Source organism: Streptomyces sp. B1I3 (genome assembly GCF_030816615.1).
GTDB lineage: Bacteria > Actinomycetota > Actinomycetes > Streptomycetales > Streptomycetaceae > Streptomyces.
In genome coordinates, this window is sequence record NZ_JAUSYD010000001.1 from 6716308 (window position 1) to 6829836 (window position 113529).

A 113529-nucleotide genomic window follows, 5' to 3' on the forward strand; every position below is an offset into this window, starting at 1 on the left:
GTACGGGCACCCGCGCCAGCAGCACGGAACCGAGCGCGAAGAAGATCACCAGGGACAGGATCGCATCCCGGTAGCTTCCGGTGAGCTGGTAGGCCAGACCGAAGACCAGGGGCCCCAGCCAGCTGAGTCCCCGGTCGCTCATCTCGTACGCCGAGAAGTACTCCGCCTCCTTCCCCCGCGGTACCAGGTGCGAGAACAGCGAGCGTGAGAGCGCCTGGCTGCCGCCCAGGACCAGGCCGATCGCGGCCGCCAGGGTGTAGAAGAACACGGGCGCGCCGGCGGGCAGCACGTAGGCGGCCGCGAGGATCAGGGTCCAGACGGCCAGCGAGGCGAGGATCGTGCGCTTCGCGCCGTGCAGCCGGGCGAGCCGTCCCATGCCGAGAGCTCCGGCCACCGCGAGCACCTGGACGAGCAGCACCGCGGTGATCAGCGTCGTCTGGTCGAGGCCGAGCTCCTCCGAGCCGTACACCGATGCCTGGGAGATCACCGTCTGGATGCCGTCGTTGTAGACCAGATAGGCGAGCAGGAAGGAGAGCGTCAGTGGGTGGCGGCGCATGTCGCGCAAGGTCGCCATCAGCTGGCGCGGGCCCGAACCCACCGCACCCTCGGCCCCCGGGTCCGCCCGGCGGTCGCGCAGCCTGCGCAGCGGCACGACCGTGAAGGCCCCCCACCACACACCGGCCGAGGCGAGACAGATCCGGACCGCGTCGGACTCCGAGAGGCCGAAGGAGTCGTGGCCCGTGTAGAGGACGAGGTTCAGGACGAGGACGAGCGCGCCCGAGGTGTAGCCGAAGGCCCAGCCGCGCGAGGAGACCGCGTCGCGTTCCTCCGGCGTGGCGATCTGCGGCAGGTAGGCGTTGTACAGCACCATCGAGACGGAGAGCGACGCGTTCGCCACGACGAGCAGGAACGCGCCCAGCAGATAGCGCTGTCCGTCCAGGAAGAACATGCAGGCCGTCGCCGTCGCGCCCACATACGCGGCCACCGCGAGCAGGGGCTTCTTGCGCCCCGAGCGGTCCGCCGCCGCGCCCGCCAGCGGCATCAGCAGCACCGCCACCACCACGGACACGGAGACGGCGTAGGGGAAGAGCGATCCTGCCCGCACGGGTATGCCGAACGGATGCACGAAGCCGTCCGCGTCGGCGGCGGCCTTGGCTGTCGCCGTCAGATAGGGGCCGAGGAAGACCGTGAGCACGCTCGTGGAGTAGACGGAGCAGGCGAAGTCGTAGAAGTACCAGCCGCGCTGCTCACGCCTGCGGCCGGCCTCCTCCGCCGGCCGCTGCTCCGGACCGGCCGTTCCCGCGGTACCGGTGCTCACACCGCACCCCCCTCGCTCGCCCGCTGCGGACGCGGCGGGGCCGGCGTCAGGACCACGCGCCCCGCTCGCTCAGGACCGTGCGCAGCGTCTCGATGTGATCGGTCATGATGCCATCCACCCCGAGGTCGAGGAGGGCCGCCATCCGTTCCGGTTCGTTGACCGTCCAGACATGGACCTGCAGGCCGCGCGCGTGCGCCGTACGGACGAAAGCGCGGTCGACCACCCGGATGCCGTTCTGGAGCTCCGGGACCTGGGCGCACACCGCCCCCGCGCGCAGCGCCGCCGGAATACCGAACGAACGCAGCCGCAGACCGAGCACCCCGAGCACCCCGTAGGACGTGGCCAGGCGGGGGCCCGCGAGGCGGTGCGCCCTGGCCACCCTCGCCTCCGAGAACGAGCCCACGCACACCCGGTCCCAGGCGCCGGTCCTGCGGATCAGCTCGACGAGGGGGACCAGGGCGGGGCCGGCCTTGACGTCCACGTTCCAGCGGGCCTCGGGGAACTCCTCCAGCAGCTCCTCGAACAGCGGCAGCGGTTCGCTGCCCGCCACCCTCGCCCGGCTCACCTCGCTCCACGGCAGATCGGCGATGCGGCCCCGGGAGTCCGTCACCCGGTCCAGGGTCGGGTCGTGGAACGCGACCAGGCGGCCGTCCGCCGTGGTGTGGACATCGGTCTCGAAGTAGCGGTAACCCACACCGGCCGCCCGCCTGAAGGCGGCTGCCGTGTTCTCCATCCCGTCCGCCGCCCCGCCGCGATGGGCGAAGGCCAGGGTCGACGGATGGTCCAGATAGGGGTGGCGTCCAGAAGTCACTGCGGAAGTATGGCCCCCCGCTCCGGGCGGGGCGCAGCGTCGGCGGCACGGCCGCCCGGCACGGGGAGGGCGAAGACGCGCAGGAAGAACTGGGCGAGCGGTCCGATGGCCAGGGCGTACAGCACGGTGCCGGCTCCGAGCGAACCGCCGAGGAGGAACCCGGTCACCACGACGGCCACCTCGATCGCCGTACGCACGAGCCTGACGGAGCGTCCGGTGAGCCGGTGCAGACCGGTCATCAGCCCGTCGCGCGGCCCCGGACCGAAACGGGCCGAGATGTACAGGCCCGTGGCGACGCCGTTCAGGACGATGCCCGCGACCATGAGCGGAACCTGTGCGGCGAGCCCGTGCACAGCGGGCACGAGGGCGAGCGTTGCGTCCATGGCGATGCCGACGGCGAACACGTTGGAGACGGTCCCCAGCCCCGGGCGCTGCCTGATCGGGATCCACAGGAGCAGGACGACCGCCCCGACCACGATCGAGACGACACCGATGGAGACGCCGGTCCGCTCGGCGAGCCCTTGATGCAGCACGCCCCACGGTTCGAGTCCGAGTCCGGCCCGCACCAGGAGCGCCGAGCTCGCCCCGTACAGAGCCAGGCCCGCGTACAGACAACTCAGCCGCCGGGGGAGGCGGGCCCCGCTCGGAACGGTGGTATCGGACAAGTGGTGCCCCCTGCGTGGTGGTGGTGGACTGCTGCATGTCACTCTGTGGCGGGGGATTGGCATCCAACTATGGCCAATCCGAGGAAGGTGGACTGATTTCCATGGCGCAGTGGACTTCGACCGTCGGCGCTGGGCAGCTCGCCCGCCAGCTCCAGGCGCAGCAGCCCCGGCCCGCGGCCCCGGGCGGCCGGAAGCCGCCCGCCTACCGCGCGCTCGCCGACGGTGTGCGCCTGCTGGTCCTGGAGGGCCGGGTACCGGTGGCCGCCCGGCTCCCCGCCGAACGGGAACTCGCGCTCGCCCTGTCGTTCAGCCGCACCACCGTCGCCGCCGCCTACGAGGCGCTGCGGGCCGAGGGCTTCCTGGAGTCCCGGCGCGGCGCCGGCAGCTGGACGGCGGTCCCGGCGGGCAACCCGCTGCCCGCCCGCGGCCTGGAGCCCCTGCCCCCGGAGTCGCTCGGTTCGATGATCGACCTCGGCTGCGCCTCGCTGCCCGCACCGGAGCCCTGGCTGACCCGGGCCGTCCAGGGAGCTCTGGAAGAGCTCCCTCCCTACGCGCACACCCACGGCGACTACCCGGCCGGACTGCCCGCGCTGCGGCAGACGATCGCCGACCGCTACACCGGACGCGGCATCCCGACCATGCCCGAACAGATCATGGTCACCACCGGGGCCATGGGTGCCATCGACGCGATCTGCCATCTTTTCGCCGGGCGCGGCGAGCGCATCGCCGTGGAGTCCCCGAGCTACGCCAACATCCTCCAGCTCATGCGCGAGGCGGGAGCCAGGCTCGTGCCCGTGGCCATGGAGGAAGGCCTCGGCGGCTGGGACATGAACCGCTGGCGGCAGGTCCTGCGCGACGCGGCGCCCCGGCTCGCCTACGTCGTCGCGGACTTCCACAACCCCACCGGGGCCCTGGCCGACGAGCAGCAGCGCCGTGCCCTGGTCGAGGCCGCACGCTCCGCCGGAACGGTCCTGGTCGTCGACGAGACCATGAACGAGCTGTACCTGGACGCCGACGTCGAGATGCCGCGCAGGGTATGCGCCTTCGACCCGGCGGGCAGCACGGTGCTGACCGTCGGATCGGCGAGCAAGGCCTTCTGGGCCGGAATGCGGATCGGATGGGTGCGGGCGGCGCCGGACGTCATTCGCAGCCTCGTCGCCGCTCGCGCGTACGCGGACATGGGGACCCCGGTCCTGGAACAGCTCGCCATCAACTGGCTGATGGGTACGGGCGGCTGGGAACAGGCCGTGGCGATCCGGCGCGAGCAGGCCCGGGCGAACAGGGACGACCTGGTGCGTGCGGTGCGCCGGGAGCTTCCGGAGTGGGAGTTCGAGGTCCCGCGCGGCGGCCTCACCCTCTGGGTGCGCACCGGAGGGCTCTCCGGATCGCGGCTGGCCGTGGCGGGGGAGCGGGTCGGCGTACGGGTCCCGTCGGGGCCCCGGTTCGGGGTCGACGGCGCCTTCGAGGGCTATGTGCGGCTGCCCTTCACGGTGGGGGGCCCGGTGGCCGATGAGGCCGCGCTGAGGCTCGCCGCCGCCGCCGCCCTGGTGGGGTCCGGGGCGAGTGCGGGAGCCGAGGCGCCCCGGACGTTCGTGGCCTGAGGCCCCGCACCTCACCCCTCGGCGGCGGCCCGGGCCGCGACGAGCGCGTCCGCGTGCGGGGCCGGGGCGGCGCCGGCCTCCGGGGCCTCCTGCCCGACCGCGGCGGGGGAGGGGTCCACCTCCTTCGCTGTCTGCTCCACCACGGCGGGGGCGGTGTCGGACTCCGCCGCCCCCTCGTCCACCGGGGACGGGGCGCCGGGCAGCAGGTCGAGCACCGCCTGCCGGTGCGCCTCGCTGGTGGCGTCGTCGTACGGATCCGGGGTGGCCGGCACCTGGAGCCGCAGGACAGGTCCGGCGCCCAGCCTGGTGTAGCCGCGGCCCGGTGGCACGTCCGGGGTCGGGGTGGTGGGCGGCCGGCTGCCGAGGACCGCTTCGACCTCTTCGAGGGTCGCGGGACCGAGGACGACCCGGGCCCGCGTATGGGTCCGTACGGTCTCCGTGAGGGCGTCGAGGCCGTCGAAGTGGTCGGCGACGACGACCGTCACACCCGCGGCCCGCCCGTGCCGCAGCGGCACCCGGAGCAGTTCCTGCGGATCGGGCCTGCCGTCGGCGGCCGCCAGGTGCCCGAGCGCGCTCGGCCGGTCCAGCAGGATCCACAGCGGACGCCTGATGTCCTCGGGTTCGGGGTGGCCGGCCTGGCGGGCGCGGTCGGCGGCGATGAGCCGCCGTTCGGTCTCGTGCGAAGCCCATTCGAGCGTCGCGAGGGCCCCGGTCAGACCGCACTCCACGGCGAGTACGCCCTCGCGGCCGGTGAGGCATCCGTACTCCCCGTTGCCGCCGCCCTCGACGACGAGGACGTCGCCGTGCTGGAGGGCCTGGAGGGCGAGGGAGCGCACCAGGGTCGTGGCACCGCTGCCGGGGTGCCCGACGGCCAGCAGGTGTGGCTCCGTGGAGCGGGCGCCGGTACGCCAGACCACAGGCGAGGCGTCACGGGTGCTGTCGCCGTCCCGGACGGGGACGGTGCGCCGGACCGCGTCGGCGTCGGTGAAACCCAGCACGGTCTCCCCGGGAGCGGTGACGAAGCGCTGGGCGGCGATCGTGGTGGGGAGTGCGTCGAGCACCGTCATGAGGAGGTGGTTGCCCTCCTCGTTCCACGCGAAGTGGTACTCGCGGCCCCGGCCGGACTTGGCGTGCAGCACCTGTTCGACGCGGGCGCGCGAGGCGGCCTCGCCGTCCGTGAAGTAGGCGGGGTAGTTCACCTGGAGCCGTGTGAGGCGACCGCTCCCGTCGAACACGTACGACGTGCCGAAGGCGTCCTCCCAGTCGCCGCCGTGGGAGAACAGCGGACTGGGGTCGTCGGCGACGGAGAAGTGCGGCACCAGCGCCTCGTACAGCGCCTGGAGCCGGGCCGCCTCCGCCTCGCCGGGACGGGTCTTCGCGGGGGTGTGTTCCCGCCCCCTCCAGGCGGCGGCGCCCATCACCGAGACGAGGGCCAGCAGGGGCCCGTAGGGGATGAGCGCCACCACGAGGACACAGGCCGCGACCAGGAACAGCACGTGCCCGCGCCGGTCCTTGGGTGTCACGGCCCATTTCTGCCGTCCTGCTCCTGCCAGCAGCCGCAGACCCCGGGTGACCGTGATCAGCGGATGGAGGACGTCGGTGGCGCTGTCGGCGGCCGTGCGCGCCATCTCGCGACTGCGAGTGATCGAAGCGCTGCCGCTGCGCAGAATGCGGGGGAGTGGTCGCCGGGCCACGTCGGTCTCCTGGAGGGGTCGGAACGGGTTGCGGAGCGTCAGAACCTGATCCCGCCCAGCATGCTGGCGAGGCTCGCCCCGCCGGCTGTGATGCTCGGCGCGATCGCCGTGCCGGCCAGGTAGAAGCCGAACAGGGCGCAGATGAGGGCGTGGGACGCCTTGAGCCCGTCCTTCTTGAAGAACAGGAAGACGATGATGCCGAGCAGTACCACGCCCGAGATGGAGAGGATCATGAGCGGTTCTCCTGGTTGAGGGGGACAGTCACCATGAGTCCTTCCAGCATCACAAGATGTATCTATACGATAAAAGGTGCAATCGGGTGAATAGGGCTCGTTTTCACTCGACCGGCGGGCGAAAAGTGGTCCCACCGGGCGCGACGACGTCCCCGGATCCCGGCCGCCCGCGCCGAAAGGCAGCCGCGTGGGGTGGTCCTCCGCCCCATCCGGGCACGCCCGCTCCGGCCTCGGAGCAGTACCCTGTCGGTTCACTCGTACGGCCTCGCGCCGTACCCCCACCCGCCGGTACGCCCTGGTCACCGCGGCCGGGCCACAGCGGCGACAACAGTCATGGAAGGCGGTCCGTCCGATGAGCGAAGCCCCCGATCCCGAGGTGGTCGAACTGGCGACCAAGGTCTTCGACCTGGCCCGCCGTGGCGAAACCGATGCGCTCGCCGCCTACGTCGACGCGGGCGTGCCCGCGAACCTCACCAACGACCGGGGCGACACGCTGCTGATGCTCGCCGCCTATCACGGGCACGCGCCGGCCGTGAGCGCGCTCGCCGGTCGCGGCGCCGACCCCGACCGGGCCAACGACCGGGGGCAGACCCCGCTCGCCGGAGCCGTCTTCAAGGGCGAGCGGACCGTGATCGACGCCCTGCTCGCCGCAGGGGCCGATCCGGCCGCCGGAACGCCGTCCGCCGTGGACACCGCGCGCATGTTCGGCAAGGACGACCTGCTGGAACTCTTCGGTGCCCGCTGAGACGCGCTCGGGGTCGCGGGCTGACCGGTGCGCCGTAAATGTGGTCGCGTCGGCGAAATGGCTGGGTCATCATGACGTCGCGGGTCCGCTCAGGACCACCGACGAGAGGCAGAGGAAGATGAGCACCAGGCAGAAGACGGCAGTCGGCCGATCATGTTGCTGCGCGGCATAGTGCCCTCCCGGCACTCGGAACAGCACAGTCCCGGTCGCGTCGACAGCTTGATGTGAGGCTTTCCCCCATGTTCGATCCGTTCATAGCGCCGAGCGGCACCCTGCTCGGCCTGCTGCAGAGGGGCCGCGGCGACGGCACGCTCCACGCACTCGCCGCACCGCGCCCCGAGGCCCTCGCGGCCCTCAACCACTGCGTACTGAGCGATCCGCGTCACGACTGGCAGGTCGAGAACCGCTCCCTCTACTACGCACGCCTGTACCTCGATCTCGACGGCGGCACGGAGGAGATCGAGCGGCACCTGTGGGCCCCCGAGGACCACCTCGACACCGACGACTCCCGCACGGGCCTCGCGCTCGCCGTGCTCGGCCACCTCGCCTCCTACGGACGCGACGACGCCCTCGCACTCCTGCGGCGCTACGCCGCGACGGGAGCCAACTGGGCCTGGGCCCTGGACGAACTCGCCCTGCGCGACGACGACGCCGGACTGCGCTCACTCGCCGAGCCGGTCCTCGGCCGTTTCCCCGCCACGGCGGAGGGCGGGGCCGAACTGGCGGCGGCGGTACGCGACGCCTTCGAGCCGCGCCCCTGGCGGCTGTGGGCCGACGACCCCCGCGCCGAGATCGGCGCCCGGATCAGGGCGGCGACGGAACAGGGCTCCTTCGATCGATGGCAGCGGCAGATGCGGCCCGGTGGCCCGCGCCCCGGCTGGAGTGTCCAGGCGGTCTTCGACTGGGCCGACGAAGGACTGGAGCGGGGCAGCCGGCTCCACGTACCGGCAGCCCGCTGCCTCTCCGCCGTCGCCGGGGCCGAGGACCGCCCCCTGATCATCGAAGCGGCGCGCGGTGGCTCCGACGGCGCCCGGTCCGCGGCCCTGCACTATCTGGCCGAGGCCCAGGACCCCGCCGTGCTCGATCTGATCGAACAGGCCGCCACCGGTCCGTCGCGCACCGTCGCCGACGCGGCCGTCGCCGCGTTCGAGCGCATGTGCGGGGACGAGGCGGTACGCCGTGCCCGGGGCTGGGCCCTGCGCCCCGACGCGCTGGGAGCGTCGGCGGCCGGCGTGCTGGCCTGCCGCGGCGCCGCGCAGGACGCCCCCCTCGTCCTCGCCGCGCTGCGCGAGGCCGTCCGGGGCGAAGGCCCCGACACCACCCGTCTGTGGACCCTCGTCGACGGCACGGGCCGCCTGGGCATCGCCTGCGCCGCCCCCGTACTGCGCCACGTCTACCGGGAGACCTCCTCCTCGCACCTGCGCGGACGGGCCGCCCGCGCCCTGGCCACCACCGACCCGTCCTTCGCCACCGGCTTCGCCGTCGAGTGCCTCTGGGACTGCGAGGAGACCACCCGGGAGCTGGCCGCGCTCCACGCCGAGACCGGAGACATCCGGGTCGCCGAGCGCCTTCGGCGGCTCGCCGCCGACCCGGCCGAGGAAGCCGAGGTGCAGACGGCGGTACGCAGCCGGATCGGCCCGGACGCACCCGCCGTCTGACCCGGCGCGCGGTGACGCGCGACGTCCCGGACGCCACGCGCCGCCCGCGCGTGGCGCACGACCCACCTGACGGCCCCGCACGTCCCGGAGCCGCTCCGGACAACGGTCGCTTCTGCGCCGTTTCGACCGTTGTCGGTCCGAGGACCTAATCTGTGCAGCGTGACTTCGCCTGCCGCCACCGACACCGCTGCGCCCCAGCTCAGCGCCGGACCGAGGCCCGCCCCGGGCCCCGCCGCCGACGAGGGGCTCTCGCGTCGGCTGCGGGCCCTCGCCTGCACCGCCCCGCTGCACGATCTCGACGTGCGCAAGTCGAATCTCGCCGGCGAGTACACGGTCTACGCGATGGCCGAAGTCGCTCTGGCGGCGATCGACCTGGTCACGCTCAACATGGACTTCGACACCGGCGCCGATCACGACCAGATAGTGGCCAGACTCCTGCCACGGGTGGCGGCCCAGGCGCCCAGCCGGCCCGTCACCGAACACGAACGGGTCGCCCGGTGGGTCCTGGAGAACCTGATCAACGTGGGCAGCGTGGACCGCGGATTCCGCGCGGTGTACGGCACCTTCGGACCGGACGGCGTCTACGTCCGCAGGGACTACGACTTCAAACTGATCGAGGAAGTCCCCGGTCACGGCGGCACCGTCTACCTCCGGGCCACCGACGAGGCGGTCAACGTCCTGGTCGGCGCGCTGGACACGGACGTCACCAGCGCCCAGATCGCCGCCGAGGTGAAGCTGGAGGTCCTCGTCAGCCGGGGCCGCCTCGCCGACGCCCAGCTCGCCGCCGAACAGGCCCGCTACCGCACCGTGCAGTACGCGGAGACGCTCCGCAGGACACTGGAGGCGACCCGGCGCAACGTCCGCGCCGTCGACTGGCTCAACGCCGTCCCCGACATGATCGCCGAGGCGCTGGACCACGTCGCCGACCGTTACCGCCACGAGAACGCGATCCTCACCAACATCCGCAAGGCCAGGGACGAGGCCGAGGAGCCCGAGAACAAGAGGCGCGCCGCCGAGCTCGTCGACATCGTGAAGGACTGCATCCGCCGCCACACCCAGCTGCAGTCCAGACTGCTGGAGGCCGGACCGCTCTTCCGCGCCGAACAGGACAGGCAGGCGTTCGCCGCCCCCACGGCACGCGTCGGCCTCGACCTGTACGGACAGCTCGTCGCCCCTCTGCTGCCGCTCCCCGTCGAACAGGCCATCCGGGCCACCGACGCCTTCTTCGCCCACGGCACCGGACTGCGCGCCCCCTCCTCGGCCCGCCTCGGCGACCTCGTCGACATGCTGCTCATGCCCCCGGTGGAGCGGGAGCACCTGGGCGCGGAGATGCCCGAGCCGGACCTCATCGCCACCCCGGACGACAGCCGGTTCAGCGAGGAGCAGCTCGCCAACGCCATGGAGCTGCTCGACCTGGAACACGACGCGCCCCGCAGGCTCTCCGGCCTCCTCGCCGAGGCCAGACTCCGCGACCCCGAACTGCCCTATCTCGTCGCCCTGCTCGCGGTCCACGCGGCGAGCCCCCCGGTCGGCACCGCCTACCGTCAGGGCGAGCGCCGGCTGTTGTTCGCCGTCGACGACGGCACACCGCTCGAGGACGTCGAATTCGGCGGCGCCGACCTGATAGTGGGCACGGCCCTGCTGGACGCCGCGGGCATGGCCGCGGACCGGAAGGACGCCTCGTGACAGTCACCCGGCCGGCCACCGCCTTCCCGTCGCACCGTGAGCGCCCCACCCGTACCGAGGAGTCCCCGAGTTGAGCGAGCAGTACGCCGAGCACACCCAAGCGTGGGAGGAGCCGTCCCCCACGCCCGCGGCCGGCGCCGCACCGCCGGCCGCTCCCGCCGCGGTCACCCCCGCGGACGCGGCCGACGCGGCCCGGCTCGTCTCCTTCGGGCTGCAGCCCAAGCTCATGCCCGCGCGTGACGCCACCTACGCCGATCTGCTGCGCCGCTACCGGGAGGAGCCGGCCTTCGCCCGGCTCGCGGACGCGGTCGCCACCGGGCTCGGACTCGTCGTCCTGGAGGTCTCCACCCGTGCCGGCATGGCCGTGACCGCCGGTGAGGACTCGGTCTTCGCGGTGCGCATGGGCGACTACGCCCGGCGCGCCTCGTCCGACGCCGCCGACCGGTTCCTGCACGGCCTCGCCCACCTGGCCGTCGCCGCCATGGCCTTTCCCCGCCCCGAGGACCTCGCCGACGACGCCTACATCGGCCGCATCACCGTCAACGGCGTGGACGCCTTCGTCCGCCAGGCCTGTCACCGTCTGGAGGAGCGCGCCGGGGAACAGGGCGACAACACCGACCCGGCCACCGACGCCCCCGGACTGGAGTCGGGGTGGCGGATCTACGCCCGCCGCAGTGCCACGGGCGCGACCAAGGACGCCCGCCGGCTCGCCGGATCCACCACCGGCATCATCGGCAAGGCCGTCGCGTTCCTCACCGACTCGGGCTTCCTCCAGCGCACCGGGGACGACGCGGGCGGCGCGTACCGCACCACACCCCGCTACCAGCTCCAGGTACGCGACATGGCGGGCAGCGCCGCCATGGCGGAGCTGCTCGAGCTCGGCGTCGTCCCGGTCACGGACGGCTCCGCCACCCTGCTGCCCCCACCCGATGCCGACAGCCTGGAACTGGCCGCCGACGCGGGCCTGCCGTTCCACTCCTGATCCCGCCCCGCGCCCGCTGACAGAGCAGCCACCCCCCGCTGCCTCAACGACGAGAGTCCGCCGCCATGTACGAGTTGTCCCGGGTCCGCCTCTACTCCATCGGGCCCGCCGGTGCGCGCTACGCCGACACCGTGCTCGACCTGCGCGGAGTCGGGGAGCCCGTGCCCCGTCCCGCCCCGGCCCAGGCGGAGTTCTTCGAGGACGAGCCCGTCGGCCCGCCGCGCCGCCCGGCGCCCGCCGGGGTGCTCTTCCTGGAGAACGGCGGCGGCAAGTCCGTCCTGCTCAAGCTGATCTTCTCCGTGATGTTGCCGGGGCACCGCAACACCCTGGGCGGCGCCAGTTCCGGCGTGCTGCGCAAGTTCCTGCTCGCCGACGACTGCGGACACGTCGCCCTGGAATGGCAGCACACCCTCACCGGTGAGTGCGTCGTCGTCGGCAAGGTCAGCGAATGGCGTGGACGCCAGGTCTCCAACGACCCGCGCAAGTTCGCCGAGGCCTGGTACTCCTTCCGCCCCGGGCCCGGCCTCAGCCTGGACAGCCTGCCCGTCGCCGAGGCCACCGCGGTGGGCCGGCCCGTCGAGGGCGTCTCGGGCGCCCAGGGAAGGCGCCGGACCATGAAGGGCTTCCGCGACGCCCTCATGGACGCGGGTAAGTTCTACCAGCACCTCGACGTCCACTGGGAAGAGATCCACGACCGCTGGAACGAACACCTCGGCGACCTCGGGCTCGACCCCGAACTCTTCCGCTACCAGCGCGAGATGAACGCCGACGAGGGAGAAGCGGCCGGCCTCTTCGCCGTCAAGAAGGACTCCGACTTCACCGATCTGCTGCTGCGGGCGGTCACCGACACCCGGGACACCGACGGTCTCGCCGACCTCGTCAGCGGCTTCGGCAACAAGCTGGGCCGCCGCGCCGAGCTCACCGCCGAGCGCGACTTCACAGCGGGCTCCGTCGAACTGCTCGGCCGGATCGTCGACGCCACCGCGACCAGGGCCCGCAGCCGCGACATCCACGCGGGTGCCGAACGGCGCACCCGCACCCTCGCCCGCAGGCTCTCCGCCCGTGCCGGAGAGGAACGCGGCCGCACCGCGGAGCTCGCCCAGCAGGTCACCGCCGCGGCCCGCACCGTCACCGAGGCCGAAGCCGACCGCGGCCGGCGGTCCCTGGTCGCCGCGGAGCTGGCCTACCGGCACGCCTCGCTGGCCCTGACCGCCGCCGAGAAGAGCGCCGCGGCCCAGCGCCGCGAGCTGGGCGAGGCGCGCACCCTGCACGCCGCCTGGCAGGCCGCCGAGGCGGTCCTGCGTCACCGGGCGGCGGCCGACCGCTCGGCACGCGTCGCCGTGGCCATCCGCGAGGCCGAGCGGGACGCGGCCCCGGCCCTCGCCGCTCGCGCCACGGCCGCCGCCGATCTCGTACGCGCCCTGCACACGGCGGCGGAGGCGGGCGAGCGCGTGGCCGACGAGGAGGAGGAGCGCTCCGCCACGCTCCAGGCCGCCGGCGAGACGGCGCACCGCGACGCCACCACCGCCGCGACCGAGGCACAGCGCGCCCGCAGCGAGGCCGGGCACCTGCGACAGCGCCTCACCGAGGTCGAGCAGGAGACCGCCGAAGCCGTACGGGCGGGCTGGCTCGACGACACCGCGCCGGATGCCGACCCGGCCCGCGCGGCCCTCGCCGCGAACGACGCGGAGCAGTCCGCGGTCGCCGCCTGGGACACCGCCAGGGAGGCCGCCCGATCCGCGGCCGACCACGCGCGGGAGGCCGCCGCGGCCGAGAGCCGCGCCGAGCTCGCCGCCGCGCGGGCCGCCGACGGCGCACAGGCCGCCGAACGGGCGTACGAAGCCGAGCGCAGGGCCGCCGAGTCGATCGCAGCCGACCACCGCCTCACCGACCTGCTGGGCCTGCCGGGATCGGCCGGCGCCGGTGTACCCCGCCCCCGCCGGTCCTCCGCCGGGACGGAGGACCCGGACCGTGCGGCGGGCTCCGCCCCCCGCGACCCGCACGCGCTCACCGCCGAGGAGTTCGACGCGGCAGCCGACGAACTGCGTGAACTCCTCGACCAGGGCGTCGCATCCGCCGAACGCAGGCTCTTCGACCTGCGCACCGCCGCCGCCGACGACTCCCGCATCCTCGGCGCCCTCGGCGACGGAGGACTGCTGCCGCCCGGCCCCGACGTCCTGGCGACCGTCGAGTACCTCGGTGAGCACGGCATCCCGGCGCTGCCGGGCTGGCGCTACCTCGCCCAGGCCGTCGACCCCGCCGACCACGCCGCGGTGCTCGCCGCGCGTCCCGAGCTGGTCGACGGCGTCGTCATCACCGACCCTGACGCGCACAGCCGCGCCCGGGAAGTCCTCGCCGCCGCCGCACTGCTGCCCCGCTCGGCCGTGGCCGTCGGAACCACCGCCGCGCTCCTGGCCCCCGTACCGGCGCCGGGTCCGGGAACCGGCACGGACGACGTGTTCCTGGTTCCGCCCAACCCGGCGATGCACGACGAGCACGCCGCCGACGAGGAGCGGCAGGCCCTCAGGACCCGGGCCGCCGCCCGCGACGAGGACATCCGGACGCTCGCGGCCCGGCTGGCCGCCGACCGGGCGCTCGCCGCCCGTATCGGCGCGTGGCGTGCCGACTGCCCGCCCGGCATGCTCGGTGAGCTCGGTGAGGCCGCCCGCACCGCCCGCGCCGCCGCCGAGACCGCCGGAGCCGTCCTGGCCGAGGCCCGCACCGTCCGCGCCGAGGCCGACCAGGCGGCCGCCGACGCCACGCGCGTCCGGGAGGAGCGGCAGGAAGCCGCCCAGCGGGCCCGCCGCGTCGCCGACGCACTCGCCGGTCTCGCCCACCGCCTGCGTGACCGGGCGGCCTGGCAGGCCCGGCTGCGTGAACTGACCGACGAGGCAGCCGAGTCGGAGGCGCGGGCCACGGCCTGCCTGGAGCGTGCGCGCGCCGCGGACGAGGACCGCAGGGCCGCCCAGCGTGCCGCCGACGACGCCCACCGCACCGCCCGGGCCCTCCGGGCGGAGCGCGCCGAGATCGCCGGCGCCCCGGAAGTCCTTCCGGAACCGGCCGCCGGCAGCACACGCACCTCGCTCCCCGCCCTGCGCGAGGCCTACCGGGCCGCCTCCCAGCTGTACGAGAAGGTCGGGGTGGGCGCCGACCTGCGCGCCGAGCAGGCAAGGGCCGAGAGCGACGAGAGCGCCGCCCTGGCCGAGCTGGACCGCCTCACCAACAAGGTGCGCACCCGCGCCGCCCAGCTCCTCGAAGGCACCGACGGCGCCGACGGGCCCTCCCGGCAGGCCGCCGCAGCGCGCGCGGAGACCCTCGTCCAACTCCTGGAGACCCGGGCGTCGACGGCGAGCGAACAGCTCGGCAGGCTGCGCGGGGAAGCCGAACGGCTCGCGCCGGCCGACGACGCACCCCACCACACCGAGCTCCCCGAGGACCTCGCCCCGGCCGACGCCGGCCACGCCCAGACCCTGCTTCGCGCGGCCACGGCCGAACTGGCCTCCGCCACCGAGGCCCTGGACACCGCCCGCGCCGCCCACGCCGAACTCCTGCGCGCCCACCGGACCGCCGAGGACTCGGCGAGCGGCTTCGACGAGACCGCGGCGCTCCTGCGCGACCTGCTCAGGGACCACGGCGCGGACGACGAGAACGACGCCCCCGGCCCGTACCCCGGCACCCTCGAGGAGGCCAGGCAGTCCGCCGCCGAGGCCCGCCGCTCACTGCGCGGCTGCAGCACCGAGTTGTCGGCGGCGGAGAGCTCCGTACGGGAAGCGAGCGACGTGCTCGTACGGCATGCCAACTCCACCCGCTACGAACAGGTCCGGACGCCGGCACGCCAGCAGATCCGGGAACTCCCCGCAGCCGCCCTGCCCGACCACGCGGAGAAGTGGGCCACGGCCTTCGCCCCGCGGCTGCGCGTGCTGACCGACGAGCTGGCCCAGCTGGAACGCAACCGCGACTCCATCGTCGACCGGCTGCGCGGCCTCGTGGAATCCGCCCTCACGACCCTGCGCTCCGCCCAGCGCCTCTCCCAGCTCCCCGAGGGACTCGGCGAATGGTCGGGTCAGGAATTCCTCCGCATCCGCTTCGAGGAACCCGACCAGGCGACCCTCACCGAACGCCTCGGCGATGTCATCGACGAGGCCACCCACGCGGCCCTCAAGAAGAACTCCGACCTGCGCAGGGACGGCATGTCCCTGCTGCTGCGCGGCGTGCAGGCGGCCCTCCAGCCCAAGGGCATCGCCGTGGAGATCCTCAAGCCGGACGCCGTACTGCGCGCCGAACGGGTCCCGGTCGGGCAGATGGGGGACGTCTTCTCCGGCGGCCAGCTGCTCACCGCGGCCATCGCGCTCTACTGCACGATGGCGGCCCTGCGCAGCAACGACCGGGGACGTGACCGGCACCGCCACGCGGGGACGCTCTTCCTCGACAACCCCATCGGGCGGGCCAACGCCACGTATCTGCTCGAACTGCAGCGGGCCGTGTCCGACGCGCTGGGCGTGCAGCTGCTCTACACGACCGGTCTGTTCGACACCACGGCTCTCGCCGAGTTCCCCCTGGTCATCCGGCTTCGCAACGACGCGGATCTGCGGGCGGGACTGAAGTACATCAGCGTGGAGGAGCACCTTCGCCCCGGGCTTCCGCAGCAGGACCCCGAGGGGGAGACCGTCCACGGCGAGATCACGGCGACCCGCATGTTCAAACGGTCCGCGCCCGCCCCGGAAACCGCGAGGAGCTCGCAGGTACCCGAGATGCGCACGGAGACGACGCCCCGCTGACACGAACCCGCACCCACCCCGGCCGGGCGGAAGGGCCGGGACCCGACGCGCGAGTCCAGGACCGTCGGCCCCACCGGGCCGACGGTCCCCGCCGCGGCCGCCGCCGGGGCGCGGGAGTTCAGGCCCGGGAGAGCCCGCCCGCGCCCCGGCGGCGTATCCGGGCCTCCTTGCGCGCCCGGGCCCGGGCCGTCCGCCGGGCAGTCCGCCGCTCGCGGCGCATCCGACGCGCCGTGCTGCTGGGCACCGAGACCACGCCGTGGCGCTGGTTCCACACCTGCCGGGTGACCCACACGTCCAGCACCGACCACGTCGCGACCACCGTGCCGGCCACGCCCCCGATCACCATCGGGACGGCGAGCCACGAGCCGGCCAGTGTGCAGAGGAAAGCCACCATCGCCTGAATGATCGTCAGCGACATGATGAGCACGGCGCGTACAGCGGCCGTCCGGACCGGATCCGGCATCCGCCGTCGCTCCGCCGGCTCCTCCACCCACAGCTGCCGGGGGATCTCCCCCCGGCCCTCCCGCCCCGGCGCTGTGGCTGCCGCCGGCACCGCACTGCGACGTTCGTCCGTTTCCAAGGACCTTCAACTCCCCACCACTGTCGGACCGAAGGGTGGCTGCCCGGCTTGCGCCCGTTCTACGCGGGCGGCGCCTGCCGGCCGTGCCGCACGAGCCCTTCAAGTCCTCTTCCCCGTACGTCTGGACGAACGCAGGACGACGAAGATTCCCCCGAACGTCCGCAATCGGCCCCGAGAGGTCGTTGAACGAAGAGTTCCAGCCAAGTGACCGGAGCGGGAATGCGGCCTACTGCCAGGCGCTCTCTGTCGCTTTCGCGAATTTCTTCGTAGGGAATACCAGGACAACTGGTGATCAACTCCGGAATGAGAGACCGAAAATCGTCCGGACACGCCTTCGAGTTGGCTGTAGGTCAGTAGTAGGCTCGCGCCGTTTGTTGACGGAACACCGACGGACCTTCGGTGAACCACCGCCGGAGCACCGGAACAACCACCCCCGCGCTGCGGGGTCGAGCTGGGGGAGGCCATGCGCTTTCGCGGGAAGTCCATCCGCAGGAAGATCGTGGCGTTGCTCCTGGTGCCGCTCCTCTCGCTCACGGGCCTGTGGGTCTTCGCCACCTACATCACCGGGCGCGAAGCCGGTGAACTGATCAGCGCGAGCGCCATCGTGGAAAAGGTCGGCCACCCGCTGGAGGACACCGTTCGCGCCGTACAGGGCGAACGCCGTCAGACGCTCGTCTTCCTCGCCGACCCCCGGGCCTCCGACGCCCTGCCCCTCCTGCGCCGGCAACGAGCCGTGACCGACCGGGTCGTGGCGGACGTCCGCCGGAGCGCCCAGCGCGAGGACGTCCGCGACGCGCTGAGCCCGGACGCCGAGTCGAGGCTCGACTCGATCCTCGGCGAGGTCGACGGCCTGGACGCACTGCGCGACTCCGTCGAGAGGCGCACCATCGACCGGACCAGGGCGCTCGACTTCTACAACGGCCTCGTCGACCCCTGCTACCGCTTCCTGAACGGTCTCCACACGCGGGAGAACGTGTCGATGGACAAGCAGGTCCGGGCCCTGGTCGGAGTCTCCCGTGCCCGGGAGATGCTCTCCCGCGAGGACGCGCTGGTCGCCTCGGGACTCGTCGCGGGACGGCTGGGCGCCCCCGAACTGCGCGTGGTCTCCGACCTCGCCGCCAGCCGCAAGCTCCTCTACGAGGTCAACCTCGAGCTCCTGCCGGCGACCGAGCGCGGACGCATGGAGCAGTACTGGGGCAGCCCCGACACCGAACCGCTGCGGACCGCCGAACAGCGGCTCATCGCGGCCGGGCCGTTCAGGAAGCCCGGCGCCGTCGACGCCGCACGCTGGCAGGAGGTCGCCCCGCCGGTCCTGGAGCACCTGGCCAACGACAGCACCGAGATGTCGAACCGCTTCCAGGACCGTGCCGAACCCGCCGGCTACCGGGTCCTGATCAAGGCCGGCGTCGCCGGTGTCCTCGGATTCGTCGCCCTGCTCGTGTCCGTCTTCGTCTCCGTGCGCGTGGGACGCGAACTCGTCCGCGACCTCTCCCGGCTCCGCAAGGACGCCCACGAGGTGTCCGGGGTACGGCTGCCCAGCGTGATGCGGCGGCTGGCAGCGGGCGAACTGGTCGACGTCGAGACCGAGGCCCCGCACCTCCAGTACGAGAGGGACGAGATCGGCCAGGTGGGCCAGGCCCTCAACACCCTTCAGCGTGCCGCCGTCGAGGCCGCGGTCAAACAGGCGGACATGCGCCGCGGAGTCTCCGAGGTCTTCGTCAACCTCGCCCGGCGCAACCAGGTGCTCCTGCACCGCCAGCTGACACTCCTGGACACCATGGAGCGCCGTACCGAGAACAGCGACGAACTCGCCGACCTCTTCCGCCTCGACCACCTCACCACCCGGATGCGGCGCCACGCCGAAGGCCTCGTGATCCTCTCGGGCGCGGCTCCTTCCCGCCAGTGGCGCAAGCCCATCCAGCTGATGGACGTCGTACGCGCGGCGGTCGCCGAAGTGGAGGACTACGAACGGATCGAGGTCCGGCGACTCCCCAGGATCGGGGTGGGCGGCCCGGCCGTGGCCGACCTCACCCACCTGATCGCGGAACTGCTGGAGAACGCCACCGTGTTCTCGCCCCCGCACACCGCCGTCCAGGTGCACGGCGAACGCGTGGCCAACGGCTTCACCCTCGAGATCCACGACCGCGGCCTCGGTATGGCGCCGGAAGTCCTGCTGGACGCCAACCTGCGCCTCGCCGAGACGCCGGACTTCGAGCTCTCCGACACCGACCGTCTCGGCCTCTTCGTGGTCAGCCGGCTCGCCCAGCGCCAGAACGTCAGGGTCTCGCTCCAGACCTCGCCGTACGGAGGCACGACGGCCGTCGTCTTCATCCCCGCCCAGCTGCTCACCGACGCCCCCGACACCCACGGCACCGGCTTCCGTCTCGACCGCCGGGCCGAGAAGGCGATCGGCGGCGCCCGGCAGCAGGGCACCGACGCGTCCGGGGCAGGCAGAGCCCGCAGGGGCCCGTCGACGGACGGCTCCGGCAGGCCCGCAGGGCTCTCCCCGGTACCCACCGGCCTCACCGACCCCTCGGTCCTGGACGGCCCCGTGGAGCTCGAGGGCCCGGTGGGCGGACTCGGGCTGGACGATCCCGCGCTCGACCGGGCGCTCGACCCCGCCCTCGCCCCCGTCCTGGACGGCGTGTCGGACCTGGAGGACACCGAGAGCGAGCGCGGAGGCATCTTCCGGGCCCGTGACCTGCGCCGGGACGCCGACCGGGAACAGCATCAGCAGGCCGTCGACCAGGCGGACGGGCGCCTGGCGGACGTCCGCCCGATGCGTCCCGCGGGGCCGGTACCGCTGCCGCGCCGCACACCGCCGACGCTGGTGAGCGACAGAGGACGCCGGATCGCCGAACCGGGGCGCTCGCACCCCACCCTGCCGGACGGCTCCCCGGCCCTCTCGGGCCCCCAGGGGTTCCCGGCGTCCCCCGGCCGCGCCCGCACCTCCGCCACCACGGATCCCGGCGCGGGCCGCCCGGCCCCCGGGCCCTCCGCCGGCGCCGCGCCCCCTGCCGAGGGCCCGGCGGCCCGCCCGCCGCAGCGCGCCGCCGCCTCCCGGCCGCCCGCACCGGACACCGTGGGCGGCCTGCCCCGCAGGGTCCGGCAGGCGAGCCTGGCCCCACAGCTTCGGGAGGACTCCGCAGGACGGCCTCCCGGCCACGCCCCCGCCGTCACCGCCGAGGACCTCGAACGTGACGCGGACGAAGTACGCAATCGCATGGCTTCGCTTCAACGCGGCTGGCAGCGCGGCCGTCGGCAGAACGCCGAGGACGCGACCGGCCCCGGCGAGACAGCACCAGGAACGACTCCGGGAGGGGACGGTCGATGACCGCACCGAACGCCGCACACCACACCTCACGCCAGGGCTCCGGCGAACTCGACTGGCTCCTCGACGAACTGGTCGAACGCGTCGCGAGCATCCGCAAGGCGCTGGTGCTGTCCAGCGACGGCCTCGCCACCGGCACGTCGAAGGACCTGAGCCGTGAGGACAGCGAGCACCTGGCCGCCGTCGCCTCCGGATTCCACAGCCTCGCCAAGGGCGTGGGCCGCCACTTCGACGCGGGGCAGGTCCGGCAGACCGTCGTCGAGCTCGACGAGGCCTTCCTCTTCGTCACGGCGGCCGGTGACGGCAGCTGCCTCGCCGTCCTGTCCGACTCCGACTCGGACGTCGGCCAGGTGGCCTACGAGATGACCCTCATGGTCAAGCGTGTGGGGATCCACCTGGCCAACGCCCCCCGGACGACCGGTACGCCCGCCGGAGGGTGAGGGGATGGCATGAGCGCCGACTCCGCCCGGGACGCCGTACCCGGATCACCGCCCTCCCGCTGGTACGACGCCGACGCGGGCCCGGTGGTCCGCCCCTACGCGATGACCCGGGGGCGTACCAGCAGCGCGTCCCGTCACCGTCTCGACCTGATCGCGATCGTGATGCCCGAACCGGCGGCCGACGATCCCGGCCGGGACCAGACGCTCTCCCCGGAACACGTGGAGATCGTCGAACTGTGCAGCGACATGCCCCAGTCGATCGCCGAGCTCGCCTCCGGACTCGACCTCCCCGTCGGGGTGGTCCGTGTCCTGGTCGGTGACCTCGTCGAGGACGAGCTGGTGCACGTCACCCGTCCCGTTCCGCCGGCCGAGCTGCCGGACGTGAGCATTCTTCGCGAGGTGATCAATGGCCTTCGGGCGCTCTAGCCGCAGAAGGCGGCACGTCGAGCCCGTCACCCTGAAAATCCTGGTGGCGGGCGGCTTCGGTGTGGGCAAGACGACCCTGGTGGGTGCGGTCAGCGAGATCAGACCGCTGCGGACCGAGGAGAGACTGAGCGAGGCGGGCCGTCCCGTGGACGATCTCGCAGGGATCGAGGCCAAGGACACCACCACGGTGGCCATGGACTTCGGGCGGATCACGCTGCGCGAGGACCTGGTCCTCTACCTCTTCGGGACACCGGGCCAGGACCGGTTCTGGTTCCTCTGGGACGAGCTGGCCCAAGGCGCCCTGGGGGCGGTGGTCCTGGCAGACACCCGGCGGCTCGAGGACAGCTTCGCGGCGGTCGACTACTTCGAGCGCCGCCGGATCCCGTTCACCGTCGCCGTGAACCTCTTCGAGGGAGCCGAACAGTTCCCCGTGCCGACGGTGAGGGCGGCGCTCGACCTCGACCCCGAGGTGCCGGTCCTGCTCTGCGACGCACGAGACCGGGCGTCCGTACGGGACGTGCTGGTCGCGGTCGTCGAGCATGCGATGGCGCGTGCCGACGCGCTCCGGGAACCCGCCAGGGCCTGAGAGCCGACGGCAGCACCGAACGCGGCCCGCACCCCCGCCGACCGGGGTACGGGCCGCGTACGGCACGGACGGTCAGCGGCCGTGGCAGGAGTCTTCACCCGCGGTGACGGGTCGTCAACCCTGCGCGCACGAGCCGCTGTCAGGCGTTCTGGGCGAGCCACTCGGCCGCCGTCTCCGCCAGCTCGCGGTCCCGTCCGGCGAGCATCATCCGGATCATCTGCACATCGCCCCGCAGCGACCACGCCGGGTGCCCGAACGTCGCCGGATTGTTCTTCTCGATGAGGAAGTGGGCGGGCCACGCGGTGCCGTACCCGATCAGGGGCAATGCCGCCGCGTACCGCCTTCGGCCCCGAGCCAGCCCGTAGACGGTGACCGCGAGACCGGTCAGGGTCCCGGTCAGATGGACCCACCGGGTCGCCGCCCTTGAGTGCATGGCGACGTAATAGGGCCAGAACTCTTCGTACGATTCGAACGCCTGTTGTGACATAAGGGCACCGTAATGGCTGATGCGGCAACCGGACACGGCAGTTCCGCGTCCGACAAGGAGAACGGGCGGCCGGAGCCCACGGGGGTGGTCCCGGGCGCCCGTTCTCCCGGCAGCAGGCCCGCGGTCCGTGCCGCCCGCCCATCCTCTTACGGCGGCGTCAGTGGCCGGCGACCGAGCGCCTGGCCACCGGGAAGTCGAAGTAGGTGTCCGGGAAGAGCTCGGGCTTGTACGTGTAGTGCCACCACTCCTCGGCCAGGTTCACGAAGCCGAGGCCGGTGAGCGTCTCCTTGAGGAACTGCCGGTTGGCCCGCTGCACTCCCCGCACCCGGGGGTCGTCCGTGTGCGACAGGGTGTCGAAGAAGTCGTAACCGGTGCCCATGTCCACCGAATTGTCCGGGAAGCGCTCCTTCTGCGGCGCGTAGCACGGAGCCGGCTCCTCGCCCGGCACATAGGGGCGGGTGGGCAGCGCGGGCAGCTTCACCAAGGTCAGGTCGACCGTGCTGCCGCGGCTGTGACCGGATTTCCCGGCGATGTAACCGTCCTCGAACAGACGCGTCTTGTCGACACGGGGATAGAACTCCCCCTTCATGGCCTGGTCGTCGAGGTCCTCGGCCCAGCGCACGAAGTGGTCCACCGCCCGCTGCGGCCGGTAGCAGTCGTACACCTTGAGCGAGTAACCCTGGCGCAGGAGGCCCGTCTGGGCGGCGTGGAGCGCGCGGGCCGCGGGCCGCGTCAGGACGCAGACGGGCTGCCGGTACCCGTCCACCGGCTCGCCCACGAAGTTGTGTGCGGTGGTGTAGCGCATCTCCGTGATGATCGTCGGATCGACGGAGCGCAGGTCGACGAACTCCGGGGGAGCCTTCGGCTCGGGCTTCGCCTCGGCCGCCGGAGCGGCCGCGGCCACGGCGAGCAGGGTGGCGCCGGCGGCGGCCAGGGTGCGCAGAGTGAGAGCGATTCCTGTCATGGCCACACCGTCTACCAGTTCGGGGGCCGCAGGAAAAGGGTGATCGGATACAGTCCGCCTTCGTGAAGGACTCCCACTGCGGCTTCTGCGGAGTTCCGTACGCCGCCGAAGCCTGGCCGCGCACCTGCACAGCCTGCGGTCACACCGCTTACCGCAACCCGCTGCCGGTCGCCGTCGCCCTGCTGCCCGTCACCGACCACCAGGGCGGTGGGCTCGTCGTCATCACCCGCGCCGTCCCACCGCACCGGGGCGGCATCGCCCTCCCGGGCGGATACGTCGACCACCGCGAGGACTGGCGCCACGCGGTCGTACGGGAACTGCGCGAGGAAACGGGCATCGAGGCGGAGGAGACGGACGTGCGGCTCGCCGACGCCCTCAGCTCATCCGACGGCCACCTCCTGCTGTTCGGCCTGCTCCCGCCCCGGCCCGCCGCCGGCCTCCCACCCTCCGCACCGACGGACGAAACAACGGGACACGCCGTGCTCCGCGCCCCGCGGACCCTGGCCTTCCCCCTGCACACGCGGGCCGTACACGCCTGGTTCGCCGGCCGCTACGGCTGAGCCCCGGACGGCATTCCCCGCACCCGCACCGGATACGGCACCCGCCCCTCCTGCCCGTCCCGCTCCACCACCACTCGTCCGTCCACGAGCCGCGACGTGTACCGCTCCACCTCCGCCCGCGCCCACCCGTCACCCCCGTCGGCGACGACCGGACCGCCCCCGGTACGGCCCGCGGCGGGCGCCCACGCCTCCAGCTCGGGCCTCCCGTCCGTCCCCCGCACCACCAGCACGGCACCCGCCCGGGCCAGCACCGGAATCCGTGACAGCGGCGCGTCCACCACCACCTGCCCGGGCCCCTCGTACGCCTGGCCGGTCACCGTGTCGTACCAGCGCCCCGCGGGCAGCCGCACGCCGCGCCGGTCGACCCCGCTCTCCAGGACCGGCGCCACGAGCAGGGCGTCACCCAGCAGGAACGCGTCCTCGCACTCCCGCAGCGCCCGGTCCCCGGGCGCCTCCCACCACAACGGCCGCACATACGGGGCACCCGTCAGCCGGGCCAGCTGCGCCAGCGTCACGAAGTACGGACGCAACCGCTCCCGCTCCTCCAGGGCGGCCTTCGCGTGCTCCAGCACCTGCGGCCCGAACTCCCACGGCTCCCGCCGTCCCGCCCGGGCCGCCGCCCGCGTACGGAACAACGGCAGATACGCACCCAGCTGGAACCACCGCAGATACAGCTCGGGCGACGGTGTCCCGTCGTACCCGCCGACATCGGACCCCGAGTACGGCACCCCGCACAGCCCGAGACCGAGCACCAGGGCCAGCGACGCCCTGAGCCCCGGCCACCCCGTGGCCACGTCCCCCGACCAGGTACCGCCGTACCGCTGCACTCCCGCCCACCCGGAACGGGAGACCAGGAACGGCCGCTCACCGGGCCGCAGTCGGCGCAGCCCATTGTGACCGGCCCGCGCCATGGCGAGGCCGTACACGTTGTGCGCCTCACGGTGATCCCCACCCCGGCCCTCCAGCGCGTGCCCGGCCGAACGCGGCAGCGAAGCATCACCGAACGCCGGGAACACCGCCGGCCCGTCCCGGTCGTGCCACACACCGGAGAACCCCTGGGTGAGGCGCTCCTCGTACAACGCCCCCCACCACGCCCGCACCTGCGGATCGGTGAAGTCCGGATAGACGCACTCGCCCGGCCATGCCTCGCCCCGCACGGGAAGGCCCTGCGGGTCCCGGACGAACGCACCGGCCGCCCCCACCGCCCCGCCGCTGTCGAACACGGCAACGCCCGGCGACGCCCTCACCGCCGGATCCACGACCGACACCAGCCGGACGCCGTCCTCACGCAGCTCCTCCGCCAGCCCGGGCAGACCGGGGAACCGCCTCCGGTCGACCGTGAACACCCGGTGGGCCTCCAGGTGGCCCATGTCCAGATGCAGCGCCGACAACGGCAGTCCGCGCTCCCGGTACCCCGCCACGAGCCGCCGCACCTCCTGCTCGCCGCCGGACCCCCACAAGGCGTGCTGCGGACCCAGTGCCCAGGACGGCGGCAGCGCGGGCGAACCCGTCAGCGCGGTCCAGCCCTGCAGCACCCTGGCCGGCGTACCGACGACGACCCAGCACCGGAGCGGACCACCCTCCATCCGCACCTCGCAGCTCCCCGGCCGGTCATGGCCGGAGCCCGCACCCTCCTCGCCCTCCCGGAGCATCACCCGGCCCGGCCACGTGTTGTCGTGGAAAGCCAGGTGAGTCCCCGCGTCCGACACGACCAGCTGTACCGGCATCGCCAGGGACGGCGGACCGCCCCCGGGGCCGGACCGGCCGTCCGCACCCGTGTTCCACAGCCGGTACGCCCCCTCCCGGAGCCTCGGGCCGTCCGCCCGTCCGCCCAGCCCGAAGAACCGCGCGTCGGCCGGGACCTCGGACAGCTGCACCCACCGCGCCACACCCCCGCCCACGGGCTCCCACCACCGCGGCGGCAACTCACGGCGCAACAGCACCCCGCCCGGGGTACGGAGCTCCACCGCCCCGTACCGCGACACCGCCACCGTCAGCCGCTCCGCGACGACCTGCCAGCCACCGTTCGTGTCCGGTTCCAGCCGCGCCCGGGGGTCCGGCTCCGGCGCCGCCCCCGGCAGCGCGTAAGAGGGCAGCGGATCCGCGCCGTCCCAGGACCAGAACACCGCGCCGCCGGCGCACACCCGGACACGCAGCTCCGAGCGGACGAACCTCACCGCACCCCCGCCCGGGCCCGGTTCGGCACTCACCAGAAGACCGGGCACCCGCGCCCGCTCCGCACCCCGCGGGGCCAGTGCCCGCGCGTCCGCGCGCCGGCGCCGCCACGCCGAACGCACCGTACGCATCCCCTGCACAGAACCGACCAGCCTCACCGCGCGCACCAGGTCACGACCATCCATGCAGGCCACCCTGCCACCCGCCCGGCCCGCGGTGGACGCCGTTCAGCTTCCGTTCACCTGTGGCCGCACCACACAGCCGGACACACGACCATGGGAGGGACACCCTGGTGCGAAATACGATCACATGGCATCGTCCGTGGATGCCGCTCACGCGCACACCCCAGCCCGTGCGCGCGACGCACGCACACCCGCGTACCCGAAAGGCCAGGGAGCCCCCATGACCTCAGCAGCCGGCGAAGCCCCGCTCTGGCAGCCCGACCCCGATCGCATCGAGGCCGCTGCCGTCACCCGCTTCCAACGCTGGGCGGCGGAGCGGTACGGGGCCCCCACCGACGGCGGGTACGCGGCTCTGCACCGCTGGTCGGTCGACGAGCTCGACACGTTCTGGCAGGCCGTCGCCGACTGGTTCGACGTACGTTTCTCCACTCCCTACGAGACCGTGATCGGCGACCGCGGCATGCCCGGCGCCCAGTGGTTCCCCGGTGCCACCCTCAACTACGCCGAACACGCCCTTCGCTCGGCGCAGGACCCGCTGCGCGCGGACGCCCCCGCCCTGGTGTACGTCGACGAGACCCACACCCAGGTCCCCGTCAGCTGGTCCGAACTCCGGCGTCAGACAGGCTCACTGGCCGCCGAACTGCGTGCCCTCGGCGTCACCCCCGGCGACCGGGTCAGCGGATACCTCCCCAACATCCCGCAGGCCGTCGTCGCCTTCCTCGCCACGGCGGCGGTCGGCGGTGTCTGGACCTCCTGCGCCCCCGACTTCGGCGCCCGCAGCGTCCTCGACCGCTTCCAGCAGGTCGAGCCCGTCGTCCTGTTCACCGTCGACGGCTACCGCTACGGCGGCAAGGAACACGACCGCACCGGCACCGTGGCCGAGCTCCGCCGTGAACTGCCCACCCTCCGCGCGGTCGTCCACATCCCCCTCCTCGGGACGGACGCACCCGAAGGAGCCCTGGAGTGGTCCGAGCTCACCTCCTCCCACGCCGAACCGGTCTTCGAGCAGGTCCCCTTCGAGCACCCGCTGTGGGTGCTGTACTCCTCCGGCACCACCGGACTTCCGAAGGCGATCGTCCAGTCCCAGGGCGGCATCCTCCTCGAACACCTCAAGCAGATCGGTCTGCACTGCGACCTCGGCCCCGACGACCGCTTCTTCTGGTACACCTCCACCGGCTGGATGATGTGGAACTTCCTCGTCTCCGGCCTGCTCACCGGCACCACCGTCGTGCTGTACGACGGCAGTCCCGGCCATCCGGACGTCAGCGCCCAGTGGCGCGTCGCCGAACAGACCGGCGCGACACTCTTCGGTACCTCGGCCGCCTATGTCATGGCCTGCCGGAAGGCCGGCATCCATCCGGGGCGGGACCACGACCTCAGCCGCGTCCAGTGCGTCGCCACCACCGGGTCCCCGCTGCCGCCCGACGGCTTCCGCTGGCTCCACGACGAGGTGGCCGACGACCTGTGGATCGCCTCCGTCAGCGGCGGCACGGACGTGTGCAGCTGCTTCGCCGGCGCGGTCCCCACCCTCCCGGTGCACATCGGCGAACTGCAGGCCCCCTGTCTCGGCACGGACCTCCAGTCCTGGGGCCCCGCGGGTGAACCGCTGATCGGCGAGGTCGGGGAGCTCGTCGTCACGAGCCCACTGCCCTCCATGCCGATCCGCTTCTGGAACGACCCCGACGGCAGCCGCTACCACGACAGCTACTTCGACATGTACCCCGGCGTCTGGCGCCACGGGGACTGGATCACCATCACCGACCGCGGCTCCGTCGTCATCCACGGCCGCTCGGACTCCACGCTCAACCGGCAGGGCGTGCGGATGGGATCCGCCGACATCTACGAGGCGGTCGAACGGCTCCCCGAGATCCGTGAGTCCCTCGTCATCGGTCTCGAAGAACCCGACGGCGGCTACTGGATGCCGCTCTTCGTCCACCTGGCGCCGGGCGCGGCCCTCGACGACGTACTCCGCGACCGCATCAAGCGGACGATCCGCGAGAACCTCTCCCCGCGTCACGTGCCGGACGAGATCATCGAAGTCCCCGGCATCCCGCACACCCTCACGGGCAAGCGCATCGAGGTTCCGGTCAAGCGGCTCCTCCAGGGCACAGCCCTGTCCAAGGCGGTCAATCCGGGCTCCATCGACAACCTCGAACTCCTCCACTTCTACGAGACCCTCGCCCGGCAGCGCCGCTGACCCCTCGTCCGGACGAGCCGTTGTCAGCCCCCCTGGTTACGCTGAGTGAGCATCGATCGCAGTGCACAGGGGGACTCAATGGCGCACACCGAGCAGACGAACACCGAGACGACGAAGCGCGTCGGGCGGGCGAAGCGCCGCAGGCGTACCGGGCACACCCGCCACCGGTCAGGCCCCTCGGTGCGGCGCGCGCTGCGCCGCGACGCACCGAGCACCGTGGGCCTCCTGGTCGACGCGGAGGACTTCGCGGCCATGCGCCGCTACCGCAGCTTCACCTTCGACGACCACGCCGTCTATCTCCAGCAGGTCGAAGGCCTGCTCAGGTCACTCGCCGCGCAGGGCACCCACACCACGGTGGCCCTCTTCGACCCCGAGGACTACGCCGAGTTCTGCAGGGAAACCGGCCTCGATCCGGACGGACGGGCGAGCCGCAGCCGCTTCACCGCCGAAGTCGCCGCCGCGGGCGCCACCGTGGCCTACCAGGGCCAGCCCATCGACGCCCTGATCCCGCTGCTCGTGTCGCGTGCCGTCCGCCGGGCGACCTGGGAGTACGCCACGATGCTCCTGGCCGGCCTCGGCGACTGCGCGGACTGCGGACAGGACATCGGCCGCGCCGCCTTCGACCGGGCCTCCCATCTCCTCGTCCGGCTGCTGGAGACGGCGGGACCGGGCACGCACCACGTGGTCTGCAGCACGCCCACGAAGAACGAACAGCTCCTCGCGGTCCTCCACATCACGGGGGAGGGGGGCGGTCCCGCCCGTCTCGACTCCTCGGAGGGAGCGGAATTCACCACCGTGCTCGCCGTGGGCGTCGCACTCGAGATGCCGGGCGGTGTCGTCCTGCGCACCACCGTTCCCCATCGCCCGGACCGCGTGCACGGCTGGCGCCTGGTCCGCGGCGGTCTCGTCCCGCTCACGGCGGGAGAGGTCTTCAGCGCCTACTGCACCGATGCCGAGACGGGTGAACCCGTCCCACCGGAATCCGGCGTCGAGTACTGCGCGGGCTTCGACCTCGGCGCCGACGCACCGGGGGAGCACCACTGAGACACCGCGGGCACAGGTGAGGACCGGTGAGACGCCGAAGGGGCTCCCGCCGTGAACGACGGGAACCCCTTCGGCTCCGGACTTCGGCCCGGGCCCGGCGCCGGAAGGCGCTACTCGCCCGACAGCACGGCCTGCGCGGCGAGGCGCGCCTCATCGGCGGAGTCCGCGGCGCGGGCGGCGGACGCCGCGCGCTCACACTGCGCCAGCGTGTGTTTCGCGAGCGTCGCGCGCACGTAGGGAATGGACGCGGCACCCATCGAGAGGGAGGTGACGCCCAGACCCGTCAGCACACAGGCGAGAAGGGGGTCCGATGCAGCCTCACCGCAGACACCGCAGCTCTTGCCCTCGGCCCTGGCGGCGTCGGCCGACAGCGCGACCAGGTCCAGGAGCGCGGGCTGCCAGGGGTCCTGGAGCCGGGACACGGCTCCCACCTGACGGTCGGCCGCGAAGGTGTACTGCGCCAGGTCGTTGGTGCCCAGCGAGAGGAACTCGACTTCCTGCAGGATCGAGCGCGCCCGCAGTGCGGCGGACGGAATCTCCACCATCGCGCCGAACTTCGCCTGCAGCCCAGCCTCACGGCAGGCGTCGGCGAACGCCTTGGCGTCGGCGCGGTCCGCCACCATCGGGGCCATGACCTCGAGGTACACCGGCAGACCCTCGGCCGCCTTGGACAGGGCCGTCAGCTGCGTCCGCAGGACATCGGGGTGGTCGAGCAGACTGCGCAGGCCACGGACACCGAGCGCGGGGTTCGGCTCGTCCGCGGGTGTCAGGAAGTCCAGCGGCTTGTCCGCACCCGCGTCCAGCACCCGGACGACCACGCGCCCCTCGGGGAACGCCTCCAGTACCGCGCGGTAGGCCGTGACTTGCTTCTCCTCGGACGGAGCCTGCTTGCTGTCGTCCAGGAACAGGAACTCGGTACGGAAGAGCCCGACGCCCTCGGCGCCGGCCTCCACCGCCGCCGGCACGTCCGCAGGACCACCGATGTTGGCGAGCAGCGGGACCTTGTGGCCGTCGGAGGTGGCACCGGGACCGGTCGTGGCGGAGAGAGCCGCCTTGCGGGCCGCCGCGGCGCTCTCCATCTCGGAACGCTTATCCTCGCTCGGCTCGACGAAGATCTCACCGGTACTGCCGTCGACCGCGACGACCGTGCCCTCGGTGATCTCCCCGGCTCCAGGAAGGGCCACGACGGCCGGCACGCCGAGCGCCCGCGCGAGGATCGCGCTGTGGCTGGTCGGCCCGCCCTCCTCGGTGACGAAGCCCAGGACCAGCGTCGGATCGAGCAGCGCCGTGTCCGCCGGAGCCAGGTCACGCGCGATCAGTACGTACGGCTCGTCGCTGTCCGGCACGCCCGGCATCGGGACGCCGAGCAGTCGCGCGACGATCCGGTTGCGTACGTCGTCGAGGTCGGCGACCCGCCCCGCCAGGTACTCACCGGCATTGGCGAGCAGCGCCCGGTAGGCGGCGAACGCGTCGTACACGCCCCGCTCGGCGGTGCTGCCGACAGCGATGCGGCGCTCCACATCGGCGATGAGCTCGGGGTCCTGAGCCATCATGGCCTGGGCCTCGAGCACGTGCTGAGCCTCGCCCCCCGCCAGATTGCCGCGCGCAATCAGGTCGGCCGCGACAGCTTCCACGGCCTGGCGGGCACGCCCCTGTTCGCGCTCGGCCTCCTCCGCGGGAATCTGTTTGGCGGGCGGCTCCAGGACCGCCGTGCCCATGTGCCGAACCTCGCCGATCGCCACACCGTGGCTCACGCCGACGCCTCGCAGCGTTGTCTCCATTTCACCCGTCTCCGATTGTGCGGTGGCTGTGCCGCCGCGGTGTATGCCCAATTGGCTTGTCACTGCGCCTGATATCGAGCCGAGCGTGTCACTGCCAGCCGAACAGCGTCTCGCCGATCTTCACGTCGCCGTCCTCGCGGACATCGGAGAGGGAGTCGGCGGTGGCCTCGAGCGCCACGACCGGGCAGATCGCGGACTTTCCGGCTGCCTCCACACCGGCCGGGTCCCAGCGCACGATGCCCTGGCCACGGGTCACGGTGTCCCCCTTGTTCACCAGGAGCTCGAAACCCTCACCGTTGAGCTGGACGGTGTCGATACCGAGATGTGTGAGCACGCCGTGTCCCTGGTCGTCCACGACGACGAAGGCGTGCGGGTGCAGGGAGACGACGATGCCGTCGACCGGCGAGACGGCCTCCGACGGCTCGCGCAGCGGGTCGATGGCGGTACCGGGACCCACCATCGCGCCGGAGAACACCGGGTCGGGAACCGCGGTGAGTCCGATGACGCGGCCGGCAAGAGGGGACGTCACTGTGGTCATGGGGAGCCTCCCAGGGGGTGGAGATTCTTGTGTCGCCGCCGGGGCTGATGAAGGACGGCGTACTGATCAGCAGAGTAAGTCATATGAAGTCCCGGTTCCGCCCGAGAGCTACCGGTTGACAGACCTAGAGACGCACCGGACGGGATTTGCCTCGTCTCACGGCAACCTGTACTGTCGTACTCCTGCCTGGCCCCAACGCGACGTCGAGTCGGGGGCCGGCGGCGACTCCCAAGCACAGACTGTATCTCCGACCGTAATCCTGCATGCCTGCGGGACCTGGTCAGGGAAATGGAAAAGGCCTGATAGAGTCGGACTCGCCGGAAAGGGAAACGCGAAAGCGAAGAACTGGAAAGCGAAACAGCAGGAACCCGCTTCGGCCGGGAATCGGACACGAAAGAGTCTGATAGAGTCGGAAACGCAAGAACGAAGGGAAGCGCCCGGAGGGCCCCGGTGAAACGGGACCGAAGGAAGCGTCCGTTCCTTGAGAACTCAACAGCGTGCCAAAAGTCAACGCCAGATATGTTGATACCCCGGCCTGCTTCGGCAGGTTGGTGGTTCCTTTGAAAAAGTCCTGCCGGCCTTTACCGGTCCGGTAGGCAACAACAGCGAGGACGCTGTGAACAACCGTTCTTATTCCGATCGGTTGTTCCGCTCTCGTGTTGTGATCCCGATTACGGGAAAACATTCACGGAGAGTTTGATCCTGGCTCAGGACGAACGCTGGCGGCGTGCTTAACACATGCAAGTCGAACGATGAAGCCTTTCGGGGTGGATTAGTGGCGAACGGGTGAGTAACACGTGGGCAATCTGCCCTTCACTCTGGGACAAGCCCTGGAAACGGGGTCTAATACCGGATAACACTCTGTCCCGCATGGGACGGGGTTAAAAGCTCCGGCGGTGAAGGATGAGCCCGCGGCCTATCAGCTTGTTGGTGGGGTGATGGCCTACCAAGGCGACGACGGGTAGCCGGCCTGAGAGGGCGACCGGCCACACTGGGACTGAGACACGGCCCAGACTCCTACGGGAGGCAGCAGTGGGGAATATTGCACAATGGGCGAAAGCCTGATGCAGCGACGCCGCGTGAGGGATGACGGCCTTCGGGTTGTAAACCTCTTTCAGCAGGGAAGAAGCGAAAGTGACGGTACCTGCAGAAGAAGCGCCGGCTAACTACGTGCCAGCAGCCGCGGTAATACGTAGGGCGCAAGCGTTGTCCGGAATTATTGGGCGTAAAGAGCTCGTAGGCGGCTTGTCACGTCGGATGTGAAAGCCCGGGGCTTAACCCCGGGTCTGCATTCGATACGGGCTAGCTAGAGTGTGGTAGGGGAGATCGGAATTCCTGGTGTAGCGGTGAAATGCGCAGATATCAGGAGGAACACCGGTGGCGAAGGCGGATCTCTGGGCCATTACTGACGCTGAGGAGCGAAAGCGTGGGGAGCGAACAGGATTAGATACCCTGGTAGTCCACGCCGTAAACGTTGGGAACTAGGTGTTGGCGACATTCCACGTCGTCGGTGCCGCAGCTAACGCATTAAGTTCCCCGCCTGGGGAGTACGGCCGCAAGGCTAAAACTCAAAGGAATTGACGGGGGCCCGCACAAGCAGCGGAGCATGTGGCTTAATTCGACGCAACGCGAAGAACCTTACCAAGGCTTGACATATACCGGAAAGCATCAGAGATGGTGCCCCCCTTGTGGTCGGTATACAGGTGGTGCATGGCTGTCGTCAGCTCGTGTCGTGAGATGTTGGGTTAAGTCCCGCAACGAGCGCAACCCTTGTTCTGTGTTGCCAGCATGCCCTTCGGGGTGATGGGGACTCACAGGAGACTGCCGGGGTCAACTCGGAGGAAGGTGGGGACGACGTCAAGTCATCATGCCCCTTATGTCTTGGGCTGCACACGTGCTACAATGGCCGGTACAATGAGCTGCGATGCCGCGAGGCGGAGCGAATCTCAAAAAGCCGGTCTCAGTTCGGATTGGGGTCTGCAACTCGACCCCATGAAGTCGGAGTTGCTAGTAATCGCAGATCAGCATTGCTGCGGTGAATACGTTCCCGGGCCTTGTACACACCGCCCGTCACGTCACGAAAGTCGGTAACACCCGAAGCCGGTGGCCCAACCCCTTGTGGGAGGGAGCTGTCGAAGGTGGGACTGGCGATTGGGACGAAGTCGTAACAAGGTAGCCGTACCGGAAGGTGCGGCTGGATCACCTCCTTTCTAAGGAGCACTTCTTACCCGGTTTTCCGGGTCAGAGGCCAGTACACCGGCGAATGTTCGGTGCTGGTTGCTCATGGGTGGAACGTTGACTATTCGGCACGACAGGTTGGTCGCTACTAGTACTGCTTCGGCGTGGAACGTGGTGATGGATCGGTCGGGTCGGGCACGCTGTTGGGTATCTGAAGGTATGGCCGTGAGGTCGCCTTCGGTTGCCGGCCCCAGTGAACTCGCCTGTAAGGGTGGGGTGATGGGTGGCTGGTCGTTGTTTGAGAACTGCACAGTGGACGCGAGCATCTGTGGCCAAGTTTTTAAGGGCGCACGGTGGATGCCTTGGCACCAGGAACCGATGAAGGACGTGGGAGGCCACGATAGTCCCCGGGGAGCTGTCAACCAAGCTTTGATCCGGGGGTTTCCGAATGGGGAAACCCGGCAGCCGTCATGGGCTGTCACCCGCTGCTGAACACATAGGCAGTGTGGAGGGAACGAGGGGAAGTGAAACATCTCAGTACCCTCAGGAAGAGAAAACAACCGTGATTCCGGGAGTAGTGGCGAGCGAAACTGGATCAGGCCAAACCGTATGCGTGTGATACCCGGCAGGGGTTGCGCATACGGGGTTGTGGGATCTCTCTTTCACAGTCTGCCGGCTGTGAGGCGAGTCAGAAACCGTTGATGTAGGCGAAGGACATGCGAAAGGTCCGGCGTAGAGGGTAAGACCCCCGTAGCTGAAACATCAACGGCTCGTTTGAGAGACACCCAAGTAGCACGGGGCCCGAGAAATCCCGTGTGAATCTGGCGGGACCACCCGCTAAGCCTAAATATTCCCTGGTGACCGATAGCGGATAGTACCGTGAGGGAATGGTGAAAAGTACCGCGGGAGCGGAGTGAAATAGTACCTGAAACCGTGTGCCTACAAGCCGTGGGAGCGTCGCTGTATGTGCTTGCACATGCAGTCGTGACTGCGTGCCTTTTGAAGAATGAGCCTGCGAGTTAGCGGTGTGTAGCGAGGTTAACCCGTGTGGGGAAGCCGTAGCGAAAGCGAGTCCGAATAGGGCGATTGAGTTGCACGCTCTAGACCCGAAGCGGAGTGATCTAGCCATGGGCAGGTTGAAGCGGAGGTAAGACTTCGTGGAGGACCGAACCCACCAGGGTTGAAAACCTGGGGGATGACCTGTGGTTAGGGGTGAAAGGCCAATCAAACTCCGTGATAGCTGGTTCTCCCCGAAATGCATTTAGGTGCAGCGTCGTGTGTTTCTTGCCGGAGGTAGAGCACTGGATAGGCGATGGGCCCTACCGGGTTACTGACCTTAGCCAAACTCCGAATGCCGGTAAGTGAGAGCACGGCAGTGAGACTGTGGGGGATAAGCTCCATGGTCGAGAGGGAAACAGCCCAGAGCATCGACTAAGGCCCCTAAGCGTACGCTAAGTGGGAAAGGATGTGGAGTCGCAGAGACAACCAGGAGGTTGGCTTAGAAGCAGCCACCCTTGAAAGAGTGCGTAATAGCTCACTGGTCAAGTGATTCCGCGCCGACAATGTAGCGGGGCTCAAGCGTACCGCCGAAGTCGTGTCATTCATACACATATCCCCAACGGGAGTATGGATGGGTAGGGGAGCGTCGTGTGCCGGGTGAAGCAGCCGCGGAAGCGAGTTGTGGACGGTTCACGAGTGAGAATGCAGGCATGAGTAGCGATACACACGTGAGAAACGTGTGCGCCGATTGACTAAGGGTTCCTGGGTCAAGCTGATCTGCCCAGGGTAAGTCGGGACCTAAGGCGAGGCCGACAGGCGTAGTCGATGGACAACCGGTTGATATTCCGGTACCCGCTTTGAAACGCCCAATACTGAATCAGGCGATGCTAAGTCCGTGAAGCCGGCCCGATCTCTTCGGAGTTGAGGGTAGTGGTGGAGCCGACGAACCAGACTTGTATTAGGTAAGCGATGGGGTGACGCAGGAAGGTAGTCCAGCCCGGGCGGTGGTTGTCCCGGGGTAAGGGTGTAGGCCGTGTGGTAGGCAAATCCGTCACACATTAAGGCTGAGACCTGATGCCGAGCCGATTGTGGTGAAGTGGATGATCCTATGCTGTCGAGAAAAGCCTCTAGCGAGTTTCATGGCGGCCCGTACCCTAAACCGACTCAGGTAGTCAGGTAGAGAATACCGAGGCGTTCGGGTGAACTATGGTTAAGGAACTCGGCAAAATGCCCCCGTAACTTCGGGAGAAGGGGGGCCATCACTGGTGATTGGATTTACTCCATGAGCTGGGGGTGGCCGCAGAGACCAGCGAGAAGCGACTGTTTACTAAAAACACAGGTCCGTGCGAAGCCGTAAGGCGATGTATACGGACTGACGCCTGCCCGGTGCTGGAACGTTAAGGGGACCGGTTAGTGCACTTTCGGGTGTGCAAAGCTGAGAACTTAAGCGCCAGTAAACGGCGGTGGTAACTATAACCATCCTAAGGTAGCGAAATTCCTTGTCGGGTAAGTTCCGACCTGCACGAATGGCGTAACGACTTCTCGACTGTCTCAACCATAGGCCCGGTGAAATTGCACTACGAGTAAAGATGCTCGTTTCGCGCAGCAGGACGGAAAGACCCCGGGACCTTTACTATAGTTTGATATTGGTGTTCGGTTCGGCTTGTGTAGGATAGGTGGGAGACTTTGAAGCGGCCACGCCAGTGGTTGTGGAGTCGTCCTTGAAATACCACTCTGGTCGTGCTGGATGTCTAACCTGGGTCCGTGATCCGGATCAGGGACAGTGTCTGATGGGTAGTTTAACTGGGGCGGTTGCCTCCTAAAGAGTAACGGAGGCGCCCAAAGGTTCCCTCAGCCTGGTTGGCAATCAGGTGTTGAGTGTAAGTGCACAAGGGAGCTTGACTGTGAGACCGACGGGTCGAGCAGGGACGAAAGTCGGGACTAGTGATCCGGCAGTGGCTTGTGGAAGCGCTGTCGCTCAACGGATAAAAGGTACCCCGGGGATAACAGGCTGATCTTCCCCAAGAGTCCATATCGACGGGATGGTTTGGCACCTCGATGTCGGCTCGTCGCATCCTGGGGCTGGAGTCGGTCCCAAGGGTTGGGCTGTTCGCCCATTAAAGCGGTACGCGAGCTGGGTTTAGAACGTCGTGAGACAGTTCGGTCCCTATCCGCTGTGCGCGTAGGAATATTGAGAAGGGCTGTCCCTAGTACGAGAGGACCGGGACGGACGAACCTCTGGTGTGCCAGTTGTCCTGCCAAGGGCATGGCTGGTTGGCTACGTTCGGAAAGGATAACCGCTGAAAGCATCTAAGCGGGAAGCCTGCTTCAAGATGAGTATTCCCACCACCTTGAGTGGTTAAGGCTCCCAGTAGACGACTGGGTTGATAGGCCAGATGTGGAAGCCCGGTAACGGGTGGAGCTGACTGGTACTAATAGGCCGAGGGCTTGTCCTCAGTTGCTCGCGTCCACTGTGTTAGTTCTGAAATAACGAACGGCCGTGTTTTCATCCGGTGTTGGTTAATTTCATAGTGTTTCGGTGGTCATTGCGTTAGGGAAACGCCCGGTTACATTCCGAACCCGGAAGCTAAGCCTTTCAGCGCCGATGGTACTGCAGGGGGGACCCTGTGGGAGAGTAGGACGCCGCCGAACAATTATTCCGGGAAAGCCCCGTGCCCTTGTGGCACGGGGCTTTTCTGCGTTCACCGCACCTCTCGGCACTCCCTTGCCCGTACCCCTGTGCACCGAGATGCCGTGGCTGAGGGTAGGGTCGGGAGGCATCATTGGCACGTTCCCCACAGGAGGCCCCCGGGTGGAGGTCCAGGAGACTCGAGTTCAGACGGACCGAGTACTCACCATCCCCAACATCCTCAGCATGGCTCGCCTCGTCGGCGTACCGCTTTTCCTGTGGCTGATCCTGCGCCCCGTGTTCGGTGGACCCAACAGCGACGGCTGGGCACTGCTGGTCCTGATGCTGAGCGGTGTCAGTGACTACCTCGACGGCAAGCTGGCCCGCCGGTGGAACCAGATCAGCCGCCTGGGCCGGCTCCTGGACCCGGCTGCCGACCGCCTGTACATCCTCTCCACGCTCGTGGGGCTCACCTGGCGCGAGATCCTTCCGCTCTGGCTCACCGCAGCGCTGCTCGCCCGTGAGCTGATGCTTCTCGTCATGGTGGCAATCCTGCGCCGCCACGGCTATCCACCCCCACAGGTCAACTTCCTCGGGAAGGCGGCGACCTTCAACCTGATGTACGCCTTCCCCTTGTTGCTGCTCAGCGACGGAAGTGGTTGGCTGGCCTCGTTGGGCGCCATTTTCGGATGGGCGTTCGCTGGGTGGGGTACAACCCTCTATTGGTGGGCAGGGATCCTCTACGTGGTCCAAGTCCGCCGACTCGTCAAGGCGGATGTAGTAGCCGATTAGCTCGTTGATGCGGTGCCGTGCAGAGTCGCCGGTCCGCACCGGATGCTGTGGTATTCCCCCGACGGGTGAAGTCGGCTAGACCGTCGTCTGTTCAAGGAGGACGTTTCCGACATGAAGGCCGTCGTGATGGCAGGCGGTGAAGGCACCCGCCTTCGCCCCATGACCTCAAGCATGCCCAAGCCGCTTCTGCCCGTGGCCAACAGGCCGATCATGGAGCATGTGCTTCGGCTGCTCAAACGGCATGGGCTCAATGAGACCGTCGTGACCGTTCAGTTCCTCGCCTCCCTCGTCAAGAATTACTTCGGCGACGGCGAAGAGCTCGGGATGGAACTCAGCTATGCCAACGAGGAGAAGCCACTCGGTACCGCAGGAAGCGTCAAGAACGCCGAGGAAGCCCTGAAGGACGACACCTTCCTGGTGATTTCCGGCGACGCCCTCACCGATTTCGACCTCACCGATCTCATCGCTTTCCACAAGGAGAAGGGCGCCCTCGTCACGGTGTGCCTGACCCGGGTCCCGAACCCCCTGGAATTCGGCATCACGATCGTCGACGAAGAGGGCAAGGTGGAACGCTTCCTGGAGAAGCCCACGTGGGGACAGGTCTTCTCCGACACCGTCAACACCGGCATCTACGTCATGGAGCCCGAGGTCTTCGACTACGTCCAGGCCGATGTCTCGGTCGACTGGTCGGGCGATGTGTTTCCGCAGCTCATGAAGGACGGCAAGCCGATCTACGGCTACATCGCCGAGGGCTACTGGGAAGACGTGGGTACCCACGAGAGCTACGTGAAGGCCCAGGCCGACGTCCTCGAGCGCAAGGTCGACGTCGAGCTCGACGGCTTCGAGATCTCGCCCGGGGTCTGGGTGGCCGAAGGCGCGGACGTCCATCCCGACGCCGTACTCCGCGGGCCGTTGTACATCGGTGACTACGCCAAGATCGAAGCGGGCGCCGAGATCCGCGAACACACCATCGTGGGGTCGAATGTCGTCGTGAAATCTGGTGCGTTCCTGCACCGGGCGGTGGTGCACGACAACGTGTACATCGGCCAGCACAGCAACCTGCGTGGCTGTGTGATCGGGAAGAACACCGACGTCATGCGTGCCGCCCGGATCGAGGACGGCGCCGTGATCGGCGACGAATGCCTGGTCGGTGAGGAATCGATCATTCAGGGCAACGTCCGGGTCTACCCGTTCAAGACCATCGAAGCAGGCGCCTTCGTCAACACGTCGGTGATCTGGGAGTCGCGCGGACAGGCACATCTCTTCGGGGCGCGAGGTGTCTCCGGCATCCTGAACGTCGAGATCACCCCGGAGCTCGCGGTGCGGCTCGCCGGGGCCTATGCGACGACCCTCAAGAAGGGCGCGACGGTCACCACGGCCCGTGACCACTCCCGAGGTGCCCGCGCACTGAAGAGAGCGGTCATCTCGGCGTTGCAGACGAGTGCCATCGATGTCCGTGACCTGGAGAACGTACCGCTGCCGGTCGCCCGTCAGCAGACCGCTCGCGGCAGTGCGGGCGGCATCATGATCCGCACCTCCCCCGGCGTCCCGGACTCGGTCGACATCATGTTCTTCGACGAACGGGGGGCCGACCTCTCCCAGGCGAGCCAGCGCAAACTGGACCGGGTCTACGCCCGTCAGGAGTACCGCAGGGCCTTCCCCGGCGAAATCGGTGACCTGCACTTCCCCTCGAGCGTCTTCGACTCCTACACGGGCTCGCTCCTGCGCAACGTCGACACCGGCGGAATCGCCGACGCCGGCCTCAAGGTCGTCGTGGACGCGTCCAACGGAAGCGCCGGGCTCGTACTGCCCAGCCTCCTCGGCCGGCTCGGCGTCGACGCGCTGACCATCAACCCCGGACTCGACGAGTCGCGGCCCACCGAGTCCGCCGAGGCCCGCCGGGCCGGACTGGTGCGTCTCGGCGAGATCGTATCCTCGGCCCGCGCCGCCTTCGGCGTGCGGTTCGACCCGGTCGGTGAGCGGCTCTCGCTCGTGGACGAACAGGGCCGGATCATCGAGGACGACCGGGCGCTGCTGGTCATGCTCGACCTCGTGGCGGCCGAGCGGCGGAGCGGGCGGGTCGCCCTGCCGGTGACGACCACGCGCGTGGCCGAGCAGGTGGCGGCCTACCACGGCACGCAGGTGGAGTGGACGACGACGTCCCCGGACGACCTGACACGGGTCGGGCGGGAGGACACGACCATCTTCGGAGGCGACGGCCGTGGTGGCTTCATCGTCCCCGAGTTCAGCAGCGTCTTCGACGGTGCCGCGGCCTTCGTCAGGCTCATCGGACTGGTGGCCCGGACGCAGCTCACGCTGAGCCAGATCGATGCCAGGATCCCGCGTGCCCATGTCCTGCGCCGTGACCTCGCGACGCCGTGGGCGGTCAAGGGACTCGTCATGCGGCGGGTCGTGGAAGCCGCAGGGGAGCGCAGCGTGGACACCACCGACGGTGTCCGCGTGGTCGAGGCGGACGGCCGCTGGGTGATGGTCCTGCCCGACCCGGCCGAGGCCGTGACCCACCTCTGGGCCGAAGGACCGGACGACGCCTCCGCCCAGGCCCTGCTCGACGAGTGGGCCGCGATCGTGGACAGCGCCGGCGACTGAGCCGAGCTCAGGTGACCCGGGAACCGCCGCCCGCGGCTTCCGGGTCACCGGTGGGGCCATTCGGCGGCAGTCCACATGACGTGCGACGATGTGCGGCATGTCGCAGCCGCCCCCCGATCGGAGTAGCGCACCGCCGCCTCCCCGCCCCGACGCGTCCATGTCGCTGCTGACCACGGTGATGGAGCACAGCCTGGACGAGGGGTACGCCGAGGCTTCGGCACGCCGCCGGGCAGACGGAACCGCCGGCCTGCCCCGCACCCTCACGTCGAAACTGGGCCTCGCGGCCTGCCTCGTGCTGGCCGCCCTCGTGGTGACCCTCGGTGCCGCCGAGGCGCGGGTGGCCGCGCCGGTCGTGGCCAAGGAACGGGAAGAGCTCATCGACCGGGTCAACGCCGAGACCACCACCGCGGACACGCTCGAGGCCGACGTCGAGGAACTGCGCAAGGACGTCGGCGAACGCCAGCGCAAGGCGCTGGAACAGCACGGTGGCGACCAAGGCGCGCTGGTCGCCCTGCTCTCCGGGGCAACGCCCGTCCAGGGACCGGGAATCAAGCTGGTCGTCGACGACGCCGAGGACACCGACGAGGGCGGCGGCGGGCCCCGGGAGTCGACAGGTTTCGCCGACACCGGACGGGTACGCGACCGGGACCTGCAGCGGGTCGTCAACGGGCTGTGGCAGTCCGGCGCCGAAGCCGTCGCCATCAACGGGCAGCGGCTGACGGCCCTGTCGGCCATTCGTGCCGCAGGCGACGCCATACTGGTCGACAACAGGCCGCTCGTACCGCCCTACACGGTGCTCGCGGTGGGCGACGGCCCGAAGCTCGCCTCCGCCTTCCGGGACAGCGCGGACGGTCAGTACCTGCAGGCACTGCACGAGAGCTTCGACATCCGTACCAGCATCTCCGAGCAGGAGAAGGTGCGCCTGCCGGCCGCGCCGAGCCTGATCGTACGCACAGCAGAGCCCCAGGCCGCGGAGACGGGCAGTGGGGCGGCAGACACAGGGAAGGGCACATCGTGATCGCCGTACTGGGCCTCGTCGTGGGAGTCGTGGTCGGACTGTTGGTCCGGCCCGAAGTGCCGGCGGTGGTCGAGCCCTACCTGCCCATCGCCGTCGTGGCAGCGCTGGACGCGGTCTTCGGAGGGCTCCGGGCCATGCTCGACGGAATCTTCGTGGACAAGGTCTTCGTGGTGTCGTTCCTCTCGAACGTCGTGGTTGCCGCGCTGATCGTGTTCCTCGGCGACAAGCTCGGTGTCGGAGCGCAGCTCTCCACCGGTGTGGTGGTCGTCCTCGGCATCCGCATCTTCTCCAACGCCGCGGCCATCCGCCGGCACGTCTTCCGGGCGTGAGGCCGATGACCAGTGACGACAACCCGAGGCGCGGGGAGCCCGCCGGCGCGCTGCCGCCCGAGGCCCCGGCCCCCGTACCAGCACCCCAGGCCGTGCCGCAGGAGATCTCCGGGCGGCGGCGGCTGATGGCCGGGCTCTGGCCCCCCAGGGTCAGCCGGGCCCAACTCGTCGTGGCGCTCCTGCTGTTCGTCCTCGGCCTGGGCCTGGCGATCCAGGTCAGGTCGAACAGCGACAACAGCGCCCTGCGCGGTGCCCGGCAGGAGGACCTGGTCAGGATCCTCGACGAGCTCGACAACAGGACCCAGCGCCTCGAGGACGAGAAGCAGCGCCTCGACGACCAGCGCACGGAACTGGAGACCAGCTCCGACCAGGCGGAGGAGGCCCGGAAGCAGACGCTCGAGAAGGAGCGGCAGCTCGGCGTCCTGGCGGGCACCGTCGCGGCTCACGGACCCGGCATCACCCTGACCATCAGTGACCCCGGCGGAGCGATCGAGGCCGACATGCTCCTGGACGCCATCCAGGAGCTGCGCGCCGCCGGCGCGGAGGCGATCGAGGTCAACGGTGTCCGGGTGGTCGCCAACACGTACTTCTCCGGTGACGGGGGAGAGCTGAGGGTCGACGACCGCAAGATCACAGCCCCCTACGTGTTCAAGGTCATCGGCAGGCCGCAGGACCTCGAGCCGGCACTGAACATCCCCGGCGGAGTGGTGCAGACGCTCGAGAAGGAGCAGGCCACGGTGGAAGTGACACGCTACGAGGACATCGTCGTCGATGCCTTGCGACCGGCGAAGCAGCCTGACTACGCTCGGTCGTCGTCCCAGTGAGGCCGTGGCGCGCGAGGCTCGAAGGAGACGGGGACGAGGTTGCGGGGGGTCGGCGCATCGGATCGGTGACGCGTGGTGGAAACTGTCGGATGGATACGGACGTTGTGAAGATGTCCGGGTCGGCAGGTGTGTTCGTTCAGGGTTCGTCCTGCCCCACGGGCGGGTCTATTTCGGTCAAGGGGAAACGCCCGTGAAGTTGTTTGCGAAGTGGTTCGGAAAGAGTGCACGCGAGGACGGCAACAGCGCTGCCCGCCACCGTGCGCCGCGTCAGGGCCAGGGTGGCGACGAGCAGGGCGTGGAGCGCCCGCTCTTCCGCGACGAGAGGCCGGGCCAGGCAGGAGGCGGCGCCGGCGCGTCGTCCGTCGACCCTGCCGGTGCCGGGCGCATAGGTTTCGGGGAACCGTCGGCCTCGAGTACGGGTGGAGGGTTCACCCCCGCCCCGGAGGGTTCGTCCATGCCGGTGTGTTCGAGGTGCGGCCATCGAAATGCCCAGGCCAGTCGTTTCTGTTCCAACTGCGGCGCGCCGCTGAGGGGCGGGGTGCCCGAGCGTGCCTCGGAGACGACCTCCACCATCTCGATCTCCGGCATCGAGGCCTACGAGGCGGAGGCCACGGGCCAGACGGCCCTTCCCTCCCTGTCGCCCGAGGCGCAGGCCGCCGTCGACGCCCTGCCGGCCGGTTCCGCGCTCCTGGTGGTGCGCCGCGGCCCGAACTCCGGCAGCCGCTTCCTCCTGGACAGCGACCTCACCACGGCCGGCCGGCACCCGCAGAGCGACATCTTCCTCGACGACGTGACCGTGTCGCGGCGCCATGTGGAGTTCCACAGGAACCCGGACGGTAGTTTCACCGTGGGTGACGTCGGCAGCCTCAACGGCACGTACGTCAACCGCGAGCGCATCGATTCCGTCGCGCTGACCAACGGCGACGAAGTCCAGATCGGGAAGTACCGGCTGGTCTTCTACGCGAGCCAGCGGGGCGTGTGACCCGCTCCCGGACTCCGTCCGGGGGACCCCCAGGAAGGTCCATGCTGCGAACACCGACAGGCGGTGCCGGTCACGGCACCGCCACCCCGGACGAGCGCGCCATGAGCATCGGCACGGTGCTTCTGCAGCTGCGCGACGAGTTTCCCGAAGTGACGATCTCCAAGATCCGCTTCCTGGAGGCGGAAGGGCTCATCGAGCCGCAGCGCACGCCTTCCGGCTACCGGAAGTTCAGTACCGCCGATGTCGGGCGGCTGGCTCAGGTTCTGCGTATGCAGCGGGACCACTACCTGCCGCTCAAGGTCATCCGTGAGCATCTGGACGCCCTCGCCCGCGGTGAGCAGGCCACGCTGCCTCCCGGCGCGGGGCAGGGCGAGCTCACGGACGGCCGCCGGGACCAGGAAGCGGGCGGGGTGACCGCGGCCCGTATCGGGCGCTCCGAGCTCCTCGCCGCCGCAGAGGCCACCGAGGACCAGCTCGACGAGTGGGAGTCGTACGGCCTGATCGTGCCCACGCCGGAGGGCAGCTACGAGGCCGAGGCGGTCACGGTGGCGCGTCTTGTGGCGGATCTGGGGCGATTCGGTCTGGAACCTCGGCATCTGCGGCCCGTGAGAGCGGCCGCGGAGCGAGAGGCCGGACTGGTCGAACAGGTGGTGGCGCCCCTGCGCCGGCACCGGAATCCGCAGACCAGGGCCCATGCGGAGGCCACTGCGAGAGAGCTCGCCGAGCTGTCCGTCCGGCTCCACGCGGCCCTCGTGCAGACGGCCCTGAAGGTGCGCTTCCACTGAGTGGGAAGGGGCCCGACTATCCAAACATGCCGGGCACGTCCTAGGGTTGCTGTGTGAACGAGCTCGACGTTGTGGGTGTCCGGGTGGAAATGCCCTCCAACCAACCGATCGTGCTCCTGCGTGAAGTGGGAGGCGATCGGTACCTCCCTATCTGGATCGGTCCTGGGGAAGCGACCGCGATCGCCTTCGCCCAGCAGGGCATGGCTCCGGCCAGGCCGCTGACCCATGATCTCTTCAAGGATGTGCTCGAGGCCGTCGGCCAGGAGCTCACCGAGGTCCGGATCACGGACCTCAGAGAAGGGGTCTTCTACGCGGAGCTGGTCTTCGCCAGCGGGGTCGAGGTGAGCGCGCGGCCGTCCGACGCCATAGCGCTCGCCCTGCGCACCGGCACGCCGATCTACGGCAGTGACGGAGTGCTCGACGACGCGGGAATCGCGATCCCGGACGAGCAGGAGGACGAGGTGGAGAAATTCCGCGAATTCCTCGACCAGATCTCGCCGGAGGACTTCGGGACCAACAGCCAGTGACCGCCCCGCAGGGGCGCCGTCAGCGCATTCGAGAAGCCGTTCCCGTATTCCGGTCACGGGAAACCACCCTCAGGGTGATTATCACTCGGCGTGCCGAGTGTGGCGATCGTTGACGCACCCCTGGTGACTGCCTACCTTCGAGATGGCAGGTCAAGGACGGAGGTCGGCGTGAGAAGCAGCGGCGACGGTACGGCTGCGGGTGGGCCGTACCGGCAGCACGGCAGTGCGGCCGACCAGACCATCAGACAGCCGGTACGGCCGGCGACGATGGCGGCGGACGGTACGGCAGTGGAAGACGGTATCGGGTACCGGGGGCCGACGGCATGCGCGGCGGCCGGGATCACCTACCGGCAGCTCGACTACTGGGCGCGCACGGGGCTCGTGGAGCCGAGCGTGCGTCCGGCGTACGGGTCGGGGACGCAACGCCTCTACAGTTTCAGGGACGTGGTCCTCCTCAAGATCGTCAAAAGATTCCTGGACACCGGGGTCGCACTGCAGAACATCCGCTCCACGGTCCAGCACCTCCGGGACCGTGGATTCACCGACCTCGAGCGCATGACGCTCATGAGCGACGGGGCCACGGTCTACGAGTGCTCCTCGCCGGACGAGGTCGTGAATCTGCTGCAGGGCGGCCAGGGCGTCTTCGGCATCGCCGTCGGTGTCGTCTGGCGCGACGTGGACGCGGCTCTGTCGCAACTGCACGGCGAGCGGGTCGACACGGGCGAGACACTGATCGGCAACAACCCCACCGACGAACTGGCCCGCCGCCGCAACCGTGCGGGCTGAGTGCCGCCCCGCGCCACCGACGAGCCGGGCAGGCCGGTTGTCAGTGGCGTAGGGCAGCATCGGTGCTGTGAGAGCCGCGCCCACCATCCTGCATCTGGACATGGATGCCTTCTACGCCTCTGCGGAGCAGGCGGCGAAGCCGAGCCTGCGTGGGAAGCCGGTCGTGGTGGGCGGTCTGGGGATGCGCGGGGTGGTCGCCACCGCTTCGTACGAGGCGCGGCGCTTCGGCGTCCATTCGGCGATGCCGATGGCACAGGCCCGGCGGCTTGCGCCCAACGCGGCCTACCTCGTGCCCCGTTTCGCCCTCTACAGGACGGTGAGCGACCAGGTGATGACGCTGCTCGGGCGGCTGTCACCGCTCGTGGAGCCGCTCAGTCTGGACGAGGCCTTCGTCGATCTCGAGGCCGGGGGAGTCGCCGACGACTCGGCGTCCGCCCGCCTGATCGGTGAGCAGCTGCGGACGGTCATCAGGGGCGTCACCGGGCTCAGCGGTTCCGTGGGGCTCGCGGGATCCAAGATGCTGGCCAAGATCGCCTCCGAGGAGGCGAAGCCGGACGGCCTCATGCTGATCGAGCCCGGCACCGAGCGCGAACTCCTGGCCCCGATGTCGGTACGGATCCTCCCGGGAGTGGGACCCGCCACGGGCGACCATCTGCGCCGCGCCGGTATGACCGTGGTCCAGGACCTGGCGGAGGCGGGGGAGGCGGAGCTCGTACGCCTGCTGGGCAAGGCGCACGGTGTCGCCCTGTACCGCATGGCCCTGGGCTACGACGACCGTCCCGTCGTCGCGGAACGGGACGCGAAGTCCGTGTCCGTCGAGGACACCTTCGACGTGGACCTGCACGACCGCGTGCGGGTCCGGACGGAGGTGGAGCGCCTGGCGGACCGGTGCGTCCAGCGGTTGCGGGGCGCGGGGCGGTCCGGGCGGACCGTGGTGCTCAAGGTGCGGCGCTACGACTTCTCCACGCTGACCCGGTCCGAGACCCTGCGCGGCCCTACCGACGACCCCACGGTGGTCAGGGAGGCCGCCGCACGGCTGCTGGAGGCCGTCGACACCACGGGCGGCGTACGTCTCCTCGGTGTCGGCGTCACGGGCCTCGCGGACTTCACCCAGGAGGATCTGTTCGCCCAGGCCGCGGACGCCCTGCAGACGGCGGCCGGCGCGGCCGGCGCGGCCGGTGCGTCCGGCGCGGAGGACACCCCGGCCGCGCCGGACACCCCGGCCGGGGAGCGGGAGCGGCCGGAGCCCGCGCCCGCGCCCTCCCGGCAGTGGCCCGCCGGGAGCGACGTACGGCACGGGACCCATGGTCACGGCTGGGTGCAGGGGAGCGGCGTGGGCCGAGTCACCGTGCGGTTCGAGGAGCCGCAGACGCCGCCCGGCCGGGTGCGTACGTTCCGTGTCGACGACCCGGAACTGCACCCGGCCGATCCGCTGCCCCTGGTCCGGGAGCCGGTGGACTACTCCTCGTGGCCGGCCAGTCTGCCGAAGTCCCTGTCCGGGCCCACGCCGCCCGACGGTGCCGCGTCCAGACCGTAATGGCGGTACAGCTGCAGTTCCTGTTCCGGGGACAGGTGGCGCCCGACGCCGAAGTCGGGCGCGTCCTTGATCAGGGCCCGGTCGAAGGGGATGTGCAGCGAACCGTCGACGAACTCGCTCGGCTCCAGCGGTACGAACGCGTCACGGGTGAAGAGCCCGGTGCGCACGGCCGCCCACTCGGGCACTCCGGTGGCATCGTCGAGATATACCTCGTCCACCGTTCCGATCTTGGTGCCTTTACGGTCGAACGCCTTGCGGCCGATCAGGCTGCGCGGATCGATGTCGGTCTGCACGGTGCCTCCCACTGCTCGCAACTCCATGAGGGTGGTCACGACTGCACCACAGGCACTACCCAAGGCCAGATTCGGGGCTTCGGCCACTCGAGACGGACGGCGCCGGCCCGCTGGTAGGCTGGAGGCGGCTGCCGACCCCGTGCGGGAGAGTCCTCCGTGAAGTCGGAGGCGCCGAAGGAGCAACTCCTCCCCGGAATCTCTCAGGCACCCGTACCGCACGGACGAGGTCACTCTGGAAAGCAGGACGGTACCCGCACGGCCCCGGCCGGGACGGTGCCCGTCCTCACCGACGGTGAAAGCCGGCTCGCCCCCGGGCGGCTGGTGAAACTCTCAGGTCGAGATGACAGATGGGGAGGCCGTCCGGGCAGCCACGCCGTGGTGCCCCTCGCAGGTCGTGACAGACCAGGAGGCCTCCATCATGACCCCCCGTCGCACTCCGCTCTCCCAGCTGGAGCAGGGCATCCCCTTCGAGCAGCGCCACATCGGGCCCGATGCCGGGGCCCAGGCCAAGATGCTCGCCCAGGTCGGCTACGGCTCCCTCGACGAGCTCACCGCCGCCGCGGTGCCCGACGTGATCAGGAGTGCCGAGGCGCTGAACCTCCCGGCCGCCCGCACCGAGGCCGAGGTCCTGGACGAGCTGAGGCGTCTGGCCGACCGCAACCAGGTGCTCGCCCCGATGATCGGTCTGGGGTACTACGGCACCTTCACCCCGCCGGTGATCCTGCGCAACGTCATGGAGAACCCGGCCTGGTACACGGCGTACACGCCGTACCAGCCGGAGATCTCGCAGGGGCGGCTCGAGGCCCTCCTGAACTTCCAGACGATGGTGGCCGACCTGACCGGCCTCCCCACCTCCGGCGCCTCCCTCCTGGACGAGTCCACGGCGGCCGCGGAGGCCATGGCCCTGGCGCGGCGTGTGGGCAAGGTCAAGGGCGGTGTCTTCCTGGTCGACGCGGACACCCTGCCGCAGACGGTCGCGGTGATCAAGACCCGCGCGGAGCCGACGGGCGTCGACGTGGTCGTCGCCGACCTGAGTGAGGGCCTTCCCGCCGACGTCGCCGAGCGCGGTGTGTTCGGCGTGCTTCTGCAGTACCCCGGCGCCTCCGGGGCCGTACGCGACATCAAGCCCGTCATCGACCGCGCCCACGAACTCGGCGCCGTCGTCACCGTCGCCGCCGATCTGCTGGCGCTGACCCTGCTCACCTCGCCCGGTGAGCTGGGTGCGGACATCGCCGTCGGCACCACCCAGCGCTTCGGCGTCCCGATGGGCTTCGGCGGTCCGCACGCCGGTTACATGGCGGTCCGCGAGAAGTTCGCCCGCAGCCTGCCCGGGCGCCTCGTCGGCGTCTCCGTCGACGTGGACGGCAACAAGGCCTACCGCCTGGCCCTGCAGACCCGCGAGCAGCACATCCGCCGCGAGAAGGCCACCAGCAACATCTGTACCGCGCAGGTTCTGCTCGCCGTCATGGCCGGCATGTACGCGGTCTACCACGGGCCCGAGGGCCTGCGGACGATCGCCCGGCGCACGCACCGGTTCGCCGCGATCCTGGCCCAGGGGCTGCGTGCCTCCGGCGCCGACGTCGTGCACGACACCTACTTCGACACCCTCACCGTCCGTGTTCCCGGCGGTGCGGCGGCCGTGGTGGCCGGCGCCCGGGAGCGCGGGGTGAACCTGCGGCTCGTGGACGCCGACCAGGTCTCCATCGCCTGCGACGAGACGACCACCCGTGCCCGGATCGCCGCCGTCTGGGCGGCTTTCGGCACCGACGGTGACGTCGAGGCACTGGACGCCGAGACGGCGGACGCCCTGCCCGAGAACCTGCTGCGCACCGATGCCGTCCTCACCCACCCGGTCTTCCACCAGCACCGCTCCGAGACGGCGATGCTGCGCTACCTGCGCAAGCTCGCCGACCGCGACTACGCGCTGGACCGGGGCATGATCCCGCTCGGCTCCTGCACGATGAAGCTCAACGCGACCGCCGAGATGGAGTCGATCACCTGGCCCGAATTCGGCGCGCTGCACCCGTTCGCGCCGGCCGAGCAGGCCCAGGGCTTCCTCACCCTGATCCGTGAGCTCGAGGAGCGGCTCGCCGAGGTCACCGGTTACGACGCCGTGTCCCTCCAGCCCAACGCGGGCTCACAGGGCGAATTCGCCGGTCTGCTGGCCGTGCGCGCCTACCACCGGGCCAACGGCGACGACCGACGCACCGTCTGCCTCATCCCGTCCTCGGCGCACGGCACCAACGCCGCCAGCGCCGTCATGGCCGGCATGAAGGTCGTCGTCGTCAAGACCGCCGACGACGGCGAGGTCGACATCGAGGACCTGCGCGCGAAGATCGAGAAGCACCGTGACGAGCTCGCCGTGCTCATGATCACCTACCCGTCCACGCACGGAGTCTTCGAGGAGCACGTCGCCGACATCTGCGGCGAGGTGCACGACGCGGGCGGCCAGGTGTACGTGGACGGCGCCAACCTCAACGCGCTGGTCGGTCTGGCCAAGCCCGGAAAGTTCGGGGGCGACGTCTCCCACCTCAACCTGCACAAGACCTTCTGCATCCCGCACGGGGGCGGCGGTCCGGGCGTCGGCCCGGTCGGCGTGCGCGCCCACCTCGCGCCGTACCTCCCGAACCACCCGCTGCAGCCCGCCGCGGGCCCCGAGACGGGTGTCGGCCCGATCTCGGCCGCCCCGTGGGGCTCGGCCGGCATCCTGCCCATCTCGTGGGCGTACGTCCGCCTGATGGGAGGCGAGGGCCTCAAGCGCGCGACGCAGGTGGCCGTGCTGGCGGCCAACTACATCGCCAAGCGTCTGGAGCCGCACTTCCCGATCCTGTACAACGGCCCTGCCGGACTGGTCGCCCACGAGTGCATCGTGGACCTGCGGCCGATCTCCAAGGCGACCGGCGTCAGCATCGACGACATCGCCAAGCGGCTGATCGACTACGGCTTCCACTCGCCCACCATGTCGTTCCCGGTGGCCGGGACGCTGATGATCGAGCCGACCGAGAGCGAGGACCTCGCGGAGCTCGACCGGTTCTGCGACACGATGATCGCCATTCGCGCGGAGATCGAGAAGGTCGCCTCCGGTGCCTGGAGCGCGGACGACAACCCGCTGCGCAACGCCCCGCACACCGCGGCGGCGCTCGGCGGTGAGTGGACGCACGCCTACAGCCGCGAGGAGGCTGTCTTCCCGGTCGGCGTCGCGCCGTCGGACAAGTACTGGCCGCCGGTGCGCCGCATCGACGGTGCGTTCGGCGACCGCAACCTGGTCTGCTCCTGCCCGCCCCTGGACGCGTACGACCAGTAGGGCGCGGAACAGCTCGCAGGACGCGGAGCACGCGTGGGGGCCGGTGCGGAGACCACTCCGGGCCGGCCCCGTTGCTTCTTCCGCCGGATCAGGCGGCCTTCACCACCTGACCGGTCCGCAGCGGCCTGTGCGGGGCGATGACCTGTCCGTCCGGGAGCAGCTCACCGGTGTCCTCGAAGAGCAGGACGCCGTTGCACAGCAGGCTCCAGCCCTGTTCCGGGTGGTGCGCCATGAGACGTGCGGCTTCCCGGTCGTTGGAGTCTGCGGTCGGGCATGGTGGCTGGTGCTGACACATGGATGGGTTCTTTCGCTGCGTTGAGTCGAGTGTCCTGCGGCGTGGCGATGCGTTCATGGTCGCCCCGTATCAAGTCGGTCCGGTCCCAGTGTTGCCCCACGGGCCTCGGTCCGCAGGGATTTCACGACAGCTCCCGTTCTCCTTCCATGACGCATCACCCGGCCGGGCGGTTCAAAGCAACCGCACTGCCTCTTCGGGTGGTTCGGGGTGGCCCGACCGGGCTAGTCCGGACGGGTAAGGACGGCGCCCCCGCCGTGGTGCTCGGCGGGGGCGCGTGAGGCAGGGGGATCAGGCGGGCGATCCCAGGAGGCCCGGGAGACCGGGAAGCTCAGGAGCGGGGGCCGGGGTGACGCGCAGGGTCATGACCGGAAGCAGGTCGGCGACCCGGTGCGGAAGGTGCGCGGTGATACCGGGGGGCGCGGGCGCCAGCGGCACCAGTACGTCGGCCGGATCGAGCGTGCCGCCGGCGGCGTCGGCCTCCGTGTCGTTGTGCAGCCACAGCGTGAGCATGTAGAGCTCCGGCACCGACAGCAGCCGCGGCTGGTAGTGCGTGGTCGCCGACTCCGCCTGCCGGACGGCGAGTTCGGTCGAGACGATGTAGGGGCCCTCGAAGAAGTGCGAGAAGGTCCAGCCGTCGGGGGTGATCATGGTGTCGGCGGCGGCCACGGCGCGGTCGCCGTTGCGGATCAGGAAGCGCCAGCCGGCGAGACGGGTGCGCGGCGCGGCCTCGTCGGGCACGATGCGGTCCAGTACGTGGACCGGGAGCGGAAGTTCGGGGCTCAGCGATCCCTGGACGGACCGGAGAGCCGGCGTGTGGGCCTCGCGGACTGCGGTGGGAGAACCGAGTGCCGCGAGAACGCTGCGCAATGCGGGCGCGGGGGCCGGGTAGACATGCAGCGGCATAGTGGGTCGCCTCTCACTTCGGAGACACGGTGATGCGTGGGCGGGTGCAGACGGCGCTGTCGGCGTGCGGGGCCAGAGGAAGGCCGGTGACGGGCGGACGGGCCGGTGCGTCAACTCTCTGCCTCGTGCGCAGAGTTTATACGACAAATGTTCACATGATGTTTCGGCTAGCCGTTCCGCATATTCCGCGCAAGACACATTCAGGCCCTCGAATTGCGGAGTTTCTGTTGGTTCGGCCCGTCTCGGACGTCCTCTGCCAGGTATTTCCCCGGCCGGGCGGTAGGCTGAAACCCGTCGATCATTACAGCCGGGACTCGACAGCGGTACCGCTTATGCCGCATGCCGAAGGAATGTGCCTCCGGCGTTCGTCGACAGACTACTGGGTAGATGTGACCCGCGGGGGCGTTACGGATCAGCTCCTCGGGGCATTATCGATCGTGATACGAGCGGCCTGTGCCGCGGGCCGCCCACTCGAGGAGGGACCCTTCGATGGGCGAGAAGGTCGTGGCGGGCGCCTTTGACCTGTCCGATCCGCAGACGTACCGCAAGAAGCTCACCCAGTGCCTGGAGGGACTGGAGAGGCTCCTGTCGGAGGGGAGGTTCGACCGGCCGAGAAACCTCATGGGCCTGGAGATCGAGCTGAATCTCGCGGGCTCGGACGGCATGCCGAGGATGCGGAATGCGGAGGTGCTCCGGCGCATCGCCAGCCGGGATTTCCAAACGGAACTGGGGATGTTCAACCTGGAAGTGAATATTCTTCCGCACCGGCTGAGCGGGCGGGTATTCGATCAGCTCGCCGAGGAGCTCCGGACGGGGCTCGCATATGCCCACCGCAAGGCGGCGGAAGTGGACGCGGGCATCATGATGATCGGTATCCTGCCGACGCTCGGCAGCGATGACGTGGTCTCGGCGAACCTCTCGGACGTGGACCGGTACACCCTGCTCAATGACCAAATGGCGGCAGCGCGTGGCGAGGATTTCCTCCTCGACATCGAAGGTGTGGAGCGACTGGTCCGTACCTCTGCCTCCATTGCGCCGGAATCGGCCTGCACCTCGGTGCAATTGCACCTCCAGGTGACGCCTGCCCGCTTCGCGGACGTGTGGAACGCGGCCCAGGCCATCGCACCGGTACAGATCGCCCTCGGGGCCAACTCCCCCTTCCTGTTCGGCAAGGAGCTGTGGCGCGAGTCGCGGCCCCCGCTGTTCCAGCAGGCCACCGACGTACGGCCGCCGGAACTCGCGAACCAGGGGGTGCGGCCCAGGACATGGTTCGGCGAGCGCTGGATCGACTCCGCGTACGAGCTCTTCGAGGAGAACGTGCGGTACTTCCCGCCCCTGCTGCCGATCTGTGACGACGAGGACCCGCTGCGGGTGCTCGACGAGGGGGGTGCGCCGACGCTCGCCGAACTCGTCCTGCACAACGGGACGGTCTACCGGTGGAACCGGCCGGTGTACGGGCTGTCCGGAGGCGTTCCCCACCTCAGGGTGGAGAACCGGGTGCTGCCCGCCGGGCCCACGGTCACGGACGTCATCGCGAACGCGGCGTTCTACTACGGCCTGGTGCGCGCGCTGGCCGACGAGTCCCGGCCCGTCTGGACCAGACTGCCCTTCGAGGCGGCCGCCGAGAACTTCGACACCGCCTGCCGCCACGGCATCGACGCCGAGCTGCTCTGGCCGCGGCCGGGCCGCTCAGGAGGCGTGGCGAAGGTGCCCGCCGTCAAGCTGGTGCGGGACGAGCTGCTGCCGCTCGCCGCCGCCGGGCTCGACGCATGGAACATCGAGCCCGCCGACCGGGACCTGTACCTCGGTGTCATCGAGGAGCGCTGCCGCCTCCGTGTGAACGGCGCCTCCTGGCAGGTCGACACGTACCACCGCGCCCTGGACGCCGGCCTCGAACGGGAGGGTGCGCTGGCCGCCACCACCCGGCGGTACGGCGAGCTGATGCAGGCGGGTGAGCCGGTGCACACCTGGCCGGTCGGTTTCCCCGCCCCCTGAGCGGGTCCTGCGGTCCGCTCCGGGCCCGCAGGACCGCCCGCCCCGTTCCCGGCCTCCCCGCGGGGAGGCCGGATGCCGGTGTCCCTGTGCTCTCGTGCCGTCGGGCAAGCTAAGACGCACGGCTGGAGGCAGGAGTACAGGTGGAGGCGGGACGCGTGGCTGAATCCATTCCCCACGAGGGGGTGTCCCGGCGGATCCTGCGCACGGAGATGCTCCTGGTGCTGGCCCTCTCGCTGGGGGCCAGTGGGGTGTCCGCCCTCATCAGTTTCATCGGCTCGCTGACGAAACCGGGGGGCCTGAAGGACCAGGCCGCGACTCTGAACGGCTCGTACGCCCCCGGACGGCCGTGGCTGGACCTCGCCTGGCAGCTGTTCGGCATCGCCACGGCCCTGGTGCCGGTGGCGCTGGTCGCCCACCTGCTCGTCCGGGAAGGAGCCGGGCTGCGGAGCCTGGGGGCCGACCGGAGCAGGCCATGGCCGGACCTCGGCCGTGGGGCCCTGGTCGCCGCGGGGATCGGAAGTGCGGGTCTGGCGTTCTATCTGGCGGCGCGGGCCGGCGGTTTCAACCTGACGGTGGTGCCGGAGTCCCTCCCCGAGGTGTGGTGGAAGTTCCCGGTACTGATCCTCTCCGCGCTGCAGAACGCCGTACTGGAGGAAGTGATCGTCGTCGGCTACCTGGTGCGGCGGCTGGGGCAGCTGGGATGGACCCCCATGGCGGCCCTGGTCGCCAGCTCCGTGCTCCGGGGCTCGTACCACCTGTACCAGGGGATCGGCGGCTTCATCGGAAACGTGGTCATGGGCGTCGTCTTCGTGCTGCTGTACCGGCGCTGGGGGCGCGTGGGACCGCTGATCGTCGCGCACGCCCTGCTCGACATCGGAGCTTTCGTCGGATACGCGTTGCTCGCGGGTGAAGTGAGCTGGCTGCCCACACCGTGAGGCGAGGGCAGGCTCCAGCCGCTCTCAGAGCCCGGGCAGCAGTTCCCCGTCCACGACCGTGACGGCGGATCCGGTCAGCAGCGTCCGGTCACCGCGGAGCGCGGTGCGGACCACGCCCGAGCGGGCGGAGGCCTGGAGGCCGGTGAGGTCGTCGCGGCCGAATCTGGCCGACCAGAAGGGTGCCAGGGCGGTGTGCGCGCTGCCGGTCACCGGGTCCTCGTCGATGCCGACGCGGGGGAAGAAGCCGCGCGACACGAAGTCGTAGCCGGCCCCGGGGTCCTCGGCGGCAGCCGTCGCAATGATGCCGCGCCGGGACCGGGCGGCGAGCCCGGCGAAGTCGGGCCGGAGCGCCCGGACGGTCGCCTCGTCCGCCAGTTCCACCAGCAGATCGCCGATGTGCTCTCCCGTGTCGTGGACGGAGAGCGGTCGCGCGCCGAGCGCCTCCGCCAGACCTGGCGGAGCGGAGGCCGGTGTCAGTGGTGCCGTCGGGAAGTCCAGCGTGATCGTGCCGTCGGGGTGGGCCGTGGTGCCCAGGACTCCGGCGCGCGTCGAGAAGCGCACCGTGCCGCTCGCCGTCCCCGTGGTGTGCAGGACGTGTGCGGTGGCGAGTGTGGCGTGCCCGCAGAGATCCACCTCGGTGGCCGGGGTGAACCAGCGCAGGGCCCAGTCGGCGTCGCCGCCGGGCGGCAGCGGGTGGGCGAACGCGGTCTCGGAGAGGTTGACCTCCGAGGCGATCCGCTGGAGCCGGCCGGCCTCGGGGAAGGGGCCCGCATCCAGGAGCAGGACTCCGGCGGGATTGCCGGCGAAGGGCCGGTCGGTGAACGCGTCGACGATACGGATCCTCATACGGGCGACCGTAGGCGGCGTGATGCCGCACGGTCCAAGGCCAATCGCGGGTCGGCGGCACCTTCTGGCCGCGTGTCGCGGACGGCTGGGGCGCTCGGGTTCGCCGCCTGGCGCAGTGGCCTTCGACCTGCTCTTCCGGAGCATCGGGGGCCGGTTCGGCTCTGACCTGTGCCAGCGAAGCTGGACCGCGTGCCACTGAAGGTGGACCGACGGCAGTTTGCGACAGCGAGGATGGACCGCCGCAGTTGAGAGGTCTCCTGGCACGCTGGTGACATGAACGGCTTCCAAGATCAAGAGCTGATTGATTCGCTCGTCGCTGCGGACTCGTCCTCATGGAGCGTCAGGGCCGCTGCAGGACGCCGGCTGGCGGCGGCACCTCGGCTCGGGGCCGTCGCCGATGTCCTTCACCGCCTCTTGCTCGACGTTCAAGACACCGCAGTGACCTCGGAGACAGCCGTGGCCCTGTTGGCACGTGGGGACCTGGCCGGTCTGCGCGCCGTACTTGCAGCCCGAGCCGACGCGACCGACCAGGGAACTGCTGACCAGCTCGGCGCGGAGTTGGACGGTGACCCGCGCTGGATGACCGGTGACGGCTTGGCGGAACTCATCCGGCAACTTCAGGCGCTGGCGGCGGATGCGGATCCAGGAGTCCGTGACGAGGCCCAACGGCGACTTTCGCTCCTACGCCAGGACGACTGACCTGCGGCGGTCCATCTTCACTGTCACAAACTGCCGTCGGTCCACCTTCAGTGGCACGCGGTCCAGGTTCGCCGGCACAGAACGGGCTCCTCCTGGGGGGAGATTGCCAGTCGATAGTCGGCGATATATCGTTGACGTATCGCGACACTGCGGCGATGGAACATGACAGGGATCGAACCGACAGAAGGAGCGCGGTCATGCGTGCACATGGACACGAACACGGGCACGGGCCCTGCGGACCCGGACATCACGGCAGGGGCGACTTCGAAGGCAGGCGCGCCGCGTTCGGGCCGTTCGGCCCGCCCTTCGGCGGCGGACCCTTCGGTGGTGGACGCGGCAGGGGTGGCGGCAGGGGAAGGGCGAGGCGCGGCGACGTGCGCGCCTCCATCCTGGCGCTGCTCAAGGACGGCTCGATGCACGGCTACGAGATGATCCAGGAGATCGGCGAGCGCAGCGGCGGAGCCTGGCGGCCCAGTCCCGGCTCGGTGTACCCCACCCTCCAGCTCCTCGAGGACGAAGGGCTGATCGTCAGCGCCAGCGAAGGGGGCAAGAAGCTGTTCACCCTCACCGACCTGGGGCGCACCGAGGCGGAGTCCGGTCCCGAAGCGCCGTGGGAGGAGGCCGGGCGTGGAGCCGACTGGGAAGGCGTCAACGAGATCCGGCAGGCCGGCTTCGCCCTGATGGAGGCGTTCGGGCAGGTCTGGAAGACGGGCTCGGCCGGCCAGCGGCAGAAGGCGCTCACCGTGATCAACGACGCCCGCAAGAAGCTGTACCTGATCCTGGCCGACGAGCACTGAGGCGTGCGGTACGAACGGCGACCGGATGGAGGCCCCGCGGCCTGGCCGTGGGGCCTCTGCTCTGCTCGTCGCTCTGCTCGCCGTGGCGAGATCTCATCCGCAGGGATGAGGAACTGGGCCGGTGCACACCTCCGGTGGGATGCGCGGATGGGTCGTACCGGGGACGTTTTCGCGCTCCGGTAATGATGGGGTGAGACATGTGCACAACCGGACACCAGTGAAACCCGAACATGCCCCACCGTCCTACGCCGAGACCGGTGCCGGGCTCACCGCCGAGATGACGGCTGTGACCACCGGCGCGCGCAGGCGGGCGGTGCGCGACGGCGACCGGCACGTCGATACGGCCCACCTCCTGCACTCCCTCATCGAGGTCGATCCCGCCGTGCGCGAGGCCTTCGGGGGCGGACCACGGCTGGCCAGGGTCCTGGGTTACCTCGTGCAGCGCAGCATCGGCTACGGGCTCCGCTGGCACGGGACGCAGGAGGACTCGGGTGCGTTCCGGGTGGTGCGCGGAACGGGTGCCGAAGGGTGGTCGCCGTCCGCGGCGGCCGCGGTCGACCGTGCGGTCCGGGGCGCCGCTCTGCGCGGCGAGGACCACGCCGGGGGGCTGGATCTCCTGACCGCGCTGGTCGCCGACCCGCGGTGCCGTGCCGTCGAAGTGCTGGAGCGGGCGGGCGTCGACACGGCATGGCTCGCCGGCCGTGCCGCCGACCAGCGGTCCGGGGCACGCTCGTGACGCGTTCGCAGGCACATCCCTGTCAGGCGTGACAGGGGTGACGCTGCTGACGTCGGCTGTCATGATGTGCCGATGCACGCGTCTCACGGCAGAAGCACGGGTCTGGGCCTCGCCCTTGCCTCGGCCTTCGCATTCGGTGGTTCAGGGGTGGCGGCCAAGCCGCTGATCGAGGCCGGGCTCGACCCGCTGCACGTGGTGTGGCTACGCGTGACGGGTGCCGCCCTCGTCATGCTTCCGGTCGCCTGGCGGCACCGGCACCTGGTACGCGAACGGCCCGCGCTCCTGGCGGGCTTCGGGCTCTTCGCCGTGGCGGGCGTGCAGGCCTGCTACTTCGCGGCGATCTCCCGTATCCCGGTCGGCGTCGCTCTGCTCGTCGAATATCTGGCGCCCGCCCTGGTCCTCGGCTGGGTGCGGTTCGTCCAGCGCAGGCCCGTCACCCGGGCCGCCGCGCTCGGCGTGGTCCTGGCCGTCTGCGGACTGGCGTGCGTCGTCGAGGTGTGGGCGGGCCTGTCGTTCGACGCGGTCGGGTTGCTGCTGGCACTCGGCGCGGCGTGCTGCCAGGTGGGCTACTTCGTCCTGTCGGACACCGGCAGCGGGAACGCCGGGAGTACGGGCGCCGGGAGCGAGACCCCCGCGAAGGGCGGGCCGCCCCATCCGTTCGGCGTGATCGCGTACGGGTTGCTGGTGGGTGCGGCTGTCCTCACCGTGGTGGCCAGGCCGTGGGGCATGGACCTGTCGGTCCTCGCGGGGAGCGCCGACATGGGCGGGCACGACGTCCCCGCCTGGCTGCTGCTCGGCTGGATCGTCCTGCTCGCGACCGTGCTCGCCTACGTCACGGGCGTGGTGTCGGTGAGACTGCTCTCGCCACAGGTCGCGGGGGTCGTCGCCTGTCTGGAGGCGGTCATCGCCACCGTGCTCGCCTGGGTGCTCCTCGGTGAACACCTCTCGGCGCCCCAACTGGTGGGCGGAGGCGTGGTGCTGATCGGGGCGTTCATCGCCCAGTCGGCCACGCCCAAGCCCCCGTCGGGCCCCGTGGCGTCCGGGCCGGGCGGCTCGGAACCGGCCGGTGCCCGCGGATCCGCCGACGCGGAGGGTGAGTTGTCCGGGCACCCGGCCTCGCCGTAGGCTGCCGGGCATGCACCTCACCGTACTTCCGCCGCCTGCCGCCTAGCGCGCGGCGGCATCTCCTGACGAAGACCGGGCTCGGGCACGTCCCGAGCGGTCGGTCGCTGCCCGCGTGCGGAGCCGAGCGACCACCCTTCCCTCTTCTTCCGGAGCATCCACGTGTCCCACCCTGTTTCCGGCCTGTCCATCGGGCGGAGCCTGCTGTATCTCGTTGTCGCCGGTATCGCCTGGGGGACGGCGGGGGCAGCCGCCTCCCTGATCTTCCGGGTCAGTGATCTCGGCCCTCTCGCCCTGTCGTTCTGGCGCTGTGCCGGCGGTCTCGTCCTGCTGGCAGGGGCTCTCGTCCTGCGGCCCCGCCGCCCTGGGGGCGCCCGTGAGTCCCGCCGTCGGCGTCTGGTGCGCGTCCTGGGGACCAGCATCGGTCTCACCGTGTTCCAGAGCGCCTACTTCTCGGCGGTCGAGGCGACCGGTCTGGCGGTCGGGACCGTCGTCACCCTCGGCGCCGGGCCCGTCCTCATCGCCGTCGGCGCGCGGCTGACGATGGGGGAGCGGATCGGCCGCGGCGGGATCGCCGCCGTGGCCGGTGCCCTCACCGGGCTCACGGTGCTGGTGCTCGGCGGAGAGACGGCCGAGGTCAGGCCCGCGGGGGTGCTGCTGGCCCTGCTCTCCGCGGCCGGGTACGCGGCGATCACCCTGCTCACCCGCCGGCTGGGCCGTGACGGTGCGGCAGGCGATGCCCTCGCGACCAGCGCGTGGGCCTTCGGGATCGGCGCCATCGCACTGCTGCCCCTGGCGGCGGCCGAAGGGCTCGTGCCGCACACGGCCGCGCCGGGTCAGGTGCTGTGGCTGCTGCTCTACGTGGCGGCGGTGCCGACCGCCCTCGCCTACGCGCTGTACTTCACAGGTGCCGCGGCGGTCCGGTCGGCGACCGTCTCCGTGATCATGCTCCTGGAGCCGGTGAGCGCCGCGGTCATCGCGGTGACCGTTCTGCGGGAGCGGCTCACGGCTGCGACGGTCGTGGGCACGCTGCTCCTGCTCACGGCCGTGGCCGGCCTGGCCTTCGCCGAGACGCGCCGGGCGGCTGCGGCCCGGCGGCTCCGGGCCACCGTACCCGCCTGACCCACGGGCCGGCCCGTGGGTCCCCGCCCTGGGCCGGCCCGCTCCGGCGGGTCAGAGCCCGGCCAGGTAGTCCGGCACCGGAACGCCGGGGTCCAGGTCGTCGGACGGCAGCGGCGCGGAGTATCCGTGGGTCAGCGGCACCACGCCCGCCCAGTACGGCAGCGAGAGGTCATCCGGCTCGTCGTTCGGGCCGCCGGTACGGATCTTGGCGGAGACCTCGTCGAGATCCAGCCGGATGACCGCCGTCGCGGCGAGTTCCTTCGCGTCGGCCGGTCGCGAGTCCCGGGACCTGCCGGGAACGACCTGGTCGACGATGGCGTCGAGCGCGACGCGCCGTTCCTCCGGGTCGGTCACGGTGCGGGCGACGCCGTGGACGACGACGGAGCGGTAGTTGATCGAATGGTGGAAGGCGGAACGGGCGAGCACGAGACCGTCGACGTGCGTGACCGTCAGGCAGACCGCGAGGCCCGGATCCGCCTGCCCCACCGTGCGCAGCGGCCGGGAACCGGTCGAGCCGTGCACGTACAGCCGCTCGCCGACCCTGCCGAAGAGCGTCGGGAGCACCACGGGCGCGCCGTCCCGGAGGAACCCCAGGTGGCAGAGGTATGCCTCGTCGAGGATCGCGTGGACCACCTCGCGGTCGTACGAGGCACGCTGCTTGGACCGGCTCGGGACCGTGCGGTCGGTCGGCCGGTAGGCGGTGGTGCTGCCCTGGGCGGCGCTGCCGGGGTCGGTGGTGTCCGGGCCGGCGCTTTCGGTCGCGGTGGTGTCCGGGCCGGCGCTTTCGGTCGCGGTGGTGTCCGGCATTGCGTCCTCCATTGCACTAGTGCATAATGCTCTTTGTGCTAGAAGAGTATCGGATCAGTGGGCGCCGCGCATCGGACATTGCCGCGAGCGTCGAACGCGGAGTCGGTTCGGGAGACCTGCCGCCCGGTCATGTACTGCCGCCCATGCGGGAGTTGGCGACTCGGCTCGGCGTCAACCCGAACACGGTGGCAGCCGCGTACCGAACCCTCCGCGAGCGCGGGGTGATCGAAACCGCAGGACGCAGGGGGAGCCGGGTGCGGTCGCGTCCGGCGAACACGGCCCGCGGATCCCTGCGCATCGAGGCGCCGCCGGGCGGGCGCGACCTCGGGCAGGGAAACCCTGATCCGGCCCTGCTCCCCGATCTGCGCGAGGCGCTGGCCGCCGCCGCGGATGCCCACGGCCGGCAGCCGGGCCTGTACGGCGACGCCCCGGTGATTCCCGAGCTGGCGGCCTTCGCGCGGGCCGCCATGGATGCCGACGGCGTGCCGGCCGGGCCGGTGGCGGTCGCCTCCGGATCCCTCGACGCGATCGAGCGGGTGCTGTCGGCCCACCTCAGACCGGGCGACGCCGTCGCCGTCGAGGACCCCGGGTGGGGCGCGCTCCTGGATCTCATCCCCGCGATGGGGCTGCGGGCCGTGCCGGTGGCGATGGACGAGGAAGGGCCGCTTCCCGGCGAAGTGGAACGGGCCTTGCGGGCGGGGGCCGGTGCGCTGGTGATCACGGACCGGGCGCAGAATCCGACCGGTGCCGCAATCGGGGACGAGCGGGCGAGGTCGCTGCGATCCGTCCTCGTGGAACACCCCGGTGTGCTCCTGATCGAGGACGACCACGGTCACGCCATCGTCGACCTTCCGCTGCACCCCCTCGCGGGCACCACGGAGCACTGGGCGTTCGTGCGCTCGGTGGCCAAGGCGTACGGACCGGACCTGAGACTCGCCGTGCTCACGGGGGACGCGTCCACCGTGGGCCGGGTGACGGGGCGGCAGGAGCTGGGGCCCGGCTGGGTCAGCGGGATCCTGCAGCGGGCCGTCGTGCACCTGTGGACGGCGGGGGCCGTCGACACGGCGGCGATCGCCCGGTCCTACGGGGAGCGCCGGGACGCGCTCGTACGCGCGCTGGGCGAACGGGGAGTTGCTGCCTACGGGCGAAGCGGGATGAATGTATGGGTGCCCGTGAGCGACGAGACGGGGGTCGTGGCCAGGCTGCTGCGGGCGGGCTGGGCGGTCGCCCCCGGTGCCCGCTTCCGGATGGCCTCACCGCCCGGGGTGCGTCTGACCGTGTCCTCGCTCGCCGCCGCCGACATCGCGCCGCTGGCGGACGCGATGGCGGCCGCGGCCGGTCCGGTCCGCCCCGTCAGTCACGGGTGAACGGCCGACGGCCGGCGACCCTGCGGGACGTGCCGGCCGAGGTGCGGGTCCGGCTCTGCGTGAGAGCGGCTCCCGCCAGGACCACCAGGGCTCCCACCGGGGTGTTCCAGGTCAGCCGCTCGCCGAGCACGGCCACCCCGGCGGCCGTGGCGATGACAGGGATGAAGTAGGTGACCATCTGTGCCGTCGTCGGGCCCACCTCCTCGACGAGGCCGTACTGGAGGAGGACCGCGAGCCCCGTGCCGAGCGCTCCGAGTGTGAACACCGCGAGCGTCGGGAGCAACGGGAAGCGATCGGGTGCAGACGTGAACAGGGGCGTGACGAGGGCGAGTTGCAGCGTCGCGACGAACAGCTGGCTGCCGGTCAGCGCGAGTGCCGACGAACCGGAGCCCGCCAGCGTGCGACGCACGTAGATCCAGCCGACCGGATAGCTGAGGGAGGCCAGCAGGGCCATCGCCGTGCCGGTGAAGTCCAGCCCGGAGAAGCCCTGCCACACGCCCAGCACGGTCAGGACGCCGATGAAGCCCAGCCCGAGCCCGGCGACGCGGCGGCGGGTCGGCCGGTCCTCGGAGAGCGCGACGAGCGAGAGGGCCATGCCCCACAGCGGGGACGTCGCGTTACAGATCCCCGCCAGCGTGGACGGGATGGTCAGTTCGGCGTACGCGAACAGCGAGAACGGCAGGGCGTTCAGGAGGAACGCGGCGACGAAGAGGTGTCCCCAGGTCCGGCCGGAGCGTGGCAGCCGCTCGCGGCGTACGGCCATGGCGGCGGCCAGGACCGCCGTACCGGACAGCAACCGGCCGAAGGTGACCTGGAAGGGGGCGTATCCGTCGGTGCCGACCTTGATGAGCAGGAAGCTGAATCCCCAGATGAGCGACAGCGCCACGAAGCGGAGGCGCCAGTCCGTGGAGCGGCGCGGGGCCGGGCCGGAGTCCGTGGCCACGGGGGTGTCGGAGGGGTGCACGGTTCTCGGTGCGGAGGGGGCGCTCATGGGACAACAATGGCGATCCGCACCGCGTAGAACAAGCGAGAATGTGTCGCTCCCTTCGCGTAGCATCGCTTACATGTTGAACCTGGAGCGACTGCGCACGCTGGATGCCCTCGCCAGGCACGGGTCGGTGAGCGGTGCTGCCGACGGCCTTCATGTCACGACATCGGCCGTCTCCCAGCAGATGGCCAAGCTGGAGCGCGAGGTGGGGCAGCAGCTCCTCGCCAAGAACGGCCGGGGCGTCAGGCTCACCGACGCGGGCCGGCTCCTCGCGGACCATGCCGCACGCATCCTGTCCCAGGTCGAGATCGCGCAGTCCGACATCGAGGCGCAGCGCGGCCAGGTGGTGGGCGAGGTCAGGCTCGCCGCCTTCCCGACAGCCGCCCGCGGGCTCTTCCCGGTCGCCCTCGCCACCCTGCGCGCGGGCCACCCCGACCTCGCACTGCGCACGACCGAACTGGAGCCGGAGGACGGTATGCGAGCGGTGCTGCGCGGGGACGTCGATCTGGCGGTGGTACTCGACTGGAGCAACAAGCGGCTACCCGTCCCGGGCGGGCTCGCCAGGGCCGAACTGCTCGACGACGTACCGGACGTCGCTATGCCGGCCTGCCACCCCCTCGCGGACCGCACCGAGGTCGACCTCGCGGACTTCGCCGACGACGACTGGGTGTCCTGGCCGGCGGGTGAGTTCTGTCACGAGTGGCTGACGTCCACCCTCCGGTCCGAGGGCATCGAGCCCCGCATCGCCCACCTCGCGGCCGAACACCACACACAACTCGCCCTGATCGCAGCCGGTTTCGGTGTCTGCGTGGCCCCACGCCTGGGGCGTGGACCGGTGCCGGACGGCGTGCGGCTGGTGCCCGTACGGCAGTTGATGCGGCGGCACATCTACGCGGTCTGGCGCACGGACGCGGACCGCAGGCCGTCGATCCGGGCAGCTGTGGGAGCACTGCGCGAAGCGGGAAGGGCGCTGGACGGTCCCGTCCCGCAGAAGGGCTGACGCCCTCGCCGCCGTACGGACCCCGAGCCGGGGCCTCGGCGTGGCCCCGTCGGTCAGGCGAGTGTGATGGAATCACCGGCCACCTGGATGGAGACCGCGGGCAGCGGTTGTGTCGCGGGGCCGCCGGTGACCTCGCCGGTCGTGGCGTCGAACGTACTGCCGTGACAGGGGCAGTTGATGGCGTTGTCGGCGACCCCCTTCACCGCGCAGCCCTGGTGGGTGCACTTCGACGAGAACGCCTTGAACTCCCCGGCCTTCGGTTGCGTCACCACGACACCCTGGTCACCGAAGACCACTCCGCCTCCCTCGGGGATGTCCGCCGTCCTCGTGAGCACCGCGCCCCCGGCTGCCGGCTGGACGGCTTGCGCGCCGTCCGAGTCCTTCGAGCCGCCGCACGCGGTGAGAGCGGCGGCGACTCCCGCCGCACCGACGGCTGCGACGACGGTGCGGCGCCCGAAGCGGACCTGGCCCTCCTGCGATGCGCTCATGTCGGCTATCCCTTCGTCGGAGTACGAGACGTCGGAGTTCGAGACGTCGGAGGTGATTACGCGCGAGAGGTCCCGCGTGTTCAGTACCCCGCACGCCGAGACCCGCCGGCCTCGTGCGAGGCCGGCGGGCAGGGGGTGTGTCGGGGTCAGGAGGTCGAGCAGGAGACCGTGGGCCAGGTCCAGGTGCCGTTGGTCTGGATGGTGACGCCGAAGTTGTTGCCGCTGCCGTTGGGTTTGGCGGTCATGACCTGTGGGCTGGGGTAGGTGGCGGTGGTGTTCCAGGTCGAGAGGATCTTCTCGGGCGAGGGGACGTTCATGGTGACGGTCCAGTTGCTGGAGCCGGAGACCGCGACGTTGAGGTTGTAGCGGTCGCTCCACTTGTCGCCGGCGGACAGGGTGGCGGTGCAGCCACCGGTTCCGCCGCCACCGCCACCGCCGGTGCCACCACCGTCGGGTGCCACGGCACGGCCGGTCTGCGGTGAGATCATGCCGGCGCACAGGCCCCGGGAGGCCAGCCCTTGGGCGATACGCGCGGGATCGCGGCGAGGGTGTTGGCCGGCCAGTCGTGCATGAGGATGATCTGGCCGTTGGTGAGCCGGGCGTTGGCCTGCACGATCGCGTCGGTGCTCGCACCGTTCCAGTCCTGCGAGTCCACGTCCCAGATGATCTGGGTGAGACCGTACTTGGCCGTGACCCCCTGCAGCGTCGCGTTGGTCTCGCCGTACGGAGGACGGAACAGCTTGGGTGTGCCGCCACCGGCGTTGGCGATGGCCTGCTGGGTCCGGGAGACCTCCGAGTCCATCTGCGACTGGCTCTGCTGGATCAGGTGGGGGTGGGTGTAGCTGTGGTTGCCGACCCACATGCCCGCGTCGACCTGGGCCCGGACCTGCGACGGATTGGAGGCGGCGTACTGGCCCTCGTTGAACATCGTGGCCCGCAGCCCGTTCTGCTTGAGCGCGTTGAGCAGGGCCTGCGTGCTGCTGGACGGGCCGTCGTCGAAGGTGAGGCCGACGTACCCGTTGCAGGCGGCGGCCTCGGCAGGGGTGTCGTTCACGGCGACGGTGCCGGTCACGGCCAGTGCGGCGGCAGCGAGTCCGGTGAGCAGGGAGCGTACCGGCAGATATGGCGTGGTTCGCATGCGGTGGGTCCTCCTCGTGCTGGGGGGCGACGGCGGGTGGGGGGTGTGGGGCGGCGACTGCGGGCGGTCGCCGCCCCACGGGTGTGTGTCCGTGTGGGGGTCAGGAGGCTGAGCAGGAGACCGTGGGCCAGGTCCAGGTGCCGTTGGTCTGGATGGTGACGCCGAAGTTGTTGCCGCTGCCGTTGGGTTTGGCGGTCATGACCTGTGAGCTGGGGTAGGTGGCGGTGGTGTTCCAGGTCGAGAGGATCTTCTCGGGCGAGGGGACGTTCATGGTGACGGTCCAGTTGCTGGCGCCGGAGACCGCGACGTTGAGGTTGTAGCGGTCGCTCCACTTGTCGCCGGCGGACAGGGTGGCGGTGCAGCCACCGGTTCCGCCACCACCACCGCCACCGCCGGTGCCACCGTCGCCGCCACCGCCGGAGGAACTGCCCAGCGTGATGTTGGAGCTACCGCTGCTCTGGTAGCCCTCCGTGGCCATGATCATGTAGTTGAACGTGCCCAGGTTCATGCCGTGTTGTGCCCACGCGTCGAAGTGGTTGCCGGTGGTGATGGTGCCGCCGGTCCTCTTGGACTGCCGGACGCTCCAGAACTGCTTGAACGTCTTCGTTCCCTCGATGGAGGGGGCGTTGGTGCGCGTCGTCTCGTAGATGTCGTACGTACCGCCGTCGCTGCTGACGGTGCCCTTGAACGTGCCCGTGGGCCGGTAGGTGCCCCAGTTGTCGACGATGTAGTACTCCACGAGCGGGTTCGTCGACCACCCGTAGAGCGTCAGGTACGCGTTGCCCGACGGGTTGAAGCTGCCCGAGTAGGTCACGCTCCGGCGCCCGCCGGTGCTCCAGCCCTTGCCGGCGACGAAGTTCCCGGTGTTGCTCCACGAGGTGCCGTAGGTGCCACCGGATCCCAGGTTCATCGAGACCGATCCCGGACTGTCGGTCCAGAACGAGTAGTAGTACCCGTTGTTGGTGCCGGTCTGGTTGGAGTTGACGACCGTGTCGGCGCTCGCGGCGCCGGGCAGGCCGATCACTGCCAGGGTGGCCATCGCCATGGCGAAGGCGCTTCGGACCAGCAGCCTGAGGCGGCCGACCGTTCTGAGGCGGCCGGCCGTTCTGAAGCGGTCGGGCGTGCGACTGGCCGGATGTGCGGGTGCATCGTTCATGTGCGTGCTTCCTCCTTGTCCTCGCGACGGTGCGGCCGGGCGGTGTGACGCGGCTTGGTGAGGCTTCTTCCGGAAGGGCGATGGCGGCGCCTGCGCGTCGGTGTCGCGCACCCGGCCGAACCGGGCCGTTCGCCGTGCGCGCGGCGAACGGCCGGAATGCCGGGTCATGGTGGGCCCGGATCGACAGTGGCTGATGTCTGTCGACGGCGAACAGTGTTGAACCGGCCTCATCGACTGTCAATAGTTTCGGCGTCAGTTACGAAAGAGTCGATGGTGGAGTAATTCGAGCTGTGCAGTGTATGTGCTGGTCAGTTGCACTGTGGGGGTGGCGGTGGTGGATGCATTCGCGAGTCCGTCGAGTAATCCGATCCATCGACATAGTTGAGATCTCGAAACTTTCGAGATTTCTTGGGTCGTTGCGAAAAGTGGTTGCCGGTCGGCGGGACCGTGAGGGCCGACCTGTCGCGCACGGAGGGTGATGGGAGTGCCGTGCACTGTCCGCTCCGGCCGTACCGCCCGCGCCGAGACCCGAACCGGGGTGCGCCCCACTCCTGGCCGCTCCATGGCGACGGTCGTGCCCTTGCCGGTCGGGCGGGGAGGTGGTCTCGTGATCGGGTGCGGTCGCCCCGGCCCCCTCGACGGAGCGGTGGTCTTCCCCTCATCATGAGTGTCATGTCCACTACATGGCGAACAGGTGTCGCCCTGGCCCTCACCGCTGCCTTCACCCTGATCCCCGCGGGGACCTCGCAGGCGGACCCGACCGTTCCTGAGCACGCGGTCATCGTCTGCGACAGTGCGAGTTTCTACGCGAACTACGACAGCTCCTCCGGTCCGGCCGGCCTCAAGCGGATCCTGTCGCGCGGCGACAAGGTCGGACACACCCGCGGCGCTCATCCGGTCTACAACGGCTGGGCTGCCACCTTCGACTTCGGCCCGAACGACTGGGGCTTCGTCAGGCAGGAATGCCTGGGCGGCTACGGATCCTGGTGATCCGCATGCGGTCACGACGGAAGGGACGAGACATGACCCCGACGAGCAAGCTCGCAGCCCTGGCTCTGGCCACCGCTGCCGTCCTGATGACGGCGAACCCCGCGGGCGCGGCCGACGGCACCGTGGGACAGCGCGAAACCGTCTGCGCCCAGGACCTGGCCGTACGGGTCACCGCTCCCCACGGAGCGTGGATGGGCACCTTGTACCGCGGGCAGACCTTCCTCGTCGAAGAGGGCGGCGGGGACTGGGTCTACGGCTTCGCCTACGGAGACATCAACCGCAGGGGGTGGGTGCAGAACGGCTGGTTCTGCTGACGACGGCTCTCAGGTGGTGCCACGCCCTGGGAACCTGACAGCCCGCGACGACGCGGGGTCGGCGCACGGGCATCCGTCGGGACGTGCGGCTGATGCCGCATGCCCGACCGGATGCCGGCTCCCGTCCGGTGGGAGGTGGACCTTCACCGGCGGTCGGACCGGGGCGTCGCCGGTCGGCGAAGGGGCCGCGCACGGACGCAGGACCATGAGCGAGCCTTCCGGGGCCGCCACCATGGCGAAGGGGAACCGGTCGAGTTCGAGACAGAGGGCGACGTCATCAGGATGGACTCCTCGACGCACGCCCTGCGCCAGCTCGGCGGCGGCGCGCGACTCGGCGGCGCGGCGGAGGAACCCGGCAGCATCCGTCCCGGGCCCGGCGGCTCTGCGGGCGATGTACTGAGCGCACGCCAGATCCTCATCGGCGTGCCCGTCTTCGCCGGTGACCACGAACGTCACGTCGTCATGCTTGCGTGTCCGCAAGAGCCGAGCCGTCGCCTCCGCCACCACGAAGCCGGCGCACAGCACCAGCGACGCCTCCTTGACCGCGAGCGCGCCGACCGTCCCCGCCGTGGTCTTCTGCACGACGGTCCGTCCGCCAAGGTCCATGGCCCGCAGCAGCCCCGGCGAGTTGACGGCGTCGAACCCGGGGGCGGGCGGACCGTCCTTGATCGTCATCCAATCCGGGTGGCGCGCCTTGAGTGTCAGGGCTTCGTCCAGCGACTCGGAAAGAACGATCCTTTCCGCGCCCCGGCCAAAGGCCCAGGCGGCCACCGTGAAGGCACGCATGACGTCGACCACGACCGCATCTCCACGGAGCCATGCCGTACAGCCTGGCGAAATGCTCACAGAAGTCACCGCGACCCGGTATGTCACCCCCCTGCGGGAATGTGGATCGCTGCCCGGGATCGTCGAGGCCGACGACCTCGGCACGTACGTCGTGAAGTTGTCCACCTGGCGGCGCTGATCTGCGGATTCGTTTCGGGGAGTGTCACTGGAGCCGGAACTCGGCTATGGAGCCGCAGTCTCAGCGAAACGCGGCGACGTTGCGGGCGGCCCAGTCGGCGAAGGGGCGTGGGGCGCGGCCGAGGACCCGCTGGACGTCCGGGCTGACACGCAGTTCGGCCGGGCTCGGGGAGCCGAGGATGTCCAGGGTGTCGTCGGCGAGCTCCGCCGGCATGCTCTGGGTCATGGCGGCCTTGGCCTCGTCGCGGGTGAGCTCGTGGAACCTCACCGGCGAGCCCAGGGCTGCGGCGATGGCCTCGGCCTGCCGGCGCGGAGAGACCACCTGAGGGCCGGTCAGCTCGTAGACGCCGCCGGTGTGCCGGTCGTCCAGCAGGCAGGCTGCCGCGACCGCGGCGATGTCCGCCGGGTCGATGATCGGTACCCCGACGTCGCCGAAGGGCGCGGCGACGACCTGTTGCGTCCGGACGGACTCGGCCCACCACAGGGCATTGGAGGCGAAGCCGCCCGGCCGCAGGATGGCCCACTCCAGGCCGGACTCCCGCAGCATGTCCTCCAGCGCGCGCATCGCGATCCGCGTTCGGCCGGAGGGCCTGGTCACCACGCCCTGTGTGGAGAGCAGGACGACCCGGCGGACCCCGCCGGCCGCAGCTTCGCCGATGATGTCGGCAGGGTTGGCTCCTGTGGCGTGCAGGTCGCCGGACAGCAACAGGAACAGCGCCTTCGCCCCGGCCAGCGCGGGCTTGAGGCTGGTCGGCTCGGCCAGGTCGGCGACCACGTGGCGCACACCGTTGGGCACCGCCGCCGTGTGCCGTGACACCGCCGTCACCTGCTGGCCCGCCTCGGCCAGTACCTGCGTCAACGGCCGGCCGATATTCCCGGTGGCCCCGGTCACAACAATCATGTTCAGCTCCTCGTCACATGCGCTCTGTGGCCTGGACGTTAGGAGCAGGGACTAACTCTTGGTAAGGACGTACCCAGAGGTAAGCTCATGACGTGACGGGAAGCGTGCAGGACAGCCAGGGCGAGGCGGGGGTGCGGTATGACGTGTTTCACACCGACTGCCCCGCGCGCGACGTGGTCGACCATGTGACGAGCAGGTGGGGCGTCTGGGTGCTGATCTCCTTGCGGAGCAACAGCCTCCGGTTCTACGAGCTGCGCGAGAGCATCCAGGGCATCAGCGAGAAGATGCTTGCTCAGACGCTGCGGGCGCTGGTCCAGGACGGCCTGGTCTGGCGGGAGGTCGAGCCGACGACGCCGCCGCAGGTCACCTACGGGCTGACCGAGTTCGGCCGGGACGTCGGCGAGCCGTTGACGGAGATCTTCGACCGGATCACACGGCGACTGTCGCCGCAGAGCACGGGCTAGCGTGGTGCCGGCTGGTGCACATGCGCGACGCGATGGCGACCGACGTTTCCGGCCCTGTGCTCCCGAAGCTGCCATGAGGTGACAAGTCGCTTTCCGGGGTCGACCGATTGAGGCGGGATCGCCTCTCGGGACGGATGACAGGACGTCGGGGATGGGTATGACCTCGGCCTGTGGGCCATGGCCGAATGCGACCTCGAGACCCACGGCTTCGAGCGCGCCGACCGGGGTTGCCCCGGACCGGAACCGGTCCGGGGCAACCCGGAGCGCCGACAGCGCAATCCCTCCGACGACCCTCGCTGGCACGACGCCTGCTCGGACCGTATTGAGTGGACCGTGGAACGGGACAAGAACCACCCGAGCGTCATCCTGTGGTCGCTCGGCGTCCGGCCGGGTTGAGGTCCGGCTGCCCGGCCGCGTGTTCGCCGTCCGGGCAACGATGCCGGAGCGCTTACGGATGCCGGAGCGCTTACGTACGCCTCGATCATGCTGGAAGCCGGAGAGCCGGTTGTGACCTCGGCGCGTGGCTCGGGCGCTCCTCGCCCGTGATCACCCTCGGTTACTATGCTCACTTCGTGCCGGAGGCCGGCAGCAAGGGGCGGGGCACCGTCGACGGACTGCTCGGGGAGCGGGGAGAGCGGCACGCCAGTCGAAACTCCCCACATTCTCCCCGGCATCGTCGACGCCGATTCTCGCCCCTGCGCCCCGGAGGAGCCGTCCGTGGATTGCAAGGCTGTAAAGATGGGTGGCCTGGAAAAATGTTGGAAGAGGTTGTAGCGACCCGCTATGTCACGCCGTTGCGTGAGGGTGGCTCGCTGCCCGGGATCGTCGAGGCCGACGACCTCGGCACGTACGTCATGAAGTTCACCGGAGCGGGGCAGGGGCGCAAGACCCTCGTCGCGGAGATCATCTGCGGAGAGCTCGGCAGGAGGCTCGGCCTGCGGGTGCCCGAGCTGGTGACCATCCAGCTCGATCCGGTGATCGGGCTGGCCGAGCCGGACCAGGAGGTGCAGGAGCTCCTCAAGGCGAGTGGTGGACTCAACCTCGGGATGGACTACCTGCCAGGCTCTCTCGGGTTCGACCCGCTCGCCTACCAGGTGGACCCTGCGGAGGCCGGGCGGATCGTGTGGTTCGACGCGCTGATCAACAACGTCGACCGTTCCTGGCGCAACCCCAACATGCTCGTGTGGCACGGTGACCTCTGGCTCATCGACCACGGGGCGACCATGATCTGGCACCACAACTGGCCCGGCGCGCAGGCCTCGGCGGCGAAGCCGTACAACGCGTCCGACCACGTGCTGGCGTCCTTCGCGCCGGACGTCGAGGCCGCGGCCGCACAGCTGGCCCCGCTCGTCACCGAGGAACTGCTCACCGAGGTGACCGCAGCCGTACCGGACGAGTGGCTGGCCGGCGAGCCCGGCTTCGACACCACGGATCTGCTGCGACGCGCCTACGTGGAACCGCTGCTGGCGCGTGCCGGAACGATCCACCAGCGGATCTCGCTGGGGGAGCCCACGGCGACAAGGCCCTCGCAGGCGCCGGGCTGGCTCACCGACCGCCTGGCCCCGCGGCCGCATCCCACCGAGAAGGACCGTGGCGCCCGGACGGGCGCAGTACGCGACAGCAAGGACGACGGCCGATGAGTCAGCGCGATGTCTTCGAGTACGCGGTGGTGCGCGTCGTCCCGCGGGTCGAGCGTGGTGAGTGCTTCAACGCGGGCGTGCTGGTGTACTGCCGGGCCAAGTCCTTCGTCGCCGCGCGGACGCACCTGGACGAGCGCAAGCTCATGGCGCTGGATCCGGACGCCGATGTGGCCGGTGTCCAGGCCGCGCTGCGTGCGGTCGAAGGGGTCTGCGGCGGCGGTGAGGCGGCGGGCCAGGCGGCCGGCGACGACGCGGGTCGGCGCTTTCGGTGGCTGATCGCGCCGCGCTCCACGGTCGTCCAGCCCGGTGCGGTGCACAGCGGGCTCACCGCCGACCCGGCCGCCGAGGTGGAGCGGTTGCTGGACCTGCTGGTGCGCTGATTCCCCGCCGGAGGCGCCCGCCGTGATGCATCCGGTCGGGCGCCTTCCGGTGTGACATGCGTCCGTACGCCCGTGGCCCGTTGACACCGGGTGCCAGGGCTTCTAGCGTCTCGTCTGCTGAAGGTACTAAGCGGTTGCTCAGTTATCGGGAACTTCCTGACGTCCGCTGAGCCGCGATCCAAGGGCGAGGAGAACCAAGCATGTCCACCACCGAGCAGCGCGTCGCCATCGTGACGGGAGCGGCACGGGGCATCGGCGCCGCCACGGCCATACGCCTGGCGGCCGAGGGCCGCGCCGTCGCCGTACTCGATCTCGACGAGGCGGCGTGCAAGGACACGGTCGAGAAGATCACCGCCGCGGGGGGTACCGCCCTGGCCGTCGGCTGTGACGTGTCGGACAGCGCCCAGGTGGAGGCCGCCGTCGCGCGGGTGGCCGCCGAACTCGGTGCCCCGACGATCCTCGTCAACAACGCGGGCGTGCTCCGCGACAACCTGCTCTTCAAGATGAGCGAGGCGGACTGGGACCTGGTCATGAACGTGCACCTCAAGGGCGCGTTCCTGATGGCGAAGGCCGTCCAGTCGCACATGGTCGAGGCCAAGTTCGGCCGTATCGTCTCGCTGTCCTCCTCCTCCGCGCTCGGCAACCGCGGGCAGGCCAACTACTCCGCCGTCAAGGCCGGGCTCCAGGGCTTCACCAAGACCCTGGCCAAGGAACTCGGCAAGTTCGGTGTCACCGCCAACGCCGTCGCGCCCGGTTTCATCGTCACCGAGATGACCGCGCAGACGGCGGCCCGGGTGGGCATGGGCTTCGAGGAGTTCCAGGCGGCGGCGGCCACCCAGATCCCCGTACAGCGAGTGGGCCGCCCCGAGGACATCGCCAACGCCATCGCCTTCTTCACGGGGGACGACGCCGGCTTCGTGTCCGGACAGGTCATGTACGTCGCCGGCGGACCGCTCAACTGACCCCGGAAGGGCAACGGACATCATGACTGTGCAGGACAGTGGCAAGGTCGCGCTCATCACGGGTGCCAGCCGCGGCATCGGCTACGGCATCGCGGAGGCGCTGGTCGCCCGGGGCGACCGGGTCTGCATCACGGGCCGCGGCGAGGACGCGCTGAAGGAGGCCGTCGAAAAGCTCGGCGCCGACCGCGCCGTCGCGATCGCGGGCAAGGCGCACGACGAGGCGCACCAGGCGGCGGCCGTCGAGCGCGCGATGGAGGCCTTCGGCCGGGTCGACTTCCTGATCAACAACGCCGGTACCAATCCGGTGTTCGGGCCCATGGCGGAGCTCGACCTGGGTGTCGCGCGCAAGGTCTACGAGACCAACGTCATCTCGGCGCTCGGTTTCGCCCAGCAGACCTGGAAGGCCTGGCAGAAGGAGAACGGCGGGGCGATCGTCAACATCGCCTCCGTCGCCGGGGTCTCCGCGTCGCCGTTCATCGGCGCCTACGGCATGAGCAAGGCGGCCATGGTCAACCTGACCCTGCAGCTGGCGCACGAGTTCGCGCCGGCCGTCCGGGTCAACGCGATCGCCCCCGCCGTGGTGAAGACGAAGTTCGCCGAGGCACTGTACGAAGGCCGGGAGGCCGAGGCCGCAGCGGCCTATCCGCTCGGCCGGCTCGGTGTGCCGCAGGACATCGGTGGCGCTGCCGCGTTCCTCACTTCGGCGCAATCCGACTGGATCACGGGGCAGACACTCGTCGTCGACGGCGGTATCTTCCTGAATGCCGGCGTGGCCTGAGAGCGGGCTGAACCACTTTCGCCCTGATTGACACAAGTGCCCCGCCGGGCCATGGGATTGACCCGGCGGGGCACTGCGGTATGGTCTGCCGACCCCAAGGCTGATCGAGGAGCGTGCACGTGTTCTACCGGGCCGGTCTGCAGTCTGCTGCAGCCCTTGCTTCCCTCTCTTTGCTGGCCGGCTGCGGCCTCCTGTCCGACAGCAGTGCGGAAACGAACCAGCAGATATCGGTCGGAACGACGAGTTCGCCCTCGACCCTCGATCCGGCGGCGGCCTGGGACGGTTCCTGGGAGCTGATGCGGAACGTCTTCCAGACCCTGGTGAGCTTTCCGACCGGCAGCATGAGCCCCCGAGCCCGACGCGGCGGAATCCTGCCAATTCACCGATGCCACGAGCATGGCCTACCGGTGCACCCTGCGTGAGGGGCTGAAGTTCTCCAACGGCGACAAGATCGACGCCGAGGCCGTGAAGTACTCCATCGACCGGATCAAGAAGATCAAGGTGAAGGGCGGCCCCGTCGGACTGCTGGGCTCCCTCGACCGGGTGGAGACCAAGGGCGAGGACACGGTCGTCTTCCACCTGAGCAAGGCGGACGCGACCTTCCCGTTCATCCTCGCGACGCCCGCGATGTCGCTCGTCGCGCCCGGCGACTATCCCGCGGACAGCATCCGGGACGACGGCAAGGTCACCGGATCGGGGCCCTACGTCCTGGACTCGTACGAGCCGGGGAAGAAGGCCGAGCTGACCAAGAACCCCGACTACAAGGGCTTCGCCGACCGGAAGAACAGTGCGGTCACCATCCGCTACTTCGACGACTCCGCCCCCATGGTCGAGGCCCTGAAGAAGAAGCAGATCGACGCCACGTACCGCGGTCTGACCGCCGAGGAGGTCGTGAGCCTCGAGGACGACCAGCAGGACCACAACGGCCTGCAGCTCGTCGAGACGGTCGGAGCCGACATCCGCTTCCTGGTCTTCAACCCCAGGGACCCGGCCGCCGGGAAGCTCGCCGTCCGGCGCGCCATCGCCCAGCTGGTCAACCGCGACGCCCTCGTCGCCAAGGTCTACCAGGGCACCGCCGAGCCGCTGTACTCCATGGTGCCCAAGGGCATCGCCGGCCATAGGACGAGCTTCTTCGACGCCTTCGGCGACCCGGACAAGGCCAAGGCGAAGGCCATCCTCACCGACGCGGGGATCGACGAGCCGGTCGAGATGACCTTCTGGTACACCACGGACCGCTACGGCTCCTCCACCGCACCCGAGTTCGAGGAGCTCAAGCGCCAGCTCGAAGCCTCCGGTCTGTTCAGGATCACCTTGAAGAGCGCGCCCTGGACGACCTTCCAGGAAGGCTTCACCAAGGGCGACTACCCGGTCTTCGGCCGCGGCTGGTTCCCCGACTTCCCGGACCCGGACAACTTCATCGCCCCGTTCGTCGGCAGGGAGAGCGTCACCGGGACGCCGTACCTGACCGACGAGATCACCCAGGACCTGCTGCCGTCCTCCCGCAAGGAGAGTGACCGCGGTGCCGTCTCCCAGCAGTTCAAACGGGCCCAGGAGATCCTGGTCAGTGACGTCCGGCTGCTCCCGCTGTGGCAGGGCAAGCTCTACGTGGCGGCGGGCGAGGACATCGGCGGCGGCGAGCGCGCCCTGGACCCGCAGACGGTCATGCAGATGTGGGAGCTGTACCGCAAGACCAGCTGGTAGGAGACCGGCGGCGGAGTCGTTGTCAGTGGCCCCCGGTAGGTTCTGTGGAGCAAGAACCGATTGCTTACCGGAGGTTGTGGACGTGACCGACACCGACCTGCTGCCCGAACCCTGGCGCGGCGTCCTCGGCGAGGAGCTTCAGAAGCCGTACTTCAAGGAGCTCATGGAATTCGTCGAGGAGGAGCGGTCGCGAGGGCCGGTGTATCCGCCGCGCGAGCAGGTCTTCGCCGCCCTGGAGGCCACTCCGTACGACCGCGTGAAGGTCCTCGTCCTCGGCCAGGACCCGTACCACGGCGAGGGCCAGGGGCACGGACTCTGCTTCTCCGTCCGCCCCGGGGTGAAGACGCCCCCGTCGCTGCGCAACATCTACAAGGAGATGAACGACGAGCTGGGCCTGCCGGTCCCGGACAACGGCTACCTGATGCCCTGGGCCGAGCAGGGTGTCCTGCTGCTCAACGCGGTGCTGACGGTCCGGGGCGGCGAGGCCAACTCGCACAAGGCGAAGGGCTGGGAGAAGTTCACCGACGCGGTGATCCGCGCGGTGGCCGACCGGCCCGACCCGGCGGTCTTCGTCCTCTGGGGCAATTACGCGCAGAAGAAGATACCGCTGATCGACCAGGAGCGTCATGCCGTGGTGAAGGGCGCGCACCCCTCGCCGCTCTCCGCGAAGCGGTGGTTCGGCTCCCGTCCCTTCACCCAGATCAACGAGGCCGTCGCCGCACAGGGGCACCAGGCCATCGACTGGCGCATCCCGGACCTGGGCTGACGTGCGACCCGACGGTGGATCGGCCCGCGCCTGAGCGGGTTTCCCGACGGCTGCGGCTAGCGTCGGACCGACGGGAAGAGCCGGACGGTTATCTCAGGGAGACCTCTGTCGTGGAGCAGCGGGAAGCGTCGGCGGACGCTGTCATGACCAGGATCGGCCAGGCGGTCATGCTGCTGCACGGCGGGGACCGGGAGGAGGCCCGCAACCGGTTCCGGAGCCTCTGGTCGGAGATCGGGGAGTGCGGCCAGGCCCTGCACCGCTGCACCCTCGCGCACTACATGGCCGACACCCAGGACGATGCGGGGGACGAACTCGCCTGGGACCTGAGGGCCCTGGCGGCGGCCGAGGGGCTGACCGGCGAGCTTTCGGCGGACCGCCGCGACGCGTCCGCGGTGCGGGCCTTCTTCCCCTCGCTGCACCTCAACCTCGCGGCCGACTATCTGAAGCTGCAGCGTTTCGGGGCGGCCCGCACCCACCTGGACCGGGCGTGGGAAGCCGTCGGAGCACTCGAGGACGACGGGTACGGCGGCGGGGTCCGGGCGGCCATCGGACGGCTGGAGCAGCAACTCAGGGAGACCGGGACGGGGGAATAGCGGGAGAGTGGCGAGGGGGCCGGTGGGAGAGCGGCGAATGGGCCGGCGGGACAGCGGCTCGGGGCTCACCGGAGACAGCGCGGCCCGGCAGCCCCGCACGACGGCGAGCGTCCGCAGCGCGGCCCAGGCCCTTCCGGTTGCTGCGGCTCCGGCGACCCGGCCGCCGCTGCCCGGAGCAGGCTGAAGCCCACCGTCACCCGTCTCGGCCCCGGGCCTCGTCCTGCGCACGTCCGACGGCATCGCCGACGGGAAGTGGCCGCGGCGCACGTATGCTGCGGGACCAGGGACGGGCAAGTGACGCGGCCGTGAGGCGGCGCGGTCGTGGCGAGAGGGAGAACTCCGTGAAGGTCGGCTGTATCGGACTCGGCGACATCGCGCAGAAGGCGTATCTGCCGGTACTGACGACGGTGCCCGGGGCCGAACTGCATCTGCAGACCCGCACCCCCGCCACGCTGGCGGCCGTCGCGGGGACCCACCGCATCCCCGAGCGGCAGTGTCACGCGGATCTCGACTCCCTCCTGTCCGAGGGGCTGGACGCCGCGTTCGTGCACGCACCGACCTCGGCCCACCCGCAGATCGTCGAGCGGCTGATCGAAGCGGGCGTCCCGACGTACGTCGACAAGCCGATCGCCTACGAACTCGCCGAGTCCGAACGGCTGGTGGCCCTCGCCGAGGAGCGCGGCACCGCCCTCGCCGTCGGCTTCAACCGCAGGCTGGCCCCCTCCTACGCACAGTGTGCCGAGCACCCGCGCGAGCTGATCCTCATGCAGAAGAACCGGGTGGGGCTGCCCGAGGACCCGCGCACCATGGTGCTCGACGACTTCATCCACGTCGTCGACACCCTGCGCTTCCTGGCTCCGGGCCCGGTCGGCAGCGTCGTTGTGCGGGCCCGGATCGCCGACGGCCTCATGCACCACGTGGTCCTGCAGCTGTCCGGCGACGGGTTCACCGCCATCGGCATGATGAACCGGCTCAACGGATCCACCGAGGAGATCCTCGAGGTGTCCGGCCAGGACACGAAGCGGCAGGTCCTCAATCTCGCGGACGTCGTCGACCACAAGGGCCAGCCCACGCTCCGGCGCCGCGGCGACTGGGTACCGGTCGCCCGTCAGCGGGGCATCGAACAGAGCGTGCTCTCGTTCCTGGACGCGGTGCGGGACGGACGGGCGCTCAGTGCCCAGGACGCGTTGGAGACCCATCGCCTGTGCGAGCGGGTGGTCCGGGACGCGCTGGAGCAGGCGACCTGAGCATCCGTATCCCCGTGGCTCCGAAGAAGGCGGCCAGCGCCGCCAGCGCGCCGTACACCGGCCAGGCACCCAGCCGGACGTAGAGGGTGGTGCCCCGGGCGAGCGGTACGTCGTACACGGCCGCCGCGCTCGCGTCCGTGCCGAGCACCGGGCCCACCCGCTCGCCCCGCGGGCCGTACACCGCGCTCACGCCCGTCAGCGTGGCGTGCGCCATCGGGCGCCCCGTCTCGGCCGCCCGCAGAGCCCCCAGCGAGGCGTGCTGTTCGGGGGCCCAGCTGTTCTGGAATGTCGAGGTGGACGACTGGGCGACGAGCAGCTGCGCACCGTCCTCGGCCAGCCGCCTGCTCATGTCGGGGAACGCGGACTCGAAGCAGACCAGCGGTCCCACACGCAGCCCGTCCGCGTCCGGCAGGTCCATGACCACGGGGCCCTCACCCCGCAGCCGGTCCTCTCCGGCCGCCTTGCCGACCGAGGTGGCCCAGCCGAGCACCGCGCGCGCCGGAACGTACTCGCCGAACGGCACGAGACGCATCTTGTCGTACCGGTCCCCGGTCGGCCCGTCCGCGCCGACCAGTACGGCCGACTTGAAGATTCCGGCGTGGTCCGCGCCGTCCGTACGCCGGGCGTCCATGTTGACCAGCACGTCGGCCCCGACCAGACGCGACAGCGCCGCGAGCCGCGATGCGGTCCCGCGGCTGCGCGAGAGGTCCACACCGACACTGCTCTCGCCCCACACCACCAGATCCACATCACGGCCCGCCAGGCCGCGGGTCAGCTCCTCGGCGCGGGCGAATCGGCGTTCGACGCTGCCGGGCCCCTCGACGACGCCCGGCTGCACCACGGCGACACGGGTGGTACCCGTGCCCTGTGGCTGCGGTGCCCAGGCCACGACGGCGCCCGTGAACAGAGCGCACGCCACCAGGGCCGCCGCCGCGGCCGTGCGGGCCGGCGGTGCGACGAACAGCAGCACCACCGCCGTGTTCACGACGAGGACGAGCAGGCTGATCAGCCATACGCCCCCGACCGACGCGACCCGCAGAGCGGGCCGGACATCCCACTGGCTGGCCCCCAGCAGGCCCCAAGGGCCTCCGAGCCCCTCCCAGGAGCGGACCAGTTCGATCATCAGCCAGCCGGAAGGCACTACGACCACGGCGGTCAGGGAGCGCCCGACGGACGGTGATCCGCCGAGCAGCCGGGCCACCAGCAGACCCCAGGGCGCCCACAGCAGTCCGATCAGGGCTGTGAGTACCACGATGAAGACGTGCAGACTCGGCATCAGCCAGTGGTGTACGGCGAGCATGAAACCCGCACCCCCGAGCCAGCCGTCCACGGCCGCGCGGCGCCCGGTCTCCGCCGACCTGATCAGCAGCATCCAGGGAACCAGCGCGACGTAGGCGAACCACCAGAGCGACGGGGCGGGAAACGCCAGGGCGGGCAGGGCGCCGGCGAGCACGGCGACGGCTCCACGCCCCAGGCGCGAGCGGAGCACCCGTTCGTGCGGCCGGACACCGCCGACGGCCGGCCCGGCCGGGGCCGGACCCGCCGGAATCCCTGCGCCCCGCGTCGGCATGCAGTGCCTCCTCGCCGGTCCTCCGCCTGATCCCAGTGTTTCCCGTCTTCCCAGTGTGGGGCAGAAGATCGGCGGCGCCCAGGGGACGTGCCGCGGACAGGCGCCAGGCCGAGTGCCGGGGACAGGAGCCCAGCGCACAGGGGAGGCACTGTGGGCAGGCACCCCGGGGCGGGGCGCTGCGCGGGCAGGCGCCCCGGGCACAGGGGGCGCGCTGCGTGGGCAGGCGCCCCGGGCACAGGGGGCGCGCCGCGTGGGCAGGCGCCCAGCGCGCCAGGGACGTGCCGGGGGCAGGCGGCCCGTGCGCCGCCACCGCTCGTGGTCAGCCGCCGACGGCGCGTCCGGGGACGCACCGCCACTTCTCGTGCGCCGTGAGGGTACGGATCCGCCAGCCCTGCTCCGTGCGCAGCAGGTCGAAGGCATATCGGCCGCCGGAGAGCAGGGACGGCTCCGCTCCACGCCCGTCGGTCCGCGGGCACCCCGTACTGAGGTAGTCCGCCCGCACCTGCGCGTGGTCCCCGGGATAGCCGCCCAGGTCCTGGAGGTCGAGGCGCCGGTTGACGATCAGGTGCTGGCGGACCGGGTAGAGCCGCAGATCCTCGGCGAGCCACTGCCCACTCTCGGCGGCAGGACCCTCGGTGCCGCCCGCGTCCCGGTAGTCGGCGCGGCCGTCCGCGGTGAAAAGACCGGCGTGGTCCTCCCAGACTCCGTCGTCCACCGCCACGGCGTAGTCGGTGATCACTGCATCGATGGAGAGCCGGTCCATCACCGTCGCCAGAGCCACGCGCTGTGTCATCGTCCAAGTGTCGGCCAGGGACGGCTGCAGGCCAAGAGGCCCGCACCGCCGGTGGCGGGGTGGAGCCCGGTGGCCCACGGCCCGGCCCCGCCTGTCCCACCGTGGTGACCGGCCTCAGCAGGGCACGACGGCCACCGGACCGAGGGCATGGGTCACCGTGGTCTGCGCGACCGGGGAGAGCCCGAGGCCCAGGGACTCCCCGCCCTTGCGCCGCCCGACCACGGTCAGGGCCGCGGTGGCGGACGCCGTGACCAGCGTCCGCGAGGCGGAGCCGCTGACCGGTTCACACACGACCTCCACCTGCGGGTACGTGTCGAACCAGCCGGAGGTGAGTTCGGCCAGGGTGCGCTCCGCCGCGTCCGCCGCGGCCTCCCGGTCGAAGACCGGGCCGCCGGAGAGCATGGAGGAGAACATGGTCCAGCCGTGTACCAACCGCAACCGCGCCCCCGGCCTGGAGGCGACGGCCGCGAAGGCGAACTCCAGGACCGCCTCGCTGCTCTCGTCCGCGGCGACCCCCGCGACGACGTCCGGGAACGCCGCCGCCGCTCCCTCCTCCCCCTCCTCGGCCCGCCCGCTGTTGACGACCACGACGGGGCACCGGGCCATCGACGCGGTGGCCAGGCTGTTCGAGCCGATCATGAGGGAGCGGAAACCTCCGAGTCCGCGCGAGCCGACGACCACCATCGACGCGTCACGGCTCAGTGACGTCAGGGCGGCCGAGGGGAAGTCCAGAGGCGTCAGCGTCGAGGCCGGCAGGTCAGGGGCGCGCCGGGAGGTCCGGCGCGGCGCCTGCTCGAGCAACTCCTCCGCCTCCCGCAACTGGATCTCCTCACTCCCACGCCGGGCGAGCGGCCTGACGTGCACGAGCAGCAACGGCCACCCGCGGCGCAGGGCCTCCTGAGTGGCCCACTCGAGCGCCTCCCAGCTGTGCGAGGAGCCGTCGACCGCGGCGATCACGGGAAGGGCGTCGGCACTCATGAACGCCTCCAGGAACGAGGGAGATCTTCCGGGCCACTCCCGGCCCCACCGCGCGAGCGGCTACCGGGCGCCTCCCTTCCGAGTATCGCCCGGGCAGCGCGCCGTGGAGCGGAGGAGCCCGCCGGCTGCGGGGCACCCCCACCGACCCGTGCCGCCGGCTGCTGGGCGCCCTCACCTGCCGGTGCCGCCGGCTGTGCAGGGGACGTAACCGTGCTTGATCGTTCGGCGTGACACACGGGAAACGGGCGTTTCGTACCCTCGCGGGACCAGCGTCCCCCCATGAGAGGCCGTACATGACCCCGCCGAATACGCAGCCGGACACCCCCACCCAGGTGCGGACGGTCTGCTCGTACTGCGGTGTCGGCTGCGGAATCGTCCTCGACGTCGCCATGGGGCCTGACGGTCGGCGCACCGTCCTCAAGGCCGCCGGTGACAGGACGCACCCGGCGAACCGCGGCCGCCTCTGCACCAAAGGCGCGACGAGTGCCGACATGCTCGCCGCCCCCGGGCGGCTGACGACCGCGATGGTCCGGGCCGGGCGCGACGGGGAACCAACGCCGCTGCCCATGGAGGCCGCCGTCCGGGAGACCGCCCGGCGGCTGCGTGCGATCGTCGACGAGCACGGTCCCGACGCGCTCGCGCTCTACGTCTCGGGGCAGATGACGCTGGAGGCGCAGTACCTGGCCAACAAGCTTGCCAAGGGCTTCGTCCGCACGAGCTGGATCGAGTCGAACTCCCGGCTCTGCATGGCCGGAGCGGGCACCGGCTACACCCTCTCCCTGGGCGCGGACGGGCCGCCCGGTTCCTACGAGGACTTCGAGCACGCCGACGTGTTCCTCGTCATCGGCGCGAACATGGCCGACTGCCACCCCGTGCTGTTCCTGCGCCTCATGGACCGGATGAAGGCCGGTGCGAAGCTCATCGTCGTCGACCCCCGGCGCAACGCCACCGCGGAGAAGGCCGACCTCTTCCTGCAGATACGACCCGGCACGGACCTGGCCCTGCTGAACGGGCTGATGCGCCTCCTCGTCGAGAACGGGCACACCGACCCCGAGTTCATCGCCGAACACACCGAGGGCTGGGAGGCCATGCCCGCCTTCCTCCAGGACTACCCGGCCGCGACGGTCGCCGAGACCACCGGCATACCGGAGGAGGACATCCGCCGGGCCGCTCGCTGGATCGGCGAGGCCGGCGAGTGGATGAGCTGCTGGACCATGGGCCTCAACCAGAGCACCCACGGCACCTGGAACACCAACGCCCTGGTCAATCTGCACCTGGCCACCGGTGCCATCTGCCGCCCCGGCAGCGGCCCCTTCTCGCTCACCGGCCAGCCCAACGCCATGGGCGGCCGGGAGATGGGGTACATGGGCCCCGGTCTGCCCGGCCAGCGCAGCACCCGGTCCGACGAGGACCGGCACTTCGTCGAGAAGCTGTGGGACCTCGCCCCCGGGACGCTGCGCACGGACGCGGCAGGCGCCGGGACCATCGACATGTTCCGGCGCATGGCGGACGGCGAGATAAAGGCCTGCTGGATCATCTGCACCAACCCGGTGGCATCCGTGGCCAATCGCAGAACCGTGATCGAGGGGCTCGAAGCCGCCGAGTTCGTCGTCACCCAGGACGTGTTCGCGGACACCGAGACCAACGCCTACGCCGATGTGGCCCTGCCCGCGGCCCTGTGGGGCGAGGCGGAAGGCGTCATGATCAATTCCGAGCGCGACCTCACGCTCGCCAGGCCCGCCGCCGATCCGCCGGGGGAGGCCTGGCCGGACTGGCGGATCATCGCGCGGATCGCCTGCGAGATGGGGTACGAGGACGCCTTCGGCTACAGCGACGCCGAGGAGATCTTCGAGGAGATCAGGCGGGCGCACAACCCGCGAACGGGCTACGACCTGCGCGGTGTCACCTACGAGCGGCTGAGCAGGACCCCCGTCCAGTGGCCGAGCGCCACCCCGGAAGGCCCCGACCGCAACCCCGTCCGCTACGTCAACGACGGAGTCAGCCAGACCCTGTCGGTGCGACCGGACGGAACCGTGCCCCGGCTGGCCTTCCCCACGCCGAGCGGCCGCGCGGTGTTCCACGCCCGCCCGCACATGCCGGCGGCCGAGATGCCCGACGGGGACTTCCCGTACGTGCTCAACACGGGCCGTCTGCAGCACCAGTGGCACACCCTCACGAAGACGGGAAAGGTCGCCAAGCTCAACAGGCTGAACCCGGGGCCTTTCGTGGAGGTCAATCCGCAGGACGCGCGGACTCTCGCCATCACGGAAGGCGACTCGGTCGAGGTCGCCTCGCGGCGTGGCCGCGCCGTCCTGCCGGCCGTCGTCACCGACCGGGTGCGGCCGGGGGACTGCTTCGCCCCCTTCCACTGGAACGACCTCTTCGGTGAGTACCTCAGCGTCAACGCGGTGACCAACGACGCGGTCGACCCCCTGTCCCTGCAACCCGAGTTCAAGGTGTGCGCGGTGACACTGGCGAAGGTCGCCGCAGTCACCCCACCCGCCCCCGCGGTGGTGGACGCACCCGTTGCCGCGCTCGCCGGTGTCTTCGGGATCGCCGACGCCGCACCGCCCGTGCTGACGGACGCCGAGCGCCGCTACCTGTCCGGGTTCCTCGCGGGACTCGATGCGCAGGTCGTCGGCACGCCGGTCCTGCCGGCGCACGCGCCGTTCGCACCGGATCACGCCTTGTGGGTCGACGGAGTGCTGGCGGGCATGTTCTCCAGGGCGCCGGGCGGCGCCTCTCCGGATCAGGAGACCGCGGTCGTCGCGCCGGACACCCCGCCCGGGAGGCAGGTCGTGGTCCTGTGGGCATCGCAGACCGGGAACGCCGAGGAGGTCGCCGCGGCCGCCGCGCGGCGCCTGGCCGACGGGGGACGGGCCGCGACGCTCCTCGGCATGGACGACAGCCCGTTGGAGAACCTGCCGCGGGCAGCCGATCTGCTGGTCGTCACCAGTACCTTCGGCGACGGCGACGCGCCTGACAACGGCTCCGGGTTCTGGGAGTCGCTCAACCGGCCCGACGCGCCCCGCCTGGACGGGGTGCGCTACGCCGTACTCGCCCTCGGGGACTCCTCGTACGACGACTTCTGCGGGCACGGCAGGCGGCTCGACGAGCGGTTCGACGCGCTGGGCGCCGTACGGCTCCTCCCGCGCACGGAGTGCGAACCCGATTACGAGGAGCCGGCCGGACAGTGGCTCGACGATGTGTTCGCCGCGCTGGGCACCTCCGCCGGTCCCGCCGCGCTGGGCACCTCCGCCGGTCCCGCCCCGGCAGCACCGTCCCTCGCGGCCGCACCCGCTCCCGGCCGCCCTGCCAAGCCGGCGCCCGTACCGGCCCGCCTCACCGGCAACAGGCTGCTCAGCCTCCCCGGCGCGACCAAGGAAGTGCGTCAGTTCACCTTCGACACACGGGACAGTCCCGTCCCGCTGGTCTACGAGGCCGGTGACGCGCTCGGAGTGGTGCCGCGCAACTGCCCCGACCTCGTCGCCGAATGGCTCGCCGTCACCGGCCTGGACCCTGCGGCCCCGGTCGACGTGCCCGACGGGGGCGCCGTCCCGTTGGGCGAGGCGCTCCACCGCCACCTGGACATCGCCCGGATCACCCCCGACCTCCTGCGCCTGGTCGCCGACCGCACGCACGACCGCACCCTCAAGAAGCTGCTCCGGCCCGACAACAAGGGCGAACTCGCCCAGTGGACCTGGGGCCGGCAGGCGATCGACGTCGTCGCCGAGCACTCCGCCCGCGCGACGGCTGCCGAATGGACCGCCGCCCTCGCACGCCTGAGGCCGAGGCTCTACTCCATATCGTCCAGCCCGCTCACCGACCCCGGCCTCGTCCGCCTCACCGTCTCCGTCGTGCGCTACGAGAACCGCCACGGACGCCCTCGCAAGGGCGTGGCGTCCGCCTTCCTCGCCGACGCCGCGGCCGACGGCCCCGTACCGGTCTTCGTGCAGCGGGCCCCGCACTTCCGCCCGCCTGCCGACCCGGCCACCCCCATGGTGATGGTCGGACCCGGCACCGGGGTCGCCCCCTTCGTCGGCTTCCTCGACGAACGGCGCGCCCTCGGCCACCGGGCCGCCAACTGGCTGTTCTTCGGCGAGCAGCGCCGGGCCACCGACTTCTACTACCGGGAGGAACTCGGGGCCCTGCTCGCGGACGGCACGCTGACCCGGCTGGACACGGCCTTCTCCCGCGACCAGCGGACCAAGGTCTACGTGCAGGACCGGATGCGCGAGCACGGCGCCCAGCTGTGGTCCTGGCTGCAGGAAGGCGCCCACTTCTACGTCTGCGGCGACGCCTCCCGGATGGCGAAGGACGTGGACCGGGCCCTGCGGGACATCGCGGCGGCCCACGGTGGACTCCAGGAGGAGGCGGCCGCCGCGTACGTCAAGCAACTCGCCGCAGACAAACGGTACGTGCGCGACGTCTACTGAGGCCGGCCCGCCGCGACAGCCGCGGTGAGGGCGGGCAGATATCCCGACTCGTGGCCCTCCGCGGTCGGATGGACGGTCGATCCGCTGATCCACTCGTCGGCGGTGCAGATCTCGTGCCCGGCGAACGCGGTCCGGCCGTCCACGAACGGGAATCCGGCGGCCTCGGCGCGCTCCGCGATCGTCTCGTTGAGCAGATCCGAACCCTGGTTCACGGCGGTGCGCTTGGCGGAGGTGAGGCCGCCGATGCAGAGTCCGCCCTCCTTGTAGAGGTGCGGGTAGCCCATGACGACGACCTGGGCGTGGGGTGCCCGGGCGCGCACGGTGGCGTACAGGCTGTCCAGCTCGTCGGGGAGCTCGTTCACGACGTACTCCCCGGCCTCGGACAGGGCCCGTTCGCAGGCCGCGAGCGTGGAGTACCGGCAGCTGAGCATGGTCGAGGCGAAACCGGAGTCGTTGCCCCCGATGCTGAGGCTCACCAGCGTGGTGTCCGCGTCCAGCTCGTCGACCTGGTCGCTCAGTACGTCAGGGATCTGCGCACCGCCGCAGGCGGCGAAGGTGAACGAGGCGGGCTCGCCGGCGGCCGCCCAGAGGGCGGGGTAGGCGTTGCGGCTCCGCGTGCACAGGGCGTCGGAGTAATCGCCGGCGCCGGTACCGGAGGCGTACGAATCGCCCAGGGCCACGTAGTTCACCCCGGCCCCGAGCGGCGCCCCGGACGCGGGCGCCGGGAACGTGACCGACGTGAGGGCGGCCAGCAGGGCGAAACCGGCCGTACGAGAAGCGAGCATGGGGACTCCCGTGGTGTGCGGACGAGACGGCACGTGCGCGGCCACCGCCTTCGGTCCCGGCAGCCGTCCCCCAACCTCTCGTCGCACCCGCCCGCACGTCATCGGCGAAATGGCCCGTGGCGGAGCCGGCTCAGCCCGCAGACTCTCCCGCGTGCGGGCTCAGCACACCGGCCGCGATCAACGCGAACAACACCACGCCCAGGATCACGCGGTAGATGACGAACGGCATGAAGCTCTTGGTCGTGATGAACTTCATGAACCAGAAGGTCAGTCACCATCTCCGACTACAGCCTCCTTGCCGGCGGCACCACCCGCTCCGGTAAGGGCATGGCTGTCGCGAACGTCCTCGTCGGCGCGATGCTCGACCCCCCGGATCCGGGTACGGCTCTTCGACGGGAAGGGCACCGGCGAGTACGTCGGCATTGCCGAGTCCCTCGACACGTTTGTTCGCCGCAACCCCGAACGGCTCCTGCAGTTCCTGAAGGCGCTTGCCATCGAGCTCGAGCGGCGCACTGAAGTCCTCGTTGACCTCGGCGTGTCCAAGGCGACCGAGGAACTTCTCGAACAGCTGGGCGGCATCGAGCTCGTCATCGTCGACGAGCTGGCCACCTACACCGTCAAGGGCGGACTCAACGGTCAGCACGCAGAGGAGATCGTGGAGCTCCTCGCGCAGATCGCCTCCGTAGGGTGCAGCGGTCGGCATTGTGCTGGTGCTGGCCACCCAGTCCCCGAAGGTCGACGTCGTACCCTCCCGGCCGCGCGGCAACTGCGCTGCCAGGTGGGCGATGCGTGTGGATTCCACGACTGCGTCCGGAGCAGGCCCCGCAGGTGCAGGACTCGGCTGGGGAATCGGGCAGGCCTTCGCGGGCATCGCCACCATGGGAGGCGCTGCAGGTGCCGCAGGCATCGCCCTGTTGCTCCTCGCCACGAAGGTCCTTGCGTTCGGGAAGCCCACATCCACAACGAGACCCACAACCACAACCGCAGCTTTGGGCGATCTACGACAACCCTGCGACGCGACCCGCCCGGCCCCGGCAGGATGACCTGATGGCTCTCAACTTGAAGTACAGCGGCGAAGGCAAAGACATGACGTTCGAGGAGCTCGAGGCGTTCGTGAAGCAAGCCAAGGCGAGCGGCGTCCAGAACGACCGCAACGTCTACGCCGAACTCAGCACCAGCGGCAAAATCAAGGAGCTCAGCGTCAAGGTCGACGACGGCGACTAGGGCCTGTATCGAAAGTGCGCTGCTGGGCAGTTGAGTCCTGTGGGTCGGTACAGTCGCGTGCATGCTGAAGCCAGTGCTGCGTGTAGTCGAAGCGGGCGGTCGTACCGTGGACGATCCGACCGAGGAGGCTCTGCACGACCTGCTGTCTGAGATGAACCTGTCGCACCGGTTTGTGATCCTGGAAAGACTCGATTTGGAGCCTGTGGATCAGCACTACATTCAGGTGTGCCTGAACGATGACCTCAGCTACCAGGTCGAGTACCGCGAAGGCAGTGCAGACAAGCACTACCAGGCCCACGTTCCAAGACTCCATGAAGTGTTCGGCCCGGAAGAGTCGACCGCCAAGGTGATGATGGACTGGGCTCACGATCGGCAGGGATGGCGGGAGGCGTTGCCGTGGACCTCCATGCCTTTTCAGTGAAGGATTACAGCCACTCGTTGATCGCCGCGACCAGGACTGTCGCCTCGTAGCGGACGGCGAGCTTGTCGTAGCGCGTGGCAACCGCGCGGTTCCTCTTGAGGCGGTTGATCCCGCACTCGACCGCATGGCGCTCGCGGTAGTCGGCTGGGTAGAAGCGCGGCGGCCGGCCGCCGCGGGAACCGAGCCTTCGGCGGTTGCGCGCCTGGTCGGCCTTGTCAGGGATGGTGCAGCAAATCCCGCGGCGACGCAGGTAGGCGCGGTTCCTGCGGGAGGCGTACGCCTTGTCCGCGCGGACCCGATCGGGGCGGACGCGTGGCCGGCCCGGCCCGATGCGGGGCACACGCACTTTCTCCAGTACGGGTTCGAACTGCGGCGAGTCGCCGCGCTGCCCGGCCGTGATGACGATCGACAGGGGCTTCTGGCCCTGCTCGACGGCCAGGTGCAGCTTGGTGGTGAACCCGCCGCGCGAGCGCCCAAGTCCGTGATCACCAGGTTCGCTGAGGACACCGCCCGGCGGTTCCTTCTGTAGATCACCCTGCTTGCGGGCCCCGGCCGCATGCTGATGGGCACGGCAGACTGTGGAGTCGACGCTCAAGTCCCACGTGATCGCACCTTCCGCGTCGGCCAGGGACTGCAGCCGGGTAAGTATCCGGTGCCAGGTGCCGTGCCGCTGCCATCGGCGGAACAGGTCGTAGATCCGGCCCCACGGTCCCTACTCGACGGGCACGTCCCGCCACGGCACACCGGCCCGGACCCTAAACCGTATGCCGCCGATCACCCGCCGCCGGGACCAGACAGATGGCCGGCCTGCCTTCGTGCCCTTCGGCAGCAACGGTTCCAGCATCGCCCACTGCTCGTCCGTGAGATCTCCCCGACCCATGAACCGTGATCATCCACAGCCCAAGATCCACTTTCGACACACGGCCTAGCCGACATCACCGCACAGCGTGGCCCGCGACCTAACGGTCGGGGGGCCTTTGTCGTGGTTACAGCCCGTGCGATCCACCGCGGCCCCGCCAACTGCGCCGTCACCGCACAACAAGGCCCCGGACCGTCTGGTCCGGGGCCTCTGTGTTCCCTGGGCTGAGGGACCTCTAGTCGTCGAGGTCGGGCTCTGTCTGCCCTCGCTTCTTCGCGCAGTCCGGGCAGTAGTTCTTGCTCCAGCTCCCGGTGTGGCGCGTCCCGCACTCCTTGCACTTCAGCTCGTTCGGCCTGACCATGATTCCTCCGGATTTGTGCTGGCGATGGCGACTACTCCGGCGACTTCTCCAGAATTTCGCCGGTCTCCTTCAGGAACTCCAGCCATGGCCCGGACTCGGCGTCACCGCCGCGCTGATAGGCGGCCGCCCACTCCTGCATGATCCACATGCGGAAGTCGTCCCAGATGTGCCCATTGCCGGGCGGCAGGAGAATGCTCGCCTCCAGGAGCCGGTCATAAAGGTCGGACTTGACCTCGACGAACGGCCGGCCGCCGTCAATGGCTCGCTGGTAGTTGCCGATCTCTTCGAACAGCACTTTCAACCGGTCCATGGCTGTCACCAGTTACCCCCTGTTGTGACTGAACCTCACCGTATGGGGGGAGCGGCCCGCGGGAGCGAGGTGTGTAACGGGGGATCGCCGCGCTCGGCACGGAATCGTCTACGCCGAAGCGGTCTGGCCGGTAGACGGGATGGCGCAGTCCGGGGCGAGGTGGGCCGTAGCACCGCCCGTGCCACCCACCCGCGGCCGACGGGGTTCGCCGACGGGTTCGTCGGGGTCGCCCCCGACCGCCGGCACAGGTCGTCCCACACCTGCTGGCACTCCGCCCGGCTCACGCCCCGCACCGTGTAACTCACGCCCATGACAGCAGCATGACGGGGATAGCAGGCCACCGGGCCGGAACGGTCACGAAGGACACGGATTCACCCACTGCTGCATGCACTCTGGCGACGCACCCCGTCTCGGATTACGCTCAACGTCCAACTCGGGGGAGGGGGCAACATGGCGAAAAAGAAGCCCAAGAAGCCTAAAGGCTGGTGGGTGGAACAGCGGATCGCGAAAGCGGAGCTTGCCAAGCGTGTGATCGCCGCGCAGGCGCGGCGGGAGAGGGTCTACGGCCGCGTCGGTGTAACGCCACCACGCCAGTCTTCGAACTCTGTGTACGCCATGTCGAGCGGGGCTTACAGGTGAGCGATCTTGCCCTTGGCCGATGTGTGACGAAGCCCCCGCACCATCCCGGTGCGGGGGCTTCGCCGTGGGCGCTACGGCTTCCACTCGGTCCGGTAGCCGGGGTGGTCGGCGTACACGGCGGCTAGGTCTTGTCTGATAAATGATCACCCGTGGGCTCAGAATGCCGGATGCTTGTTGACGGAGGGTGGCCACCGTCACGGGGCATCACGTCTCCCCCCGTGGCGGGCCATGAAGACGAGGAGTGTCAGCGGTGTTGGAGACCTACCTGTCCTGGTACCGCGAGGGCCGGATGGACGAGTCCGAGTTCCGCACGGTCACCGACAACTTGGCCCAGTCCGGGCTGACCGTCGAGCACCCGATGCTGGGCTGCGGGATGCTGTTGGACGTCGTAGGGGAACAGGTGAAGCTGCCTGTCGGGCCCATTCTGGAGCTTGTTGGCCTGTCGGTCGGGCCGCTCTGCATGCAGTTCTGGCTGTCGGCAGACACGGACGTGGTGTGCGATGTCAGGTACGTGGCGCCGGACACCCAGGTCCTCACCTTCGTGCTCGGCGGGTTGACCGAGATCGAGCGTGAGCAGGCCACTAATGCCGTTCAGCGGCTGATCCAACGAGAGTTGGACAGGACTGTCGCGCTACTCGTCGATCTGGGCGGCGAAACAGCGGACGAGGACGATGACGCGCTGGTCCTGTATGGCCGACTGCCGATGGGCCCGCGCCCGGACCGAGTGCACTTCCGGACGGACCGGCTCAGCATCATCCCGGCTGTTCTTGCTGGAGCAGAGGTGACGGATCTCGGCAACGGGCTGAGTACAGTCCGCTGGTAATGATCATCGGGCAGGTTCGCGGAGCCAGAGGACGAGCGCTGCGAGGTGGAGTCCAGCCCGGTATCGGGCGGCGAGTTTGTCGAACCGTGTCGCGACGGCGCGGAACTGCTTGAGTCGGCTGAAGCAGCGTTCGACCACGTTGCAAGCTTTGTAGAGCTCGCGGTCGAAGGCTGGCGGCCTGCCACCGGCCCGCTCGCGCCGAACACGGTTGGCCTTCTGGTCGACCCTTTCCGGAATTACCGCTCGGATGCCCCGGCGACGCAGGGTCTGGCGGATCACCCGTGACGAGTACGCCTTGTCGGCGATGACCGCGTCGGGCCTGCGGCGCGGCCGCCCGACGCCGGTCCTGGGTACTCGCAGCGCGTCCAGGACCGCATCGAAGGCGGTGGAGTCGTTGACGTTGCCCGGCGTGACGAGGATGGCCAGAGGCAGGCCCCGGCCGTCGCACGCCAGGTGAACCTTGGTGGTCAGCCCGCCGCGGGACCGGCCGAGCGCCTGGTCAGCCGCCGCGCGTGCCGGATCTTCTAGTTCATCCCCCGCCGGTGCCCCTTTTTGCGGGCGCCGGCGGCGTGCTGGTGAGCACGGTTAACCGTGGAGTCGACCGACACGGCCCATTCCACCGCTCCGATTGAGTCGTCGTGGACCTGGACCTCCTCGAGTAGACGGGCCCAGGTCCCGTCCACCTCCCAGCGGGCGAACCTCTCATAGATCGTCTGCCACGGCCCGAAGCGTTCTGGCAGGTCACGCCACGGAGCACCCGTGCGCAATCGCCACAGCACCCCGTTGATCACCTGTCGGTGATTCCGCCACGGACGACCCCGCCCGTCAACACCTGGCAGCAGCGGCGATATCCGCTCCCACGCCGCATCCGTCAGCTCTCCGCGACCCATCACAAGATCAATTATCAGACAGGTCCTAGGTCGCGGAGGTCGGGGCACGGCGCCGTGCGTTCACAGTGGTCGCAGACCTGCATGCCCCAGTGCGACCGTTCGCAGGTGCGGCAGCCGCCAATTGAGTGCGGCGCATGCCGGGCGACGAGCTGTCGCTTCGCCTCGACCTCGCGCAGGGCGCGGGCCGGGTCGTGGCGGGCGATGTGCTCGGCCTCAGCAATCCCGAGCTCCCGAGCGATGAGGAACCGTCGGTTGGCGACGACCTTCGCGAGGGGTTCCGCGTCCGGGTGCGCAACCCAATCCCGCTGCGGGCTGCCCATCGTCTCGTCCGTCGCCAGCGCCGCCCGCTCATCTTCATCGAGACGGGCCCGAAGAAAGCCCACTAGGTCGGCGATCATGCCGGGCGCCCGAGCTCATGCGGGTAGTCCTTGTGCTCGACGTAGGGCGCGGCGAGGAGCCGCAGCTGGTACTCGGCGGTCTCGCCGACCAGCCCACCCGCTCCCAGGTGTCGCACCACGGTGTCCTCTAGCAGTGCGATGCGCGCCTCGGCCGTGGCGATGGTGAACCGGGCATGCGCGGAGGCATCCTCGGGCTCAACGCCGAAGCGGGCGGGGTCTGTGACCACCACGTTGCTGGCGTAGCGGGCCTTCTCCAACTCCTCGCTGTACCGGGCCCGCAGAAAGGCGACGAGGGCGGCGGTCACTTGCTGCCCCCCGAGTCGGGCTGGGCGGTGGATCGTTCCAGGTCTACCCGGTCGGCGATGCGGCGGGCCCATTCGCGACTGTAAGGCGTGTGCTTGGCGATGGTCATGAGTGGGACGCCGGCGGCTCGGGCGTCCGCAATGAGTCCGTCGAGGTTCATCCGGGCTTTCTCGTGAGCCGAGGTCGCGCGGTCGAGACGGCGCAGCCAGGAGGCTTCGGCCTCGGGGTGGGGTCGTGGCGTCATGTCGCTGATGATCTCATGCGAACCTGCCAAGTCGGTGGGCAGTTCACTGCCAACCTTGTGGGCGCCCGCTCTTGGCTCAGTCATGCCAACTATGTTGCACCACGGCTGCTGCTGTGCCAATATCACAATGCCAAGAAAGTTGGCACCTGGGTCAAAGGGGGACCCGCATGAACGCCGCCCGCCACATCGCCCGCACCCACCGCGCCGCCCGAACCATGTCGAAGCCGCTCAAGTACCGGTGCCTCTCCGGAAATATCGCCGTCGCCGTCGACGAGGGCGCCCTCATCCACCGGCGACCTGCTGGACCGGCTCGGCGCCGACGACCAGCGAAGACGGGCGCGATATCACGGCCGCCCTAACCCCCGTCTTCACCGGCATCAGACTAAGGGCACCCGCCCGCACGTCATCGGCGAAATGGCCCGTGGCGGAGCCGGCTCAGCCCGCAGACTCTCCCGCGTGCGGGCTCAGCACACCGGCCGCGATCAACGCGAACAACACCACGCCCAGGATCACGCGGTAGATGACGAACGGCATGAAGCTCTTGGTCGTGATGAACTTCATGAACCATGCGATGACCGCGTATCCCACCGCGAAGGCGATGACCGTCGCGAAGATCGTCGGCCCCCAGGAGACGTGTCCCTCGCCCGCGTCCTTCAGCTCGAACACGCCCGAGGCCAGCACCGCCGGTACCGCCAGCAGGAACGAGTAACGCGCCGCCGCCTCACGGGTGTAGCCCATCAGGAGGCCACCACTGATCGTGGCGCCCGAGCGCGAGACGCCGGGGATCAGCGCCATCGCCTGACAGAAGCCGAAGATCAGGCCGTCCCTGACGCCCAGCTCCTGGAGGGACTTGCGCTCCCTGATCGCCCGGTGCTTGCCGCCGGTCTCGTCGCGCGCCGCGAGACGGTCCGCGACACCCAGGACGATGCCCATGCCGATCAACGTGGTCGCGATCAGGCGCAGATCACGGAACGGCCCTTCGATCTGGTCCTTGAACGTCACACCGAGCACGCCGATCGGAATCGAGCCGATGATGACCAGCCAACCCATCTTGGCGTCGTGGTCGCCGCGCATCGAGGCATTGGTCAGCGACCGGAACCACGCCGAGACGATCCGGGCGATGTCCTTGCGGAAGTAGATGAGGACCGCCGCCTCCGTACCGATCTGGGTGATGGCGGTGAACGCCGCACCCGGGTCGTGCCAGCCCGCGAACGCCGCGGTCAGTCGCAGATGCGCGCTGGAGGAGATCGGCAGGAACTCGGTCAGTCCCTGAACGAGTCCCAGGACGAATGATTCGAACCAGCTCATGGAGCTCAGGCCATCCCGGAGGTGTTCATGCGACGGCCGACGGCCTCGACGGCCGTCGGCAACGTGCGGGTGTGGTCAAAAAGGGGGACGGGGCACCACGGCCCCGGACATCCTCTGTCGGTCGCGCGCAGCGTATCGCCTGCAGATGAACGGCCTCCCGGCTGCCCCCGCATCATTCGGAGGAGGGACCGTGAGCGGCGCCGCCCGCCCTGCCCAGCCTGTGGTGCTTGCGCCAGGCGACCAGCGCCGCACCCGCGCCCGAGAGCACGATGAAGCCCATCGCCGCCAGGAACACCGGGGAGGTCGGCGAGGAGGCCTCGCTGCCCGCGATGACGTACGCCGCCGTGTTGGGGATCGAGCCGAGCCCGGTGGCCAGCAGGAACGGCGGATATCCCATCCGGGAGGTCGCCGCGCAGTAGTTGGCCGCCGCGAACGGCACGCCCGGGAAGAGCCGTATCGCCAGCATGGAGCGGAAGCCGTGCCGGCTCAGCAGCCCGTCCGCGGCCTTGAGCCACTTGCCGCGGAGCAGCGTACGGAGCGCGTCCTGGCCCAGTACCCGGCCGAGGAGGAAGGAGACGCCCGCGCCGAGGACGGTTCCGGCCAGCGCCGCCGCCAGACCGGCCTGAGCGCCGAACAAGGCGCCGGCGGCGAGGTTGAGCAGCGGACGCGGCACGAAGGCCACCGTGCACACGCCGTACGCCAGGCCGAACACCATGGCCGCCCCCGAACCCGTGAGCTGGGGTGGCCAGCCGGACGCCAGCAGCCGCTGTGGTTCGAACAGCAGCATGGTGGTGGCCGCGGCCAGGAGCACCGCGACCAGGAGGGAGAAACGGGACCAGGGGGAGAGCAGCAGCTTCGCGCAACGCGCTGCGAGACCGCCGGCGGGCCGGGCGGCGGGGACGGGCTCGAACATCTGGGGAGCGTAACCGAAACAGGTGTGTGATCGCCGTAATGTGCGTCCCATGAGTCCGTCGGAGCAATCCGTCCCCGACGTGCCGGACAGTGCCCTGGCCGACACGGTGCTGCGCCGCCTCACCCAGGTGTATCCCGAGGCGGCCGACCCCGGACGGGCGGTTGCGGCGGCTGCGTACATGAGGAACGTGGCCCCTTTCCTGGGCATCGCCACCCCGCGACGCCGGGACCTGTCCCGGACCGTCCTTGCAGACACCCGCCGGCCGGCCGAAGCGGACTGCACCGCCGTCGCCCTGCGCTGCTGGGAGTTGCCCGAACGCGAATACCAGTACTTTGCCGCCGACTACCTGCGCCGTCATGTCGGCCGTTGCTCCTCCGGCTTCCTGCCCGTCCTGCGGCATCTGGTGACGACACGCCCCTGGTGGGACACCGTCGACGTACTCGCCGCCCATGTCGCCGGACCGCTCGTGTCGGCGGACCCGGTGCTGAGGGGAGTGATGGACCGGTGGGCCGGGGACGAGGACCTCTGGCTCGCCCGTACCGCCCTGCTCCACCAACTCCGCTTCCGCGAAAACACCGACACCGACCGGCTGTTCGGGTACTGCCTGCTCCGCGCGGACCACCCGGACTTCTTCATCCGCAAGGCGATCGGCTGGTGCCTGCGCGAGTACGCCAAGACCGACGCGGAGGCCGTCCGCGAGTTCGTCGACACGGCTCGTGACCGTCTGTCACCGCTCTCCGTGCGTGAGGCGCTCAGGCACATCGGCTGAGTCACCGTCCACAGCCGCCGAAAAGCATTCGACGGCCGTGCGCGGTTCCGCCATGATCAGGGGCATGTTCCGGTACGCCTTCCTCGCAGCGCAGTCCGCAGTCGCGGACACGCCGAAGGCTGCCGTGAGCCCCGCGACCGCGTTCGCGGCAGCAGCAGCAGCAGCAGCAGCCGCAGCAGCGTGCACCGCTGCCGCAGCGCCCATCGGCGGCGCCCGAAGCTGACCCTCCCCCGACAGTCCGGCGGACCCCGTAAGGGGAGGGTCGGCGGGGCCCTGGGGTCTTCTCGTCTCAGCTTCGAACACCAAGGAACGAGCCATGCCCAAGACGGCATACGTGCGCACCAAGCCGCACCTGAACATCGGCACCATGGGCCACGTCGACCACGGCAAGACCACCCTGACCGCGGCCATCACCAAGGTCCTCAGCGACCGGGGCAGCGGTACCTTCGTGCCGTTCGACCGGATCGACCGGGCGCCCGAGGAGGCGCAGCGCGGCATCACCATCAACATCTCGCACGTCGAGTACGAGACGGACACCCGGCACTACGCGCACGTCGACATGCCCGGACACGCCGACTACATCAAGAACATGGTCACCGGAGCGGCGCAGCTCGACGGCGCGATCCTGGTCGTCTCCGCGCTCGACGGCATCATGCCGCAGACCGCGGAGCACGTCCTGCTGGCCCGTCAGGTCGGTGTCGACCACATCGTCGTCGCCCTCAACAAGGCCGACGCCGCCGGCGACGGCGAGGACTCGGTGCTGACCGACCTGGTCGAGCTCGAGGTCCGCGAGCTGCTCTCCGCACACGGATACGGAGGGGAGACGCTGCCCGTCGTCCGGGTGTCCGGCCTCAAGGCCCTGGAGGGCGACCCGCAGTGGACGGCCTCCATCGAGAGCCTGCTGGACGCCGTCGACACGTACGTACCGATGCCGGTGCGCTACACCGACGCGCCGTTCCTGCTCTCGGTGGAGAACGTCCTGACCATCACGGGCCGCGGCACGGTCGTCACCGGCGCCGTCGAGCGCGGCACGGTGCGCGTGGGGGACCGGGTGTCGGTGCTCGGCGCGGACGTCGAGACGGTCGTCACCGGCCTGGAGACCTTCGGGAAGCCGATGGAGTCCGCGGAGGCGGGGGACAACGTCGCGCTGCTGCTGCGCGGGGTCGAGCGCGACCGGGTCCGCCGCGGCCACGTGGTGGCGGCGCCCGGCAGCGTCACACCCAGGCGGCGCTTCACCGCTCAGGTGTACGTCCTGTCGGCGCGCGAGGGCGGCCGCAGTACCCCGGTCACCACGGGATACCGGCCGCAGTTCTACATCCGCACGGCGGACGTCGTCGGAGACGTCGACCTGGGGGAGGCGGCGGTGGCACGGCCCGGTGACACCGTCACCATGACGATCGAGCTCGGCCGCGACGTCCCGCTGGAGCCGGGACTGGGCTTCGCGATCCGTGAGGGCGGCAGGACGGTCGGCGCCGGCACGGTGACCGGCCTCCTCGACGGCTGAGGCCGGCACGGTGGGCCCGCCCCTCTCTTCGCCGAGGGGCGGGCCCACCCGGTCCGGGCCGCCCGGGGGACAGGGAACAATGGGGGCGTGAACGAGCCCATACCCGTCCTCCGCGCCACCGACTTCGGGACCGCCCGCCTGATGCCCGACGTGGACCGCGAACGGGCCTGGCTGCTCACGGTCGACGGGGCCCCGCAGTCGTACGTCGACCTCGACGAGCCGGAGTACCTGGAGTTCGAGTACGTACGGCGGCTCGCCCACGTCGTGGACGGGGCGGCGGACCCGGGCGCGCCCGTGGACGCCGTACACCTCGGCGGCGGGGCGCTCACCCTGCCCCGTTACGTCGCGGCGACCCGCCCTGGTTCACGGCAGGAGGTCGCCGAGGCGGACCGGGGACTCGTCCGCCTGGTCGGCGAGCACCTGCCGCTGCCCGAAGGGTCCGGGATCACCGTGCACGGCGCCGACGCCCGGGCCTGGCTCGAGCACGCGCCCGCCGGTTCCGCGGACCTCCTGATCGCGGACGTCTTCGGCGGAGCACGGGTACCGGCTCACCTGACGTCCGTCGAGTACGCGCGCGCCGCCGGGCGGGTCCTGCGGGCCGGAGGGACGTATGCGGCGAACCTGGCCGACGGTGCTCCCTTCGGCTTCCTGCGCTCGCAGCTGGCCAACTTCGCGTCGGTCTTCGGCGAACTCGCGCTGATCGCCGAACCGGCGGTCCTGCGCGGCCGAAGGTTCGGCAACACCGTGCTCGTCGCCTCGCGCGAGCCCTTGGACATCGCCACGCTGACCAGGCTCTGCGCCGCCGACGCGTTCCCCGCGAGGGTGGAGTGCGGTGCGGCGCTCGCCCGGCTCATGGGCGGCGCGCAGCCCGTACGGGACACCGAGGCGGTCGGCTCACCCGAGCCCCCCGACGGTGCCTTCGGCATCGGCTGAGACCTTGGCCGCCTGACCGGGCACCGCGCCGCCGCCACCCTGCACGCCGGCGGTGCGGCGCGTCAGGTTCCGTACGTCCGGGACGAGCAGCACCCCCGCCGTCACGAGCACGATCAGTGCGGCGCAGCCCCACAGTGCCTGGCTGCGGCCGGCCAGCGTCTCCACCGGACCGGCCGCCGCCGTGGCCAGCGGCACCATCGCCACCGAGCCGAACCAGTCGTACGCCGAGACCCGGGACAGCTTCTCCTCGGGGATCTCCTGATGCAGGGCCGTCATCCAGGAGACGCCGAACACCTCGATGGCGATGCCGGTCACGAACATCACGCCGCAGAGCGCGCCCACCGGCAGCGGGACCGCCAGCCCCGCCGACGGCAGGGCCAGCGGGAACACGCAGAGCGTCCCGGCCAGCAGCAGCCGGCGTGGCTTCCAGCGCGTCATCAGCAACGCCCCGCCCAGGGTGCCGACCCCGAACGCGGCGAGCGCGAACCCCCACGGGCGCGCCCCGCCCAACTCGTCGCGGGCCACCAGCGGCCCGTACACCGCCTCGGCGGCCCCGACGACGGCCACGACCACGGAGAACTGCAGGACGATGGCCCAGAGCCAGGGGCGGCTCGCGACCTCCCGCCAGCCGTCGCGCATGTCGGCGAGCAGCCCGCCGCCCGGCGCGCGGCCGGGGATGTGGCTGACGTCGAGGAAGGCGCGCAGCGTACCGGCGACGGCGAACGCCGCCGCGTCGACCGCCAGCACCCAGCCCGGGTCCATCGCCGCGATCATGGCGCCGCCGAGTGCCGCGCCGCCGATCGCGGCACCGTGCATGGACATCCGGAAGAAGGCGAAGGCGCGGGCGGCGTGCTCGCCGGTGACGCTGGACAGCAGCATGCCCTCGGCCGCCGGATTGAAGAAGGCCTGGCCGGTGCCGCACAGGGCGGTCAGCAGCATCATCTGCCACAGCCGTGCGTCGCCGGTCAGGACCAGCCAGGCGAACACCGCCTGGGAGGCGCAGTTGAGGGCATTCGCCGCAACCATCACCCGATGACGCGGCAGCCGGTCCGCGATCGCACCGCCGATCAGCAGGAAGAGCACGAGCGGAGCGGTGCGGGCGGCGGCGACCAGCCCCACGTCGCCCGCGTCGCCGCCCGACTCCAGAACCGCGAAGGCCGCCGCGATCAACGCGCCGTGGGTACCCAGGCTCGTGATGATCGCGGCGGCGGTCAGCAGACCGTAGTTGCGGCCCGCCCGCGGGGTGCGGGAAGCGGCGGGCGGGGCGAAGTCGGCGGAAGTCACCAGGGGACTATCCCCGCCCGCACCCCGGTCCGCCAAATGGCACGGACCGGCCCAGGACCGTCAGGGGGTCAGGAGGTGCTCTTCGCGAGGCGTACCGTGCTGAGGATCTTCTGGATCGTGGCGTCCGGGAGCTCGTCGTCCACACCGGCGTTGGCGTAGAGGACCCAGGTCGAGTACTCGCCCTTGGCGTTCTTGAAGCTGAACGCGGTCGACTTGCCGTCCGTGTCGCACTTGTTCTTCTTGGCCAGACCCGTGGCGGTGGCCGTCACGACACTGCCGGTCAGCCCCGACTCGGTCGTGTACGGCGCGGCCTTGCCGATCTTGACCTTCTCCTTGGGGTCCTCCTGGGCGTAGGCGGCCCACACCCAGTTGGCAGCCTCGTTGGTGGCGGCCTCGTCGGTACTCTTGGCGCCCTGGGCGCCCTTGGTGCCGACGCCCGCGAGGCCGGTGTCCTCCTTGGAGCCGTCCTTGTCGACGTCGTCGACGCACCACTTGCTCTTGTAGTAGGCCGGTGCGGAGAAGCCGGCGGCCGGCGGCCCGGTCGGGTCCTTCACGTCCTCGAAACCGGAGAACACACCGGTTCCGGCGACCTCCCAGTCACCGGGCACGTCGAACTGGGTGCCCCACTTCGGGTTGGTCACCACCTTCCAGCCGGGGACCGAGGGCGCGGCGTCCTCCCCGCCACGCGGGTTCGCCGCGGGGGAGGAAGGGGTGTCGGAGGCCTTCGCCGACGGCGAGGTCTTCTTGCCGTCCGCGACCTTCGAGCCGCCCTTGTCGTCGTCCTTCTTGTTCATGACGACGACTCCGGTGACGACGGCCGCCACCACGACCGCGGTGGCGGCGACGATCGCGACGATCGTCGTCTTCTTCCTGTCGTCCGGCTGCGGCCCGCCGGGCTGACCCGGCACGGCGTACTGCGGCACGGTGGGCTGCTGGTACGGGTTCGGCTGCGGATACCCCTGCTGATAACCCGGCTGCTGCTGTCCCGGCTGCTGGTATCCCGGCTGCTGATAGGGATTCGGCTGCTGGTACCCCGGCTGCTGGTACGGATTCTGGTCCTGCGGGTTCTGCTCGCCCCCGGGCGGCTGCTGTCCTGGCCACATGGCCAGTAACCATAGAGGGACCGGGCACCCACTGCCACGGCCGCCCCTGTGAGGGGATGGTCAAGGCCTGCTACTGACTAGTAACATCCCGGCCCATGAGCACTGAAGAGATGACGGTCGGCGAGATGCTGTCCGCGAGCGTTCCGATGGTCCGCACCCTCAACCTCGAATACCTGGAGACCACCGCCGAGCGCGCTGTCCTCTCGTTCCCGGACCAGGCCGAATACCACAACCACCTCGGCGGACCGCACGCCGGAGCGATGTTCACGCTGGCCGAGTCCGCGAGCGGCGCCGTCGTCGTCGCCGCCTTCGGTGACCAGATGGCGCGTGCCGTGCCGCTGCCGGTGACCACCGAGATGGCCTTCAAGAAGGTGGCCATGGGCGCGCTCACCGCCACCGCCACCCTGGGCCGCCCGGCCGCCGAGGTCATCGCCGAACTCGACGAGGGCAAGCGCCCCGAATTCCCCGTGCGGGTGGAGATCCGGCGGGCCGACGGGGCCGTGACGAGCGAGATGAGCGTGGTCTGGACGCTGCGCCCCAACCGCTGACCCCCGGCCGGGCGGCGCGCTCCCACCGCCGGCCCAGCCGGCCGGTCGGTGCACCACCACCGCCGAACCCGTCGGCCGGGTAGGCTGCCCGCCGTGCACCACCGTGGTGCGCGGCGGCAGATTCTTCACGGGAGGAACCGGCGTTGCACGTCCAGGAGTGGCTCGAGACCGTCCCCGCGGTCAGCATCTACCTGCTGGTGGGGGTCGTCATCGGGCTGGAGAGCCTGGGCATTCCGCTGCCCGGCGAGATCATCCTCGTGAGTTCGGCGCTGCTCGCCTCCCAGCACGGCGACATCGATCCCGTGGTGCTCGGCGCCTGCGCGTCGGCCGGAGCGATCATCGGTGACTCGATCGGCTACGCCATCGGCCGCAAGGGCGGGCGGCCCCTGCTCGCCTGGCTCGGCGGCAGGTTCCCCAAGCATTTCGGGGAAGCGCAGATCGCCATGGCCGAGCGGTCCTTCGAGAAGTGGGGCATGTGGGCGGTCTTCTTCGGCCGCTTCGTCGCGCTGCTGCGGATCTTCGCCGGGCCGCTGGCGGGTGTCCTGCGCATGCCCTACTGGAAGTTCCTCATCGCCAACGTGCTCGGCGGCATCGTCTGGGCGGGCGGCACCACGGCCGTCGTCTACTCGGTGGGAGTGGTCGCCGAGGCGTGGCTCAAGCGCTTCTCCTGGCTCGGCCTGGTCGTCGCCGTCCTGATCGGCCTGACCTCGATGCTGGTGCTGAAGAACCGTGCCAAGAAGGCCGCGGAGCAATCGGCCGGCCGGCCGGTGGCGACGCCCGAGTCCGACTCCGTGCCCGCCGCCGACTGACCCGGCATGGCCGGCCGTGGGTTCGCCCGGCGCCGCGGGACCGGGCCCGCGACGAGCATGTGCGCGAGGTCAGCCCTCGTGTGCCTGCCGGTGCGCTTTCGCCAGCTCCACATAGCCGGCCGCGTTGAAGGCGATGCCCTCGCGCTCCTCGGCGGTCAGCTGCCGCTTGACCTTGGCGGGTACACCGGCGACGAGCGAGCCCGGGGGCACCCGCATCCCCTGCGGTACGAGGGCCTGTGCGGCGACCAGTGAACCCGCACCGATGTGGGCCCCGTTCAGCACCGTGGCGCCCATGCCGACCAGTACGTCGTCCTCGATGACACAGCCGTGCAGGACGGCGTTGTGGCCGACGGAGACCCGGGCGCCCACGGTCAGCGGGAACCCGGGGTCGGTGTGCACGCTGCAGTTGTCCTGGATGTTGCTGTCCGGGCCGAGCGAGATCGGGCCGCAGTCGGCGCGCAGTACCGCCTGGTACCAGACGCTGGAGCCGGGGGCCAGCGAGACCTCGCCGACGAGAACGGACGTCGGCGCCACGAAGGCGTCCGGGTCGATGTGCGGCTCCTTGCCGCCGATGCCGGTGACCAACGCCTTTTCTGCCATCGCCTGCTCCTCCGCCGCGGGTGTGGTGCGGTCGCGCTCGCGCGCCGGTCGCGCCAGAGGAACCGTAATGGACGGTCCCACCGCCCTTGCGGGGTGGGGTGAACATCACAGGTGGTGGGCGGACCGGCGCCGCCCCGGCCGACTACCGTGAGCGCGTGGCGAAGAACCGTGAGCGGGTGCCGAAGAACGGAGACACGGTCTCCTCCCTGGCGCGCTGGCGTCGTCGTGTCCTGGCCGGTGCGGTCCACCGGGGCTGGGCCTGGCTGCAGGAGACCGGAGCGGTCACCGCGCAGCGTCCGGGGAAACTGCGGTTCGGCCGCATCGGACCGGGCACGCGGCTCGCCTTCCCGCAGGGCACCGTGTTCGGCGAGCGGTGGATCGAGCTCGGTGACCACTGCATCATCGCCGAACAGGTGACGCTCACCGCCGGGCTGATGCCCGATCTGGACCTGGGCCCGCAGACCGTGCTGACGCTCGGCAACGGCGTGGTGCTGGGCCGCGGCAGCCACGTCGTCGCCGACACCACCGTGTCGATCGGATCGGACACGTACTGCGGCCCGTACGTCTACATCACGTCGACCAACCACAGTTACGACAATCCCGACGAGCCGGTCGGCAGGCAGTGGCCGCGCATGGAGCCGGTCGTCATCGGCCCGGGCTGCTGGATCGGCACGGGCGCGGTCATCCTCCCGGGTGCCAGGCTCGGCCGCAACGTCGTGGTCGCGGCGGGCGCCGTCGTACGCGGGGAGGTCCCGGACCACGCGGTGGTCGCCGGGGCACCCGCCCGCGTCGTCAGGCGCTGGGACCCCGACAACGGCTGGCAGCCGCCGTTGCGGACGCCCGCGCCGGTACCGATCCCCGAGGGGGTCACGTCCGAGCAACTGCAGGCCGTGGCGGATCTGCTGGAGGACACGGGACCGGGTGCCCGGCCCGCGGACGCCGACGGGGTGCCGGTGCGCCGGGGGAACGGCTAGGTGTGTTGTCCCGGGAGGTTGGTTACGCGGCTGGCGGGGGTGCGGACACGGCATCGGCCTCCTCCCGCGGACCGCGCGGGGCCGGCCCGCGGGCGAAGGCCCCGACCCGTCGCTAACCCGTCGCCAGGAGAACCGTCCCGAGCAGGGCGAGGCCGGCTCCGGCCGCCTGGACGCCCCGCAGCCGCTCGCCCAGCAGGCCGCGTGCCGCCAGTGCCGTGACCACCGGGTACAGCGAGGCCAGCACGGCGGCCACGGTGACCGGGCCGTGCTGGGCGGCGACGGAGTACGTGCCGTTGGCCGCGACATCGGCGAGGCCGACGAAGGCGAGGGCGGGCAGCGCGCCCACGACGACCGCCCGGCCGCCCTCCTCGGGGAGGGCGCGGCCTCCACGGCGCACCGAGACGTACAAGGCCGTGCCTCCGACGGCGATGTTCGTGACGCGCTGGACGAAGAGCGCCAGGAACAGGCCGGTCACGGTGGTGGACGCCTCCGCGATCAGTGCCATCACCGCGCCGAAACCGAACGCGGCGACGAGTGTCAGCACGACCGCGCGACGCTGCACCGGGGCTCCTCGGAGCTGCGGTCCGCCGGCCAGGACGACCCCCGCCACGGCCACGCCCACCCCGGCGAGCTGCAGCGGTCCCGGGTGTTCGCCCATGGTCAGACCGGCCGCGACGGGGACGGCCACCCCGAGCGATCCGAGTGGGGAGACCACGCCCATCGGGCCCAGGGCCAGCGCCTTGTAGAAGCTCAGCATCGCGACCGGGCCCACCGCGCCGGCCGCGACCGCGAACCAGAGCCTGCCCCCGGCCTCGCTCCAGCCGCCCGTCGCCACGACGACGCAGCCGAGGACCACGGCGGCGATGCACTGGGACACCACCACCACGGTCAGTGCGGGCGTACGCCGGGTGAGCAGCCCGCCGCCGAAATCGGCCAGGCCCCACAGAAGGCTCGTGGCCAGGGCGAACAGTGCTGTCATCACATGCCTCGCAGTACAGTGCGGTCGTCGGTTCGGTGCACCACACCGTAGTGCAGTATTTTCGACCCTGTCATCCAGAATATTGGACGGAATGTGTCTGACCTCGATCAGCTCACGCAGTCGCTCGCGCGGAATCTCAAGCGCTGGAGGGGCGAGCGCGGCTTCACTCTGGACGCCCTCGCCGCCCGCGCCGGAGTCAGCCGGGGGATGATCATCCAGATCGAGCAGGCACGCACGAATCCGAGCGTCGGCACCACCGTGAAGCTCGCCGACGCGCTGGGCGTCAGCATCACCACGCTCCTCGACTACGAGCAGGGCTCGCAGGTGCGCCTCGTACCCGAGAGCCAGGCCGTGCGCATGTGGTCCACGGAGGCGGGCAGCTCCACCACGCTCCTGGTGGGCACGGAGGCCAGGGGGCCCATCGAGCTCTGGGCCTGGCACCTGATGCCCGGCGACAGCAGCGCCTCCGACCCGCATCCCGAGGGGACGGTCGAACTCCTGCACGTCACCGCGGGCGAACTGACCCTGGTCGTCGACGGCGAGGCGCACGCGGTGTCGGCCGGCACCTCGGCGACCTTCGAGGCGCATGTACCCCACAGCTACCGCAACGACGGTGCCGAGCCCGTCGAGCTGACCATGGCGGTCTCCATCCCGCCGGTACGCGGACAGGCCAAGTGACCACCCCGCGGGGACTGTTAGCGTGACCGGTATGCGCGCACCCCTGGGCACGTTCGACGACGCCTCCCCCGCGACCGACCGGCTCGACCTGCTCACCCCGCCCGTGGCGGAAGCGGTGGCGGCGGGCTGGGGCGGCGTCCCCGCCGAGCAGATCGTCTACATCGACACCGACCCGGCCATCGCCGACACCGCCGTCTTCGCCGAGCACTACGGCCGGGAACTGCTGGACGAGTCGGCCAACTGCGTGGTCGTGGCAGGGAAGCGGGGCGGGGAGGTCATGCTCGCCGCGTGCGTGGTCCTCTCCAGCTCGCGCGTCGACGTCAACGGCGTGGTGCGCAAACACCTCGGAGCACGTAAGGCGTCCTTCGCGTCGATGGACCTGGCGGTGGGGGAGACGGGCATGGAGTACGGGGGAATCACCCCGGTCGGCCTCCCCGCGGCCTGGCCCCTCCTGCTCGACCCCGCCGTGGTCGACCGGGAGTGGGTGCTGATCGGCAGCGGCCGCCGCCGCGGCAAGCTGATCGTCCCCGGCAAGGCGCTGGCCGCACTGCCGGCAGCGGTGCTGGTCGAGGGCCTGGGCGTCTGAGCCACTCACCGCGCCCGGACGCGGTGCTCCACCAGCCAGCCGGTGGCGAAGTCCACGGCCGCGCGGAGGGGGAAGAGGCGGCATGGTGCCGCCCCCACCCGGCCCCTCCGCACGGCCCCGGTCACATCCGCCCGCTCGAAGTCGCCGCCCAGGGCCGCGAAGTCGCTGTCGTCCAGCTCGACGTCCTCGTACTCCCACCATCGGCGTCCGCCGTCCGGTGCGATCACGCAGCGGTAGAGACGGCGGGGCGCCGCCGGAAGGCGGTACTCGGCGAGGTGGAAGGCGCTGCAGGTGGCGAAGCCCGTCCCCAGCAGCAGGACCTGGGCGTCGGCCTCGTACAGGCGGGCGAGGGGGGAGTCCTCGCCGAGGTGACAGTCCGGGCGGTGCCGTGCGAGCAGCGTCGCCGCCGCCGGTCCCACCGCGGCGAACGACGTCTGCGGATGCCCGCTGCGGACCGCTTCCGGGGCCAGCCTGACCGTCTCGGCGAGCCGCCCCATGGAGGGCGACGCGGGAGTGGTGGCCCGGTCGAAGGGCGGCATCGCTGCCCGCAGGGCCGCGCGCGCCTCTGCGCCCAGCCCTCGGACGCGGCTCAGGTAGAAGGGTGACGTGTCCGAATTCTCCGGCGTGAAGGAGGGGACGACCAGGGTTCCCTGCGGACCCAGCGACCGTCGCAGGGCGTGCGCCATCGCCTCGGCGTCCTCTCCCGCGGAACGCATGGAGGCATGCACCAGCAGGACGCCTCCCCGCTCCACGCCGAGCCCGTGAAGCTGAGCCGCTACCCGGTCACCGCCGTCGGGATGCTGTGTCACGGCACGCATTGTTCCCGCCGGAGGCCGGGCGTGGCACCACGCCTCCTCAGGCCCGGCGGCTCAGGCGGGGTATCTCGATCGCGGGGCAGCGGTCCATCACCATGTCCAGACCGGCCGAGCGGGTGCGCTCGTACGCCTTCTCGTCGATCACCCCGAGCTGGAACCAGACCGCTTTCGCGCCTGCGGCAACCGCCTCGTCGGCGACCGCGCCGGCCAGGGCGCTGTTGACGAAGACGTCCACCACGTCGACGGGGAAGGGGATGTCCGCCAGCGACGCGTATCCCTGCTCGCCGTGGACACTCTCGGCCCCGGGATGGACCGGAACCACCCTCTTGCCGAAACGCTGGAGGACCTCGGCCACCCCGTAGGCCGCCCGGGAACGGTTGGAGGACAGGCCGACCACCGCCCAGGTGTCGCCCGAGTCCTGAAGGATCCTGCGGACCGTCTCATCGTCTGCGTACATGCCCGGACAACGGACGGTCCCGCCCGGCCATTCCCCACGAACGGGTGAACGGCCCGGTGGATCGTCGACCCGGGAGAGTTAACGGCCTCGGCGAACGGGCGCATAGGGTGGGCTGATGCAGGAGCAGTACCGGACCGTCGCCCGCACGGGCGTGCACGAGACCGAGGTGAACCGGTCGCGCTTCCTCTGCGCGCTCGCCCCCGCCGCCACGGAGGAGGAAGCGCAGGAGTTCGTCGCCCGCGTGCGCAAGGAGCACCCCACCGCCACGCACAACTGCTTTGCGTACGTGATCGGCGCCGACGCCTCGGTGCAGAAGGCCAGTGACGACGGGGAGCCCGGCGGCACCGCGGGTGTCCCCATGCTCCAGATGCTCATGCGCCGCGAGGTGCGCTACGCCGCCGCCGTCGTCACCCGCTACTACGGCGGCGTGAAGCTCGGCGCCGGCGGGCTGATCCGGGCCTACGGGGGAGCGGTGGGAGAGGCGCTGGACGCGCTGGGCACGGTCACCCGGCGGCGGTACCGGCTCGCCACCGTCACCGTCGACCACCAGCGGGCGGGCAAGCTGGAGAACGACCTGCGCGCCACCGGCCGTGGCGTGCACGACGTCCGGTACGCGGAGGCGGTGACCATCGGCGTCGGGCTGCCGGACGCCGACGTCGAAGGCTTCACGGCCTGGCTGGCCGATGTCACGGCCGGATCCGCCACGCTCGAACTGGGCGGCGAAGCGTACGGCGACGTCCGACCCGGATGACAGGTCACGGACCACGCGGCATTAGCGTGGTCGGGCCCGCCGCGGGGAAACGCGCGCGGGCGGGGTCCGGGCCGGCGCGGCCCCGGGGGACGAGGAGACGGAACATGCGGGTCGGAGCGGTCGGAGTGATGGCATGAGGATCCTGCACACCTCGGACTGGCACCTGGGCCGGTCGTTCCACCGCGTCCCGATGCTCGACGCCCAGGCCACCCTGCTCGACCACCTCGTGCGGACCGTACAGGAGCGGGAGGTCGACGTGGTCGTCGTGGCGGGCGACGTCTACGACCGGGCGGTACCACCGCTCTCCGCCGTGCAGATCTTCGACGACGCGCTGCACCGGCTGGCCGCCGTCGGCGTGCCCACGATCATGATCTCCGGCAACCACGACTCGGCCCGCAGGCTCGGCGTGGGTGCGGGTCTGATCGCCCGGGCAGGCATCCACCTGCGCACCGACCCCCGCGAGTGCGCCGTCCCCGTCGTGCTGGCCGACGCGCACGGCGACGTGGCGTTCTACGGGCTGCCCTACCTGGAACCCGCCCTCGTGCGCGACACGCTCGGCGCCACGAAGGCGAGCCACGAAGCCGTCCTCACGGCCGCCATGGACCGGGTGCGCGCCGACCTGGCCACCCGCCCGGACACCACCCGGTCCGTCGTCCTCGCGCACGCGTTCGTCGCGGGTGGTGAACCCAGTGACAGCGAGCGCGACATCACCGTCGGCGGTGTCGCGGCCGTCCCGGCCGGTGTCTTCGGCGGCGTCGACTACGTCGCCCTCGGACACCTGCACGGCTGCCAGACCGTCACGGAGCGCGTCCGCTACTCGGGCTCGCCGCTCGCGTACTCCTTCTCCGAGCACGCCCACCGCAAGACGATGTGGCTGACGGACCTCGGCGCCGACGGGGAGATCACCGCCGAACGCGTCGACTGCCCGGTGCCGCGCCCGCTGGCCCGCCTCCGGGGGCGTCTGGACACGCTGCTCGGCGATCCGGCGCTCGAACGGCACGAGACGTCCTGGGTGGAGGCCACGCTCACCGACCCGGTACGCCCGGACGAGCCGATGGCCCGCCTCCTGGAGCGCTTCCCGCACACACTCAGCCTCGTCCTCGAACCGGAGCGGCCGCCCGAGGATCCGCTCGCCTCCTACGCGCAGCGGCTCGAAGGGCGCGACGACCAGCAGATCGCGGAGGACTTCGTGGCGCACGTACGGGGCGGCAACGGACCCACCGGGCCGGAGCGTGCGGTGCTGAGGACCGTTCTCGACGACGTACGGGTGAACGACGTCGTGAACGAGGTGCCGCGTTGAGACTCCACAAGCTCGGCCTCACCGCCTTCGGCCCCTTCGGCACCACTCAGGTGATCGACTTCGACGCGCTGTCGTCGGCAGGCATCTTCCTGCTGCACGGGCCGACGGGCGCGGGGAAGACCTCGATCCTGGACGCGGTCTGCTACGCGCTGTACGGAGCGGTGCCCGGCGCCCGGCAGAGCCCCGGCACCTCACTGCGCAGCGACCACGCGCCGGTGGACCTCCCGACCGAGGTCCGCCTGGAGCTGACCGTCGGCGGGCGCCGGCTGGAGGTCACCAGATCACCCGCCCAGCTCCGTCCCAAGCGCAGGGGTGGCGGTTTCACCACGGAGAAGGCGCAGAGCGGGCTGCGCGAATACGACCCCGACAGGGGATGGCAGGCACTCAGCCGCTCCCACCAGGAGATCGGTGAGGAGATCGGCGGGCTCATCGGAATGAGCCGGGACCAGTTCTGCCAGGTGGTACTGCTGCCCCAGGGCGACTTCGCCCGCTTCCTGCGCGCGGACGCGGAGGCGCGCGGCAAGCTGCTCGGCAGGCTCTTCGACACCCGCCGGTTCGCCGCCGTGGAGGAGCGACTGGCCGAGCTGCGACGCGCCGCCGAGGCCAAGGTCCGGTCAGGCGACGAACAGGTCCTCGCCCTCGCCCAGCGGATCGCCCAGGCGGCCGGGCCCGCGGCGGACGAAGCCGCACTGCCCGAGACCGGACCCGGCGAGCCCGGTCTCGCCGAAGGCGTACTGGAATGGGCCGCGATCGCACGCAGCGGGGCCCGTGAACGGCTCGACATCGCCCGGTCGGTCCTGTCCCGGGCGGAGAGCCGGAACGCCGCCGCCCGCGCCGCGCTCGAGTCGGAGCGCGAGCTCGCCCGGCTCCAGCAGCGGTACGAGGAGACGCGCCGCCGCTCCGCGGCACTCGAGGAACGCCGGCCGGAGCACGACCGCTGCCTCGAACAGCTGGCACGTGCGCGCAAGGCGGACCTGGTCGCCCCCGCGCTCGAACTGCGCGACGAGGCCGAGCGGGCCCATCGCGTCGCCGGCGCGGCCCGGGAGCGCACACGTGCCGAACTGCCCCACGCCCTGGCCGACGCGGGAGCCGAGCAGCTGGCCGGCACGGAGCGCCGGCTCAGGGCGGAGCTCGGCGCACTCGACGCCGCCCGCCGCGCCGAACGGCGCAGCGGTGAGATCGATGCCGAACTCGCGGGCCTCGAACGGCAGTCCCGCGCCGACGACGAACTGATCCAGGAGGCGGCGGACTGGCTGGCCGGGTGGGACACCACCCGTCGGGAACTGAGTGGGCGCGTCCAGACGGCCCAGGAGGCCGCTACCCGCACGGAACAGCTGGCGGGAAGGCTCGGCCCCGCGCGCCGGAGGCTGGAGGCGGCACGCCGGCGCGACGCCCTCGCCGTGCAGGAGGAGAGGGCCGGGGCCGGCCTGACAGCGGCTCGTGAGCGTGCCGTGACGGCACACGAGACCTGGCTGGGGCTGCGCGAGCAGCGGCTTCGGGGCATCGCGGCGGAGCTGGCCGCCCAGCTGGTCGACGGCGTGGCCTGCGCGGTGTGCGGGTCGGCCGACCATCCGGAGCCGGCCCGTGCGGGCGACGGCCATGTGGACCGGGCGACTGAGGAAGCCGCTCTCGAGGACCACCGGCGCGCCGACCGGGCCAGGGCGGAAGCCGAGCGCGAACTCGAGCGCCTCCGCGAACGCCTCGCCGCGGCGCGGACGGAGGCGGCGGGCGCCGGGGACGCCTCCGACGGGACCCGGTCCTCCGGCGGGGACCAGGCTTTTGACGGTGAGCGATCCTCCGCCGGGGCGGACGTGCCGCTCCCGGAAGGACCCGTCGGGCAGGCCTCCGGCCACCCGGGGGCCGACGCCCCGGTGGCCGCTCTCGAGACGGTCGTCGCCGCGCTGACGCGGGAGCACGCGGACGCGCATCGCCTGGCCTCCGGGATGCACGCGGCCAGGGAGGCGCTCGCCGCGGCCGAGCGTGAGTATCTCGGAAGGCTCGACGACCGGCAGCAGGCCGAGCGGCGTGCCGCTGCCCGCACCTCGCAACGGGAAGCTCTCGAACGCGAACGGTCCGCACTGGAAGCCGAACTGCTGCACACCCGCGGCTCCGCGGGCTCCGTCGCCGCGCACGCGGCCGTGCTCGAGCGGCAGGTCGCGCTGCTCGCCGGCGCGACGGAAGCGCTCCGGGCGGAACAGCGAGCCGCCGAGCGGCGCAAGGAAGCGGACGGGCGCCTCGCCGACGCCGCCTTCCGGGCCGGATTCGACACCCCGCAGGCCGCAGCGGCGAAACTCCTGAGCGACACCGCCCAGCGGGAACTGCAGCACCGGATCGACGCCTGGCAGGCGGAGGCCGCGGCCGTCGCCGACCGGCTCGCCGAGGAGGACGCGCGGTCCGCAGCCGGCCGCCCGGCCGCGAGCCCGGATGCCGCGCAGGCGGCGTACGACGTGTCGGCGCGGCTGCTGCGCGACAGTGCGGCCGCACTCGCCGCCGCGCAGGAGCGCTGTGCGCAGCTCGACCGGCTCTCGGCGCGCGCTGCTGACGAGGTGCGCGCACTGGGGCCGCTGCGCCTGGAGTACGGCCGGGTGGCCCGCCTCGCCGGGCTGGCCGCGGGCACCTCGGCCGACAACGAGCGCAGGATGCGGCTGGAGGCGTACGTACTCGCGGCCCGACTCGAACAGGTCGCCGCCGCGGCGACGGCGCGTCTTCGGCGGATGTCGTCGGGCCGCTACACCCTGGTCCACTCCGACGCGCGCAGCGGAGGCCGCAGGGCAGGCCTCGGCCTGCACGTCGTCGACGCGTGGACGGGCCGGGAGCGTGACACCGCCACCCTGTCCGGCGGAGAGACCTTCTTCGCCTCACTGGCCCTGGCGCTCGGCCTCGCCGACGTCGTGACCGACGAGGCCGGCGGCGTACGGCTGGACACGCTCTTCATCGACGAGGGCTTCGGCAGCCTGGACGACCAGACCCTGGACGAGGTGCTCGACGTCCTGGACTCGCTGCGGGAACGGGACCGCAGCGTCGGGATCGTCAGCCACG

101 protein-coding genes, 3 rRNA genes, 5 pseudogenes and 1 riboswitch (2 of these 110 cut by a window edge) are annotated in these 113529 nt (G+C 70.7%); of the genes and pseudogenes, 65 read left to right on the plus strand and 44 right to left on the minus strand.

Features of this window, described 5'->3' with window-relative positions:
- The 3 genes in view from QFZ58_RS30540 to QFZ58_RS30550 are tightly spaced (at most 46 nt apart) and all read right to left on the minus strand, a layout consistent with a single transcriptional unit that may run on beyond the window.
- Positions 1–1318, minus strand: partial view of an MFS transporter gene (locus tag QFZ58_RS30540; protein WP_307128100.1) — the 5' portion only. 47 nt of this gene lie to the left of the window's left edge; 1318 of the gene's 1365 nt are visible here — the first part of the coding sequence; it begins with the start codon at positions 1316–1318; its stop codon lies off the left edge, out of view.
- Between the two features lie 46 nt (positions 1319–1364).
- Complete coding sequence (locus QFZ58_RS30545; RefSeq protein WP_307128101.1) at positions 1365–2129, minus strand: glycerophosphodiester phosphodiesterase; 765 nt, start codon at positions 2127–2129, stop codon at positions 1365–1367.
- Positions 2126–2794, minus strand: a complete 669-nt coding sequence (locus tag QFZ58_RS30550; protein WP_307128102.1) for a YitT family protein — start codon at positions 2792–2794, stop codon at positions 2126–2128. Before QFZ58_RS30550 ends, QFZ58_RS30545 begins: the two co-directional genes overlap by 4 nt.
- A 101-nt stretch (positions 2795–2895) precedes the next feature.
- Here QFZ58_RS30550 and QFZ58_RS30555 point away from each other — a divergent pair, with 101 nt between their 5' ends.
- Positions 2896–4395 carry a PLP-dependent aminotransferase family protein gene (locus tag QFZ58_RS30555; protein ID WP_307128103.1) on the plus strand — a complete coding sequence of 500 codons (1500 nt, stop codon included), beginning with the start codon at positions 2896–2898 and terminating at the stop codon, positions 4393–4395.
- An 11-nt stretch (positions 4396–4406) separates the two neighbouring features.
- Here the strand turns inward: QFZ58_RS30555 and QFZ58_RS30560 are convergent, their stop codons facing one another.
- Together QFZ58_RS30560 and QFZ58_RS30565 are read right to left on the minus strand one after the other, a co-directional pair.
- The gene (locus QFZ58_RS30560; RefSeq protein WP_307128104.1) at positions 4407–6089 is read right to left on the minus strand and encodes a hypothetical protein; all 1683 of its coding nucleotides are present in this window, start codon (positions 6087–6089) and stop codon (positions 4407–4409) included.
- Between the two features lie 38 nt (positions 6090–6127).
- On the minus strand, positions 6128–6322 hold the full coding sequence (locus QFZ58_RS30565) for a hypothetical protein (RefSeq protein WP_307128105.1): 195 nt from the start codon (positions 6320–6322) through the stop codon (positions 6128–6130).
- Between the two features lie 352 nt (positions 6323–6674).
- On the opposite strand from QFZ58_RS30565, the gene QFZ58_RS30570 reads away from it, so the two are divergent.
- The 5 genes from QFZ58_RS30570 to QFZ58_RS30590 all read left to right on the plus strand — a co-directional run bounded on the left by QFZ58_RS30570 (position 6675) and on the right by QFZ58_RS30590 (position 16171).
- The gene (locus tag QFZ58_RS30570; protein ID WP_307128106.1) at positions 6675–7067 is read left to right on the plus strand and encodes an ankyrin repeat domain-containing protein; all 393 of its coding nucleotides are present in this window, start codon (positions 6675–6677) and stop codon (positions 7065–7067) included.
- Positions 7068–7306: 239 nt separating this feature from the next.
- Positions 7307–8725, plus strand: coding sequence for a HEAT repeat domain-containing protein (locus QFZ58_RS30575; RefSeq protein ID WP_307128107.1), 1419 nt, complete (start codon positions 7307–7309; stop codon positions 8723–8725).
- A 159-nt stretch (positions 8726–8884) separates the two neighbouring features.
- Complete coding sequence (locus tag QFZ58_RS30580) at positions 8885–10411, plus strand: hypothetical protein (RefSeq protein ID WP_307128108.1); 1527 nt, start codon at positions 8885–8887, stop codon at positions 10409–10411.
- 70 nt (positions 10412–10481) lie between these two features.
- Entirely contained in the window at positions 10482–11393 is a 912-nt protein-coding gene (locus QFZ58_RS30585) for a hypothetical protein (RefSeq protein ID WP_307128109.1), read from the plus strand.
- A gap of 65 nt (positions 11394–11458) precedes the next feature.
- Complete coding sequence (locus tag QFZ58_RS30590) at positions 11459–16171, plus strand: hypothetical protein (protein ID WP_307128110.1); 4713 nt, start codon at positions 11459–11461, stop codon at positions 16169–16171.
- 118 nt (positions 16172–16289) lie between these two features.
- Here the strand turns inward: QFZ58_RS30590 and QFZ58_RS30595 are convergent, their stop codons facing one another.
- Positions 16290–16751, minus strand: a complete 462-nt coding sequence (locus QFZ58_RS30595; RefSeq protein ID WP_373428612.1) for a hypothetical protein — start codon at positions 16749–16751, stop codon at positions 16290–16292.
- Between the two features lie 463 nt (positions 16752–17214).
- On the opposite strand from QFZ58_RS30595, the gene QFZ58_RS30600 reads away from it, so the two are divergent.
- From QFZ58_RS30600 to QFZ58_RS30615, 4 genes are read left to right on the plus strand one after another with little or no spacing between them, the layout of a single operon-like run.
- Positions 17215–20085: a nitrate- and nitrite sensing domain-containing protein gene (locus tag QFZ58_RS30600; protein ID WP_307128111.1), complete on the plus strand. Its 2871-nt coding sequence runs from the start codon at positions 17215–17217 to the stop codon at positions 20083–20085.
- Complete coding sequence (locus QFZ58_RS30605; RefSeq protein WP_307128112.1) at positions 20082–20522, plus strand: roadblock/LC7 domain-containing protein; 441 nt, start codon at positions 20082–20084, stop codon at positions 20520–20522. Before QFZ58_RS30600 ends, QFZ58_RS30605 begins: the two co-directional genes overlap by 4 nt.
- A 9-nt stretch (positions 20523–20531) precedes the next feature.
- Positions 20532–20948: a DUF742 domain-containing protein gene (locus QFZ58_RS30610; RefSeq protein WP_307128113.1), complete on the plus strand. Its 417-nt coding sequence runs from the start codon at positions 20532–20534 to the stop codon at positions 20946–20948.
- The gene (locus tag QFZ58_RS30615) at positions 20929–21534 is read left to right on the plus strand and encodes an ATP/GTP-binding protein (protein ID WP_307128114.1); all 606 of its coding nucleotides are present in this window, start codon (positions 20929–20931) and stop codon (positions 21532–21534) included. Before QFZ58_RS30610 ends, QFZ58_RS30615 begins: the two co-directional genes overlap by 20 nt.
- A gap of 139 nt (positions 21535–21673) precedes the next feature.
- On the opposite strand, the gene QFZ58_RS30620 is transcribed toward QFZ58_RS30615, so the two are convergent.
- Entirely contained in the window at positions 21674–22021 is a 348-nt protein-coding gene (locus tag QFZ58_RS30620; RefSeq protein ID WP_307128115.1) for a DUF962 domain-containing protein, read from the minus strand.
- Positions 22022–22178: 157 nt separating this feature from the next.
- The gene (locus QFZ58_RS30625) at positions 22179–22985 is read right to left on the minus strand and encodes a M15 family metallopeptidase (RefSeq protein ID WP_307128116.1); all 807 of its coding nucleotides are present in this window, start codon (positions 22983–22985) and stop codon (positions 22179–22181) included.
- 62 nt (positions 22986–23047) lie between these two features.
- On the opposite strand from QFZ58_RS30625, the gene QFZ58_RS30630 reads away from it, so the two are divergent.
- Complete coding sequence (locus QFZ58_RS30630) at positions 23048–23545, plus strand: NUDIX domain-containing protein (RefSeq protein ID WP_307128117.1); 498 nt, start codon at positions 23048–23050, stop codon at positions 23543–23545.
- Here QFZ58_RS30630 and QFZ58_RS30635 read toward each other — a convergent pair.
- On the minus strand, positions 23536–25905 hold the full coding sequence (locus QFZ58_RS30635; protein ID WP_307128118.1) for a glycoside hydrolase family 31 protein: 2370 nt from the start codon (positions 25903–25905) through the stop codon (positions 23536–23538). The two genes, QFZ58_RS30630 and QFZ58_RS30635, sit on opposite strands and share 10 nt — an antisense overlap.
- Positions 25906–26122: 217 nt before the next feature.
- Here QFZ58_RS30635 and QFZ58_RS30640 point away from each other — a divergent pair, with 217 nt between their 5' ends.
- Together QFZ58_RS30640 and QFZ58_RS30645 are read left to right on the plus strand one after the other, a co-directional pair.
- Complete coding sequence (locus QFZ58_RS30640; protein ID WP_307128119.1) at positions 26123–28099, plus strand: acetoacetate--CoA ligase; 1977 nt, start codon at positions 26123–26125, stop codon at positions 28097–28099.
- A 78-nt stretch (positions 28100–28177) separates the two neighbouring features.
- On the plus strand, positions 28178–29143 hold the full coding sequence (locus tag QFZ58_RS30645; RefSeq protein ID WP_307128120.1) for a hypothetical protein: 966 nt from the start codon (positions 28178–28180) through the stop codon (positions 29141–29143).
- A 110-nt stretch (positions 29144–29253) separates the two neighbouring features.
- On the opposite strand, the gene ptsP is transcribed toward QFZ58_RS30645, so the two are convergent.
- Complete coding sequence (gene ptsP / locus QFZ58_RS30650) at positions 29254–30924, minus strand: phosphoenolpyruvate--protein phosphotransferase (protein WP_307128121.1); 1671 nt, start codon at positions 30922–30924, stop codon at positions 29254–29256.
- Positions 30925–31012: 88 nt separating this feature from the next.
- A complete protein-coding gene (locus QFZ58_RS30655) occupies positions 31013–31462 on the minus strand; it encodes a PTS glucose transporter subunit IIA (RefSeq protein ID WP_307128122.1) in 450 nt (149 codons plus the stop codon).
- Between the two features lie 684 nt (positions 31463–32146).
- Between QFZ58_RS30655 and QFZ58_RS30660 the strand changes: the two genes are divergently transcribed.
- From QFZ58_RS30660 to QFZ58_RS30720, 13 genes are all read left to right on the plus strand, one after another.
- Positions 32147–33672 (plus strand): 16S ribosomal RNA (locus QFZ58_RS30660).
- Between the two features lie 298 nt (positions 33673–33970).
- A 23S ribosomal RNA gene (locus QFZ58_RS30665) occupies positions 33971–37095 on the plus strand.
- Positions 37096–37174: 79 nt separating this feature from the next.
- Positions 37175–37291 (plus strand): 5S ribosomal RNA (rrf, locus tag QFZ58_RS30670).
- Together the 16S, 23S and 5S rRNA genes form the textbook arrangement of a ribosomal RNA operon.
- A 160-nt stretch (positions 37292–37451) precedes the next feature.
- The gene (locus QFZ58_RS30675) at positions 37452–38060 is read left to right on the plus strand and encodes a CDP-alcohol phosphatidyltransferase family protein (protein ID WP_307128123.1); all 609 of its coding nucleotides are present in this window, start codon (positions 37452–37454) and stop codon (positions 38058–38060) included.
- A 111-nt stretch (positions 38061–38171) separates the two neighbouring features.
- Positions 38172–40667, plus strand: a complete 2496-nt coding sequence (locus tag QFZ58_RS30680; RefSeq protein WP_307128124.1) for a mannose-1-phosphate guanyltransferase — start codon at positions 38172–38174, stop codon at positions 40665–40667.
- 97 nt (positions 40668–40764) lie between these two features.
- On the plus strand, positions 40765–41685 hold the full coding sequence (locus QFZ58_RS30685; RefSeq protein WP_307128125.1) for a DUF881 domain-containing protein: 921 nt from the start codon (positions 40765–40767) through the stop codon (positions 41683–41685).
- The gene (locus QFZ58_RS30690) at positions 41682–42014 is read left to right on the plus strand and encodes a small basic family protein (protein ID WP_003970459.1); all 333 of its coding nucleotides are present in this window, start codon (positions 41682–41684) and stop codon (positions 42012–42014) included. Before QFZ58_RS30685 ends, QFZ58_RS30690 begins: the two co-directional genes overlap by 4 nt.
- Before the next feature lie 5 nt (positions 42015–42019).
- Entirely contained in the window at positions 42020–42838 is an 819-nt protein-coding gene (locus QFZ58_RS30695) for a DUF881 domain-containing protein (protein WP_307128126.1), read from the plus strand.
- Positions 42839–42899: 61 nt separating this feature from the next.
- On the plus strand, positions 42900–43820 hold the full coding sequence (locus tag QFZ58_RS30700) for an FHA domain-containing protein (protein ID WP_307129049.1): 921 nt from the start codon (positions 42900–42902) through the stop codon (positions 43818–43820).
- A 41-nt stretch (positions 43821–43861) separates the two neighbouring features.
- On the plus strand, positions 43862–44605 hold the full coding sequence (locus QFZ58_RS30705; RefSeq protein ID WP_307128127.1) for a MerR family transcriptional regulator: 744 nt from the start codon (positions 43862–43864) through the stop codon (positions 44603–44605).
- A gap of 53 nt (positions 44606–44658) precedes the next feature.
- Positions 44659–45132 carry a bifunctional nuclease family protein gene (locus QFZ58_RS30710; RefSeq protein WP_006123076.1) on the plus strand — a complete coding sequence of 158 codons (474 nt, stop codon included), beginning with the start codon at positions 44659–44661 and terminating at the stop codon, positions 45130–45132.
- Positions 45133–45300: 168 nt separating this feature from the next.
- Positions 45301–45918: a MerR family transcriptional regulator gene (locus QFZ58_RS30715; protein ID WP_307128128.1), complete on the plus strand. Its 618-nt coding sequence runs from the start codon at positions 45301–45303 to the stop codon at positions 45916–45918.
- Between the two features lie 67 nt (positions 45919–45985).
- Positions 45986–47455: a DNA polymerase IV gene (locus QFZ58_RS30720; RefSeq protein WP_307128129.1), complete on the plus strand. Its 1470-nt coding sequence runs from the start codon at positions 45986–45988 to the stop codon at positions 47453–47455.
- Here the strand turns inward: QFZ58_RS30720 and QFZ58_RS30725 are convergent.
- Positions 47377–47748: a PRC-barrel domain-containing protein gene (locus QFZ58_RS30725; RefSeq protein WP_307129050.1), complete on the minus strand. Its 372-nt coding sequence runs from the start codon at positions 47746–47748 to the stop codon at positions 47377–47379. The genes QFZ58_RS30720 and QFZ58_RS30725 overlap by 79 nt on opposite strands.
- A gap of 132 nt (positions 47749–47880) precedes the next feature.
- Positions 47881–47974: riboswitch (glycine riboswitch) on the plus strand.
- 192 nt (positions 47975–48166) lie between these two features.
- Here QFZ58_RS30725 and gcvP point away from each other — a divergent pair.
- The gene (gene gcvP, locus QFZ58_RS30730) at positions 48167–51052 is read left to right on the plus strand and encodes an aminomethyl-transferring glycine dehydrogenase (protein WP_307128130.1); all 2886 of its coding nucleotides are present in this window, start codon (positions 48167–48169) and stop codon (positions 51050–51052) included.
- Between the two features lie 88 nt (positions 51053–51140).
- Here the strand turns inward: gcvP and QFZ58_RS30735 are convergent, their stop codons facing one another.
- Both QFZ58_RS30735 and QFZ58_RS30740 read right to left on the minus strand, forming a co-directional pair.
- On the minus strand, positions 51141–51347 hold the full coding sequence (locus QFZ58_RS30735) for a DUF5999 family protein (protein ID WP_307128131.1): 207 nt from the start codon (positions 51345–51347) through the stop codon (positions 51141–51143).
- A 288-nt stretch (positions 51348–51635) separates the two neighbouring features.
- A complete protein-coding gene (locus tag QFZ58_RS30740) occupies positions 51636–52250 on the minus strand; it encodes a hypothetical protein (protein WP_307128132.1) in 615 nt (204 codons plus the stop codon).
- 489 nt (positions 52251–52739) lie between these two features.
- Between QFZ58_RS30740 and QFZ58_RS30745 the strand changes: the two genes are divergently transcribed.
- A complete protein-coding gene (locus QFZ58_RS30745) occupies positions 52740–54245 on the plus strand; it encodes a glutamate-cysteine ligase family protein (protein ID WP_307128133.1) in 1506 nt (501 codons plus the stop codon).
- A gap of 155 nt (positions 54246–54400) precedes the next feature.
- Positions 54401–55180 (plus strand): CPBP family intramembrane glutamic endopeptidase, encoded by a 780-nt coding sequence (locus QFZ58_RS30750; RefSeq protein WP_307128134.1) that lies wholly within the window; start codon positions 54401–54403, stop codon positions 55178–55180.
- A 24-nt stretch (positions 55181–55204) separates the two neighbouring features.
- Here QFZ58_RS30750 and QFZ58_RS30755 read toward each other — a convergent pair whose 3' ends face one another.
- The gene (locus tag QFZ58_RS30755; protein WP_307128135.1) at positions 55205–56026 is read right to left on the minus strand and encodes a PhzF family phenazine biosynthesis protein; all 822 of its coding nucleotides are present in this window, start codon (positions 56024–56026) and stop codon (positions 55205–55207) included.
- A 273-nt stretch (positions 56027–56299) separates the two neighbouring features.
- Here QFZ58_RS30755 and QFZ58_RS30760 point away from each other — a divergent pair, with 273 nt between their 5' ends.
- From QFZ58_RS30760 to QFZ58_RS30780, 5 genes are all read left to right on the plus strand, one after another.
- Positions 56300–56725 carry a hypothetical protein gene (locus QFZ58_RS30760; protein WP_307128136.1) on the plus strand — a complete coding sequence of 142 codons (426 nt, stop codon included), beginning with the start codon at positions 56300–56302 and terminating at the stop codon, positions 56723–56725.
- Between the two features lie 197 nt (positions 56726–56922).
- Positions 56923–57522 carry a PadR family transcriptional regulator gene (locus QFZ58_RS30765; RefSeq protein ID WP_307128137.1) on the plus strand — a complete coding sequence of 200 codons (600 nt, stop codon included), beginning with the start codon at positions 56923–56925 and terminating at the stop codon, positions 57520–57522.
- 199 nt (positions 57523–57721) lie between these two features.
- Complete coding sequence (locus tag QFZ58_RS30770) at positions 57722–58258, plus strand: Clp protease N-terminal domain-containing protein (RefSeq protein WP_373428613.1); 537 nt, start codon at positions 57722–57724, stop codon at positions 58256–58258.
- Positions 58259–58330: 72 nt separating this feature from the next.
- The gene (locus QFZ58_RS30775) at positions 58331–59383 is read left to right on the plus strand and encodes a DMT family transporter (RefSeq protein ID WP_307128138.1); all 1053 of its coding nucleotides are present in this window, start codon (positions 58331–58333) and stop codon (positions 59381–59383) included.
- A 159-nt stretch (positions 59384–59542) separates the two neighbouring features.
- Entirely contained in the window at positions 59543–60502 is a 960-nt protein-coding gene (locus QFZ58_RS30780; RefSeq protein WP_307128139.1) for a DMT family transporter, read from the plus strand.
- A gap of 51 nt (positions 60503–60553) precedes the next feature.
- Here the strand turns inward: QFZ58_RS30780 and QFZ58_RS30785 are convergent, their stop codons facing one another.
- A complete protein-coding gene (locus tag QFZ58_RS30785) occupies positions 60554–61309 on the minus strand; it encodes a pyridoxamine 5'-phosphate oxidase family protein (RefSeq protein WP_307128140.1) in 756 nt (251 codons plus the stop codon).
- 35 nt (positions 61310–61344) lie between these two features.
- Between QFZ58_RS30785 and QFZ58_RS30790 the strand changes: the two genes are divergently transcribed.
- A complete protein-coding gene (locus QFZ58_RS30790) occupies positions 61345–62676 on the plus strand; it encodes an aminotransferase class I/II-fold pyridoxal phosphate-dependent enzyme (protein WP_307128141.1) in 1332 nt (443 codons plus the stop codon).
- Here the strand turns inward: QFZ58_RS30790 and QFZ58_RS30795 are convergent.
- A complete protein-coding gene (locus QFZ58_RS30795) occupies positions 62663–63667 on the minus strand; it encodes a DMT family transporter (protein ID WP_307128142.1) in 1005 nt (334 codons plus the stop codon). The two genes, QFZ58_RS30790 and QFZ58_RS30795, sit on opposite strands and share 14 nt — an antisense overlap.
- A 73-nt stretch (positions 63668–63740) precedes the next feature.
- On the opposite strand from QFZ58_RS30795, the gene QFZ58_RS30800 reads away from it, so the two are divergent.
- The gene (locus QFZ58_RS30800; protein WP_307128143.1) at positions 63741–64664 is read left to right on the plus strand and encodes a LysR family transcriptional regulator; all 924 of its coding nucleotides are present in this window, start codon (positions 63741–63743) and stop codon (positions 64662–64664) included.
- Positions 64665–64717: 53 nt separating this feature from the next.
- On the opposite strand, the gene QFZ58_RS30805 is transcribed toward QFZ58_RS30800, so the two are convergent.
- The 3 genes and pseudogenes from QFZ58_RS30805 to QFZ58_RS30815 all read right to left on the minus strand — a co-directional run bounded on the left by QFZ58_RS30805 (position 64718) and on the right by QFZ58_RS30815 (position 67329).
- Positions 64718–65152 carry a Rieske (2Fe-2S) protein gene (locus QFZ58_RS30805; protein ID WP_307128144.1) on the minus strand — a complete coding sequence of 145 codons (435 nt, stop codon included), beginning with the start codon at positions 65150–65152 and terminating at the stop codon, positions 64718–64720.
- A 146-nt stretch (positions 65153–65298) separates the two neighbouring features.
- Positions 65299–66290: pseudogene (locus tag QFZ58_RS30810) on the minus strand (polysaccharide deacetylase family protein).
- 100 nt (positions 66291–66390) lie between these two features.
- A complete protein-coding gene (locus QFZ58_RS30815; RefSeq protein ID WP_373428680.1) occupies positions 66391–67329 on the minus strand; it encodes a glycoside hydrolase family 11 protein in 939 nt (312 codons plus the stop codon).
- Between the two features lie 789 nt (positions 67330–68118).
- Between QFZ58_RS30815 and QFZ58_RS30820 the strand changes: the two genes are divergently transcribed.
- Together QFZ58_RS30820 and QFZ58_RS30825 are read left to right on the plus strand one after the other, a co-directional pair.
- The gene (locus QFZ58_RS30820; RefSeq protein WP_307128145.1) at positions 68119–68436 is read left to right on the plus strand and encodes a hypothetical protein; all 318 of its coding nucleotides are present in this window, start codon (positions 68119–68121) and stop codon (positions 68434–68436) included.
- A 32-nt stretch (positions 68437–68468) separates the two neighbouring features.
- Positions 68469–68750, plus strand: coding sequence for a hypothetical protein (locus QFZ58_RS30825; protein WP_307128146.1), 282 nt, complete (start codon positions 68469–68471; stop codon positions 68748–68750).
- 171 nt (positions 68751–68921) lie between these two features.
- Here the strand turns inward: QFZ58_RS30825 and QFZ58_RS30830 are convergent.
- Positions 68922–69605: pseudogene (locus QFZ58_RS30830) on the minus strand (2-phosphosulfolactate phosphatase); the annotation flags it as partial.
- Here QFZ58_RS30830 and QFZ58_RS30835 point away from each other — a divergent pair.
- On the plus strand, positions 69589–69714 hold the full coding sequence (locus tag QFZ58_RS30835; protein WP_307129104.1) for a hypothetical protein: 126 nt from the start codon (positions 69589–69591) through the stop codon (positions 69712–69714). The pseudogene QFZ58_RS30830 and the gene QFZ58_RS30835 overlap by 17 nt on opposite strands.
- A 60-nt stretch (positions 69715–69774) precedes the next feature.
- Here QFZ58_RS30835 and QFZ58_RS30840 read toward each other — a convergent pair whose 3' ends face one another.
- Positions 69775–70614: an SDR family oxidoreductase gene (locus tag QFZ58_RS30840; RefSeq protein WP_307128147.1), complete on the minus strand. Its 840-nt coding sequence runs from the start codon at positions 70612–70614 to the stop codon at positions 69775–69777.
- A 92-nt stretch (positions 70615–70706) separates the two neighbouring features.
- On the opposite strand from QFZ58_RS30840, the gene QFZ58_RS30845 reads away from it, so the two are divergent.
- The 10 genes and pseudogenes from QFZ58_RS30845 (at position 70707) to QFZ58_RS30890 (ending at position 79145) form a co-directional block, all read left to right on the plus strand.
- Positions 70707–71078 carry a helix-turn-helix domain-containing protein gene (locus QFZ58_RS30845; RefSeq protein WP_307128148.1) on the plus strand — a complete coding sequence of 124 codons (372 nt, stop codon included), beginning with the start codon at positions 70707–70709 and terminating at the stop codon, positions 71076–71078.
- 168 nt (positions 71079–71246) lie between these two features.
- Positions 71247–71474, plus strand: a complete 228-nt coding sequence (locus QFZ58_RS30850) for a glycoside hydrolase family 2 TIM barrel-domain containing protein (protein WP_307129053.1) — start codon at positions 71247–71249, stop codon at positions 71472–71474.
- Between the two features lie 359 nt (positions 71475–71833).
- Complete coding sequence (locus QFZ58_RS30855) at positions 71834–72718, plus strand: HipA family kinase (protein ID WP_307128149.1); 885 nt, start codon at positions 71834–71836, stop codon at positions 72716–72718.
- The gene (locus QFZ58_RS30860; RefSeq protein ID WP_307128150.1) at positions 72715–73098 is read left to right on the plus strand and encodes a DUF3037 domain-containing protein; all 384 of its coding nucleotides are present in this window, start codon (positions 72715–72717) and stop codon (positions 73096–73098) included. The genes QFZ58_RS30855 and QFZ58_RS30860 overlap by 4 nt, the downstream gene beginning before the upstream one ends.
- 200 nt (positions 73099–73298) lie before the next feature.
- Complete coding sequence (gene fabG, locus QFZ58_RS30865; RefSeq protein ID WP_307128151.1) at positions 73299–74060, plus strand: 3-oxoacyl-ACP reductase FabG; 762 nt, start codon at positions 73299–73301, stop codon at positions 74058–74060.
- Positions 74061–74082: 22 nt separating this feature from the next.
- Positions 74083–74838, plus strand: a complete 756-nt coding sequence (locus QFZ58_RS30870) for an SDR family oxidoreductase (RefSeq protein WP_307128152.1) — start codon at positions 74083–74085, stop codon at positions 74836–74838.
- Between the two features lie 119 nt (positions 74839–74957).
- Positions 74958–76539, plus strand: a pseudogene (locus QFZ58_RS30875) (ABC transporter substrate-binding protein).
- Between the two features lie 82 nt (positions 76540–76621).
- Positions 76622–77305 carry a uracil-DNA glycosylase gene (ung, locus tag QFZ58_RS30880; protein ID WP_307128153.1) on the plus strand — a complete coding sequence of 228 codons (684 nt, stop codon included), beginning with the start codon at positions 76622–76624 and terminating at the stop codon, positions 77303–77305.
- Between the two features lie 143 nt (positions 77306–77448).
- Positions 77449–77898 (plus strand): hypothetical protein, encoded by a 450-nt coding sequence (locus QFZ58_RS30885; RefSeq protein ID WP_373428681.1) that lies wholly within the window; start codon positions 77449–77451, stop codon positions 77896–77898.
- Positions 77899–78239: 341 nt separating this feature from the next.
- A complete protein-coding gene (locus tag QFZ58_RS30890; protein ID WP_307128155.1) occupies positions 78240–79145 on the plus strand; it encodes a Gfo/Idh/MocA family protein in 906 nt (301 codons plus the stop codon).
- Here the strand turns inward: QFZ58_RS30890 and lnt are convergent.
- The 3 genes from lnt to QFZ58_RS30905 form a co-directional block, all read right to left on the minus strand.
- A complete protein-coding gene (gene lnt, locus QFZ58_RS30895; RefSeq protein WP_307128156.1) occupies positions 79069–80715 on the minus strand; it encodes an apolipoprotein N-acyltransferase in 1647 nt (548 codons plus the stop codon). The genes QFZ58_RS30890 and lnt overlap by 77 nt on opposite strands.
- 319 nt (positions 80716–81034) lie before the next feature.
- Positions 81035–81508 carry a nuclear transport factor 2 family protein gene (locus QFZ58_RS30900; protein WP_307128157.1) on the minus strand — a complete coding sequence of 158 codons (474 nt, stop codon included), beginning with the start codon at positions 81506–81508 and terminating at the stop codon, positions 81035–81037.
- A 114-nt stretch (positions 81509–81622) separates the two neighbouring features.
- The gene (locus tag QFZ58_RS30905) at positions 81623–82486 is read right to left on the minus strand and encodes a universal stress protein (protein WP_307128158.1); all 864 of its coding nucleotides are present in this window, start codon (positions 82484–82486) and stop codon (positions 81623–81625) included.
- 293 nt (positions 82487–82779) lie between these two features.
- Between QFZ58_RS30905 and QFZ58_RS30910 the strand changes: the two genes are divergently transcribed.
- On the plus strand, positions 82780–86922 hold the full coding sequence (locus tag QFZ58_RS30910; protein ID WP_307128159.1) for a bifunctional nitrate reductase/sulfite reductase flavoprotein subunit alpha: 4143 nt from the start codon (positions 82780–82782) through the stop codon (positions 86920–86922).
- Here QFZ58_RS30910 and QFZ58_RS30915 read toward each other — a convergent pair.
- The 3 genes and pseudogenes from QFZ58_RS30915 to QFZ58_RS34575 all read right to left on the minus strand — a co-directional run bounded on the left by QFZ58_RS30915 (position 86916) and on the right by QFZ58_RS34575 (position 88509).
- Positions 86916–87707 (minus strand): SGNH/GDSL hydrolase family protein, encoded by a 792-nt coding sequence (locus tag QFZ58_RS30915; protein WP_307128160.1) that lies wholly within the window; start codon positions 87705–87707, stop codon positions 86916–86918. The two genes, QFZ58_RS30910 and QFZ58_RS30915, sit on opposite strands and share 7 nt — an antisense overlap.
- 130 nt (positions 87708–87837) lie before the next feature.
- Positions 87838–87969 (minus strand): annotated as a pseudogene (locus tag QFZ58_RS30920) (undecaprenyl-diphosphatase); the annotation flags it as partial.
- Positions 87970–87978: 9 nt separating this feature from the next.
- Positions 87979–88509 carry a hypothetical protein gene (locus QFZ58_RS34575; RefSeq protein ID WP_373428614.1) on the minus strand — a complete coding sequence of 177 codons (531 nt, stop codon included), beginning with the start codon at positions 88507–88509 and terminating at the stop codon, positions 87979–87981.
- Positions 88510–88754: 245 nt separating this feature from the next.
- Between QFZ58_RS34575 and QFZ58_RS30925 the strand changes: the two genes are divergently transcribed.
- Both QFZ58_RS30925 and QFZ58_RS30930 read left to right on the plus strand, forming a co-directional pair.
- Complete coding sequence (locus QFZ58_RS30925; protein ID WP_307128161.1) at positions 88755–88931, plus strand: hypothetical protein; 177 nt, start codon at positions 88755–88757, stop codon at positions 88929–88931.
- Between the two features lie 61 nt (positions 88932–88992).
- Positions 88993–89352: a hypothetical protein gene (locus QFZ58_RS30930; RefSeq protein WP_307128162.1), complete on the plus strand. Its 360-nt coding sequence runs from the start codon at positions 88993–88995 to the stop codon at positions 89350–89352.
- A 4-nt stretch (positions 89353–89356) separates the two neighbouring features.
- Here the strand turns inward: QFZ58_RS30930 and QFZ58_RS30935 are convergent.
- From QFZ58_RS30935 to QFZ58_RS30945, 3 genes and pseudogenes are all read right to left on the minus strand, one after another.
- Positions 89357–90232, minus strand: a pseudogene (locus QFZ58_RS30935) (IS5 family transposase).
- Positions 90233–90446: 214 nt separating this feature from the next.
- A complete protein-coding gene (locus QFZ58_RS30940; RefSeq protein ID WP_307128163.1) occupies positions 90447–90572 on the minus strand; it encodes a hypothetical protein in 126 nt (41 codons plus the stop codon).
- A gap of 31 nt (positions 90573–90603) precedes the next feature.
- Positions 90604–90891 (minus strand): hypothetical protein, encoded by a 288-nt coding sequence (locus QFZ58_RS30945; RefSeq protein ID WP_307128164.1) that lies wholly within the window; start codon positions 90889–90891, stop codon positions 90604–90606.
- Between the two features lie 441 nt (positions 90892–91332).
- Between QFZ58_RS30945 and QFZ58_RS30950 the strand changes: the two genes are divergently transcribed.
- Entirely contained in the window at positions 91333–91521 is a 189-nt protein-coding gene (locus QFZ58_RS30950) for a hypothetical protein (protein ID WP_307128165.1), read from the plus strand.
- A gap of 71 nt (positions 91522–91592) precedes the next feature.
- Here QFZ58_RS30950 and QFZ58_RS34580 read toward each other — a convergent pair whose 3' ends face one another.
- Complete coding sequence (locus tag QFZ58_RS34580; protein ID WP_373428682.1) at positions 91593–91658, minus strand: DUF6221 family protein; 66 nt, start codon at positions 91656–91658, stop codon at positions 91593–91595.
- Positions 91659–91771: 113 nt separating this feature from the next.
- Between QFZ58_RS34580 and QFZ58_RS30955 the strand changes: the two genes are divergently transcribed.
- Positions 91772–92344 carry a hypothetical protein gene (locus tag QFZ58_RS30955; protein ID WP_307128166.1) on the plus strand — a complete coding sequence of 191 codons (573 nt, stop codon included), beginning with the start codon at positions 91772–91774 and terminating at the stop codon, positions 92342–92344.
- 3 nt (positions 92345–92347) lie between these two features.
- Here the strand turns inward: QFZ58_RS30955 and QFZ58_RS30960 are convergent.
- The 6 genes from QFZ58_RS30960 to QFZ58_RS30985 all read right to left on the minus strand — a co-directional run bounded on the left by QFZ58_RS30960 (position 92348) and on the right by QFZ58_RS30985 (position 96400).
- Positions 92348–93234 (minus strand): IS5 family transposase gene (locus QFZ58_RS30960; protein WP_307128167.1). Its coding sequence is split into 2 segments (ribosomal slippage): positions 92348–92889 and positions 92889–93234, totalling 888 coding nucleotides; the frame shifts between segments, so codons are not numbered across the junction.
- A gap of 14 nt (positions 93235–93248) precedes the next feature.
- The gene (locus QFZ58_RS34585) at positions 93249–93632 is read right to left on the minus strand and encodes a DUF6221 family protein (protein ID WP_373428615.1); all 384 of its coding nucleotides are present in this window, start codon (positions 93630–93632) and stop codon (positions 93249–93251) included.
- Positions 93629–93937, minus strand: coding sequence for a DUF6221 family protein (locus tag QFZ58_RS30970; RefSeq protein WP_307128169.1), 309 nt, complete (start codon positions 93935–93937; stop codon positions 93629–93631). Before QFZ58_RS30970 ends, QFZ58_RS34585 begins: the two co-directional genes overlap by 4 nt.
- On the minus strand, positions 93934–94179 hold the full coding sequence (locus QFZ58_RS30975; protein ID WP_307128170.1) for a hypothetical protein: 246 nt from the start codon (positions 94177–94179) through the stop codon (positions 93934–93936). Before QFZ58_RS30975 ends, QFZ58_RS30970 begins: the two co-directional genes overlap by 4 nt.
- Positions 94180–94614: 435 nt before the next feature.
- Positions 94615–95487: an undecaprenyl-diphosphate phosphatase gene (locus QFZ58_RS30980; protein WP_307128171.1), complete on the minus strand. Its 873-nt coding sequence runs from the start codon at positions 95485–95487 to the stop codon at positions 94615–94617.
- 172 nt (positions 95488–95659) lie between these two features.
- The gene (locus QFZ58_RS30985) at positions 95660–96400 is read right to left on the minus strand and encodes a TVP38/TMEM64 family protein (RefSeq protein WP_307128172.1); all 741 of its coding nucleotides are present in this window, start codon (positions 96398–96400) and stop codon (positions 95660–95662) included.
- Positions 96401–96449: 49 nt separating this feature from the next.
- On the opposite strand from QFZ58_RS30985, the gene QFZ58_RS30990 reads away from it, so the two are divergent.
- The 3 genes from QFZ58_RS30990 to QFZ58_RS31000 all read left to right on the plus strand — a co-directional run bounded on the left by QFZ58_RS30990 (position 96450) and on the right by QFZ58_RS31000 (position 99606).
- On the plus strand, positions 96450–97169 hold the full coding sequence (locus QFZ58_RS30990) for a DNA alkylation repair protein (RefSeq protein ID WP_307128173.1): 720 nt from the start codon (positions 96450–96452) through the stop codon (positions 97167–97169).
- A 316-nt stretch (positions 97170–97485) separates the two neighbouring features.
- On the plus strand, positions 97486–98673 hold the full coding sequence (gene tuf / locus QFZ58_RS30995) for an elongation factor Tu (RefSeq protein ID WP_307128174.1): 1188 nt from the start codon (positions 97486–97488) through the stop codon (positions 98671–98673).
- A gap of 87 nt (positions 98674–98760) precedes the next feature.
- The gene (locus QFZ58_RS31000) at positions 98761–99606 is read left to right on the plus strand and encodes a spermidine synthase (RefSeq protein WP_307128175.1); all 846 of its coding nucleotides are present in this window, start codon (positions 98761–98763) and stop codon (positions 99604–99606) included.
- Here QFZ58_RS31000 and QFZ58_RS31005 read toward each other — a convergent pair.
- Positions 99568–100890: an MFS transporter gene (locus QFZ58_RS31005; protein WP_307128176.1), complete on the minus strand. Its 1323-nt coding sequence runs from the start codon at positions 100888–100890 to the stop codon at positions 99568–99570. The genes QFZ58_RS31000 and QFZ58_RS31005 overlap by 39 nt on opposite strands.
- A 68-nt stretch (positions 100891–100958) precedes the next feature.
- Positions 100959–101993 (minus strand): hypothetical protein, encoded by a 1035-nt coding sequence (locus QFZ58_RS31010; protein WP_307128177.1) that lies wholly within the window; start codon positions 101991–101993, stop codon positions 100959–100961.
- A 110-nt stretch (positions 101994–102103) separates the two neighbouring features.
- On the opposite strand from QFZ58_RS31010, the gene QFZ58_RS31015 reads away from it, so the two are divergent.
- Both QFZ58_RS31015 and QFZ58_RS31020 read left to right on the plus strand, forming a co-directional pair.
- Positions 102104–102541 (plus strand): DUF4442 domain-containing protein, encoded by a 438-nt coding sequence (locus QFZ58_RS31015; RefSeq protein ID WP_307129054.1) that lies wholly within the window; start codon positions 102104–102106, stop codon positions 102539–102541.
- A gap of 143 nt (positions 102542–102684) precedes the next feature.
- On the plus strand, positions 102685–103350 hold the full coding sequence (locus QFZ58_RS31020) for a DedA family protein (RefSeq protein ID WP_307128178.1): 666 nt from the start codon (positions 102685–102687) through the stop codon (positions 103348–103350).
- Between the two features lie 69 nt (positions 103351–103419).
- Here the strand turns inward: QFZ58_RS31020 and QFZ58_RS31025 are convergent, their stop codons facing one another.
- Entirely contained in the window at positions 103420–103950 is a 531-nt protein-coding gene (locus tag QFZ58_RS31025) for a gamma carbonic anhydrase family protein (RefSeq protein ID WP_307128179.1), read from the minus strand.
- A 176-nt stretch (positions 103951–104126) separates the two neighbouring features.
- Here QFZ58_RS31025 and QFZ58_RS31030 point away from each other — a divergent pair, with 176 nt between their 5' ends.
- Positions 104127–104924: an acyltransferase gene (locus QFZ58_RS31030; RefSeq protein ID WP_307129055.1), complete on the plus strand. Its 798-nt coding sequence runs from the start codon at positions 104127–104129 to the stop codon at positions 104922–104924.
- A gap of 112 nt (positions 104925–105036) precedes the next feature.
- On the opposite strand, the gene QFZ58_RS31035 is transcribed toward QFZ58_RS31030, so the two are convergent.
- The gene (locus QFZ58_RS31035) at positions 105037–105903 is read right to left on the minus strand and encodes an EamA family transporter (RefSeq protein WP_307128180.1); all 867 of its coding nucleotides are present in this window, start codon (positions 105901–105903) and stop codon (positions 105037–105039) included.
- Between the two features lie 93 nt (positions 105904–105996).
- Here QFZ58_RS31035 and QFZ58_RS31040 point away from each other — a divergent pair, with 93 nt between their 5' ends.
- Positions 105997–106581, plus strand: coding sequence for a helix-turn-helix domain-containing protein (locus QFZ58_RS31040; protein WP_307128181.1), 585 nt, complete (start codon positions 105997–105999; stop codon positions 106579–106581).
- 31 nt (positions 106582–106612) lie between these two features.
- Positions 106613–107167: a YbaK/EbsC family protein gene (locus QFZ58_RS31045; RefSeq protein ID WP_307128182.1), complete on the plus strand. Its 555-nt coding sequence runs from the start codon at positions 106613–106615 to the stop codon at positions 107165–107167.
- 5 nt (positions 107168–107172) lie between these two features.
- On the opposite strand, the gene QFZ58_RS31050 is transcribed toward QFZ58_RS31045, so the two are convergent.
- Together QFZ58_RS31050 and QFZ58_RS31055 are read right to left on the minus strand one after the other, a co-directional pair.
- Positions 107173–107985: an aminoglycoside N(3)-acetyltransferase gene (locus QFZ58_RS31050; RefSeq protein ID WP_307128183.1), complete on the minus strand. Its 813-nt coding sequence runs from the start codon at positions 107983–107985 to the stop codon at positions 107173–107175.
- A 37-nt stretch (positions 107986–108022) separates the two neighbouring features.
- Positions 108023–108439 carry a CoA-binding protein gene (locus tag QFZ58_RS31055; protein WP_307128184.1) on the minus strand — a complete coding sequence of 139 codons (417 nt, stop codon included), beginning with the start codon at positions 108437–108439 and terminating at the stop codon, positions 108023–108025.
- A gap of 115 nt (positions 108440–108554) precedes the next feature.
- Between QFZ58_RS31055 and QFZ58_RS31060 the strand changes: the two genes are divergently transcribed.
- The 3 genes from QFZ58_RS31060 to QFZ58_RS31070 form a co-directional block, all read left to right on the plus strand.
- The gene (locus QFZ58_RS31060; RefSeq protein WP_307128185.1) at positions 108555–109190 is read left to right on the plus strand and encodes a YigZ family protein; all 636 of its coding nucleotides are present in this window, start codon (positions 108555–108557) and stop codon (positions 109188–109190) included.
- 133 nt (positions 109191–109323) lie between these two features.
- Positions 109324–110490, plus strand: a complete 1167-nt coding sequence (locus tag QFZ58_RS31065; protein ID WP_307128186.1) for an exonuclease SbcCD subunit D — start codon at positions 109324–109326, stop codon at positions 110488–110490.
- On the plus strand, positions 110487–113529 hold the 5' portion of the coding sequence (locus tag QFZ58_RS31070) for an SMC family ATPase (protein WP_307128187.1). The gene runs 101 nt beyond the window's last position; only the first 3043 of its 3144 coding nucleotides appear in the window; the start codon lies at positions 110487–110489; its stop codon lies off the right edge, out of view. Before QFZ58_RS31065 ends, QFZ58_RS31070 begins: the two co-directional genes overlap by 4 nt.

Bases quoted from the DNA above. Each gene is read 5' to 3' on its own strand.
- QFZ58_RS30695 (WP_307128126.1), top strand. From the start codon at position 42,020: ATGACCAGTGACGACAACCCGAGGCGCGGGGAGCCCGCCGGCGCGCTG.
- QFZ58_RS30820 (WP_307128145.1), top strand. From the start codon at position 68,119: ATGTCCACTACATGGCGAACAGGTGTCGCCCTGGCCCTCACCGCTGCC.
- QFZ58_RS30835 (WP_307129104.1), top strand. From the start codon at position 69,589: ATGCTCACAGAAGTCACCGCGACCCGGTATGTCACCCCCCTGCGGGAA.
- QFZ58_RS30735 (WP_307128131.1), bottom strand. From the start codon at position 51,347: ATGTGTCAGCACCAGCCACCATGCCCGACCGCAGACTCCAACGACCGG.
- QFZ58_RS30905 (WP_307128158.1), bottom strand. From the start codon at position 82,486: ATGAGTGCCGACGCCCTTCCCGTGATCGCCGCGGTCGACGGCTCCTCG.
- QFZ58_RS30900 (WP_307128157.1), bottom strand. From the start codon at position 81,508: ATGACACAGCGCGTGGCTCTGGCGACGGTGATGGACCGGCTCTCCATC.
- QFZ58_RS31050 (WP_307128183.1), bottom strand. From the start codon at position 107,985: ATGCGTGCCGTGACACAGCATCCCGACGGCGGTGACCGGGTAGCGGCT.
- QFZ58_RS30755 (WP_307128135.1), bottom strand. From the start codon at position 56,026: ATGAGGATCCGTATCGTCGACGCGTTCACCGACCGGCCCTTCGCCGGC.
- QFZ58_RS31015 (WP_307129054.1), top strand. From the start codon at position 102,104: ATGACGGTCGGCGAGATGCTGTCCGCGAGCGTTCCGATGGTCCGCACC.
- QFZ58_RS30570 (WP_307128106.1), top strand. From the start codon at position 6,675: ATGAGCGAAGCCCCCGATCCCGAGGTGGTCGAACTGGCGACCAAGGTC.
- QFZ58_RS30685 (WP_307128125.1), top strand. From the start codon at position 40,765: ATGTCGCAGCCGCCCCCCGATCGGAGTAGCGCACCGCCGCCTCCCCGC.
- QFZ58_RS30605 (WP_307128112.1), top strand. From the start codon at position 20,082: ATGACCGCACCGAACGCCGCACACCACACCTCACGCCAGGGCTCCGGC.
- gcvP (WP_307128130.1), top strand. From the start codon at position 48,167: ATGACCCCCCGTCGCACTCCGCTCTCCCAGCTGGAGCAGGGCATCCCC.
- QFZ58_RS30555 (WP_307128103.1), top strand. From the start codon at position 2,896: ATGGCGCAGTGGACTTCGACCGTCGGCGCTGGGCAGCTCGCCCGCCAG.
- lnt (WP_307128156.1), bottom strand. From the start codon at position 80,715: ATGCCGACGCGGGGCGCAGGGATTCCGGCGGGTCCGGCCCCGGCCGGG.
- QFZ58_RS30950 (WP_307128165.1), top strand. From the start codon at position 91,333: ATGGCGAAAAAGAAGCCCAAGAAGCCTAAAGGCTGGTGGGTGGAACAG.
- QFZ58_RS31045 (WP_307128182.1), top strand. From the start codon at position 106,613: ATGCGCGCACCCCTGGGCACGTTCGACGACGCCTCCCCCGCGACCGAC.
- QFZ58_RS30655 (WP_307128122.1), bottom strand. From the start codon at position 31,462: ATGACCACAGTGACGTCCCCTCTTGCCGGCCGCGTCATCGGACTCACC.
- QFZ58_RS30645 (WP_307128120.1), top strand. From the start codon at position 28,178: ATGGCGCACACCGAGCAGACGAACACCGAGACGACGAAGCGCGTCGGG.
- QFZ58_RS31055 (WP_307128184.1), bottom strand. From the start codon at position 108,439: ATGTACGCAGACGATGAGACGGTCCGCAGGATCCTTCAGGACTCGGGC.
- QFZ58_RS31035 (WP_307128180.1), bottom strand. From the start codon at position 105,903: ATGACAGCACTGTTCGCCCTGGCCACGAGCCTTCTGTGGGGCCTGGCC.
- QFZ58_RS30635 (WP_307128118.1), bottom strand. From the start codon at position 25,905: ATGGATGGTCGTGACCTGGTGCGCGCGGTGAGGCTGGTCGGTTCTGTG.
- QFZ58_RS30625 (WP_307128116.1), bottom strand. From the start codon at position 22,985: ATGACAGGAATCGCTCTCACTCTGCGCACCCTGGCCGCCGCCGGCGCC.
- QFZ58_RS30620 (WP_307128115.1), bottom strand. From the start codon at position 22,021: ATGTCACAACAGGCGTTCGAATCGTACGAAGAGTTCTGGCCCTATTAC.
- QFZ58_RS30870 (WP_307128152.1), top strand. From the start codon at position 74,083: ATGACTGTGCAGGACAGTGGCAAGGTCGCGCTCATCACGGGTGCCAGC.
- QFZ58_RS30760 (WP_307128136.1), top strand. From the start codon at position 56,300: ATGAACGGCTTCCAAGATCAAGAGCTGATTGATTCGCTCGTCGCTGCG.
- QFZ58_RS30795 (WP_307128142.1), bottom strand. From the start codon at position 63,667: ATGAGCGCCCCCTCCGCACCGAGAACCGTGCACCCCTCCGACACCCCC.
- QFZ58_RS30565 (WP_307128105.1), bottom strand. From the start codon at position 6,322: ATGATCCTCTCCATCTCGGGCGTGGTACTGCTCGGCATCATCGTCTTC.
- QFZ58_RS30840 (WP_307128147.1), bottom strand. From the start codon at position 70,614: ATGATTGTTGTGACCGGGGCCACCGGGAATATCGGCCGGCCGTTGACG.
- QFZ58_RS30925 (WP_307128161.1), top strand. From the start codon at position 88,755: ATGGCTCTCAACTTGAAGTACAGCGGCGAAGGCAAAGACATGACGTTC.
- QFZ58_RS30940 (WP_307128163.1), bottom strand. From the start codon at position 90,572: ATGGTCAGGCCGAACGAGCTGAAGTGCAAGGAGTGCGGGACGCGCCAC.
- QFZ58_RS30745 (WP_307128133.1), top strand. From the start codon at position 52,740: ATGGGCGAGAAGGTCGTGGCGGGCGCCTTTGACCTGTCCGATCCGCAG.
- QFZ58_RS30800 (WP_307128143.1), top strand. From the start codon at position 63,741: ATGTTGAACCTGGAGCGACTGCGCACGCTGGATGCCCTCGCCAGGCAC.
- QFZ58_RS30930 (WP_307128162.1), top strand. From the start codon at position 88,993: ATGCTGAAGCCAGTGCTGCGTGTAGTCGAAGCGGGCGGTCGTACCGTG.
- QFZ58_RS31010 (WP_307128177.1), bottom strand. From the start codon at position 101,993: ATGTGGCCAGGACAGCAGCCGCCCGGGGGCGAGCAGAACCCGCAGGAC.
- QFZ58_RS30740 (WP_307128132.1), bottom strand. From the start codon at position 52,250: ATGCCGCTGCATGTCTACCCGGCCCCCGCGCCCGCATTGCGCAGCGTT.
- QFZ58_RS30975 (WP_307128170.1), bottom strand. From the start codon at position 94,179: ATGACGCCACGACCCCACCCCGAGGCCGAAGCCTCCTGGCTGCGCCGT.
- QFZ58_RS30860 (WP_307128150.1), top strand. From the start codon at position 72,715: ATGAGTCAGCGCGATGTCTTCGAGTACGCGGTGGTGCGCGTCGTCCCG.
- QFZ58_RS30615 (WP_307128114.1), top strand. From the start codon at position 20,929: ATGGCCTTCGGGCGCTCTAGCCGCAGAAGGCGGCACGTCGAGCCCGTC.
- QFZ58_RS30915 (WP_307128160.1), bottom strand. From the start codon at position 87,707: ATGCTCGCTTCTCGTACGGCCGGTTTCGCCCTGCTGGCCGCCCTCACG.
- QFZ58_RS30590 (WP_307128110.1), top strand. From the start codon at position 11,459: ATGTACGAGTTGTCCCGGGTCCGCCTCTACTCCATCGGGCCCGCCGGT.
- fabG (WP_307128151.1), top strand. From the start codon at position 73,299: ATGTCCACCACCGAGCAGCGCGTCGCCATCGTGACGGGAGCGGCACGG.
- QFZ58_RS30825 (WP_307128146.1), top strand. From the start codon at position 68,469: ATGACCCCGACGAGCAAGCTCGCAGCCCTGGCTCTGGCCACCGCTGCC.
- QFZ58_RS30815 (WP_373428680.1), bottom strand. From the start codon at position 67,329: ATGGCCACCCTGGCAGTGATCGGCCTGCCCGGCGCCGCGAGCGCCGAC.
- QFZ58_RS30575 (WP_307128107.1), top strand. From the start codon at position 7,307: ATGTTCGATCCGTTCATAGCGCCGAGCGGCACCCTGCTCGGCCTGCTG.
- QFZ58_RS30775 (WP_307128138.1), top strand. From the start codon at position 58,331: ATGCACGCGTCTCACGGCAGAAGCACGGGTCTGGGCCTCGCCCTTGCC.
- QFZ58_RS30640 (WP_307128119.1), top strand. From the start codon at position 26,123: ATGACCTCAGCAGCCGGCGAAGCCCCGCTCTGGCAGCCCGACCCCGAT.
- tuf (WP_307128174.1), top strand. From the start codon at position 97,486: ATGCCCAAGACGGCATACGTGCGCACCAAGCCGCACCTGAACATCGGC.
- QFZ58_RS30985 (WP_307128172.1), bottom strand. From the start codon at position 96,400: ATGTTCGAGCCCGTCCCCGCCGCCCGGCCCGCCGGCGGTCTCGCAGCG.
- QFZ58_RS34585 (WP_373428615.1), bottom strand. From the start codon at position 93,632: ATGATCGCCGACCTAGTGGGCTTTCTTCGGGCCCGTCTCGATGAAGAT.
- QFZ58_RS30885 (WP_373428681.1), top strand. From the start codon at position 77,449: ATGACCAGGATCGGCCAGGCGGTCATGCTGCTGCACGGCGGGGACCGG.
- QFZ58_RS30705 (WP_307128127.1), top strand. From the start codon at position 43,862: ATGCTGCGAACACCGACAGGCGGTGCCGGTCACGGCACCGCCACCCCG.
- ptsP (WP_307128121.1), bottom strand. From the start codon at position 30,924: ATGGAGACAACGCTGCGAGGCGTCGGCGTGAGCCACGGTGTGGCGATC.
- QFZ58_RS31025 (WP_307128179.1), bottom strand. From the start codon at position 103,950: ATGGCAGAAAAGGCGTTGGTCACCGGCATCGGCGGCAAGGAGCCGCAC.
- QFZ58_RS30610 (WP_307128113.1), top strand. From the start codon at position 20,532: ATGAGCGCCGACTCCGCCCGGGACGCCGTACCCGGATCACCGCCCTCC.
- QFZ58_RS31065 (WP_307128186.1), top strand. From the start codon at position 109,324: ATGAGGATCCTGCACACCTCGGACTGGCACCTGGGCCGGTCGTTCCAC.
- QFZ58_RS30980 (WP_307128171.1), bottom strand. From the start codon at position 95,487: ATGAGCTGGTTCGAATCATTCGTCCTGGGACTCGTTCAGGGACTGACC.
- QFZ58_RS30680 (WP_307128124.1), top strand. From the start codon at position 38,172: ATGAAGGCCGTCGTGATGGCAGGCGGTGAAGGCACCCGCCTTCGCCCC.
- QFZ58_RS30855 (WP_307128149.1), top strand. From the start codon at position 71,834: ATGTTGGAAGAGGTTGTAGCGACCCGCTATGTCACGCCGTTGCGTGAG.
- QFZ58_RS30600 (WP_307128111.1), top strand. From the start codon at position 17,215: ATGCGCTTTCGCGGGAAGTCCATCCGCAGGAAGATCGTGGCGTTGCTC.
- QFZ58_RS30910 (WP_307128159.1), top strand. From the start codon at position 82,780: ATGACCCCGCCGAATACGCAGCCGGACACCCCCACCCAGGTGCGGACG.
- QFZ58_RS31060 (WP_307128185.1), top strand. From the start codon at position 108,555: ATGCAGGAGCAGTACCGGACCGTCGCCCGCACGGGCGTGCACGAGACC.
- QFZ58_RS30805 (WP_307128144.1), bottom strand. From the start codon at position 65,152: ATGAGCGCATCGCAGGAGGGCCAGGTCCGCTTCGGGCGCCGCACCGTC.
- QFZ58_RS30765 (WP_307128137.1), top strand. From the start codon at position 56,923: ATGCGTGCACATGGACACGAACACGGGCACGGGCCCTGCGGACCCGGA.
- QFZ58_RS30990 (WP_307128173.1), top strand. From the start codon at position 96,450: ATGAGTCCGTCGGAGCAATCCGTCCCCGACGTGCCGGACAGTGCCCTG.
- QFZ58_RS30785 (WP_307128140.1), bottom strand. From the start codon at position 61,309: ATGCCGGACACCACCGCGACCGAAAGCGCCGGCCCGGACACCACCGCG.